This is a genomic window from Yersinia pekkanenii (assembly GCF_001152565.1).
Taxonomy (GTDB): domain Bacteria; phylum Pseudomonadota; class Gammaproteobacteria; order Enterobacterales; family Enterobacteriaceae; genus Yersinia; species Yersinia pekkanenii.
Genome location: NZ_CQAZ01000005.1, coordinates 57,672 through 144,796, shown reverse-complemented (window position 1 = coordinate 144,796; position 87,125 = coordinate 57,672). Strand labels below are relative to the sequence as shown.

Here is an 87,125-nt window from a genome sequence, read left to right as displayed (position 1 = left end):
GCCATCTTGTTGAGTCGCATCATTGATTTGCCTCTTGAGTCTCTGATTATCGCTATAGAGCTTGTCGATTTTGGCATGCAACTCAGCAGACAATTTATCAGCCAACTGCTGAGCGGTTTTCTGACGTGCCAGCGCGGCAACTAATGCAGAAGAGGCATCATTGGCTGCTTGTTTTTTTTCTTCTGACCAGGCGGTTTTAGCGCGGCTAAATGACAATTTCTCATCAGAAAGTTGCTTACCGTAAATCAATGCTGCCAATACGAACCCCGCAACAGCGGCGACAAGCAGTGCTAACGAGGGTTGCCAATAGGCTTTAAGGAGTTTCAGAAGTGCCACTGGCCAGCTCCTTATCTCGTTTTAGCGCCTGATATTTTGATGCCTGGTTTTGAGTGACCCACGCGGCCAGATAAAGGCTGAACCAGATATCACCAGACTGGCCAAAGATAGTGGCCCACAGCAACGCGAGAGAGGACACGATAAACGCCCCCACCAGAGTGGTATCTGAGGTTGATAACCGCCCTGATGAAGGATTGGTGATTAATTCTTTGAGGGTTTTGATTAGAGACATAGGACACGCTCGGCAATGAGCAAGCGGGCCTGACGATCAGCAAGGCCGTTGCTTCCGCCGTTAATGACTTTGGTCAAGCGAACAAAGCTACCGTTATCCGCATATTCGTTGCAGTTGTTTGCGTACCAGAACCAACCCGCAGAGCGTGCGGCATAATCATCTTGCAACAGTAAATCCGGGTTGATGATCAAGTCGATTTCTAGTGCATGGCCACAGCGGTAATAATTATCCAAAAAGGTAATTTGTTTCAGACCACGGCCACGGAATCTCCAGCCATCTCCGGGCGCGTTATTACCATAACGTTTGTGGTAAACAAGGTTAGCAATGGCTTTTTGACGCTCAATAGGAACAACGGTCTCGCCAGGTTGTCGGCCCAACATCTCGCATTGCCCGGCTGTTAAACGGCTACTAAAGGTGGTTTTTAAGCCCATTACGCTGTAATTAAATGACTCGACCAGTGCTTTAAAACCCCCGCTTTCATGCCCGATTTGTGCAATAAACGCAGCCTGGCTACGGGGGGTATCAATACCGAATTCTTTCATTGCTGACAAGATATGCGGATACCAACGCGATGCGAGCGCGGGAGATAAAGAGGCGGCGAGTTGAAACTGTGATAGGGAGATTTGCATGACACCATCCAATGGGTTGGGATGGTGTCAGTATTGCTGTTGTGGCTTTATATAATCAGTGGAAGGGGTTCAGTGGTTATTAGCCATCAATATCTATAATTTCAATATCCTCACTTTTTACTTTTTCGTCATCATGTTTAGCCATGTATTTACCCTTCACTTTCATCTGGTCAATCATGGGAAGATATTGGTGGACAATATGCCATACATTTTCGTCTTCTTTAAAGTCAAGATTCCTACAATCTGCCCGCTCATTTATTGGGTCACTAGCATCAATTTTATTTGGATTAGCTATTAGCAGAATCTTACGCCAAGCACAGGCTTTAACTTCATTTTTAGGTGTGTCAGTCGCACCAGTTGAAACAACCTTACCAGACTTATATCCAAATGCGAGATTACGCTGCGCTTGATAGCCATCTTTTAGCGCTCCCTGTATCAGGATACTCTCGTTACCAACAGCCTTGGAATCAGCAAAAGCAGAAGAATTAACAATTAATAAACTATAAAAAATGATGTTTTTTATTTTCATTTGCAACCTCAGAATAAAGAGTCTTGTGGTAACTCAACGTTATTTTTATTCCTCTCTAACAATCCCCAAGCGAACCTATCAGAGAAGCCATATTTAGGGCATAGCTGCGTCATCACCATCAAAGAAGAGACGCCACTGTCACGCAACTGCGCAAATTCAGCCAGGAACGAACGGTTACGCAACTCACGCAATGCCCGATCACAACGAGGGAGGTAAAGAACCTCCCCACCAAAGTGCTTGACCAACAGTTGCGCGTTCTCATCACCAATGGTCTCACGTAACAACGTGGCACGGGCTGCGCCAAGTGCACGCAACCCTTTACCTATTGGGAAGGTGGTGCCACCCAACTTATCGAGCAGGCGGGCTGTGGCTGGATAACCGATCAACTCGGCAATCTGCTGGACAGACTCTGGCAATAGCGCTTTAACCTGCTCAATATCCATCATGATTTCCCTCGACGTTTGGCATCAATAATCAATGCCTGCATCAGTTTTGTCAGCTTATCCAGCGGCAACCAATCAACATATCTTACCTGAAACATATGTTGCGCCATAGATTCAGCATAATCCCATGGTCGGTTTGCGTCAGCCAGAAGTGCCTCAATCTTACTGAGTATCGTCTTCTTACTGGCGGGAACGCTGGGGCGACGTCCGCGTTTTGGGGTCGGTTTAGGCTCAAATCCATGAGCCCGCATATAAGCCACAATACGTTCTTGCTGCTCGATGGAACAATGAGCCGAGCTGGTTTTACCGGTAAGTCGATAAATAACATCGCGGTAGGTTTCATCGTCCCATGCTAAGACAGACTTACCCACATGAATAAGCTGGATCAGTTTTTTGTCCATAACACCCCCAGTTGAGTCCGTAAACTATCACTGACTCTTGTCGCCAAGCCCAACCGGATAAGCCAGTCAGACAGTTCATCCATTGCCGCTGCGGGGGAGTTATGCACGGGGAACTCATCAAATGCTATCTGAGCCGTCCAGACGCCACCTTGACACGTTAAGGTCACCAGTTGGTCAAGAACCGTTCGTTGATTTTGATGGGCGACTAACACACCAATAAGGGCGGTAGAACCTACAGAATAAGCCTCGCTGTGCTCAAACTTAGTGATGTACTGTGTTAGCTTTCCACAGCCACTCAATAAATCAGCAGTATCCGCTGGAGAGTAACAGCCCAATTCAAGCAGCTTTGCCCGCGAGAAGGTAATCTCATCAAAGGCCGACTGGAGCACTTGCAGCAGCTCTTCGCTGTAGTCTTCACCCAACGCAAGGTGACTTTTTAACAGGCCCAAATTAGTCATTTTTTCACCTCATCCAACTGAGCGTGACCGGTCACATCTGTAAGATTTAAAGTGCGTGACTCACGATAAAACCAACATTGTGATTCACCTACAAACGCTGTATTGCAACCGGTAGGTAATGGCAAGTCACAGTGATTGCAATGACCTAACTCAGCCTCTTGCCGCTCCAGTCGCTCACCGTCACAAAAGATTAAAAGCTCAACATACTCGCTGGGGATGTATGGTTTACGACCCGGATTACGGCGCTTACAGCCATCAAGCAGCATTTTAAACCCACGGTCAGAGATAACTATTTCAATACGATGCTGACCGAACTGCGACTTTGCACGGGCGCGGGAGAGGCGCTTTCGCGCCGCTGCCTGCTCTTTATTGTTGTATTTAGTCATTGTCGTCATAGTCCTCTTCAATCAGCCGCGCTTCAAAAAGCATCAATCCCACAGGCCAAAGCAACACGGTTACGATGTAAGCAAAAGGGTGAATATCTTTTCTTGCCCAACCCAACCGCTTCAGAATGCTGACCCAGCAATAACCAAGGTAGATGTAGGACGCTACAGCCCAACAGATTAAGGTGATTTCTCTAATGGTCACTTTATTTCCCCCTCTACCGGGAAACCGGCTTTGATGTGTTCACGAGGTTCGCCGTCTTTTGGTTCAGGCCACACTCTGGATTTATTGATTTCCAGCTTATCTATCATTGCCTGTTCTATCTGCGCGTCAGTAATGCCAGCGCGGCGTTGTGCATCCCAAAACAGAAACTGCATGTCAGCCCATTCAGATAGATCACCAGGTGATGCGGCTGCCTCTAACGCTTCTTTGCTTAGGTGTTTCAGTGGGCCAACTGGACCGACATTACCAAAAGTCGCATCAGACCAATCCGCATGGTGTTGGCGTACAACAGGCTTTTGCGAGGCGGTAAATAGCGGTGTCTCAACTTTGCAGCAGACGGCAAAAGTTCTATCGTCTGCACATTCAGCGCGAGAGAAGACTTCTCCAGTTCTATAAAGTACAGCCACCGGCACTTGATCGCCTTTCAGTGCCTCGTTTGCTGCTTCCAATTGGGTTATCAGTGTTGAAACATATTCTTGCGAGTAGAGAGGCATCCACTGACCGTCTGACGTATTGATGTAATTGCTGTTGAAAATGTTGCCATATGTGCCGCTCTTCATGTCAGCTAGCTCTTGGATATCAGTCCACGCCACAGGCTTACTTAATTCTTCGTTTTTTTGCTGGGGAATGTCGGCGATAGCAATAGGCTTCATATGCTCAATGTGAAGCCCACCGGCTCGGCCATTGACGCTGACAACAACATCCCCATGACCTAGCGCCCAGGCTTCAGTGCGCGTGACCACCTCGACGCTGTCAGGGATACCCTTAATAGAGAAATAATGAAAACAACTGCCTACAGGGTATTTTTGATTGAATTTATCGGCTGACAACCCTTTCAGAAAATGGCTCATGGTTTCACCTTCCATTGTTTTTTATGGTGTTCAACGGCTTGCTTCATGGCGACGCGCTGTTGGTTCTTGTGGACTGTATTTCCACGATGATCAAAGAAGTTGAAACGCGACTTCCCAGGCAACTTGGGGTACTCGATAACCACACTGCCATCTGTCAGGGTGTAGATGCGTTTGTTGCCGTTATCCTGATATTCCCGGCTGCTGACATGGGCTTTCATGGGCGACCTCCCCAGCCTTTAGACTGGGCTGACTCACAAAACATGGCACGATGGAGGCACCATTGTTCGTTGACCAGCAGCATGGATGCGTCAGCAGCTGCCAGCCAGGCAGACATGGCGCTGGAGTATTTGAATTGTTGTTCAAGGACTACCGCTTTCTGGGCCAACGCCCTAAACTCAGGATTGGTGACGCCCAATGGCAGGTAACGAACCTTACCTTTTCCCTTACCTGAGCCAACTTTACCGACAACAGAGCCGGTATCCTGGAGAGTGCCAGCCATGCCATAGCAACGTATTTTTCCATTCCAGCCACGGACAACGCGCCCTTTGCGGATATCACAGGCCAACAGCGCACCAACGCGATCAATCGGTAAGCCAGTGAAGTTGGCCAGTTCGCGGCCAGTGGCAGTCCCCAGCACTTGCAGCGCCTGGCGCAATGAATCAGTTTTAGACAGATTTTCCATTATGACCTCCCAATCAATGCAGGCTGAGAATCAGTACCATTGACAGCATGAAGCAAGCTGGCATCTTTACCCGCTCGATATCCAGTCTCCGCAGCATCATCAGCCCCGCGACACTTTTTGGCCTCTCGCATATCGCCTGATTGCAGCCCAATATCTTTCTGCAATTTACGGTGGTAGGCAGTGATTAAGGTTGCCTCGGTATCTGTAACCGTAAAATCTTTAATGACCTGATAAGCGCCTATTACCCACCCCTCACAGAAGGTATCCCCTCGGGCTATTTTGGTGCTGGCTTTAATGCTCTTGCGCATTGACGCAGTATATTCACGGCGGGCTTTCATCATTTGGCGAGAGAGTACGTCAAAGGCATAAGCTGCTATTTGTGGGCGTTCATTCGGGCCGTAGAAAATAACCTGACGCTGAGCGGTAGTGTAATAATTACGTTTAAAGGTCATATAACACTTAACGCCGAAAGCCCGACAGATGATATCTGCCAGCAGCCCCATATATTTAGGGATAGCCTGAGCATGAGAGGGAGCGCCTTTACTGCCTGCCTCGTTGATTTCCATCAAGTCGATATCAATAGATGTCAGACCATGCTCACGCATCAAGTTTTGGGCCTGACTCATCGCATTGGCAGCTTCATTGGGATTGGTACTGTGCTTAGCCAAATTCAGCAGTTTCTTTATTTTGGCGAGATACTTTTCTTTATTCATGATGATGGTTTTCCATGATTTTGGCGTAAGCGCGCCCCAGCGGGTTTACGCCATTGTTAATAATTAAGAGCTAAAAGAGACTTAATAAAGGTTGAATTTAGCCTGCTGGTGTTAATGCCTTAATATTGGCAAACCATGGCTCTAAATTAATTTCAACGATAACGCCTTGCTCAAAGTCGTTTGCCGTTGCAACGGTTTTAACTGCTTTACCACCTCGTAAGACTTTATTGGGTTGGTATATAAAACTGCTACCTACGGGATATTTTTTGTTGAACTCTTTAGCATTCATATCAGACTCCAGAGATATCAAGGGAGATGGCCTGATATTGGTCACTGTCGCCAATACGCTCATAAACCCGGACATAGGAACGACTGCCGACAACCTGCACCGCTTCGCTGATGGCATCCATCGCCCGTAACCAGCGTGAGTCCTGAATGTCATAACGACGCAGGGCCAAGACTGCCCCGGTATTGATCTCACCCTCTTTATCCGAGGAAAAGGCCCGGTTAATTAAGGTATGAATTTCAGGCCGCGCACCTTCAACCCAATCAGCAAGGCATTCATCAATAAGCGCTTTAGCGGCTTGCAGGCGCTCATCAAAGGCAATGCGGTCTTGCATGGCTCGTTGGATTTTATATTTACCGTCAAAGGTATACAGCGTGACGTTGCCTTTCTTACCACCCAGTGAAACATTGTATTCATTGGCTGACAGGTCAACGAACGCGGCAATGTCAGCAAAGGTGGCCAACTTAAACTCGGTCAGCATTTTGTTAACGACCAGTGCGCGATTGATAATGTCACCCACTAATGTATCGCGCATTTTGTCGATATCTTTAACCAGAGAGATTGGGGTCAGAATACCTTTAGCATCAACCCAGTACCCCTCTGGAGCGGCTTTATCAGTGAATTGTTTGTTTTCAGTGGACATGCTTCTTACCTCGTTTGGTTTTAACTAAAGATTCAATAACTTGCTTGGTTTTAACTGCTACATGACCAGCTAACCCATTAGCAATTCCATTTGTCACATCATTTTCAAACTGATTACTTTTGGATAGTTCGACGCGACAACTCACACTCACGCGACCACCATCCACAACTTCGATGATTATTTTTGCCATAACTGGCTATCTCCAGATGATATGAGCGCCGCGCCAGATGGTCATTTTGACCAGGCTACGGACGCCATTGCGGGTTTCGGTTATCTCAACCGCGCCTTGTTCCCATGCCTTAAAGGGGCGATCAACTTCGATGATCGGACGGCGTAAGCGGGTGTTTAATTCCACCACTTTAATACCGGCGCGTAATAAGCGATTAATAGGCTTCATTAAGGTCGGGTTATTAATAGGCAATTGGCACATGGCTTATTCCTTAATTAATTAACATTTTGGCGGCTTGGCGAACGGCACCGACACCCACGGGTGTTTCATTGATATGGCTAAGGCGAATTGCACCGCGCAGTAACTTAAATAAGCGGCGGGCATTGCCTCTTGATTCCTGATAAAGCGCCTCATTGATATCATCTGCTACCGCAGGTAACACACTGGCCGCAATGGCACTGACATCATCTTTAGGCAGCGCATTACCGATATTGAGCGCAAATGCCACACGGCTATAAAGTTGGACGAATTCGCCACGCTTACCTTTCAGGTTAATCAACAGTCGCGGCATACCAACCAGGACAACGCCGATACCGCTTTTATCGTGCAGACGGCGCAGCACTTCCAGTGTTCGATGTGGCAGCAACTCCCCCTCGTCAATCAACAAGACATAGCCCGAATCACGTAATTTATTGGTACATAACTCAAAGGTTTCATGCATGTTGCCGCGAGGGGATAGCCCCAAACGGTTACAGATCTCCTCCAGCAAGACGCGAGCGGTAAAGCTGGGGTCAACTTCGATTAGCAGCGCGGTGGAGTTCTGGCTGGCGTAAGCCTTTAATGCCATGGTTTTACCTAGCCCAGCCTCGCCGTAAATCACATTGATCTCACCGTCAACGTGGGCCATACGGATAATTTCCAGCGCTTTTTTAGATGCTGACGTTGCAACAAACTTCACGTCTACGCGCTGGGCTTTATCTTTCTCGCGAGTACGTTCGAGGAAAGCCTGTACCTCACTATTGACCCTCTCTAAATCCCCGTTATATTTATCTTGTAGATATTGATTGACGGTGGCAGTACTCATACCGATGGCGCGTGAAACCTGTGTTTGGTTGAGGCTTTTACGTTCCATCAGTTCTATAAGGTCATTTTTAATTGTCATGATTTAATTCCTATGTAGTGAATGAGCGGCATTTGATGGGCGTCAAATAGCCGCTTTTTTATTGCCATGTACTTTTAAATATTCATCGCGATCAGACTGGAATAAAAACATCTCGTCCCGGTCATCATTAATTCTTGATATATCGCCCTGGATAAGTGAGCCAAAATCAGGCGCATTATCAACGGTCAATACCGGGTTAAGTTCGGCATTAATCTCTTCAGCTTTTTGCTCAACAAGCTTCATACGTCTGTTGTGGCGGTCTTTTGCCACTTTCCGGACGTACTCCACTGGGAAGGCAGCGTGGGTATTGCCATTCACGATGGCAGTACAGATAAATGAGCCATCAAGGCGGCGAACGGTAACGCTGCTGGCATCGTGGATATCGAACTCAACCAGAACTTGTTCACCGTCGACCTGAATTAAATCCTGAGAAAAGTACTCATTCTTAAAGAGAGGGAACCAACCGCGATTAACTGTACGTATGATTTGCGGGCGGAACATATCACGTAATTCAATATCAGAAAGACGATCAATAGTCTCATCGACCAGTAGCAACTGCCGATACTCCGCAGCGGTATAGTGCTTACCGTCTTCACGACAAGGGAGCTCGCTGTGGCGATGTCTTTCGTTATAGTCTTCAATCTCATCCTCTATGGCATCAATAAGCTGACGCCATGACGGTAATTTAGCCATCGCCGCTTTTTGGCGGCTATTTAGCTCTTTATTCTTACCTTGCGCATTAAAGGCTGAATTAAGGTCAACGCTGAGCATGCGAACCGTTTCACGGTCAGCAGATTTACCGTTATAAGTGGCAAATTTACGGGCGATACGGGCGGGAATTTCGCGGTTAAGTCGCTCAATAATCCCACGAGCCTGCGGGTTGCCGGGAATACCCGTAGGATGCTCCACGCCAAGCCGCGAAAAAATCCCCGTAATATCAGCGTCTAATATGTTGGCAGTCTGGCCCGCACCGTTATCTGAGTAGTAGATCAGCGGTATACCGTGATGCTGCATACCGTGGCGCAACGCATCGGCCACCGCGATGACGTTCTCAGCGAGGCTCAGGCTCCAACCGACGACATAACGTGTCCGGCCATCAATAACCAGCGTAATTTCGGGCGTAAATGGACGACCATGGTCAGGGTGGGCCACCTTCATCTTCATGCTATGGCCATCACCAATCCAAACGCCGTTAACGGGCATTTGTGACCAGTCACGCTTAACATAGGTATTCAGCGCCCGCTTGGCAGAGCCGGTAACACGGCCGCGCTGTTTAACGATAGTCGGCAGCTTGTCTAAAGCCCGGTGAACAGCATGAACAGACGGTATGGCATCGCGCATGGCGGGTTGGTCGACATACTGCGCCTTCCATGCCTTATCAAATTCCTTGTAAGCAGCCGCGATGGTTAGCCCTTTAGTGGTGCGGTAGTGGGACATAAACAGAGGCATCCATTTCATCCGCTCCACCGGTTTACCTTTATTATGCCCTGGAGCCAGTAAAACCAGCCGCTCTGCTGAGTTTGATGCACGTTCATAATCAACCACCCAACCATTGAGGGTGCGGGTACTGACACCCGTGCGCAGACCTTTACGGGCATTGGCCACTGCTGCTGCTTTCTGTAATTTCTCAGGCAAGGTATTAGATTGTGACTGGTCACAAATGTATTTAATGGCCCTAATGCGCGACAACCCTGCATTTTGTAAAGCAAAAACCTCAATCACTAAAGTAGCGCGGGCATCAGCAATATCACGCTGTAACGTGGTCAGGTTGTTAGTGCTTCTCTGCAACAGGGCTGGACATTGGCGCATAAGATCGAGCTCATGCTTAGGCTTAACTCTTGGATTTAAATCGCTATTAACTGCCGATTTAACGGACTTTTTTTCTACTGCTAACAGAGAGTTAAGGTGACGTTCACGAACAACGTCTTGTTGCTGCTCTGTGAGGCAATCAATATGGTATTCAAATGCCTTGGTACCAGCGCGTTTACGTTTCAATTCCAGTGAACTTCCCGCTAGCTTATTAAGCGCAGCCCTAACACCTGGCGCAGTCCCAGGCATACCCGGTAACCCAATCAGTTCATTCACAGAAAGAAACATGTTAAGCCACCCTACGAGTTAAGGCTGGGTAGCGACTAGGCCAAATATTCACAGGTTCTAAACCCAATGCCTGGGCAATGATTTTCTCCCCTTTTGGGTAAGGGCGATACAGAGCGTTTTTGAGAGTATCTGCGGCTAAACCGGCCTCAATAGACAGGTCTCGCATGGTTACACCTTGTTTATGTAACGATGCAACGATATCTATTCGGTGCATATCACTACAAGCCACTTCATTTCTATTCATCATTCGATTACCCTAAAAAGTTGAACCGTGCGGATAAGCCGTAAGGGTTATCCGTATGGATAGAGTATTGATCCGAATGCTGGTCACGTAAAGTAAAAATATGACTTTCTTTGATTCTTATTGCGATCAATTGATTTCAATTGTGAATAACTATTAATAATCAAAGAGTTAAAAGGAAAAGAAAATGATTGGTAGTAAAGTAAAAGAATTTACTTTTGAGGCTGAAGGAAAAGAAAAACTCAAAGAGCGTTTGAGGGAGCTTGTTGGTACCAGGAGTGTGCGGGCAGCGGCAAGAGACTGGGGGCTATCTTTCTCCACGTTAAATAATTATTTAACCAAGAGCACTGAACCTGCTTTTACTGCCATGCAAAAAATTGCACATAAGGAGCGCGTTAGCCTTGACTGGTTAGCATATGGATCAATGACTAACACGATCACCGCCACTAACCATAATCTCAGTGAGGCTGAAAAAGAATATAAAGCTAGAGGAAAGTTAACTAGCGCTTGGCTAGCAGTGCTTGACTCTCTTGATGAAAATGAAGCACATGCCTTATTAAGAGTGATACACAAGAAGGGGGTTGATGGCATTGTCGAGCTGGTTACTGCGAATTCTCTCGATATAGAACTATTACAGTTACCAACTGAAGAGAAGGAGCGCCTGATGGCACTACACGAAGCCAAAAAAGGGGCATCTGAAAGTTGTGTAGAAAATAACTCTGGCGACCAATCGCAGAAGAAGGTTGGATGATTGCATTATGGTAACGCAATCATCTTTTTTAAACGTTGTTTAAGATCTGATTAAAATGGTTTGAACGATGATCTAAATTGTGCAAAATAGAATGCAAAATATCGTACTTTTGATTATTTTTTCGATGTCCATGCAAAATCGTTGAATTGCCCCGCAAGTCGCTCCTTTCAAGGCTTCCCGCCTAAATCAGACTCTCCCTAAGCTATGTTAAAATGATCACTCCCCCACATAAATCAGGGGATTGCTGAGCTAAGAACTAAACAACAAAGGCTATTAGAGCTGCAACAGCGTGTTTATGCAGATATTGAAATAGCAGAAGCCACAGAGCGGCAGCGAGTTGAAAAAGCCCGGCTGGCGGCAGAGGTAGCTGAATGGCAGCAGCGAGTTGCAAACCCACGACTGACGGCGGAAGCCACAAAATGGCAGCCGCGTGCTGAGTTTGAACAATGGGATGCAAACGTCACAGAACGCTGGCGAATTAAGGACGATCAGCGGGCGGCAGAAGTAGCTGAATGGCAGCAGCGAGTGGAGCGCGAACGGGTGGCCGCAGAAGCGGCAGCCTACCTTGCCAGGCAGCAGGCGGTCACTCCCCAAAATACCTTCTCCTTACCTGCTTATCCGCGAGGCCACGCATATCCTCCCTGTTTTGCCGTGGGGGGTGCGGGTGCTATCACATTAAGTCCTCAGGTCGCTAATCATTTAGGTACCTCATTGCGGCGGGTATCGGAGCGATTTCGCAGCATGGACACCAGCTCGTTAGCTGATCCAATGGCGGTCATCATTGGTGCGGGCTTCTATTCGGATAATGACAGGGAAGGCACAAGTCAGCCGCCATTAGTCGGTAGTTTCTCTCTCAGGGACATAGGGTTATCCCTTGGCGCGCCGTTACCACAGCAAGGTGAAGTAGATTCGCCTGTCCGAATTTTGATGTCCGAAAAGGATGATTGGACGGATGTTTATGCAGTAAAAACCGGTGCTGCAAATATTGCCGCTAAGGTAAAAGTTGCCACTGCCCAATTTGAGCAATCAAAAGGTGTTTATACTTTTACCACCGACAGTCAGCCGCCACGCACCTTTATTTTTACGCCAGCAAAACCGCCCGGCATGGATATCAGCTCGGTACTGCCACAACCGCCGAGTGCACCGGTTGTTCCGCCGCATACCGGGGCTGATATCACCTTCCTGGCGACCAAGCCGGGCTTAATATTTCTGGCTCTGGAAGAGGGTGATTTCCACGATTACATCATTTGGTTCCCGGCAGAGTCAGGGCTGGAACCGGTGTATATTTATTTTAAAACGCCACGGGATGAACCGGGTGAAGTAACCGGTCGTGGGCAGCAAGTTGCAGGAGTTTGGTTGGCAGAGGCGGGTAAGGGGCTGGGAGCACCGATCCCGGCACAGATTGCCGATAAATTACGTGGCAGGAAGTTCAGTAGTTTTGATAGATTTAGGGCAGCATTTTGGCTGGAGGTTGCGAATGATCCTGAATTGGCTGGGCAGTTTAATAAAACTAACTACGTCGAAATACTAAATCAACGAGCCCCATACCCACCTTCCATAGAGCAAATTGGTGATAGGAAAAAATATGAAATTCATCATGTTAAATTTATAAATAATGGAGGAGAGGTTTACAATATTGAAAACCTAAGAATCATGACACCGAAACGGCACATTAATATTCACTCCGGAAATAGAGGGAAATAATATGGAACTTAAAAAAGAGTTAACAGACTATACTGAAAATGAGTTTCTAGAGTTGATTAATTTATTATTTATTGGTGAATTCTCTTCAGAAGAGGAGCATGACGAACTTGTAAATCATATTGTAAAAATTACAGAACACCCTAATGGTACTGATATCCTTTATTATCCTGAGGCTGGAGTGGAGGATAGCCCCGAGGGAGTTATTAAATTCATTAAGAAATGGCGGGCCGAGAACGGCAAGCCCGGATTCAAAGAGTAACTTATATCATTAAGTAAAAATATAGGCCGCCTTTCTGGCAGTTTATATTTACTTTATTAATTAGTCGCTGAAATATAAATACTCATTTATTATATCATTTGGTCATCAGATTATTAGTAGCTGGGAGCACCGATCCCGGCACAGATTGCCGATAAATTACGTGGCAGGAAGTTCAATAGTTTTGATAGATTTAGGGCAGCGTTTTGGCAGGAGGTTGCGAATGATCCTGAATTGGCTGCGCAGTTCTCACCGTTGAACCAGAATAGAATGAAACGTGGTTATGCTCCATATCCAATACCAACCGAGCAGGTAGGAGGAAGGGTGAAGTTTGAACTTCATCATGTTAAATTTATTCGTGATGATGGTGCAGTTTATGATATTGAAAATATAAGGGTAATGACACCCAAACGACATATAAATATTCATTCAGAGAATGGAGGTGGGTAATGGAATTAAAAAATAGTATAACCGAATATACCGAAGGCGAGTTTTTGGCTTTTTTAAATAAAATTTGGGCTGTAGACGTTTCAGAGAAGGAGCATGATGCTCTTATTCATCATTTTGTAATGCTCATTGAGCATCCTCATGGGAATGGAGTGCTATTTTATCCCGCTTCAGATGTTGATAATAGTCCCGAAGGTATTCTTGAATTTATAAAAAAATGGCGAGCCGAAAACGGCAAACCCGGATTCAAAGAGTAACTTATATCATTAAGTAAAAATATAGGCCGCCTTTCTGGCGGTTTATATTTTCTTTATTAATTATTCGGTTAAATATGAATGCTCTATTTATTACATCATTTGGTTCCCGGCTTATTAGTGGCTGGGAGCACCGATCCCGGCACAGATTGCCGATAAATTACGTGGCATGAAGTTCAGTAGTTTTGGTGAGTTTCGTAGGGCTTTATGGTTGGAAATATCTAAAGATCCAACTTTATCGGAACAGTTTAAATCTGGTAATTTAGGGAATATTAAGAATGGCAAGGCTCCATCGCCTAGAGAAAGTGAGCAAGTAGGTGGTCGGGTAAAACATGAACTGCATCATGTGCAGTCAGTAAAGGTGGTGCCGTTTACGATATTGATAATATTAGAGTGTTAACGCCTAAGAGGCATATAAAAATTCATAAAGAGGTGAAGTAATATGGAAGGAAACACTATATCTGATTACACGGAATCTGAGTTTTTAGAGTTCGTAAAAAAACTGTTCAAGGTGGAAAATACATCTGAAGAAGACGATATTCAAAACCTTCTTAAATTTAAAAGGCTATGTGAACATCCTGCCGGGTCTGATCTTATCTACTACCCAGAAGCTCATCAGGATGATAGTCCTGAAGGTGTCGTGAGTGAAATAAAAAAATGGCGGGCCGAGAACGGCAAGCCCGGATTCAAAGAGTAGCTTATATCGTTAAGTAAAAATATAGGCCGCCCTTCTGGCGGTTTATATTTGTCTGATTAATTTTTATGTAAATACTGAATCAATTATGTGGTGTTAACTCCCGCGGTTCGGGGGGCGGGTGTATTGATTTTCGTATCTCAATGCAGAGGTGTGACAATTATTAAATTAATGCTATCACGGTCCGAAAAATTATTGTTGTGGGTGTGGTAACTCGAATAATAAAAAACCAATAGCATTTAAATAACTAAATAATGGGGGTGAGGTAAATATATTTAGCAGTAAAAATTCTTGTTAATTATAAAAACTTAAATAAGGAAATAAAACATGGGAGAAGGACACCGTAATATAATGGATCATGGTATCCGATGGTTTCTTTGGACAGATGCGGATAACAACAATGTTCCTGCAACAAAAGAGCTGTTGGCGGCGCTTTATAACGACATGCGACAGGCTATGGTCACTCAAGGTTTTAAAATCCACGAACACCAGCGGCAAATGAAAGAAGATGTCGTAGCACTTAATTCGCTTGAAGGTATAAGAGCATATAAAATCGGTTGGGAGATGATATAGCATGAGTAAATTCACGACTCCGGCAGTGTTGGAAATGCAAGATGATTACCGCTGGAGGCTGATTGAACCCTTTGAGTTTTGGTTAACAGACGCTCCCGATAGTGTGATCAAAGTGCCTGCGGGATACGTGACAGACCTTGCGAGTGTGCCTCGTATCTTTTGGGTTATCTTCCCACCACATGGGCGCTATGCCAAAGCGGCTATTATTCATGACTACCTGTACGATAATGCATTGCGAACCAAGAAAGAGGCAGATAGGATTTTTCTGGATGGAATGCGAGTGCTCGGTGTGCCGTGGTGCCGGAGAGAAATCATGTATCTCGCTGTGCGTTTATTTGGCCGTGGTCAGTACAGAATATATCGACCATGAGAGAGGGGCGGACACCTTTCGTCCAATTGAGAGAACAGTCCTGAGGATATTGTAGCTGAAATAAAAAATGGCGAGCCGAAAAGGGTATATCTGGATTCAAACAGTAACTTATATTGCTCAGTAATAACATAATCTGTCTATTTGGCTGGCTATATTGGTATGATTTATTTTTATGTAATTAGTTAGCTATCTGTCGTAAATGGCTCGGAATTCGGGTAAGGATGTATTGACTTTTCTATCTAAACGCCTATGTGTTTTATGGGGTGAAAATTTATTAAATTAATACTACCCCGGCCCGAAAAAACTCTTGTAAGGTGTTAATCGTGGTTTAACACATCATGGATATATTTATTATTTCTCAATCTTATTAATATAAAAATTCTTTCTTGTTAATTAATAGACCTCGCTAATTAGTGAGGTCTTTTTTTGTGGGTGATATTAATAGAATAAATAAAAAGGCGTTTAAATATAAAAAGGAGATAAGTAATGAGTGACATTCAAACGGTCTTGACCCGCTGGGGCATTTGGGCTAGAGAGAATTCTCAGCTGGATTATCCGCATATCGCTAGTGGGTTTAAGGGATTGGTAACAAAAAACAAATCAGCTGAATCATGTTGCGATAATGACGGATTAGCCATTGATAGAACGATAGGGGATTTACAACGAGCCTCGCGAGAAAAAGAATTAGAGCTTATTCTTCGTCATTATGTTTACGGGCAATCGAAAGCTTCTATTGCCCGATTAAAAAAATGTAATGAACGGGAAATTAGACGTCAATTACAAGTCGCTGAAAGTTTTATTGAAGGATGCATCATGCAATCTGATATTGCATTGGAAATGAAGGTGGAATAATAACTATATTTCTATTCATTCAATTTTTCACTTTATATCGCTGCTAAAGGCATTACGGTTACCTAAATCATCAATTAAATCAAAATTGACGGTGTTGCTGCCTGCGAGTGGTGAGCGGTTGAGCGGAAAATCGAGTTTTGAAAAAGGCGCAACCATATCCGCTAACCCTTCAGCGGAACCAAGTGCCAGCGAGGCTAATGACGCATAATAAGGGGTTGGGTTATCAACCCGGACTAAAGCGGTATCGCCATTACGTACTAAGGTAAAGGTTAATGCCTTGCCAACAGTATCGCTCGGTGCGAGTAAACTCTTAGGCCGATAAAATACTTTATATTGCATGCGCAGGGCCAGCGTGACGAAAGACTCATCGTTGGTTTCAGGGGCCGCTTTGGGTGGGATTTCGTACACATTTAGCCAAAATGCAGATTCCCTATCAGTAGGTAATTTACTGGCTCCCGATAAGATTAATCGCAGACTACGCTGTGCCTGCGGTTGTAGCCGAAATAACGGGGGCAATACTAATACTGGGGAAATAGCCTTCTCCGGCGTTGCCATCAAATCACCATCATCCACCCAGACTTGTACTGCCACCGGATAACTATTGCTGTTAACCAGTTGCAGTGACTCTTCAGTGCTGCCTTCGCTGAAGATAATACGTGTCCTTTCCGCAATCACACTCGCCATGGCCGGTACACTACAGGCCATAATGAGCAAAAGAAGCAAGCCATTTATCCCACTATTCATATGTTTTAAAATCACATTATTGGACACGTATAACCACTTGCGCATGCGCATTCACTGCTCCTGGTGTCACGGTTTGCCCGCTGATTTTGCTTAACTCAGCCCGAAAATTCTCTGTGTAGCTATTCCCCCCAGTCACACTGCCGGTCATCTGTTGTGCGCCTTGGAAGATGCCATACCAGCCACCATTATTACCTGTTTGAGTCACATTTTTTGACAACAAATAAATCGGGCTATTGTTACGGTAGATACGGATGCCAACCCCACTCGCCATACCGGCCGCACCGTAATTATCAGAAACTAAATGGCTGATGCCACCACTGCCGTTTATTAATCCCAACGCTTGTGCTTTGGCGACATTGGCTGCGGGCACCAGAAAGCCCATTGCTACCGTACCAGAAGTCACGCCGGAAGTGATACCGGTCTGACACTGAAAATCTATACTAAAATCGGCGGAGCTAGTATGGCCTGTATTCAGTTCTGCTACCGAAATTCCGGGTAATACTACCGTAGGGGTAAAATTGGTCACCGCACAAATCGTGGTTCGACGGAAAGTAACATAATTGTACAACCCAATGGAGGCCGGCCAGTTAGCATACCAACCGGGAAAGAGTGAGTTTGAGTCAGTTCCTTCAACCGGGCCACTAAGGCCAGGTCCTCTAAACGCGATATAGGCGCTCGGTTGGGTATACTTATAGAGATAAGATGGCGTATTGTTAGTACCGGCGCGGGCATAATCAATACGAAATAGCTCGGTATACAAATTACTGAAATTCTTCGCTTTGACTAAAATACGGCCAGTGCTGTCTTTATCAAGATCGGTTAAGCGCCGCCCTTTCCAGAACCGAGAGTAATACTCACCAGTGGATAGGTTTGTGTGCCTAATGACAACGTTGCTCACATAGGTGGCATAACCCGAGGGAACATTGCCGCCAATGGCGCCATCTTCATTGTGGCCAGAAAAGGCATTGTCTCCGTTAGTGGCATACATCTCGAACAGTTGATCTACATCGGCTGCTGCACAGCGAAATAGCACCTGTTCAGGGTTATAACCGTTATTCATGGCAAAAGTGGTAAAGTCAGATGTCGCTGCCGCCAATAGTGTGCCATCGGGTTGAAAATTTGCATTGGTACTGAGGTCAATAATACCCGGTAGACCGAGCGATCCGTTGTTGTTATCCAGTGAACCCGACCATTGTTCTGCCGTGCCATCACCGGCACCCAGCTCGCTTTGCTTCGTAATTCGGGTACAAGTTGACCACGCTGAGGTGCTGAATAGCGCGATAAGTAACATCATTCCCGCCACAATACGCGGGCGACGGTAATGGGCCGCGGTTGATGACCGCGAAACTTCGTAAGATATTAATGGCTCTGTTGTTATTAACATTATTTTCTCACATCGTTAACGGCGGCAACTGCCTGTTATATGAATAATATCCTGCTCAGTATCTTTAGATTCAAATACATAAGGTAATTCGCACTGCTCACTGCTGTTCTCACCCCAGCGGACATAAAGTGAACCTTTTTTGTCTTTCACTCGTGCGTAGATCTGATTCCCCTGACCTACCATACCGACCAGTTCGTCTTTGCTGTTAAACACATCGGCACCTAACGGTAATCCCTCATCCTTGGCAGTTTGAGTTTGAATCAATACGGCATAACCGGTTAGCGTTTCAAATTTTACTTTCACCGCTGCGCCAGCATAAGGAACCACGCGGCCTTGGTTTTCTTTTAGCTCAGTGTTGCGGTTAATGCCTTTGGTGTCTAAACCCACGGTGTTGTAGTTATAGGGGGTTAACGAAGGGATCAGTGCAAAGCCATTGCTGTCAATCCTTGATCCTTGCGCATTGCGTACTGCCGCGCCCTGGGCACCCTCTGCTTGAATTAAACCAAAAGTATCACCCAAATAAGGGCCTAGCGTCAGACCCTGGCTATGTATTACCGCCGCACCGCGGGCGCTAGCACCATATTGGGTGTAATTATTGCCGCGGGAATAGTTGCCATTGACGGTGGCATTAGGGAATTGCTGCTGCACATTTGCTCCCCAAGTATTTGAGCTGCCACCAAGATTGCTATCGTTATAACCGGCATTGACGGAATAGTTAAAGGTATTGCGTTCACCCGCAGAGCCTGAGAGTGCGGTCTGATAATTATTACCGCTTTTGGGATTACGGCTGGCAGACATCGACAGATATTGATTATTATTACCAATATTCAATGGGATCGATACGGTCAGTGTCGCGATATTTTCGGTGTTGCCGTAGCGTGTCGTCGTCGCAGTTTCATTAGTATTGTCGGTATCCCAGTTATACAGTGTTGAGGTATAAACACTGCGCTGACGGCTGAGCGCCACATTGTAACTAATCTGACGATAATTATTTGAATAGCCTAGCTGTAATTGGGTGTCGCGTGCGGTGTCATTATAATAATCAATGGTGGCGGCCGAAGCGTACAATTGACCAAAGCCACCTAAGTCTTGATTAATTGTGGTAGAGAATTGGCTGCGCTGGTTATAGGTTGATGAATCCCAGGTCCCGCCATTTTTTTGCACTGAACGTGCGCCGAAAACATCGTTTAACTCGCGATACCCTTTGGTGGAGTAGCGATAGCCCGCCAATGAGAATGTGGTCCCTGTCTCACTGAAGGTCTGGCTATACGTTGCCTGCATCCGCCAGCCATCCTGCGTTTGATCATCTTCAACTTTGGCATGGGAATAGGTGGTGTTCAGGCCAAAAGCACCGACCGAGGTGCCGATAACACCGCCAACGAGTAGTGCAGTATAATCTTGCGCTAACCGCACACCACTATTCGCCGTTAACTGATTGGTCAGACCGCGTTCATAGGTAAAATCGGTAAAATAATTATCAATATTGGTGAAATCGCGTGATTCCCCAATAACCGCATTATAACGGCTAACACCTGGGCGCATTGAATCCGGAACAGCGCTAAATGGCACGGTAAAGGTTGAGCGGCTACCATTGGCCTCTATCACCTCGACATTGAGATCACCTTGGCTGGTGGTGCTGTATAAATCGTTAATAACAAATGGGCCGGGAGCGACATTAGTTTCATAAATTTCACGCCCATTCTGGCGAATAATTACCCGTGCATTGGTGCTGGCAATACCACGGACTTCAGGTGCAAAACCACGCTGTGACGCTGGCCACATACGTTGGTCGGTGGCCATTTTCGCGCCACGAAACGACATGGAGCCAAATAAGGTACTGTCGGTAAAGGTTTCGCCCAGCGTTAATTGACTGTCCAATTGTGGGATCGGGCGCTGTACATAAGTGCGGATATTATTCCATTGGGTATCGCTGTTATTCGCATTACTGGCATAGCGTACGTTTGATTGTTGACGCAGTTGCCACAACCCTAAATTCAACCCCCCTTTTAGGCCAATAAAACCATAATCATAAGTATTATTCTGCTGACCTTGGGTTTCGCTACGATAAAAGTTGGTGCTGTAGTTAACGAATGCGAGTTTTTCACCTTGTTCCCATTCCGCCCGCTCAATATAACCCCGGGGCTGTTGTTTCAATAAGGCTTGTGGAATAGAAAGTTCTAAGCGCAGTTTGGCCTGATTAAAGTGAAAAGAAGCCCCTTTCACCTGTTTAGCCAGCGGCACACATTGCGCTGTTGAGGCGTAGCTTGCGGTATCCGAAGGTGATGAATCCGTCTCGGTGGCTTGAGGTTCTTTGGCTATAGCACCATCTTTACTGGTTAATTTAATCCCAGCGGCAGTTAAGAATTCATCACTCAGGCAGGGGTAAACCTCTGATGAATCGGCATCCTTAACAAATTTAATGGTTGTGCGTTTGTATTGCTTATTATTGATCAACACATCGACAGCATCGTAATTTCCCGCTGTGACAGAATTCTCTTTATTCAGTTGATTCAAGCCTGAGGCAAAGTTTGTACCTAAAAAGAGAGATTCATCAAACTCAAGATTCTGTGATTCTTCCTGAGCTAAAGCAGTATCAACATGTAGGATTAAAGTGATGCATAACGTTAATACTTTCTTACGGCCGGAAAATTTCTTTTTCGGAGCGATGCGTGAAAAACCCATAAATATTCCTTTACCGGAAAGTGACAGTTAAATCTGATAACTACCGGCATCTTGTCCGCCGAAATCATTCACTATCCGAAAATTAATAATAGGATTAGAAGGTGCTGATAAACTTGGGATAACCCATTCAACCTGAGACATTGGTGGGATCATCTCTGATTTCATTTTGAGTTTTTTACCATTGCCAACGACTTCACCACTGGCAATAGTGGCATAGAAACCGGTTGGGTTTTTCCCTGTCACCACAACATTGCTACCTTGTTGACGGACACTGAAAGTCAGCGCGCTGGGAACTTGGTCAACTTGGCCAGCAATATTTGCAGGTCGATAAAATACTTTAATGCGGTTACGCAGCAACACTAACATTTTATTGTTTTTTTCTGCTTTATTGACGGGCGGCACCTGCAAAAAGTTAAGATAAAATACCGATTCTTTATCTGTTGGTAGGCCACTGCCGGTATATTTCAGCCGTAATGTTTGGCCTGCGTTGGCTTCGATGCGAAAGAAGGGTGGGGTGACAATAAACGGGGCTTTGCCCGTCTCAGGGGTTGATTTAGCATCACCACTGTCTAACCAGACCTGAACAGCATTAGGAAAGTTGTCATTATTGGTTAATTGTACGCTGTGCTCTTTTTCACCCGCCGAATATATAATACGACTGCCACTCATTACGACACTGGCGTTGGCAAAAGAGATACCCATAAACATCAATAAAGAGACAAACAGATAACGATAGCTATATGTATTAAACATGATGGGTATATCCTCTGTAGGAACTTATCGGGTGGAATGCCCACCCGATAATACAGATATTACAGGTAAGAAACTGAATATTGTACCGATGCATTCACAGAACCTGGTGCTGCTTGCCCGGTCGCAAAGTATTGAACAGCAAAATAATGCTCTGCTGATGTTTGGCCCGCTTCCAATACAATGCCATCTTGCGCCAAACCGCTATTCAGATCTATACCGGTAGTGGTAGTGGCATCTTTCAACAATTGAAGCTCAACATTTGCCGCTGTGCCGGTGTTTTTTAAGTTACCAGAAGCAGAAACTTGATTACCAACGAAATTAGTTTTGATATCAATATCAGTTGCGTCAGCTGTACAGCCTGAAACACCCAAGGTAAAGGTTGTTTTACCGGCTGTTTTACCCGAAGTATTCAGGTCACCGCTTGATACTGTCGGCAATAAGACTATTGGGTTAGCTTCAAGGCCGTTGACGGTAACCGAACAAGTTTGTGCCGTGACTTCGCCTTGGAAAGTAATTGTATTATTGCTGGCGGCCATTGAAGCAGTTGTTGATGCTGCGAATAACGCGATAGCCAAAGTGATTTTATTCATTTAAAACTCCAGTACATTAATTAAAGTGAGCTAAATTCTCATTGGGATTTTTATATTAATAAGAATCTAACTTAATAAAGATGAAGTGGTGAATGACTATATGTACGAGTTTTCTTCGACTATATTTGTCAAAATCCCACATGGTTTTTTATTAAAAACTATTAAGTGGTAGTTATTTTTCGCTACATCCATTACTTGATGAGACGATAATATAGAAGGTGACTGTGATTTCACATAGGATAAACTAACCAGTTAATGTGGGAAATTTCCTACTTGCATTTATTTGCGACAAAAAATAATTTAACTTCATGTATTTTAAAGTTTTTTTTGTGATCTCTAGAAAATAATTAATGAGATCTTTCTTGTTTTTTTATCTGTGTTTTTATTTTTCGTTGCTATTTTTGTGCGTTAATATATGACATCACTAATGTTTTTTTCGTCTTTTTTTATAAAGTTAAGTAAGGTTTTTGTATGGAAATAACAGTAATAACAATGAAGGATGATGATATTTATGCGGTTGTTCTGAAATCGTTCTTATTTTATACACATTGCGTCACGGTAATATATCGAGGGGGTAGGGGGGATTATTTACGCCACCAGAGAGATGGCGCATGGCTAACTTAGTTACGGTATAGCACTTTAATAATATGGTAACCGAACTGAGTTTTTACCGGGCCATAAGGTTGCAGCAGTTCGCAGCTAAATACCGCTTTATCGAACGCCGGGACCATATCCCCTTTATTGAACTCACCCAAGTCGCCACCACTACGTTTTGACGGGCAATTAGAGAACTTTTTCGCTAACTCCTGGAAATCAGCACCGTTGTTCAACTGTGCCAGAATATCATTTGCCTGCTTTTCATCATCCACCAGAATGTGCAGCGCAGAAGCTTTGTTTGCCATAGTAACAATCACCACTAAGTTATTTAGACGACAGAGTAATTTGAACAGAGGTTATCTTCGATAGGGCCTCGAACCGCGCCAGTGTAGCGTATTTTGGTGATGATGGGGGCCAGTGTAGCGGGTTTTTACAAATCAAAAACCACAGGGAGTTTTTTTTCGCCGGTAGCTTTCTGCTACAATCCTGTTCCTCCGTTAACCCACTGAACAGAGCTTTCGAGTGCCATGCGATTAAATCCCAGCCAACAACAAGCCGTCGAATTTGTCACCGGACCCTGTCTGGTGTTAGCCGGTGCGGGCTCGGGTAAAACCCGGGTCATTACTAACAAGATTGCTCATTTGATTCGTCAGTGTGGTTATCAACCAAAACATATTGCGGCAGTGACCTTTACCAATAAAGCCGCGCGGGAGATGAAAGAACGTGTGGCTCAAACGCTAGGACGTAAGGAGTCGCGCGGCTTGATGATTGCGACGTTCCATACTTTGGGGCTGGAAATTATCAAAAAAGAGTATGTGGCGCTGGGGATGAAATCTAACTTCTCGTTATTCGACGCACAGGACCAACTGGGACTATTGAAAGATCTGACCCATAAGTGGCTGGAAGATGACAAAACGTTGCTGCAACAGTTAATCTCCCAGATCTCAAACTGGAAAAATGATCTTCTCGATCCCACTGCGGCGGCGGCACTGACACGATCCGAACGCGATAAGTTATTCGTTCATTGCTATGGCTTATATGACGCCCATTTGAAAGCCTGTAACGTATTAGATTTCGACGATCTTATCTCCCTACCGACTCTGCTGTTACAAAATAATCTGGCAGTGCGCGAACGTTGGCAAAATCGCCTGCGTTACCTGTTGGTGGACGAATATCAGGATACCAATACCAGCCAATATCAAATGGTTAAATTGCTGGTAGGCAGCCGGGCACGCTTTACCGTGGTCGGCGATGACGACCAATCTATCTATTCATGGCGAGGCGCACGGCCCCAGAATCTGGTGTTGCTGAATGAAGACTTCCCGCAGTTGCAGGTGATCAAGCTGGAGCAGAACTACCGCTCTTCGGGTCGCATTCTGAAAGCGGCAAATATTCTGATCGCTAACAATCCCCATGTTTTTGAAAAAAAACTCTTTTCTAAGTTGGACTATGGCGATGAGCTAAAAGTTATTATCGCTAATAATGAAGATCATGAGGCCGAGAGAGTGGTTGGTGAGCTTATCGCCCACCATTTTATGCAAAAAACGCAATACAGCGATTATGCCATTTTGTATCGCGGTAACCATCAGTCGCGGTTGTTTGAAAAGCTGTTGGTGCAAAACCGTATTCCTTATCGTATCTCCGGTGGTGACTCGTTTTTCTCTCGTCCGGAGATCAAAGACTTACTGGCTTATTTGCGGGTATTGACCAATCAGGATGATGACAGCGCATTCCTACGTATTGTGAATACGCCAAAGCGTGAGATTGGTTCTACAACGGTTCAAAAGTTGGGTGAATGGGCTAATTTGCGCAATAAAAGCCTGTTTCGTGCCAGTTTTGATCTGGGACTCGGAGAGTATTTGAAGGGCCGTGGTTTGGCGTCATTACAGCGTTTTACTCACTGGATGGACGGTATTATTCGGTTGGTAGAACGTGAGCCGATAGCGGCAGTGCGGGATTTGATCCACGGTATCGATTATGAAAGTTGGTTATTCGAAACCTCTCCCAGCCCGAAAGCGGCCGAAATGCGGATGAAAAACGTTAATCTATTATTTAGCTGGATGACCGAAATGTTGGAAGGGTCAGAGCTGAATGAGCCGATGTCACTGACTCAGGTGGTCACGCGTTTTACTCTGCGCGATATGATGGAGCGGGGAGAAAGTGATGAAGAACTGGATCAAGTGCAATTAATGACGTTGCACGCCTCGAAAGGGTTGGAATTCCCTTATGTGTTCTTAGTCGGGATGGAAGAAGGCTTGCTACCACACCAAAGCAGCATTGACGAAGATAATGTGGATGAAGAGCGGCGGCTGGCCTATGTGGGTATCACCCGCGCTCAGCGGGAACTGTTCTTTACCTTATGCAAAGAGCGGCGGCAGTATGGTGAGCTGATTCGGCCAGAACCCAGCCGTTTCCTAATGGAGTTACCGCAGGATGATTTGCAATGGGAAAATGAGCGCAAAACGGTTAGCCCGGAAGAACGGATGCAAAAAGGTCAGAGTCACCTGGCCAATCTTCGTGCGCAGTTAGAGAATGCCAAGAAACAGTAATGGGCTGCCATCGATCCTCATCAACAACTGCTCATTACTTAACCCGTTAAGGCGTTACTGGTGTACCATCGACAGTGACGTTTTTCACGTCACTAACGTGCCATGGGGTATCGCCCCGTAATTCGGTGAATACAACACTGTTAAATTCGCTATCACGCAAGTCGCTGATAGCCGTAGGGTTTGTCCGTTTCAATTGAACATTGTCGACATGCACCAAACGGTGCCAGGCTTGATTTGCGGTGTCACCTTTGATTTCAATGGCCGCATTCTTGCCGGTCATATTATCCAGCGTCACATTTTTAACTGTGAAATCATAGAATTGAGCCGGGACTTTAGCCGGTGGGTAATCAATGTTGGCATTACTGTCGGCATAATCCAGTGTCATTACTATTGCCTGTTTAGCTAAATCGCGCATCGCATTATTGCGGAATGTCACATTGCGGACCCCCCCGCCAATAGTACTGGTGCTCTTGGCGCGCAGGCCGATATCGGTCAGATACATTACGTTGTTTTCGGCCAGAATGTCCTCAATCCAGGCACCGGTATGGCTGCCGGTCACAATGGCACCGTGCCCATTACGGAAATAGTTATTAAATAACCACGCGGCTTTCATCGGCTCTTGTTGTTGTGCTTTTTCTCCGGTACCTGCGGCGAAGTTGATGCAGTCATCACCGGTATCAAAAAAATTATTAAACACCATCACATTCTGGCTGTTACCAAACTCAATACCATCACCGTTGTTAGCATCATAAGTTTGATGAATTAAACCGTTGGCAACCACATTGTGGTTTTCCAGATTCATGATGCCGTGGAACGCGGGGTTACGGACGGTAAAACCAGCCAGATAAACATTTTCTACCCCGCGTAATGTCATCAGGCTGGAGCGGCGTTGACCATAGGCATTTTTTAAATCCATACCGTCGGAAACGGCTTTCTCAACCTGATTTTTCGCCAGAATGCCATCTTCATGTACTTTACTGTTTTTACTCGCCACATATTGTGGCAATGAATGGCCTAACTCGTCTGTAATCTCAGGTGTTTTTGCCCGCAGCCAGCCATTGCCATCAATGATCCCTGAGCCGGTAATCCGAATATTACGGAATGTTCCTGGCGTGCTGTTTTTCGGGTCAATGGCATTGATCAGCGATGCTGGGCGCTCAATGGTGGAATAAGGGTATAGGTGGTAGCCAGCCGGATAATCATCAGGGTTTTCTGAGCCCAACAATGTCGCGCCAGCTTGCAGGTTAAGTGTCATATCGCTTTTCAGCCAAAGCGCGCCACTTTTATAGATACCTGCCGGAATTTCGACTCGGCAACCCGGTTTACAGCGATCAATTGCCTGTTGAATCGCTTTGGTATTTAACGTTTTGCCATCATCGACTGCGCCAAATTCGCGAATATTGATACTCTGTGGTTTAGCACTGGTTTTTGTCGTAACGAGGTTACTGGCAGTGGACAACGAGCCATCGGCATAACGCGCTTTTACCGTAAATTGATAGCGAGTGTCTGGTTTTAAACCATCAACTGTGAAATTTTGCAGCACAATTTTATGCTGGAAATTATCTTTATCGTTGGCATAAAAGTGATCGATATAGGGCTTGGCTGGCGAGAATTTATCATTGTTATCACTGGCTTTACCCAGTAACTTCCCGGCGGAATAAATCTGGTAATCAACAATTTCGCGGGTATCTTCCGGTGCCTTCCACACCAGAACAATACTGCTCTCGTCATAGGCAAGAGTAGGAACCTGTAGCTGCTGAGGGGCATCGTGGCGGCTTGCTTGCGCAGCAATTACCGTTGGGGTGCTGGCTATCAGACTGAACATCATTACCCACATAGCCAAGCTATGTGGACGTTGAGACTGTGCTCGCATTGTTACCTCTTTAAAAAAAGAAACATAGTTTTATAAAAATACACACATCGTTTCTTTTTTAAACTGAGGGTGATCACAATCTGATGGTTTTGTGGGGGTATTTAGGGCGAGGGGGTAAGAAGTGGGCGACTGGGGCCGCCCAACAGCAACAAATTTAGTTCAATTCTTCTAATAATAGCGGCCATTGAACATAGCTTTGCCAGTGACTTTCTTGCTCAAGCGCTTCAGCCCGGTAAGGGTGTTGTTGCAGCCAACCTTGAGGTAGCAGTATATAAAGCGCTTCATTATTGGCACGCAGCCTGACGGCCGGCAGAGTATCATCCCGGCGGCGACTGGAGAAAATAATCGCCAGACGCAGTAAACGGCACAAATGTTGTGCCATCGCCACCGGCAACGCATTCTGTTGATTTAACAATGACAGATCGAGCGTGTCGCTCTGGTTTTGTAGCAGAGCAGAAAGTAGTAGCTTTTGAGCAGGGGTAAAACCAGGGAGATCTAAATTGCGAATCAGGTAAGCGGCATGTTGGGGAGCACGTTTAAAATCGACACTTAGGCCAATTTCATGAATCAAACAGGCATTTTGCAGTAACTCCCGACATCGGCCATCAAGATGCCACTCTTTTTCCACTTGTAGGAAAAAGTTATCGGCCAGCTTGCTAACGCGCTTAGCTTGCTCGGTATCGAGTAAATAGCGACGCTGCAAATTTCGCACTGTCCGGCTGCGAATATCCTGCTCAACGGGTAAATGCAGCATGCCATAGACCAGCCCTTCGCGCAGTGCGCCGCCAGCCAGAGTCATGCTTTCAATTGCCAGTTCCTGGAATATCGCAATTAAAATAGATAGGCCACTGGGGAAAACCAGCGCCCGTTCCAGCGTTAAACCAGGGATTTCCAGCTCTTCCAATTTGCCACACTGAATCGCTCTTTGTTTCAACTGCTGTAATTTGGCCAGCGTGATCAGTTCGTCCATACCCTGAGCGACCATGATCTCTTGTAGAGCCTGAACGGTCCCTGAGGCCCCGACACAGATTTGCCAGCCATGGTCACGAAAACGTTTTGCGACCGGTTTGAGCATCTCGCGGGCGGCCAGTTCAGCGCGCTCAAAATTATCTTTTGCCAGATTGCGGTCACTGAAGTAACGCTCCAGCCACGTGACACAACCCATTGATAAGCTGACCAGGGTATTTGCCTGAGCACCATTGCCGGTCACCAGCTCGGTGCTGCCCCCCCCAATATCCACCACCAGACGCTGTTCCGGCCCACCAGTGGTATGTGCCACACCATGATAAATCAGGCGCGCTTCTTCTTCGCCACTGATCACCTGAATTGGGCAACCGAGAATTTCTATTGCGGTTTGCAGAAATTCTTCAGCATTAGAAGCCAGACGCAGGGTTGCAGTTGCGACCACGCGGATCTGATCCCGAGGAATGTCCTGCAAACGCTCTGAAAAAAGTTTCAGGCATTGCCAGCCGCGTTCCATCGCTTCTTGCGACAAGTGGTTTTGGCTATCCAAACCGGCAGCCAGACGGACTTTCCGTTTGATCCGGGCCAGCGTCTGGATACTGCCTGCCACCTCACGTACCACCAACATATGAAAACTGTTGGAGCCAAGATCGATGGCAGCATAAAGTGAGGTGGAACTCAGCATCATTTATCAGCTCGGTCGCTTACGGTTATTCCGTGGTGCACCACTACGACGTGGGGCTGAGTTACGGCGTGGACCATTCCCGGTACGGGTACGGGCCAGACGTTTTGGCGCTGGCAAATCAGTTAATAGCGCATCACTATTATATTTGCTTACCGGAATGCTATGACCGGTGTAGGTCTCGATAGCCGGTAAGTTTAACGCGTATTCTTCACATGCAAGGCTAATGGAATGACCACTTTCGCCAGCACGACCGGTACGACCAATGCGGTGAACATAATCTTCACAGTCATCGGGCAGATCATAGTTGAAGACATGGGTTACCAGTGGAATATGTAGACCACGGGCAGCAACATCGGTGGCAACCAGAATATCCAAATCACCTTTGGTGAAATCTTCCAGAATGCGTAGGCGTTTTTTCTGTGCGACATCACCGGTCAGTAAACCGACACGATGACCATCGGCCGCCAAATGCCCCCAAATTTCTTCACAACGATGTTTGGTATTAGCAAAAATAATGCAGCGATCTGGCCATTCTTCTTCAATTAACGTCTGAAGCAGACGCATTTTTTCTTCATTTGAGGGGTAGAACAACTCTTCCTGAATGCGGTGGCCGGTTTTTTGTAGCGGTTCCACTTCAACATATTCAGCGTTATTCATTTGTTCAAAGGCCAGCTCACGTACCCGGTACGAGAGTGTGGCAGAGAACAACATGTTTAAGCGTTTATCAACGGAAGGCATACGGCGGAATAGCCAACGGATATCTTTAATAAAGCCTAAATCGTACATACGATCTGCTTCATCCAAGACCACAACCTGAATCGCACCGAGATTAATATAATTTTGTTTTGCGTAGTCGATTAAACGGCCAGTAGTACCGATCAGAATATCAACGCCACTTTCCAGCACTTTAAGCTGTTTGTCGTAGCCATCGCCGCCATAAGCCAAGCCTAATTTCAGCCCAGTTATCTGGGAAAGTGACTCTGCATCGGAGTGAATTTGCACGGCTAATTCACGCGTTGGTGCCATAATCAATGCGCGCGGTTGATTGGTCTGTCGACCCTCTTCAGCCGGGTGAGAAAGCAAATAATGGAAAGTAGACGCTAAGAATGCCAGCGTCTTGCCGGTACCTGTTTGCGCCTGACCCGCTACATCACGCCCCGAAAGGGTGAGTGGCAATGCTAACGCCTGAATCGGCGTGCAGTAATGAAACCCTTTGTTTTCAAGGGCTTCAACAACTAGCGGGTGCAGGGCGAAGTCGGAAAACTTCTGTTCAGTCAAGTGTGTTTTGCTCATAGTGTGGTAGAATATCAGCTAACTATTGCTTTACGAAAGCGTATCCGGTGAAATAAAGTCATCCTATTGTTGGTTAATGCTACACCAACGAGGTAGACACAATCCTTTGGAGTAGAACATGAGCGATAAAATTATTCACCTGAGTGATGACAGTTTCGACACTGACGTGCTGAAAGCCAGCGGCCTGGTTCTGGTCGATTTTTGGGCTGAATGGTGCGGTCCGTGCAAGATGATTGCTCCTATTTTAGATGAAATTGCTGAAGAGTATGAAGGCAGACTTACCATCACTAAATTGAATATTGATGACAATCAGGGTACGGCACCAAAATACGGTATCCGTGGTATCCCTACCTTGTTGTTATTCCGTGACGGTGAAGTTGTGGCCACCAAGGTCGGTGCCTTGTCTAAAGGTCAGCTCAAAGCATTCTTGGATGCAAATCTGTAAGTGGCGCTAGCTGTCAGTACCTTTGAAAGATGACGGGTAAAGCTGGGTGTTTAGCGGCAGTTGTGATTTCTCACACTGACCGCTAGACGCCTGCAAAGAAGCGTGTTAAGTTTACTTCACTGCATATAGAACATTCCTGTGTATCGAGTCCGGGTTTGTAGCATCCAGCTTAATTCTTTAGTACCTAATAAATAGTCTGTAGTATCTAAATAGTTTGAATCTAAAGTTTTACTCTATGTCGAAATAATGTGTGTTGAGAATAATTATGAACTCAATCGGTTTTTTGACAGCCTAAAGGTTTTACAAATCAGTCTAAGGCACCTTCAATCTTTTTACCGTTGCGTCGCGCAAACCTTGCGTAAGTCATTACTTACGTAGTTTGTCCAAGGCCGGTGATTGAATGTCCCGTTAAACAGGCACGGATGACGCTGCCATACCATTCACGACCATAGTTCGAGACATACCCCGAGTTTAAGAACCCACCATTATGAATCTTACCGAATTAAAGAATACGCCGGTTTCTGATCTGATAACACTTGGCGAAAATATGGGGCTGGAAAACCTGGCCCGGATGCGTAAACAAGATATTATTTTCTCTATTCTTAAGCAGCACGCGAAAAGTGGAGAAGATATCTTCGGTGACGGTGTATTGGAGATATTGCAGGATGGATTTGGTTTCCTCCGCTCTGCAGACAGCTCCTACCTTGCCGGCCCCGACGACATCTATGTATCCCCAAGCCAAATTCGCCGTTTCAACCTTCGCACTGGTGATACCGTTGCCGGTAAGATTCGTCCACCGAAAGAAGGTGAGCGTTATTTTGCATTGTTGAAAGTTAACGAAGTTAACTACGACAAACCGGAAAATGCCCGTAACAAAATTCTGTTCGAAAACTTAACCCCATTACATGCCAACTCTCGTCTGCGCATGGAACGTGGTAATGGTTCGACAGAAGATTTAACTGCTCGTGTACTCGATTTGGCCTCGCCAATCGGTCGCGGCCAACGTGGTCTGATTGTGGCACCGCCTAAAGCGGGTAAAACCATGCTGTTGCAGAATATTGCTACCAGCATTGCATACAACCACCCTGACTGCGTGCTGATGGTATTGCTGATTGACGAGCGTCCGGAAGAAGTAACCGAGATGCAACGTTTGGTTAAAGGTGAGGTTATTGCTTCTACTTTTGATGAACCTGCATCCCGTCACGTTCAAGTCGCGGAAATGGTTATCGAGAAAGCTAAACGTCTGGTTGAGCATAAAAAAGACGTTATTATCTTACTGGATTCCATTACCCGCTTGGCTCGTGCATATAACACCGTGGTACCTGCTTCTGGCAAAGTGCTGACCGGTGGTGTAGATGCTAACGCTTTACATCGTCCTAAACGTTTCTTTGGTGCTGCGCGTAATGTTGAAGAGGGCGGTAGCCTGACCATCATTGCCACCGCGCTGGTCGATACCGGTTCTAAAATGGATGAAGTTATCTATGAAGAATTTAAAGGTACCGGCAACATGGAACTGCACTTATCCCGCAAAATTGCGGAGAAACGTGTGTTCCCAGCCATTGATTTCAACCGTTCTGGCACGCGTAAAGAAGAGTTGCTAACAACCACAGAAGAGCTGCAAAAAATGTGGATCTTGCGCCGTATCCTTCATCCTATGGGTGAGATCGATGCGATGGAGTTCCTCATCAGCAAACTGGCAACAGCGAAAACCAACGATCAGTTCTTCGATAATATGAGACGTTCGTAGGTTTTGCTCAAAGAATTTGGAGTCGCAGTTAACAACCCTGCGGCTTCAAGTACGAGAGTATATACCCTAAATAATTCGAGTTGCAGCAGCCTCGTAGAGGCGAGTTCCATGGATGGGGCGAGTAATAAGTGCAGATAAGGCACATGCAGCTTGAAGTATGGCGGGTATAGTGAAATCAGTAAAACGTCACGCTCAGTCGTGGCGTTTTTTGCTTTTGGAATATACGATAGCCGAGCGTGCTATCCATTAGTGGATAAAGCGTGCAAACCAACACCTATTTTGGTTCTTATTCTCATTACCGACGAGAAAATACCAAAAATAGAGTTGGGAATAACAAGCAAGGCTGTCATCATATTCAGAAATAACTGAAAGCATGGATAAGGCATGGTATGCGCCAAGCCCCATGCTAAGCTGTCGTATCTTTTTGCAGAGAGCGGTTAAACGTGAATTTACTCACTATGAGTACTGAAATATTTATTATCTTCCTGTTTTCTTTGGGTTTTTTATTTGTTGCTCGCAAAGCTGCCAAGAAAATTGGATTAGTTGATAAACCTAATTATCGCAAACGTCACCAAGGATTGATCCCATTAGTGGGCGGAATATCCGTGTTTGCCGGTATTTGTTTTACCTTTCTGATTACCAATCATCAGGTCCCCCATTTCCGCTTATATCTCGGTTGTGCCGGTTTGTTGGTGTTAGTGGGTGCTTTAGATGATCGCTTTGATATCAGTGTAAAAATCCGTGCCTTCGTTCAGGCATTGGTTGGTATTGTCATGATGGCCGCTGCAGGGCTTTATTTACGCAGCCTTGGGCATGTTTTTGGCCCATGGGAGATGGTATTAGGGCCGTTCGGTTATGTCGTGACATTGTTCGCCGTATGGGCGGCGATAAATGCTTTCAATATGGTGGATGGTATTGATGGCTTACTGGGTGGCTTGTCCTGCGTCTCTTTCGGTGCGATGGGTCTGTTGCTGTATCAAAGCGGGCAGATGGCATTGGCTTTATGGTGTTTCGCCATGATTGCCACTATTTTGCCTTATATATTACTCAACCTTGGGTTATTAGGGCGTCGCTATAAAGTCTTTATGGGTGATGCTGGCAGTACTCTGATTGGCTTCACTGCTATTTGGATACTACTGCAAACCACACAAGGGAATTCTCACCCGATTAACCCGGTTACAGCATTGTGGATTATTGCCATTCCATTGATGGATATGATTGCCATCATGTATCGGCGTTTGCGTAAAGGGATGAGTCCTTTCTCACCGGACCGCCAGCATATTCACCACTTGATTATGCGTGCTGGTTTTACCTCACGGCAGGCTTTTGTTTTAATCACCCTGGCTGCCGCGTTGTTGGCAGCGATTGGTGTTATCGGCGAACGGCTAACATTTGTACCTGAATGGGCTATGTTGGCATTATTCTTGCTTGCATTTCTGTTGTATGACTATTGCATCAAACGCGCATGGCGAGTGGCGCGTTTTATCAAGCGTACCAAGCGTCGGATGCGCCGTGCATCGCAAAATAAGCATGAATCTTAACCAGAGGCTTTTAGGTAGTGATGAAACCAGAATCTATGTCGACTGATAAAACAGGATCTACCCATAATGAGCCTACTGTGGATAACGAATTAGATATTCGCAGTCTGTGCCGCACTCTTTGGCGCGGTAAGGTATGGATTATCGGTATGGCAATTCTTTTTGCCGCAATCGCGTTGGGTGTTTCCTATCTGGTGAAACAACAGTGGAGCGCGACAGCCATTACTGACAGACCAACAGTAAATAATTTGGGTGGTTATTATTCTCAGCAGCAGTTTTTGCGTAATCTGGATACCCGCATCAATAGCGGTGTTGCCAGTGAGCAACCCGGTATCTCTGATGAAGCATATGGTGAGTTTATTATCCAGCTAGCGGCTTACGATACTCGCCGTGATTTCTGGCTGCAAAGCGATTACTACAAGCAACGCTTGGAAGGTGATGCTAAAGCCGATGCGGCACTGCTGGATGAGCTGGTAAATAATATTGTTTTCACCCCACGTGATGACAAAAAGATGCTGAACGACAGTATTAAATTGACGGCAGAAACCGCCAGTGATTCAAATAAATTACTACGTGGTTACATCGATTTTGCCAGTCAACGTGCGGCCAGTCATTTAAATGACGAGATCAATGGGGCATGGGCTGCTCGTACTCAATCAATGAAAGCCCAAGTCAAACGGCAGGAAGCGGTGGCTCAGGCGGTATTCGATCGTGAAGTGGCTGCGGTCAAGCAAGCATTGAAAGTGGCCGGTCAGCAAGGGATTACCCGCAATCAAACAGATATTCCTGCTGAGCAGTTACCCGATTCCAAAATGTTTATGTTGGGTAAACCAATGCTGGAGGCCCGTCTGGAAACATTAGAGGCAACCGGTCCCAGCTTTGATCTTGATTACGATCAAAATCGCGCCATGCTAGCGACATTGAACGTCGGCCCGACGTTGGATAAAACATTCCAGACTTATCGTTACTTACGTACACCGGAAGATCCGGTAACCCGTGATAGTCCACGTCGCGTTTTCCTGCTGATTATGTGGGGCGCTATCGGGGCGTTAGTCGGAGCAGGTGTCGTATTGGTTCGACGTACCAGTGCACAACCGTAATCGATACTGTGTATGCAATCGATACTGTGTGTTGTGGTTGTGATGCACTGAGTTATTTATACCTGCATTAATTGGTGTTGCAGCCAGGCAAAATCAGCCAGGCAGCGACGTCAGGTAAGAAGAATATAAATCGTTAATGGGCGTATTGTGCGCCCAACTTGCAGGCGTTGTCTGCGGCTAACTGACCTTAAAGAGATTCACTGTGAAAGTGTTGACTGTTTTTGGCACCCGGCCTGAAGCTATTAAAATGGCTCCTCTGGTGCATGCTTTGGCTCAGGATGAAGCCTTTGAATCGAGAGTCTGCGTGACGGCTCAGCATCGTGAGATGTTGGACCAGGTATTGCGTTTATTTGAGATCCAACCGGACTATGATTTGAATATCATGAGGCCGGGACAGGGATTAACAGAAATAACCTGCCGTATTCTGGAAGGGTTAAAGCCTGTTCTGGCAGAGTTTAAGCCAGACGTTATTTTGGTACATGGAGATACCACGACGACGCTGTCAACCAGCCTTGCCGCGTTCTATCACCGCATCCCTGTCGGCCATGTCGAAGCGGGTTTACGTACTGGAGATCTCTATTCCCCATGGCCAGAAGAGGCCAATCGCCAACTGACTGGCCATCTTGCGATGTACCATTTTGCGCCGACTGAGAACTCCCGGCAAAACCTGTTACGTGAGATGGTTCCAGAGAGTCGCATTTTTGTTACCGGTAATACGGTGATTGATGCGCTGTTCTGGGTCCGTGATCGGGTTATGAATAACCCCGAATTACGCGCCAGTCTGGCGGAACGTTACCCGTTCCTGGATACCAGTAAGAAGATGATTTTGGTCACTGGCCATCGCCGCGAGAGCTTTGGCGGTGGTTTTGAGCGGATTTGCAGTGCGTTAGCTGAAATTGCCTGTAAGCATCCTGATGTTCAGGTTGTTTATCCGGTGCATCTCAACCCTAATGTCAGTGAGCCGGTTAATCGTATCTTGAAGGGTATTGATAATATCATTCTGATCGACCCTCAAGATTATCTGCCGTTCGTTTATCTGATGAACCACGCTTACCTTATCCTCACAGATTCAGGCGGTATTCAAGAGGAAGCGCCTTCCTTAGGTAAGCCGGTACTGGTGATGCGTGATACCACCGAGCGCCCTGAAGCTGTCGATTCTGGTACGGTTCTGTTGGTTGGCACGAATATTAATAAAATTGTCGATGCAGTGACCCGCTTGCTGACTGATGAAACTGCCTATCATCAAATGACTCGGGCACATAATCCTTACGGTGACGGGCATGCCTGTCAACGCATCCTTGAAGCTTTAAAGAATCATCAGGTGACGTTATGAGTTTTGAAACTATTTCTGTTATCGGTCTTGGCTATATTGGCCTGCCAACTGCTGCTGCTTTCGCGTCGCGTAAGAAGAAAGTGATTGGGGTTGATGTCAACGCCCATGCGGTTGAAACCATTAATCGCGGTGCTATCCACATTGTGGAGCCGGATTTAGATAAAGTGGTGAAGGCTGCGGTTGAAGGGGGCTACCTGCAAGCGGTGACCAAACCGCTGGCAGCCGATGCGTTTCTCATTGCGGTACCAACACCATTTAAAGGCGATCATGAGCCGGATATGATTTTTGTTGAATCAGCCGCTAAATCAATCGCGCCGGTACTAAAAAAAGGTGATTTGGTTATCTTGGAATCCACTTCTCCAGTGGGTGCCACTGAACAAATGGCACAATGGTTGGCCGAAGCGCGTACCGATTTGAGCTTCCCGCAGCAAGCCGGTGAAGGCGCTGATATCAATATCGCCTACTGTCCTGAGCGCGTGTTACCGGGGCAGGTCATGGTCGAGCTGATTCAGAACGACCGTGTTATCGGGGGTATGACACCGAAATGCTCCACCCGCGCCAGTGAACTGTACAAAATCTTCCTCGAAGGCGAATGTGTGGTGACCAACTCCCGCACCGCTGAGATGTGCAAGCTGACTGAAAATAGCTTCCGCGATGTTAACATTGCCTTTGCCAACGAGCTGTCACTGATTTGTGATGAACAGGGTATCAATGTGTGGGAACTGATTCGCTTGGCGAACCGCCATCCACGCGTGAATATCTTGCAACCAGGCCCCGGTGTTGGCGGCCACTGTATTGCTGTTGATCCGTGGTTTATCGTTTCGCAAAATCCACAACTGGCACGGCTGATCCACACCGCGCGTTTGGTCAATGACGGCAAACCGCTGTGGGTGGTGGATCGTGTTAAAGCCGCCGTTGCTGATTGTCTGGCAGCCACCAACAAACGTGCGTCTGAAGTGAAAATTGCCTGCTTCGGCCTGGCATTTAAACCTAATATTGATGATCTGCGTGAAAGCCCGGCAGTTGAAATTGCCCATTTGATCGCAAAATGGCATACCGGTGAAACACTGGTGGTTGAACCCAATGTTGAACAATTGCCAAAATCGCTGGCAGGTAATGTCACGCTGAAAGACACCGCAACTGCCTTGCAACAGGCTGACGTGCTAGTGATGTTGGTGGATCACCGCCAATTCAAAGCAATCAAACCTGAAGACGTGAAGCAATCGTGGATTGTCGACACCAAAGGAGTCTGGCGTTGAAACGTATTTTAGTCACTGGCGGGGCCGGTTTTATCGGCTCTGCGGTGGTAAGACATATTATTGATGGCACCTCTGACAGCGTGGTGGTGGTGGATAAACTCACCTACGCCGGTAACCTGGAGTCACTGGCTGTTGTCGCCCAGAACAAACGTTATGCGTTTGAACAAGTAGACATTTGCTCTCGCGCTGAACTGGATCGGGTTTTTGCGCAATATAAGCCCGATGTAGTCATGCATCTGGCAGCAGAAAGTCATGTTGACCGCTCTATCGACGGGCCAGCCGCCTTTATCGAAACTAACATCGTGGGTACTTACACTATGTTAGAGGCTGCTCGCCATTTCTGGCAGCAACTGGGTGTTGAAGAAAAGCTGGCGTTTCGCTTTCACCATATCTCAACCGATGAAGTCTATGGCGATCTGCACGGTACTGACGATTTGTTTACTGAAACCACGCCTTATGCTCCCAGCAGCCCCTATTCGGCGTCTAAAGCATCTAGCGATCATTTAGTTCGCGCCTGGTTGCGGACCTATGGTTTACCGACACTGGTAACCAACTGTTCAAATAATTACGGCCCATATCATTTTCCTGAGAAGTTGGTACCGCTGGTGATTTTAAATGCGTTGGCGGGTAAACCGCTGCCGGTTTATGGCAATGGCGCTCAGGTACGCGATTGGTTGTATGTTGAAGATCACGCACGGGCGTTGTATCAGGTAGTGACCAAAGGTGTGGTGGGTGAAACTTACAATATCGGCGGCCATAACGAGCGCAAAAATATTGAAGTGGTTGAAACCATTTGCAAGCTCTTGGATGAACTGGTCCCGGCAAAACCGGCTGGAATTGCCCACTATCGTGATCTGATTACTTATGTCAAAGATCGGCCTGGTCATGATATGCGCTATGCCATCGATGCGGGCAAAATTCAGCGGGAACTGGGGTGGCAGCCACAAGAAACCTTCGAAAGTGGCATTCGCAAAACCGTGTTGTGGTATTTGAATAATGAATCGTGGTGGCGTCGTGTTCAGGATGGTTCTTACGCCGGTGAGCGTCTTGGTTTGAGTGAATGACGATAGATTCGAAGTTTATTAATCATTGGGATAACGTCATCCAGTAGTTTGCATGATGTTTTGCTTATGTATAACGTCTGCCTGATGGTTTCAGGAGATGGTATGTTTCAGGAGATCGTATGAAAGGCATAATTCTGGCTGGTGGCTCCGGCACCCGGTTGCACCCCATCACCCGTGGCGTCTCTAAGCAACTGCTTCCCGTCTATGATAAACCGATGATTTACTATCCGCTGTCAGTGCTGATGCTGGCAGGGATCCGTGACGTCTTGATTATTTCCACCCCAGAAGATTTGCCGTCGTTTCAGCGCTTGTTGGGCAATGGCGATGAGTTTGGTATTCATCTGAGTTATGCCGCACAACCGAGTCCGGATGGGCTGGCACAGGCATTTATTATCGGTGAAGAATTTATTGGTAATGGGCCTTGCTGCCTGGTCCTTGGCGATAATATCTATTTTGGTCAATCTTTCAGTCCAAAATTAAAGGCTGTAGCCGCTTGTCTACATGGTGCAACTGTCTTCGGCTATCAGGTGATGGATCCAGAGCGTTTTGGCGTGGTGGAGTTTGATGATAACTTCCGCGCTTTATCTATCGAAGAGAAACCAAGTCAACCGAAGTCCAATTGGGCGGTGACCGGGCTTTATTTTTACGATAACCAAGTGGTTGATTTTGCCAAACAAGTTAAGCCATCTTCCCGTGGTGAACTGGAAATTACCAGTATCAACCAAATGTACCTGGATCGTGGGGAGTTAACCGTTGAACTGTTAGGGCGTGGTTTTGCCTGGCTGGATACCGGTACGCATGACAGCCTGATTGAGGCCAGTACCTTTGTGCAAACCGTTGAGAAACGCCAAGGTTTCAAGATTGCCTGTCTGGAAGAGATTTCCTGGCGCAATGGTTGGCTGGACGACGACGGTGTCAGGCGCGCGGCGGCGGCACTGGCCAAAACCGGCTATGGTAAATATCTGTTGGACTTGCTTCATGTCCGTCCACGCCAGTATTGAGCCACTGGGCTGGGAAAGTGACTTTTTCCAGCGCCACAGTGCAAAACTGATTTTCTCTGACTCAGCCCCGCTACTTGACCCGGCTGAGTTGGGCGCTTTTACGCTAACCCAAGCTAAAGTACCTACCCATCGCCTTGATCTGATTGATTCCCTTGGCCAGCTTGGCTTCCAATTAGTTGAAGGTGAAGTCTCCCTGTCGCTGCCAGTTGATATAAAAAACGGAATTGGCACGGAAAATGCTTCATCGAGTGTCGCTGCCACCACACACAAATTCAGGGTCGCAACTGTGGATGATATCCCACTATTACGCAGTGTATGCGCCGGTGCTTTCGCATTAAGCCGCTTTCGTGCGCCGTGGTATGACCCACAGGATAGCGGGCGGTTTTATGCATTGTGGGTTGAAAAGGCGGTACTGGGTACTTTCGATCATCAGTGCCTGATGGTGATGGATGCTGCTGATCAGCCTGCGGGTTTTGTAACATTACGTGACCTACAAGATGGCAGTGCGCGTATTGGTTTGTTAGCGGTATTCCCCGACGCTCAGGGTAAAGGCATCGGCTCAGCATTAATGTCGACGGCAAAGCAGTGGTGCTATGCTCATGGGTTACACCGGTTACGGGTAGCCACACAGATGAGCAATATTGCTGCTTTACGTCTTTATATTCGTAGTGGTGCTGTTATTGAGAGCACCGCGTATTGGTTATGCAGGGGATGAGATGATTCCATTTAACGCTCCACCGGTAGTAGGCACCGAACTCGGTTATATGCAGGCCGCCATGACCAGCGGTAAATTATGCGGTGATGGTGGGTTTACCCGTCGCTGCCAGCAGTGGATGGAGAAACGTTTCGACTGTCCGAAAGTGTTATTGACGCCATCTTGTACCGCCTCACTGGAAATGGCCGCGTTGCTGCTGGATATCAAACCCGGTGATGAAGTGATTATGCCAAGTTTCACTTTTGTTTCGACCGCCAACGCTTTTGTACTGCGTGGCGCGACAATGGTGTTTGTTGATATCCGCCCGGACACCATGAATATCGATGAAACCAAGATTGAAGCGGCCATTACCGATAAAACGCGCGTGATCGTGCCGGTTCATTACGCAGGCGTTGCCTGCGAGATGGATACCATCATGGACCTGGCGAAAAAACATAATTTATTTGTGGTAGAGGATGCCGCGCAGGGTGTGATGTCCACTTATAAAGGCAAAGCATTGGGCACTATCGGCCATATCGGTTGCTTCAGTTTCCATGAAACCAAAAACTACACGGCAGGTGGTGAAGGTGGTGCGACGCTAATCAATGACCCGTCACTGATTGAACGCGCAGAAATTATCCGCGAAAAAGGGACTAACCGCAGCCAGTTCTTCCGTGGCCTGGTAGACAAGTATACCTGGCGTGATATCGGCTCCAGCTATCTGATGTCTGACTTACAGGCAGCTTACCTGTGGGGTCAGTTGGAAGCGGCAGAACAAATCAACCAACGCCGTCTGGCACTATGGCATACCTATTATGATGCCTTTAAGCCGTTGGCAGATAGCGGGCGCATTGATTTGCCGCTGATCCCTGACAACCTGGAACAAAATGCGCATATGTTTTATATCAAACTGCGCGATATTGAAGATCGATCTAATTTTATCAGCTACTTAAAAGAAGCTGAGATTATGGCGGTATTTCATTACATTCCGTTGCATGCTTGTCCGGCAGGTGAGAAATTTGGCCGTATGGCAGGCCAAGACAACTTTACCACCCAGGAAAGTGAGCGTCTGGTGCGCTTGCCCATCTTCTATAACCTGACTGATGTTAATCAGAAAACGGTCATTAGTACTGTTTTGGGTTTCTTCGCCTGATATGTCTCTGGCAAAAGCATCGATTTGGACTGCTGGCTCTACGCTGATTAAAATTGGCGTAGGGCTGTTAGTGGTTAAACTGCTGGCGGTGACCTTTGGCCCCAGTGGTGTCGGGCAGGCGGGGAACTTCCGCCAGCTAATTACGGTACTAGGCGTGCTCTCCGGCGCGGGTATCTTTAACGGTATTACTAAATATGTTGCTGAATACCATCAGCAACCTGAACGTTTGCGGGCAGTTCTGGGTACCTCATCAGCGATAGTGCTGGGGTTCTCAACACTGCTGGCATTGATTTTTCTGCTGGCGGCTAAACCTGTCAGTATTGCGCTATTTGGGCACGGGGATTACCAGAATGTGGTGCGGGCGGTGGCCCTTATCCAGATGGGTATTGCCTACGCCAACCTGTTTTTGGCCATTCTCAAAGGCTATCGCGATGCCATGGGCAATGCGCTGGCGGTGATCTGCGGTAGCCTGATCGGTGTGGTGGCGTATTATATTTGCTTTCGGATTGGCGGCTACCCCGGTGCGTTAGTGGGCTTGGCGTTAGTCCCCGCGCTGGTGGTTATCCCTGCGGCGACCATACTGATCCGCCGCAAGACTATTCCTTTGAGTTATCTTAAACTCAGTTGGGATAAAGCCTTAGCCAGCCATTTGGGCAAATTCACCATCATGGCGCTGATTACCTCGGTAACCTTGCCGGTAGCCTATGTGATGATGCGTAACTTGCTGGCAGACAATTATGGCTGGGATGCGGTCGGGATTTGGCAAGGGGTCAGCAGCATTTCAGATGCTTATCTGCAATTTATTACGGCGTCATTTACGGTTTATTTGCTCCCCACCCTCTCAAGGCTGAAAGCTAAAGCGGATATTTCCCGTGAAATATTACGCTCACTGAAGTTTGTCTTACCGGCAGTGGCCACCGCCAGCTTAATGGTTTGGTTATTACGTGATTTTGCTATCTGGCTGTTGTTCTCTCATCAGTTCACCGCCATGCGCGACCTTTTTGCCTGGCAGTTGGTGGGTGATGTATTGAAAGTCGGGTCTTACGTGTTCGGCTATCTGGTTATTGCCAAAGCCTCTTTACGTTTTTACATTCTGACGGAAGTGAGCCAGTTCTTACTGTTGACCGGGTTTGCCCATTGGTTAATCCCAATGAATGGCTCTTTGGGCGCGGCACAGGCCTATATGGCCACGTATATCGTCTATTTTGCGCTCTGTAGCTGCGTATTCATGATGTATCGTAGACATTCATCACCGTAAACACTCTTTACAGTAGAAAAAAATGACAACCCTGATTCATGTCCTGGGATCTGATATCCCGCACCATAATCTGACTGTGTTGCGCTTCTTTAATGACGTGCTGAGCACGCGGGTGCCCGCTGAACAGCTGCGGCACTTTATGGTAGCAGCAAAAGAGACTGCACCATTCTCGTCCTTCCCTTTGTTGGACATTGAAGCACACACTAATAAAAAAGCTTTAGCCGAGGCAGTGATTGCGCGCGCGCAGGCAGATCGCAGCACCCGCTTCTTCTGGCATGGTCAGTTTAATGCCACCCTATGGCTGGCGCTGTTGAGTGGTAAAATCAAGCCACGACAGGTCTATTGGCATATCTGGGGTGCTGATTTATATGAAGATGCTAAAAACTGGAAATTCCGTCTGTTTTACCTGTTGCGCCGTATTGCTCAAGGGCGGGTTGGCCATGTTTTTGCCACCCGTGGCGATTTAATTCATTTCCAGCAACGTCATCCTCGGGTGCCGGCATCACTGCTCTACTTCCCAACACGTATGGATCCAGCATTGACCGGAGTCAGTATCGATAAGCCCTTAGCCGGGCCAATGACGATTCTGGTGGGGAACTCTGGTGACACCACTAACCGCCATATCGAGGCGTTACAGGCGATTCATCAGCAATTTGGTCCTGATGCGCGGGTTATCCTGCCGATGGGGTATCCGGCGAATAATGAGTTGTATATTGAGCAAGTGAGGCAAGCGGGCCTGGCGCTGTTTGCACCTGAAAATCTGCGGATCCTGACTGAGCAGATACCTTTTGATGACTATCTGAATATCTTGCGTGAATGTGATTTAGGCTATTTTATTTTTAATCGTCAGCAAGGCATTGGCACTTTGTGTTTGTTAACCCAATTTGGTGTGCCTTTTGTCTTGAGCCGTAAAAACCCGTTCTGGCAAGATCTTGCTGAGCAACACATTCCGGTGCTTTTCTATGGTGACTCCTTGGATGAGCCGTTGATTCGCGAGGCACAACGGCAATTAGCGGGGTTAGATAAACAAGCTATCGCGTTCTTTAATCCCAATTATATTGAGGGCTGGCAGCAGGCGCTGGCTCTGGCCGCAGGAGAACACCCATGACGCTGGGGCAATTTGGCGGTCTTTTCTGCGTCTATCTGATAGCCGTCCTTTTTATCCTGACATTGACGTATCAGGAGTTTCGGCGGGTACGCTTTAACTTTAATGTCCTGTTTTCAATGCTCTACCTGCTGACCTTCTATTTTGGCTTTCCACTGACCTGTATGCTGGTGTTCCAGTTTGGGGTGGCGGTGGTGCCGGTTGAGTACTTGCTGTATGCCATGCTGTCTGCCACGGCCTTTTATGGCATTTACTATGTGAGTTACAAAACCCGCCTGACAAAGCCACGCAGCCAGTCACGGGCTCCGATATTCACCATGAATCGGGTGGAAACCAACCTGACCTGGATACTGCTGGCACTGGTAGCCATTGGCACCGTCGGCATCTTCTTTATGCAGAATGGTTTCTTGCTGTTCAAGCTGGACTCCTACAGCAAAATTTTCTCCAGTGATGTCTCGGGTGTCGCGCTGAAACGTTTTTTCTACTTCTTTATCCCAGCGATGCTGGTGGTCTACTTCTTGAAGCAGGATATGCGTGCCTGGTTTTTCTTCCTGGTAAGCACCGTGGCATTTGGCATTCTGACCTATGTTATCGTCGGTGGGACTCGCGCTAATATCATTATCGCCTTCTCATTATTCCTGTTTATCGGCATTGTTCGCGGCTGGATAACCTTATGGATGCTGGCTGTGGCGGGTGTCTTTGGGGTGGTAGGGATGTTCTGGTTGGCCCTGAAGCGTTATGGCCTGGATGTTAATGGTGCGGAGGCATTTTACACCTTCCTCTACCTAACACGAGATACCTTCTCGCCGTGGGAAAACCTCGGGTTACTGCTACAAAACTACGACAAAATAGATTTCCAGGGATTGACACCGATCATTCGTGATTTTTATGTGTTTATCCCCAGTTCCTTATGGCCGGATCGCCCGGACTTGGTACTTAATACCGCGAACTACTTTACCTGGGATGTGCTGGACAACCACTCAGGGCTGGCTATCTCCCCAACCCTGATCGGTTCTTTGGTGGTGATGGGCGGAGTGCTGTTTATTCCACTCGGTGCCATTGTGGTGGGGTTAATCATCAAATGGTTCGATTGGCTATATGAACAAGGCAAAGCAGAACCTAATCGCTATAAAGCAGCCATTCTGCAAAGCTTCTGTTTTGGCGCGGTATTTAACATCATCGTACTGGCACGGGAAGGGTTAGATTCCTTTGTTTCGCGCGTAGTATTTTTCTGTGTAATTTTTGGTGCCTGTCTGATACTGGCAAAATTGTTGTACTGGTTGTTCGATACGGCAGGTTTGATAACGCAGCGGGTACAGCGCCGTGTTAACAAACAGATGCCTCCATCCACTACTCAAGCGGGCAACCAACTGTAAGGATCGTCATGGAACCAAACACTGTTATTCCAAAATATAATGTCCGTGGCTTCGAGATTTGGGGCTTTCGTGATATGGCCCAGACGCTGGATCATCTGCTGAGCAGCGGTCCAGTGAAGACGGGCACCCTGGTGGCAATGAATGCTGAGAAGCTACTGAAAGCCGAAGATGATGCTGCGTTGCGTGAACTGATCACCGAGGCAGAATACCTGTATGCCGATGGCATCAGTATGGTGCGTGCTATTCGCCGTAAATATCCACAGGCGAAGCTATCAAGGGTTGCGGGAGCTGACCTGTGGGAAGCTATAATGCAACGCGCTGGGCAGCAAGGGACGCCGGTCTTTTTAGTTGGTGGCAAGCCTGATATTCTGGCCGAAACTGAAGCCAAGCTACGTGCGCAATGGAATGTGAATCTGGTGGGCAGCCAGGATGGCTATTTCACGCCAGATCAGCGTGAGGCGCTATTTGCCAGGATAGCAGCCAGTGGTGCCGCGATTGTCACTGTCGCCATGGGGTCGCCTAAACAAGAAATGTTTATGCGTGACTGTCGTAAATTTTACCCTGACGCGTTGTATATGGGGGTTGGCGGTACTTACGATGTCTTTACCGGCCATGTGAAGCGTGCACCAAAGATCTGGCAGAATATGGGGCTGGAGTGGCTTTATCGCCTGCTGGCGCAACCTAGCCGTATTCGTCGCCAATTCAAGCTGCTTAAATTTGTCGGTTATTATTACAGCGGTCGTCTGTAATCTGTTGTTAGAGCAGGGCCATCCCAAGCCCTGCTACTATAAAATCCCGCAGTCATTTCTCCCATCAATATCATTACTGCCTAATTCCCTTATGGAACCCATTTTATTATTTTTTTTCCATAAAGTTTTAATTTCTTGTTTGCTAATCTGGTTTAGATACGGAAGGATACGGGCCGGTTACGAGGGTATATTTATCATCGCCAGTTATTATTGGGCGGTTTGTCTACGCTTCACCTTATATAAATTAATGTACTAATAATTAGGCTGAACACCTTGGTTCGGTCGTTATATTTATTTGCTTAACATTTTATTTACTTAACAACAACCGGGGATCCGGCGCAGACACACACCCGTTAGTTTACAGAGGATATATGGCAGACAACGAAGAGACAAAAGGATTACACCGTGGGCTGGAAGCCAGGCATATCGAACTGATAGCGTTGGGCGGTACCATCGGTGTCGGGCTATTTATGGGATCGGCGAGCACATTGAAATGGGCCGGGCCTTCGGTATTGCTGGCTTACATTATTGCTGGCTTGTTTGTGTTTTTCATTATGCGTGCCATGGGCGAAATGCTCTATCTGGAACCCGTCGCCGGTTCTTTCGCGGTGTATGCACATAAATACCTCAGTCCCTATTTTGGCTATCTCACCGCCTGGGGCTATTGGTTTATGTGGATAGCGGTAGGAATATCTGAGATTACCGCGATTGGTGTTTATGTTCAGTTTTGGTTCCCGGGAATTCCCCAATGGTTACCCGCCATTGCTGGGGTCGCCATAGTGGCACTGGCTAATCTGGCGGCGGTAAGATTATATGGTGAACTGGAGTTCTGGTTCGCGATGATTAAGGTCACCACCATCATTGTGATGATTCTGGTGGGGCTGGGTGTGATCTTATTCGGTTTTGGCCATCACGGTCAGGCGATTGGTTTTGACAACCTGACGGCCCATGGTGGCTTCTTTGCCGGTGGCTGGAAAGGGTTCATGTTTGCGTTATGTATTGTGGTGGCATCCTATCAAGGCGTCGAGCTGGTGGGCATTACCGCAGGTGAGGCCAGAAACCCGCAGGTGACCTTGAAGCGTGCCATCAATAACATCTTATGGCGCATTCTTATTTTCTATGTTGGCGCGATCTTCGTCATTGTCACTATTTTCCCATGGAACGGTATTGGTACCACCGGTAGTCCGTTTGTCCTGACCTTTGCCAAAATAGGGATAGTTTCAGCGGCGGGTATTATTAACTTTGTGGTGCTGACTGCGGCGCTATCAGGTTGTAATAGTGGAATGTATAGCGGCGGGCGCATGTTGTATGCCTTGGCAAAAAATCGCCAGTTACCTGCTTGCTTAACGAAACTGTCTGCCAGTGGTGTCCCCGTTTATTGTATTGCTGTCACCATCCTATGTTTGCTGGTGGGTTCGAGCCTTAATTACATTATCCCGCATCCACAGCAGGTGTTCGTTTACGTATACAGTGCCAGCGTACTACCGGGTATGGTGCCGTGGTTTGTGGTCTTGGTGAGCCAACTGCGTTTCCGTCAGGTACATAAAGAAGCGTTGAAGCAGCATCCGTTTAAATCCATCCTGTTCCCCTATGTAAACTATCTCACTATTGCCTTTCTGATTTGTGTGTTGGTCGGAATGGGAATTAACCCGGAGACGCGTTTATCTTTGTTGGCTGGGGCTATTTTCCTTGGATTAGTCTCGGCATGCTATTTTGGCCTGAGAATGCATAAACAGGTACCGACTGAAACAAAACGCCTATAAAACCAGCGAATCGAGCGGGGGGAGGGCTATCAATGGCTGACTTTTGCAGCATAGTGTGCAAAGCGTAAGCAAACACACCATTTCTTCTAAGAAAGCACTAGACAGCCTGGTATTTAAATCGTAGTATCCTCACCCGAAACGGCGCTAAGCGCCCGTAGCTCAGCTGGATAGAGCGCTGCCCTCCGGAGGCAGAGGTCTCAGGTTCGAATCCTGTCGGGCGCACCATTAATTTTGTGTGCAAGAGCTGCGGTGGTAAGATTGCCGCGTACGACGAAGTAAGTTGTAAGAAGTTATGGTGGCTATAGCTCAGTTGGTAGAGCCCTGGATTGTGATTCCAGTTGTCGTGGGTTCGAGCCCCATTAGCCACCCCAAATTTTGTGGAACATGCGATGGTGGCGGAATTGGTAGACGCGCTAGCTTCAGGTGTTAGTGTTCTTACGGACGTGAGGGTTCAAGTCCCTCCCTTCGCACCACACAAAACATGTAGATTTTATTAAGATTTACATGGACATAGGTCGAAAGGCCATGTAGAGTAAGCAGTAAGAAATCGGCGAGTAGCGCAGCTTGGTAGCGCAACTGGTTTGGGACCAGTGGGTCGGAGGTTCGAATCCTCTCTCGCCGACCAATTTCAGAAGAAACCCCGCGATGCGGGGTTTTTTTTCGTCTGGATAATGCCACCTTTCTGTCATCCCCATCCCCATCTTCTATTTCTATAATTATCTCTCGCGGTTAGCCATCAGCCTTAGGCTGAGACTTGTTTATTTTACGCCTGAACCGTTGTTGGCACTCTTTGATCAAATTCTGCTGTTAGCATGGCTCGCGATACGATTTATCATGCCAGATAATAGGTTTTGGCTTTTTGCGACAAAAGGTGAATGCTTTGTCTCCCAATAGAGACATATAATCCAATGATAAATATGAAGAAAAAAAATGGCCGCTTATAACGTCGTTTTGTAGCGACAGATCACCCAGGTTGCATGAGGATTAATGTGACCGTGAAGCTGCATGGCATAATGGATGAGTGATAAAATAAAATTATTATTTATCAGTCAATTAAAAATATATTGAGGGCGGGTTGAATAAAATTATTGTCAGCCATCCGATTTGGCACGCTAAGTGCATTATCTATTACGTAGATGCTCATCTCACTTCTTATGACAGCCTGGCTTTATCGCCACTTCATAAACCCAGAGATGATGCAGAGCCAATTTTAGGGTGCCTATTGTCCATGTAAACGATGTTGAACATCTTCATCACATACCGGGCATAACGTTGAGTGAGGCACCGACATTATTGTCTGTAGACCTGAAAATTTTAGACGCNNNGTTTTTTTTTGCATACCCTTCGTCCTTGAAGCCGCAGGGGTGTTAGCTGCGCTCATTCACCCGAATCACTTACCGGTGTAAGCTCATCGGGATTTATTCGCTTGCTGCCTACCTGCAACTCCAATTACTTTGGGTATTCTTTACGACTTGAAGCCGCAGGGGTGTTAGCTGCGCTCATTCACCCGAATCACTTACCGGTGTAAGCTCATCGGGATTTATTCGCTTGCTGCCTACCTGCAGCTCCAATTACTTTGGCTATTCTTTACGACTTGAAGCCGCAGGGTGCCGAATCAGGAGCCTCTAGATTGCTGTTTGGCTAATGATCAGAGTGATTCCCCATTCTGCCGCAGGGCCAATAGTAGCCCCTCGTGGCGTGCCTGAGCGGCATCCTCAGGGCGATGTAGTTTATCCATAGCATCAGCCAGCCATGCGTAATCATAGCCGTCCGGACGCTGCGCCAGCGCGGCTTTAAAGGCTTCGCTGGCTTTCTCCCATTCACCGTGTTTCAGCATCAGTTGGCCAAGGGTACTATTGAGCAACGGTGTTGCGCCATGCTGTTTGATCTGCTGGCGCAGGGATTTCTCCAGCGGCTCTGGATTACCGGATTTCAGCCGTGGGATAAGCAGCACCAGACGCTCGTCGTATTGGCGCTTTAGCCCGTCGAGAATGATTTGCTGGGCTACATCACTATCATCACATTCAATGAGATGCTCTGCTAATGCGACTTGCAATGGGATCTCATTGCGTACTTTACGGCTTTGATCTTTCCACCAGCGTTTCAAACCCTCGCTGCCTTCTTCCGCCATACATTGATTCATCATGCCGATATAAGCTTGCTGCTCCAATGCGGCGATTTCTTCTGGCGTATGGACCTGCACTTTGCCCATCGCGGGTAAAATTTCCAGCAATGAACTGTAAGCACCGGTACGCAGGAAAGCCTGTTCAGCCAGACGCAGCACTTCTGGGTGACGTGGTGCTTGATCCAATAAACGATCCACTCCATGACGTGCCGCATGAGCATGACCCTGCGCCAATTGAATGCGCACTCGGGTAATATCTACTGGCAACTGATCTGTATCAGCAACTTCTGCTGCTCGTTCCAGATATTGATTGGTCCGGAACTCATCACCTCGCTGCTGCGCGGCTTCAGCCGCCAACAGGTAGTTCACCATCGGTTGCTCGGCGTGTAAGGCATTGCGGGTGAGCAACTTCTCAACTTGTTTGAAATCACCTTCAGCCAGTTTGATCAGCGCGGCCTTGGTCTGGTTACGGGCGCGAGTGCGTTTGCGGCCCATAAACCAGCCACGGGTGCGGGCTCCGGTACGGAAAATACGGCGCAGTATCCACTCAACGATCAGGAACGCCACCAATACCAATACCAACATAATAACCAGACCGGTCACACTGGTCTCAACGTTGTAGTTATCGGTTTGGATCAATACATAACCTTGGTGCCCAGCCAGCATTGGGCCAAGGACGATCCCGGCAGTCAGAATAAGGAATAACAGTAAAACTCGCAGCATACTTATTCCTCCTGGGCGGCAACGGGTGTTTGTGTCAGTAAGTTACGAACCCGGGTTTGCATCAATTTTTCTAGCATTGGCTGGCTCTTCAATTGATCAGGCACATCCATTGAGATTGACTGCTGACTCAGATCTTCCAGTTCATCCAGAAAAGCCTTGGTGCTTGGGTCATTCACATCAAAATAGGCACGAACCCAAGTGGAAATAGTCTCCAGCGACTGTTTATACACTTCATCCTGATGGCGAGGGACAGCTTGAGCGGCTACCAGCAGGCGGGAACGGATATTTTCGCGCAAGTAAACGTCCTGATTCGGTGCCAACAGTGGCTCGGCACTACTATCACGGCGGCGAATAGTAATGAAGTCAGACATAAAGCTGTGCCAGCTTTTGCTCAGATTCTGACGCCATTCGGATAATGAACTGGACAGCTCATCGCTATCGGCATCCATTGGCGAGTCATCGGTATTGTTATCCGCTAAACGCAGGTTATCCACTTGATTCGACAGTTGGTTCAGTTTGAGGATAATGCCGTCAAAATCCACCTGACTGACCGCCGAAAGGGTACTGATATCTTCAGTCAATGCGCGGCGTACATCTATAAGGCTGGGGTCATTCATATCAGCCAGACTGGCATCGGCACTTTTCAATAATGTGGCTGCGGTGGTGACATCCTGATCGCTCCACAATTTGCGTCCGGCCATTTTCACCAGAAAATCAGCTTGTGCCAGTAACCAGGTTTTGGCGTCGCTGCCTGAAATGGTGGCGACTTTTTCCTGCAACTCATTAAGTTGGCGCGTCAGCGACGTTTGTTGACGCTCTGCGGCTTCCAGTGCTTTGCCTTGCTGTTGCAATAATGACTCAAGTTGTTGTTTTCCCTGCAACTGACTCTGTTTCAATTCTGCCAATTGTTGTTGTAGCGCGATATTAGCCGCATCTTGTAACTGAGCCTGCCGGTGTCCGTGATAATAAAGCCCGGCACCCAGCGCGATGGCCAATGCAATAGCAATGGCGCCCAGAATTGGACCGGTTCGTTTCTCCCGGCGGCCTTCAGGCTCTGGCTGTTGGTGCCTCTCAACCGCAGTGGTTGTCTCTTCCACTGGTGCGGATGGGGTATTTTGTTCCGTCATATTGGGCATCCCATAGTCAGGTTTCAGGTTTATTGAAAGTCTTGTAGCGCGCGGATCAGCGCGTCGTTATCGGCATTCTCTGCCACCCGGATATCACTCCAGCCCATTTGGGCTGCCAGAGTAGCAATACGATCACTGACGACAATCAGACGGCAGCGCAGTAACCAAGAAGAACGATAGTAATCAGGAACTAAAGTATAGATCTGTTGTAACATTTCGCCGCTGGTTATCACCAGAATATCGACACCAGCACGTTGCCAGTGAGCACTTTGTTCACTGCCATCATAAAAGATCGGGCTGCGTTGATAACATTCGCAGAAGGTCACCGCCGCTCCCCGTTCTGCAAGGCTTTCACCGAGCAGCTCCCGCCCACCATTACCCCGTAATAATAGAGCCTTCTTACCGGCCAGTTTTTGCAATTCCGGTAATGATAACAGCATCTCGCTAGTCTCTCCCATTGGCGGGAAAGTGACATGCAAGCGGCTGACGGTATGCAGTGTTAACGCGGTGGTACGACCAATAGCATAATAAGATAACTGTGCCGGCCATAACAGGTTATTTCTTTTTAACAGTGGGTTAGCGTAACGCACTGCGTTCTGCGATAACGCAAAAACCAAGTCACCCGCCTGCATATCCTGGAGTAAAGCAGGCAGTTTGGACAGCTCATTGCCGGGAGAGAAATCAATCAATGGCGCATGATAGGCAACCCGGCCCAGTGCACGCAGGCGACTGACTAATTGCTCCCCAGCTGGAGAGGGACGGGTCACCAGAATCGTCATAGTGGTGGGTTACCCTGATCAACCTCGGCCAGTATTTCCCGTGCGCCACGGGAAAGCAGCTCTTCGGCCAGTTCAATCCCCATTTGCTCTGCATTGGCAGCAGGGCCACGGCGTTCGCCTCGCACTATCTCGCTACCATCTGGTGCACCCACTAAGGCGCGCAGCCATAACGTATCGCCTTCCAATTCAGCGTAGCTGCCAATCGGCACCTGACAACCCCCTTCAAGGCGAGTATTCATGGCGCGCTCTGCGAGCACCCGTAATTCGGTGTCACGATGATTCAGTGGTGCCAGCAATTGGCGGGTAAAATCATCATCCAGGCGGCACTCGATACCGACCGCGCCCTGACCGACAGCGGGTAACGACTCTTCTGCTGGCATGGCATAGCGGATCCGTGTTTCCAGCCCGAGGCGCTTAAGACCCGCGACGGCCAGAATAATCGCGTGATAATCGCCGTTATCCAGCTTGGCAAGGCGGGTACCGACGTTACCCCGCAAGTCACGGATAACCAGATCCGGCCGACGTTCGCGCAATTGGCACTGGCGGCGCAGGCTGGAGGTACCGACGATGCTGCCAGCAGGCAGGTCATCTACATGGGCATAATTTGCTGATATGAAGGCATCGCGCGGGTCATCACGTTCGCAAATGGTGACCAGGCCCAGACCTTCAGGGAAGGCGATCGGCACATCTTTCATGGAATGGACGGCGATATCGGCCCGACCATCCAGAATCGCCAGTTCTAATTCTTTGACGAACAAGCCCTTACCGCCCACTTTTGCCAGTGGCGTATCCAGAATGATGTCCCCACGGGTAACCATTGGCACCAATTCGACTTGCAGGCCGGGGTGATTGGCTTGCAGTAAATGTTGAACATAATGTGCTTGCCATAAGGCGAGCGGGCTTTGTCGCGTGGCAATTCGAATAATTTTGTCTAACATTGCTTGTTACCATTTTATATTTTGCGGCCCATCCTATCATTGACCGCTAAACACTGTCAGTGCGGTAACCACATGAAGCAGACGGATAAGAGCACAAGAAAGCAGCTATTGTAACAAATACATGACGGGATAACTTCTTCCTTGACGTCGCGGCATCGTTATCCCTCTGCCTGCCCGTAACGCCATGTAAGAAGAGTGTCGATAGACGTTACAATTTGTAGGGATAGCTTTACGGTCAATCGGCAAGGTGTTAGATTGATCACGTTTCCAGCAATAATTCGTTAGCTGTTATTCAAACAAAATGCCTTCAAACAAAATGTTTTTTGGTCAGTTCAACAAAAATTACATTTTTGGTGAAAGTCAAAAAAAGCAATAAACGAATCTGGAACACGGGTTTTTTTCTAAGCACCGGAACAATTCTAAGCACCGGAATAACCAGGCGAGACGTCTTGTACCTCTACATCGAGACACTGAAACAGCGACTGGATGCGATCAACCAATTACGAGTCGATCGCGCCTTGGCGGCCATGGGGCCAGCCTTCCAAAAGGTCTACAGTCTGCTACCGATCTTACTACATTATCATCATCCACTGATGCCGGGTTACCTTGATGGTAACGTTCCCCATGGTGTCTGTATCTTCACGCCAAATGAAACCCAACAACAGTACCTTGCTGAAGTCGAAGCCAAGTGCGGCGAACCTTTATCGCAGGGCATCGGCGGCGAACTGCCGATTACCGGGGTTTATTCAATGGGCAGTACCTCATCTATCGGCCAGTGTCACACATCAGATCTGGATGTTTGGGTGTGCCATCAAGCCTGGCTCGATTCTGAAGAACGCAACCGCCTGCAACAAAAATGTAGCCAGCTAGAAAAATGGGCTGCATCCATGGGTGTAGAAGTGAGCTTCTTCCTGATAGATGAAAACCGCTTCCGCCATAACGCCAGTGGCAGTCTGGGTGGCGAAGATTGCGGCTCCACTCAACATATTTTATTGCTGGATGAGTTTTACCGCAGTGCGGTTCGTCTGGCAGGGAAACGTATTCTGTGGAATATGGTTCCGATCGAAGAAGAGAACCATTACGACGATTACGTGCTGTCACTGTATGCGCAGGGCGTCTTAACACCGAACGAATGGCTGGATTTGGGCGGTCTGAGCACCCTGTCAGCGGAAGAGTATTTCGGGGCCAGTTTATGGCAATTGTATAAAAGTATTGATTCGCCTTATAAGGCGGTGCTGAAAACAGTCCTGCTCGAAGCCTATTCGTGGGAATATCCTAACTCCCAACTATTGGCGATGGAAATCAAACAGCGGCTGCATGCCGGTGAAATTGTGGCGTTTGGCCTTGATGCTTATTGCATGATGCTCGATCGCGTTACTCGCTATTTGACCCAAATCAATGACACCACCCGGTTGAATCTGGTGCGCCGTTGTTTCTATCTGAAAGTGTGTGAGAAATTATCTCGCACGCCCGCGAGCGCTGGCTGGCGGCGTGAAATCCTCAGCCAACTGGTCAGTGAATGGGGCTGGAGTGACGAAAACCTGGCGGTGCTGGATAACCGCGCCAACTGGAAAATTGAACGGGTGCGTGAAGCGCATGACGAGTTGTTGGACGCCATGATGCAAAGCTATCGTAATTTGATTCGCTTTGCGCGGCGCAATAACTTGAGTGTCAGCGCCAGCCCGCAAGATATCGGGGTTCTGACCCGTAAATTGTATGCGGCATTTGAAGCTTTGCCGGGCAAAGTGACACTGGTTAACCCGCAAATTTCACCCGACTTATCGGAAGAGCATCTGACCTTTATTCATGTTCCGGCAGGCCGTGCCAATCGCCCAGGCTGGTACTTGTATAACCAAGCGCCCTCGATGGAGGCTATTGTCAGCCATCAGCCATTGGAATATAACCGTTACCTGAACAAGCTGGTGTCTTGGGCCTATTTCAACGGCCTGTTAACCAGTAAGACGCGGTTGCATATTAAAAGTGCCAATTTGTGCGATACGGTGAAACTGCAAGAACTGGTGACGGATATCTCTCACCACTTCCCATTACGCCTGCCCGCGCCAACCCCTAAAGCGCTGTATAGCCCGTGTGAAATCCGCCACTTGGCGATTATCGTCAATCTGGAACATGACCCTACGGCGGCTTTCCGCAATCAGGTGGTGCATTTTGATTTCCGTAAACTGGATGTTTTCAGTTTTGGCGAACAGCAGCAATGCCTGGTCGGGAGCATCGATTTGCTGTACCGCAACTCATGGAATGAAGTGCGAACCCTGCATTTCAGTGGTGAGCAAGCAGTATTGGAAGCCCTGAAAACTATTTTAGGCAAAATGCATCAGGATGCGGCACCGCCAGAATCCGTGGATGTGTTCTGTTACAGCCAACATTTGCGTGGCTTGATTCGTACCCGAATTCAGCAGTTAGTTTCCGAGTGTATTGAATTGCGTTTATCCAGCACCCGCCAGGAACCGGGCCGTTTCAAAGCGGTGCGAGTTTCCGGGCAGACTTGGGGATTGTTCTTTGAGCGCTTAAGTGTCTCGGTTCAGAAATTGGAAAATGCGGTCGAATTCTATGGTGCGATTTCCAATAATAAGCTTCATGGGTTATCGATTCAGGTCGAAGCTGATCAAATTCATCTGCCACCGGTAGTCGATGGCTTTGCGAGCGAAGGGATCATTCAGTTTTTCTTCGAAGGCACCGCAGATGAGAAAGGCTTTAATATTTATATTTTGGATGAGTCAAACCGCGTCGAGGTTTATCACCATTGCGAGGGCAGTAAAGAGGAGTTGGTGCGGGATGTCAGCCGTTTCTATTCATCTTCCCACGACCGCTTTACCTACGGCTCCAGCTTTATCAACTTCAATTTGCCGCAATTCTACCAAATTGTGCAGTTAGATGGCCGGACTCAGGTGATTCCTTTCCGCAGCAATACGCTGTCTCAGCTGCATCTTGCTGATAAAGAAGCCTTTGCGCCAGCGCAGCAGTTCCATTAATTTTTTCTGGCAAATAATATCAAAATAAGGAACTGATTGGGTCAAATTACTGGCTTTTTAATATTTGCCAGATGACTAGCAATTTTTTCAGCCCCACTTGCGGTACAGAATATGGAGTTGGATGCGAAAATTTTTCCCTGAGTCAATGAACCTAATGCATATAAAGCAGCGTGATTATTTAGGCGATGAGTATCAGCATCTATACTTAAACCACCACTATCGTTAAGTCTAACAAGTTGGCTTTGATGCGTTTTTTGTATAAGGCTATCTCCGCTTACACTTTGAAGCCCAGTGGCATTAACTAAATAGTCATAACTCGGTGGTGTGATTTGAGCCATCTCTCGCTGTCCAATAAAAGAGAGTTGGCCTGCTTTGAATAAACTTCTTAAAATGAGTGCATTACGTAATGGGATTAAATGTATCATACGCCCTAACCATGGGTTTATCTTCGTATCGAACCCGCGCTTTGTCTCCTCAGAAAGTGCTGGCCAAATTTCATTTAGGCAGTCAACAGTGTCCATGAGCACTTTTTCCCATACATTACGATGGCTGAGGCAGAGCTGAATCTCTTTATTAAGTTGGCTATCCAGGGTGATTGGCGCTGAAGGGATAAATTCCTCTAAAGATATATTGATTTATATATTGTTCTAGCATTTTTATTAGATACAAAACTCTGGATTTATTATCAGCAGGCAGCCCTTTTATGCCTGAACGGTATTGCTGTAAAAAAGCATGATTGATAGTCGGTACGATATAATGGCGTACAGCAGGAAAAAAAGGTCTACGCGCATGAATACCAATCGCCCCCTTGTGCTTATTGGCGACCAAGTGAATTAAATTTTTGATATTGCTGAGGAAGATCTTTGAATTTGAGTCCAGTCGCTAAAATAACGGCATCGTAGCCAAAATACGCATTGCCAACCTTAATATATAAGTGATTATCTGAATCGATTATGACATTGTCGACATTAGCCTGGATAAAACGGGCTTGCTTAATGTGCTGAGTTGCTCTATTGAATTCATACTGAAAATAGTTCCTAACGATATAGCGTGGAACTACATCTCCTATGTCTAGATCGGGGTTGTAGTATTTATGTAGATATTCAAAGAAGTTGTTAGGTTTTTGTGGGTCGATATAACAGATTGCAATGCTGGTATTTAACAGCATGGCTTCTGAGTCAGTATCGAAGGCTCGTCCTCGAAATGGCTTCCCAGGATCATAAATATTGATACTGATATTATCAGTATTTAAATTATTGCAAATAGCAATGGCACAGTTCACTCCTGCGGGCCCTGAACCAATAATTCCAATATTCATTTTTTCACCTTAATCGATAATCTTTCGATTGGATTAATATTTTGTGAATAAATAGGGTGTTTACACCAATATGGTTTTTTAATTATTTTTATAAATATATTTTAGTTAAATATAGCCTTGTTTAATAAATGCATTAATTATTATGTCGTATATTTGCTGGAGGTCAATGTGAATAGTGTTTTTTATTGATAGTCAGTAGATGAATTGATATGTATTTATAATGCAATTATTTTTAATAGACAATTTATTATTAATAATCTTTATAATTAGATGCTGACCATAAATATTAAATCACCTTAAATAGGATTAATACCAGCCAGATTGCCTGACCGGTAGATAATTCTACAGTGGCAGGCTGTTACCAAAACTCACGTCTTCCCCGGCTTGAGCGGTCGCAGCTTCAGACAATTTACTAAAGAATTCTTCGCCGCTACGCGAGCAATACCAATGCCCTTCGCGGTAATCAAAATGATAACCGCCCGCTTTAGTCGCCAGCCATACCTGATGTAACGGTTCTTGGCGGTTGATAATAATCTTGCTGCCATTTTCGAAAGTTAGGGTCATCACCCCACCATTGGTTTCATAATCAATATCGCTATCGCCGCTAAAACCGTCCAGTGTCTCTTCGATGTAAAGCGTCAATTGATCCGCTAACTGATGAAACTCGCTGTCGTTCATATTCAATTCCTATTGCTTTTCATGATCCACCTGCGATTATAGAGACCTTGGGCGCATGAATTACAGGCATTAATGTGCTAAAACAATTTTCCGACGTTAAAACACGTTACAGGCGTTAAAAATGAAAAAAGAATTTTGTTGGCCGCTGGCGGCTATGATGGTGCTCGCGCTGGCCGGTTGTGGTCTGAAAGGCCCGTTATATTTCCCGCCATCAGACAAACCAAAAGTAGAAACCGCGCAACCGGATAGTGGTCAGGTAGAGAAAAACCAACAGGATCAGTCAGGGGCCAACCAGACAAAATCTATCGTCGGGCCGCTGTAATTACGTTTATCGCAGCCAGATTGAGTCAGTATTTAATTTGCCCGTGCCAAATTTGCCAGTACCGAATTTAGCCAGTAAATAAAAGTCAGCGGAGTTTGATATGCAGTTCTCCAAAATGCACGGTCTTGGTAACGACTTTATGGTTGTTGATGCGGTTACTCAAAATGTTTATTTTTCGCCAGAGTTGATCCGCCGATTAGCCGACCGGCACACTGGCGTGGGCTTTGATCAGTTGTTGGTAGTAGAGCCGCCTTACGATCCTGAGCTGGATTTTCACTACCGCATTTTTAATGCCGATGGCAGCGAAGTCTCTCAGTGTGGCAATGGCGCGCGCTGTTTTGCCCGTTTTGTGCGGCTGAAAGGGCTGACCAACAAACGCGATATCAGTGTCAGCACCCAAACGGGCCGCATGATATTGAGTGTGACTGAGCATGAACTGGTTTGCGTCAATATGGGCGAACCCAATTTTGATCCGCAAGCCGTCCCTTTCCGGGCGACTAAAGCGGAGAAAACTTATATTTTTCGCGCCGCTGAGCACACGGTATTATGTGGCGTGGTGTCGATGGGTAATCCTCATTGCGTGATGCAGGTTGACGATGTTTCGGTTGCCAATGTTGCCTTGCTCGGCCCAGTATTAGAAAGCCATGAGCGCTTCCCTGAACGGGCCAATATCGGTTTTATGCAGGTAGTCAGCCGCGAACACATTCGTTTACGGGTGTACGAACGCGGTGCCGGTGAAACCCAGGCTTGTGGTAGCGGGGCTTGTGCGGCGGTAGCGGTCGGCATCCAGCAAGAGTTATTGGCCGCAGAGGTTCATGTTGAACTGCCAGGCGGTAGTTTACAAATCAGTTGGAAAGGGCCAGGTCACCCGCTGTATATGACGGGGCCGGCTACTCATGTGTATGATGGCTTCATTCATCTATAGTATACCCGTCATACTTCAAGCTGCATGTGTGTTGGCCGCCTTCATGCAACTCGAATTATTTAGGGTATAAATATTTATTATGACGGGTGTGACATGAAAAGTTCTGAGGAGCAGGCGCTAGCGGGTATCGAGTTAGATGACGATGCCGTTATGCAGTATTTATTGCAAAATCCCGACTTCTTTATCCGCAATGCTCGTTTAGTTGAACAGATGCATATTCCCCATCCGGTGAGAGGCACGGTCTCGCTGGTGGAATGGCAGCTAGGGCGTCAGCGTAATCAGATAAGCCAGTTGGAAGAAGAAATCACCTTGCTGATGGAACAGGCGGGTTTGAATGAAGTGTTGTTCAATCGTTTGCTGCAATTACAGAGCAATCTGGCCGCCGCCAGCAGCTTACAAGATTTACTTAACCGTTTGCAGCGTTGGGGCAGAGATTTCGGCCTGGCCGGTGCTAATGTCCGTTTATTCAGCGACCGTTGGCATATCGGTGCGCCGTCTGACTTCACCCACCTGGCACTTTCCCGCCATGCTTTCGAACCGCTGCGTATTCAACGGCTGGGGAGTAATAACCACTATTTGGGTAGCCTGAATGGGTCGGAACTGCTGCTGCTCTTGCCTCAGGCTAAGCAGGTGGGTTCGGTGGCACTGTCAATGCTGGGTAAAGATGGCGGTTTGGGTGTCATTATCTTTAGCAGCCGAGATACACAGCATTATCAGCAAGGCATGGGTACCGTGATGCTGAATCAGCTATCACTGTTATTGCCAAGCCTGCTGGAGCGTTGGATAGAACCGGTATGACCGAATTCAGTGCCTCGCTGGCTCCACCGGTAGAGGCTTTCCTGCGGTATCTCAAAGTTGAGCGTCAGCTCAGTCCACTCACTATCACCAGTTATCGGCGCCAATTACAGGCGTTAATGGTGCTGGGTGAACAAATGGGCCTTGCGCATTGGCAGCGGCTTGATGCCGCTCAGGTGCGTTCCTTAGTTTCCCGCAGTAAACGCGCTGGTTTACACTCATCCAGCTTGGCTTTACGGCTCTCGGCTTTGCGCAGTTTCCTCGACTGGATGGTCGGTCAGGGGGGATTGCAGGCTAACCCCGCCAGAGGGGTTAGCACGCCACGTTCAGGTCGCCATTTGCCGAAAAACATTGATGTCGACGAAGTTGATAAACTGCTGGATATCGATCTGAATGATCCATTGGCGGTGCGTGACCGGGCGATGCTGGAGGTGATGTATGGTGCGGGTCTGCGTTTATCTGAACTGGTGGGGATGAACTGCAAACACGTCGATCTGGCCAGCGGTGAGGTTTGGGTGACGGGTAAGGGCAGCAAAGAGCGTAAAGTGCCGATCGGCAGAACCGCGGTCACCTGGTTAGAACATTGGCTAGCGTTGCGTGAATTGTTTGAACCGCAAGATGATGCCATCTTCCTGGCCAATACCGGTAAGCGAATTTCAGCGCGTAATGTGCAAAAACGCTTTGCGGAGTGGGGGATAAAACAGGGTGTCAGTAGTCATATTCATCCACATAAACTGCGCCACTCTTTCGCCACCCATATGCTGGAATCCAGCGGCGACCTGCGCGCGGTGCAAGAATTACTCGGCCACGCCAATCTGACTACCACACAAATTTATACCCATCTTGACTTTCAACATCTGGCAACAGTGTATGATGCTGCTCATCCACGGGCCAAACGAGGTAAATCCTGATGCATTTTTATCGTCCACTTGAGCGTATTTCCGCTATCACTTTCGATTTGGATGACACCCTGTACGACAATAGGCCGGTGATCACCCGTACTGAACAAGAGTCTGTGGCCTTTTTACAGCAGTACCACCCTAATTTGGCGCAGTTACAAGCCGTGGATTTTCAACGTTTCCGCAGTGAGTTACTGGTACAAGACCCCGACATCTATCACGATGTTACCCAGTGGCGCTGGCATGCGATTGAGCTGGGTTTGATACGTCATGGCCTGAGTAAATCAGCAGCGCAATGTGGGGCGGATGCGGCCATGGAACATTTTGCCCTATGGCGCAGCCGTATCTATGTGCCACAAGCCACCCATGACACGCTGAGTGCGCTGGCTGAGCATTACCCGCTGGTGGCTATCACCAACGGCAATGCCGATCCTAAAGCTTGTGGTTTGGGCCGCTATTTCCAGTTTGTACTGCGCTCAGGCACCCACGGCCGTGCCAAGCCGTTCCGCGATATGTACCATAAAGCGGCGAATCACCTGGATATCCCGCTGAAGCATATCCTACATGTTGGCGATGACCTGACGACCGATGTCGCCGGTTCGTTGCGTTGCGGCATGCAAGCGTGCTGGATTAACGACCGCGAACAAAACCTGATGACGGCCAGTGATAGCCGGTTATTGCCACATATTGAAATTTCACAGTTGGCTTCCCTGACCGCATTGTTATAATCTTGTGCAATAAATCTGTATAAATTCACAGTGGAATGGTGGCAAAATACCTGGGTAACCGGCGATTTTGCTATTTTCCCTTACCCGATAAACGGTGCCTATGGACGTTTCTGATCTGCTCGACAGCCTGAATGAAAAACAACGCGAAGCCGTGGCCGCGCCACGCTGCAACCTGTTGGTACTGGCCGGGGCAGGCAGTGGTAAAACCCGGGTGCTGGTTCATCGTATTGCCTGGTTGTTATCGGTAGAAAACGCCTCGCCATATTCGATTATCTCAGTGACGTTCACCAATAAAGCGGCGGCTGAAATGCGCCACCGCATTGAGCACCTGATTGGTACCAGTCAGGGCGGAATGTGGATTGGTACTTTCCACGGGCTGGCGCATCGCTTGCTACGCGCTCACCATATGGATGCTAATCTGCCGCAGGATTTCCAGATCCTCGACAGCGACGATCAACTGCGGTTACTGAAACGCCTCGTCAAGGCACTGAATTTAGACGAGAAGCAATGGCCGCCGCGTCAGGCAATGTGGTACATCAACGGCAAAAAAGATGAAGGGTTACGTCCACAGCATATTGAGAGCTACGGTAATCCGGTTGAAGCCACCTGGCTACGTATCTATCAGGCCTATCAGGAAGCCTGTGATCGCGCCGGTCTGGTGGATTTTGCCGAGCTATTGTTACGCGCGCATGAACTGTGGCTAAATAAACCGCATATCCTCAAACATTATCGCGAACGCTTTACCAATATTTTGGTGGATGAGTTCCAGGATACCAATAACATCCAGTATGCCTGGATCCGTCTACTGGCGGGCGAACACGCCAATGTGATGATCGTCGGCGATGACGATCAGTCAATTTATGGTTGGCGTGGGGCGCAGGTCGAGAATATCCAGCGTTTTCTGACCGACTTTCCCGGTGCTAAAACCATCCGGCTGGAACAAAATTACCGCTCTACCAGCAATATCCTGACGGCGGCTAATGCCCTGATTGCCCATAATGAGGGTCGCATGGGGAAGAACCTGTGGACGGACGGTATCGAAGGTGAGCCAATTTCACTCTATTGTGCCTTTAACGAGCTGGATGAAGCCCGCTTTGTGGTTAACCGCATTAAAGCCTGGCAGGACAACGGCGGTGCACTCAATGATTGCGCCATCTTGTATCGCAGCAATGCCCAATCCCGCGTATTGGAAGAAGCCTTATTGCAGACTGCAATGCCGTATCGCATTTATGGTGGTCAGCGCTTCTTCGAACGTCAGGAAATTAAAGACGCATTGGCTTATCTACGGTTGATCTCCAATCGCAATGATGATGCTGCCTTTGAGCGGGTGGTCAATACGCCCACCCGTGGTATCGGCGATCGCACGTTAGATGTGGTGCGACAAACTGCCCGTGACCGTCAGTTAACCTTATGGCAATCAACGCGTATTCTGTTGCAGGAACAAGTGCTGGCAGGCCGCGCCGCTTCTGCGCTGCAACGTTTTGTTGAGCTGGTGGACTCTCTGGCGCATGAAACCGCGGATATGCCATTGCATGTGCAAGCTGACCGCGTGATCCGCGATTCCGGTTTGTGGTCGATGTACCAACAGGAAAAAGGCGAGAAAGGTCAGGCGCGCATTGAAAACCTTGAAGAATTGGTCAATGCGACCCGTCAATACAGTTATCAGGATGAAGATCAGGATTTAATGCCGCTACAGGCATTTCTCTCTCATGCGGCGCTAGAGGCCGGAGAGGGGCAGGCTGATGCCTATCAGGATGCGGTGCAATTAATGACCCTCCATTCAGCGAAAGGCTTGGAGTTCCCACAAGTATTCATCGTGGGCATGGAAGAAGGCATGTTCCCAAGCCAGATGTCACTGGATGAAGGTGGGCGTTTGGAAGAGGAACGGCGACTGGCCTATGTCGGTGTCACCCGTGCGATGCAGAAACTGACGCTTTGTTACGCCGAGAGCCGCCGCCTGTACGGCAAAGAAGTGAATCACCGACCTTCGCGTTTTATCGGCGAATTACCGCAGGAATGTGTTGAGGAAGTTCGGCTGCGTGCCACGGTCTCCCGTCCGGTTAATCACCGCCGAATGGGCACGCCAATGAGCGAGAATGACAGTGGTTTCTCATTGGGTCAGCGGGTGCGTCATCCTAAATTTGGTGAAGGCACGGTAGTGAATTTGGAAGGCAGCGGTGAACACAGTCGGTTGCAGATTGCTTTCCCCGGTGACGGGATTAAGTGGCTGGTAGCGGCTTACGCCCGATTAGAAGCTGTATAAATAGACCCTGCGGCCTTGACGCCGCAGCGGTGTTAGCGGCTCTCACTTACCCGAATCACTTACTGCCGTTGACCTCAACATAAATAAGCTCATCGGGATGCGTTCATTTGCTGCCTTGCTGCAATATCAATGACTTTGGGTAAGCTCTGCGGCTTTAGCGACTCTCGCCCTTATCTTGAGCCGCCACTTTTGCATCGGTTTCCGCTTGTAGCAAAATGGCTTTGCCCATCCACTGCGTCACATCCTGAATACCAGCATCATCCAAATGCCAAATATCTTTCAGCACCATAAAAACTTCTGAGCCATAAATTAACGAAAAGGCATGGATCACCCGTTGCAGGTCTTCTGGTGGCAAGGTTCCTTCCAGTGGCTCGACGGCCAGCTTTAACAGTCGTTTACGGTTACCACGGACTAACTTCTCTTCATTGTTGGGATTATTACGGTGCTCCGCCCATTGCTGTAATGACAGATGCAGCGCCGCGCGTAGCACGCCTTCATGTTGCAACATGCGTGGATAAGCAAAAGAGAGCAATTCGGCAATACGCTGGCGCGCATCTGGTTGGGTCGGTTGCCATGCCAATATCGGGCCGAGGCTTTCATCGACCATGGCAGAGACCAATGCACTCTGCGTTGGGAAATAACGGTAAGCCGTCGCCCGGGAAAGTTGGGCGGCGTTTGCGACTTCGGTTATCGACGGAAATGCGCCTTGCTCATACATCGACATGGCGGTGTCGATCAGTAACCGCCGGGTTCTGGCCCTGATGGGGGTTAACGATGGAGGAGAGCGTTCCTGTTTATCCTGATTATTCACGGTCACTCCATGGTCTACAGAAAGTATTGGTACTCACTATAACAAACCGGCTGCACAAATCTCTATCAATGCATTTCACCCACGGATTAAATTTGAGGCGGCAGTCTCATATTCAAGTCATGCCCTTTGCAAAAATGAAACCCTAGTCTCAATATGGTTCTATCTTAACCAATTCGCTTCGTTATTCGGCGCTAAGCAAAAAGTTAATGCCCAATAATAACGACGTGAGCTGCTTAAATTTTTGTGACATTCCGCATTTATAGAAGGATGTTCAGATGCCCCGTCATATTTTTATCGCGACTACGACAGATACCAAAGGCGAAGAGCTGGCGTATGTCAGTGAATTGATTAAAGCAACCGGCCTGACCACGGTGACGGTTGATTTATCGACCAAAGAAGGTCAGCACGCCGGCGGCGCTGATATTGCGGCCGAAACGGTGGCGAGCCATCATCCTGATGGGCGTCAGGCCGTCTTTTGTGGTGATAGAGGGCGGGCGATAAGTGCGATGGCGGTGGCTTTTGAGCGTTTTATTGCCAGCCGTGATGATGTGGCAGCCCTATTAGGGTTGGGCGGGTCCGGTGGTACGGCGCTGATAACTCCCGCCATGCAAAGTTTACCTATCGGTATTCCTAAACTGATGGTGTCAACCATGGCTTCTGGTGATGTTTCCGGTTACATCGGTGCCAGTGATATCGCCATGATGTATTCGGTCACGGATATCGCCGGGCTTAACCGTATTTCTCACCGTGTATTGAGCAACGCGGCTCATCAAATCGCCGGTGCGGTTTACTTTGCTCAACAAGAAGCCATCGCGACGGATGACAAACCGGCACTGGGCTTGACCATGTTTGGTGTCACTACCCCCTGTATTCAGGCGGTTAGTGCAGAATTATCGGCAGAATATGACTGTCTGGTGTTCCATGCCACCGGCAGTGGCGGTAAAGCAATGGAAAAACTGGCCGAAAGCGGCTTACTGGCAGGGGCACTTGATCTGACCACCACCGAGATCTGCGACCTGTTATTTGACGGAGTATTAGCCTGCGGGCCAGAACGCTTCGATGCCATTGCTCACAGCCAGATCCCTTTCGTCGGTTCCTGTGGTGCCTTGGATATGGTCAACTTTGGTAGTCCGGCAACCATTCCGGCTAAATATGCCGATCGCCTGTTCTATAAGCACAATGCGCAGGTCACGCTAATGCGCACCACTGAACAAGAGAATATCTTGATGGCGCGCTGGATTGGCGAGAAGCTCAATCGCTGCGAAGGTGAAGTCCGGTTCTTAATTCCTGAGGGCGGGTTCTCGGCTCTGGATGCACCGGGGCAGCCATTCTGGGACGAAAAAGCACTGAAAGCCTTTATCCAGTCGCTGGAAGAAACCGTGATCCAAACCAATAAACGCCGCTTGGTACATTATCCATTCAATATCAATGACCCACAGTTTGCCCAGGCAGCGGTTGAAAACTTTAAAGAAATAGCCAAGAGCCCATCCCATCACACCCTAAATAATTCAAGTTGCAGGAAGGCGGCAACTGAGTAAATCCCCAGGAGCTTACACGAGTCAGTGACTGGGGTGAGCGAAGGCAGCCAACGCACATGCAGTTTGAAGTATGGCGGGTTTAGGGCCATTTTATTCGTGGAGAAGTGACATGCCAAAATTTCAACGCCAGGCCATATTGGCCAAATTCCGGGAAATGATTGCCCGCCGCGAGCCGATTATTGGCGGCGGTGCGGGAACAGGACTATCAGCAAAATGTGAAGAGGCTGGCGGAATTGATTTGATCGTTATTTACAACTCAGGCCGCTATCGCATGGCGGGCCGTGGTTCGTTGGCCGGTTTGCTGGCATACGGCAATGCTAATGAAATTGTGGTTGATATGGCAAAAGAAGTGCTGCCAGTCGTCAAAAACACGCCGGTATTGGCGGGGGTTAATGGCACGGACCCATTTTGTCAGTTCGACCAATTTTTGGACCATTTGAAAGTATTGGGTTTCTCTGGTGTACAGAACTTCCCAACTGTTGGGTTAATCGACGGGAACTTCCGCGCCAACCTTGAAGAAACCGGCATGGGTTATGGTTTGGAAGTGGACATGATTCGTTTGGCTCACGAGAAAGATTTACTCACCACACCCTATGTTTTCAGTGCCGAAGATGCTGTCGCCATGGTCCAAGCGGGTGCTGATATTATTGTTCCTCATATGGGGTTAACCACCGGCGGTAACATTGGTGCTGATACCGCACTGAAGCTGGCTGACTGTGTGCCCCTGATTAACGACTGGGCAGCAGCGGCAAAAGCGGTCCGTGACGATGTGATTGTGTTGTGCCACGGTGGACCGATCTCTACGCCTGAAGATGCTCAATATATTATAGATAACTGCCCGCAATGTGACGGTTTCTACGGTGCCAGCTCTATGGAGCGGCTACCGACAGAAATTGCACTGACGGACACGACCAAAAAATTTAAAAATATAACGCGTTGATTTTGTGTCAATACTTAAGGGAAAGCCTGTTTGTGAATTTTTGCCAGGTTTTGGCTAAATGAAGGACAGGATACACAAAACCGAAGTCGATGCTGACTTCGGTTTTTTTGCTTTTGCCACTATCAGCCCGGATAGTGCTTGCCGATATCGGCCATGGCATACCATGCCAACATGTTGCCGACTTCCGCCTCACCCTCGGCAGGTGACCAGTTTGCCAGGTCTTCAGTCGCCACCGGCTGATAAGGTCCGTGTTTTACCTCAAAAATGACCGCGCCCACCTCCAGTGATAACACCGCATGCCAGATATTGGCGGGGATCTCTAAAATAGCCGTTTCTTTACCCAGTACTGCGCGGTGCGTGACTTTACCTTGCTCATCAAACAGCAACACAATAAAGCTGCCATGCAGTGCCGTCAGTAGCTCCCAGCTATGAGGATGGCGATGAGGACGGACATAGGTTTGTGGCTCCATCGCAATCGCCAAACGTTGTATTGGATCGTCAAGCTGCGGGTGAAAGTTGAGATTGGCCCTCAGGCGCGGTGATTGCTGGGCCTGCTGGCTCAGTTGCATCAGAGATTGCTGGGTGATTTGTTTCATTCGGGCTAAATATCCTTAAGAGTGGCTGAGTATAATCTAGCGCAAACCCGTAGACGTTATAAGGGGGGGGGAAGGTGGAATTTACCGGCTTTATAGTCACGTGCTGCCGGACAATAGATCCCGCCAGTAAGCACTAAAAACGGCGCCCACGAATTAACCCCTTTTAACCGGTTGACAGCCTTTTTCTTCTCGGCGTAACATGCGCGCACTATTCTTTATGGGGACATTCGCCTTGGACACACCCAGTAGATACTGGCTCAATAACCTGTTCATATGGTGCAACTTCTAAGGCTATCCTCTATTTGCTGATAGCCTTCGTGGTTGTCAGCGACCCTGCTAAACCGTCGCTGTGAGTCAGATCTCCTTAATGGTCTGAAACATAGAGTATTTCTCAATACTTACCTGTTTCTGTGCTTCAATGCGTTATCCCTATCTATCACCGCAAGGGAGTTTTGGCCGATGCTGAGCGCATTTAAATTAAGCAACAATCGCTTATGCCGTTTGGAGCTGGATGAATCAGATGACCTGACTTCCTCAATTTGGGTCGACTTAGTCGAACCGGAAGAAGAGGAGCGGGAACGCGTCCAGTGTGAGTTAGGGCAAAGCCTGGCAACCCGGCCAGAGCTGGACGATATCGAGGCATCCGCTCGATTCTTTGAAGATGAAGATGGTTTGCATATTCACTCCTTCTTCTACTACGAAGATGCTGAAGATCATGCCGGTAACTCAACGGTGGCATTTACCATCCGTGATGGCCGCCTTTATACCCTGCGTGAGCGTGAATTGCCGGCATTTCGTTTATATCGCATGCGTGCCCGTAACCAGACACTGGTTGATGGCAATGCTTATGAGCTACTGCTGGATTTGTTCGAAACCAAAATTGAACAGTTGGCAGACGAAATAGAAAATATTTACAGTGATTTGGAAGCCTTAAGTCGCGTCATTATGGAAGGCCAGCAGGGCGATGAGTATGATGCTGCGCTGTCCACCTTGGCGGAACAGGAAGATATCGGTTGGAAAGTACGTTTGTGTCTGATGGATACCCAGCGGGCACTGAATTTCTTGGTTCGTAAAGCTCGCTTGCCCAGTGGCCAATTGGAACAGGCGCGTGAGGTACTGCGCGATATTGAATCCCTGTTACCGCACAATGAATCCCTGTTCCAGAAAGTTAACTTCCTGATGCAGGCCGCTATGGGCTTTATCAATATCGAACAGAACCGCATCATTAAAATCTTCTCGGTAGTCTCGGTGGTCTTCCTGCCGCCAACACTGGTGGCATCCAGCTATGGGATGAACTTTGAGTTTATGCCTGAGCTGAGCTGGACGTTCGGTTATCCAGGGGCGATCAGTTTGATGATTATTGCTGGTCTGGCACCTTACTTGTATTTCAAACGCAAGAACTGGCTCTAACCTTCGCCCTTGAAGCTGCAGGGGTGTTAGCTGGCTGCCTACCTGCAACTTCAAGTTCTTTGGTTATCAATATTATAACTTAATGAGTAACTGAGCATTTTTTTGGCTTATACCTAAGCGCGCAATTTACGTTGGGTATAGAGCGCATCCAGGGTGAACAGCAGCAGCGCTGCCCAGATAAAGACGAAGGTCACCATTTTATCGTTACCGATCGTCTCGCCATAGAAGGTCACCGCCAGAATAAACATCAGTGTTGGGCCAAGATACTGGAAGAAGCCCAGTGTCGACAGTTTTAAACGTGTGGCGGCGGCGGTGAAGAACAACAGCGGGATGGTAGTAATCACCCCAGCGGCAGCCAGCAACACATTCAGTGACCAAGTGTTGGCATTCATGTGGCTGGTTGGACTGTCAGCAATAAAGAACAGATACACTGCAGCAATGGGTAAGAGCCACATTGTTTCAACCAACATGCCGGTTTGGGCATCAATTGCCAGCTTCTTGCGTATCAGGCCATATAAGGCAAAAGTAATCGCCAGACCCAGCCCGATTATCGGTAGGGAGCCAAATTGCCACAATTGAATTAGCACGCCACCAAAGGCCAATGCCACCGCGACCCACTGCATACGACGAAAGCGCTCGCCAAGAAATAACATGCCAAATAACACATTCACCAAAGGATTAATAAAATAACCCAAACTGGCTTCCAGCATGTGGTTGTGGTTCACCGCCCAGATAAATAATAGCCAGTTACTGGCAATCAACACGGCGGTAACGGCCAGCAAGAGTAGGCGCTTGCGGTTTCTACAAGCATTGCGCACCTGTGGCCAGTTGCGGCTAATCGTTAGCAGGATCAACATAAAGAAAAATGACCAAATAATTCGATGGGTCAAAATTTCATCAGCCGGCACCTGTTGGATTAGCTTGAAATACGCGGGGGCAAGACCCCAAATAAAATAGGCTGCCAGAGCAAAGAAAATGCCCTGACGGGTTTGTTGGTTATCCATGGTGTGGCTCGGAACAAGAAAGGAGATGCGGTGAGTGTACTTAACTTCGCGTTACGAATCATCACCGCTGACAGGTAAATCAGCCAACCAGATAGGTTGCCGTTGCGCTGGCGATATGCACCCCTCGTTCATTATGCAGCTCGACCCGGGCAACAGATACCTTATTACCACTGCGCAAAATACGGCTGCTAGCGATAAAATGTTCACCGCGACCGGGGCGCAGATAGTCGACACGCAGGTCGATGGTACCCATTTTGGCCAGTTTTATTTGCAGTTGTTCTTGAATCAGCGGCTCATGGCGAACCAGGCTGTTACCGACACAAACCAACCCGGCGGCAACATCCAGTACTGCGGCGATAACACCGCCATGCAGAATGCGTTGCGCGATATTACCCACCAGTTTGTCATTATTATCGAAGGCAATTTCAGCATAATCTTGCTCAAAACGGATTAATTCTAGCCCTAACTCACGATTAAATGGCATGTGATACACAAATACTTCACCAATCATATGACGAGCATCTTCCAGCGTTAACGTTGTTACTGACATTTTTCCCTTATTCTCTTAGTCATTGCCGATGAGCAATAATCATGCTGGTTAATTAGTTGTTTATTTTATGCTTCTACTTTGTTGTTTTCCAGTCGTTAAATCATAAAGATAAACAACACTAATCCCAGATTACATTTGTGTGTAGAATGAGCTGTTTTCATTACAAATAGAAATAATCCGTAAGATGATGGGGGAAATGATGGGAAGATTTTGGCGGTTTTTAATTTCGTTATTACTGGTGCCAACCTTGGCACAGGCAGACGAAGCAACGGTTGAGAAGATTCATGATGCGCCAACGGTACGTGGCAGCATTATCGCGGCAATGTTGCAGGATCACGATAATCCGTTCCTACTTTATCCGTATGAAACTAACTATCTGTTATATACCTATACCAGCAATATTAATAAAAATGCCATTAGCTCTTATGATTGGGCGGACAATGCCAGAAAGGATGAAGTTAAATTCCAACTGAGTTTAGGTTTCCCTATCTGGCGTGGTATTGCCGGTGAAAACTCGCTGTTGGGTGCATCTTATACCCAGCGTTCATGGTGGCAGGCTTCTAACAGCGGTGAATCTTCGCCATTCCGTGAAACGAACTACGAACCACAGGTGTTTCTGGCGTGGGCAACAGATTACGAGCTGGCGGGCTGGAATTTCCGTGAAGTAGAATTCGGTCTTAACCATCAATCCAACGGTAAAGCCGACCCAACCTCACGTAGCTGGAACCGTGCTTATACTCGTGTAATGGCACAGCGCGGCGATTGGGAAGTTGACCTGAAACCTTGGTATCGTTTGCCGGAAAGCGACGAAAAAGATGACAACCCGGATATCAATAAATACATGGGTTATTATCGTCTGAAAGTGGGTTATGCCCTGGGTGACAGTGTGTTCAGTGTGGACGGCCACTATAACTGGAATACCGGTTACGGCGGCGCTGAAATGGGCTGGAGCTACCCAATCAGTAAACATCTTCGCTTCTATACTCAGGTGTTCACGGGCTATGGTGAGTCAATGATTGACTATAACTTTAGGCAAACACGGGTGGGTATGGGTATCATGTTGAACGATGTCCTTTAACGTCATCCGGCGTTAGAACAGTTTCAGACACAGGCCGGTTAACCGGCCTGTGCAGATCTTATAGTTGGGGAAGAGTGTGTCGACCGCAGCAGTGATAAACAGGGAATTACTGGCAGTGCAGGTATTGCGAGATACTTTTGGCTATCAGCAATTCCGGCCTGGGCAACAGGAAATTATTAACGCCACGCTATCAGGGCAAGATTGTCTGGTAGTGATGCCAACCGGTGGCGGTAAATCCTTGTGTTATCAGATCCCGGCACTGGTGACGGACGGCCTGACGCTGGTCGTCTCCCCTTTAATTTCCTTAATGAAAGATCAGGTCGACCAACTGCTGGCTTATGGCGTGGGTGCGGGGTGTCTAAACTCGTCGCAAACCCGTGAACAGCAGCTAGCAGTGATGGACGGTTGCCGCAGTGGTCAGATCAAATTGCTGTATATCGCCCCGGAACGGCTGGTGATGGAGAGTTTCCTCGATCAACTGCATCAGTGGCGGCCTGCGCTGCTGGCAATCGATGAGGCGCACTGTATCTCACAATGGGGGCATGACTTCCGTCCGGAATATCGCGCCCTCGGCCAGTTAAAACAACGTTTCCCTGATTTACCGGTTATTGCCCTGACCGCCACGGCGGATGAAGCGACGCGCGGTGATATTGTGCGTTTGCTCAATTTGTCACAGCCATTGATTCAAATCAGTAGTTTTGACCGCCCCAATATTCGCTACACCTTGGTGGAGAAGTTCAAACCGCTCGATCAATTGTGGCGTTTTGTACAAGACCAGCGGGGTAAAAGTGGCATTATTTACTGTAATAGCCGGGCAAAAGTGGAAGACACGACAGCCCGCTTGCAAAGCCGTGGCCTCAGTGTTGCTGCTTACCACGCCGGGCTGGATAACGGGCGTCGGGCGCAGGTACAAGAAGCGTTCCAGCGCGATGACCTACAAGTGGTGGTCGCGACCGTGGCCTTCGGCATGGGGATTAATAAACCCAATGTCCGCTTTGTAGTGCATTTTGATATCCCACGGACTATTGAGTCTTACTATCAGGAAACTGGCCGTGCCGGGCGTGATGGCCTACCCGCTGAAGCCATGTTGCTGTATGACCCGGCAGATATGGCATGGTTACGCCGCTGTCTGGAAGACAAACCGGCGGGCGCGCAGCAAGATATCGAGCGGCATAAATTAAACGCGATGGGGGCTTTTGCTGAAGCGCAAACCTGCCGTCGCCTGGTGTTACTCAACTATTTTGGTGAGGGTAAGCAGCAGTCGTGCGGTAACTGCGATATCTGCCTTGATCCGCCAAAGCGCTACGATGGGCTGGCTGATGCGCAAAAAGCGCTTTCGTGTGTGTATCGGGTTGGGCAGCGGTTTGGTTTGGGGTATATCGTTGAAGTGTTGCGCGGGGCAAATAACCAGCGTATCCGTGAAATGGGTCATGACAAGCTGTCAGTGTATGGCATTGGCCGTGAGCAAAGTCATGAACACTGGGTCAGCGTATTGCGCCAGCTTATTCACCTTGGGCTACTGAGCCAAAATATTGCAATGTTCTCAGCCTTGCAACTGACCGAAGCCGCGCGCCCGATATTACGTGCGGAATTACCGTTACAACTGGCGGTGCCGCGTATTCAGAGCCTGAAAGTGCGCAGCAGTGCCAATCAGAAATCCTATGGTGGCAATTACGATCGCAAGTTGTTTGCCAAATTACGTAAACTGCGCAAATCTATCGCCGACGAGGGCAATATTCCGCCTTACGTGGTGTTTAACGATACCACTTTGCTGGAGATGGCTGAGCAGATGCCAATTACTGCCAGCGAGTTGTTGAGTGTCACTGGGGTCGGGCAACGTAAGCTGGAGCGCTTTGGCGCGCAGTTTATGGCAATGATCCGCGACCATGTAGATAACAACGATGATTAATATGCCGCTGACTTCTGTAGGGATAAGTTCTTCATGCTAATACTCTTTCTGACTGTCGCGCTGGTGCATCTGGTTGCGCTAATCACCCCAGGGCCAGATTTCTTTTTTGTTTCTCAAACTGCCGCCAGCCGTTCGCGCCGGGAGGCAATGATGGGGGTGGTAGGGATTTCGCTTGGGATCGTGGTCTGGGCGGGGGTGGCGCTGATGGGGCTGAACCTGATCTTACAGAAAATGGCCTGGTTGCATCAGATTATTATGGTGGGTGGCGGATTGTATCTGTGCTGGATGGGTTGGCAATTGCTGAAGTCTGCTCGTGCCAAACGTCATGCCACAGAGGTTGAGGTGCAAGTTGCATTACCTGCCCGTGGCCGGACTTTCCTGCGCGGTTTCCTGACTAATTTATCTAACCCGAAAGCCGTTATCTATTTCGGCAGCGTATTTTCACTGTTTGTCGGTAATGATGTCAGTGCCGGAGCGCGCTGGGGCTTGTTTGTGTTGATTGTCAGTGAAACCTTCGTCTGGTTCAGTATCGTGGCCTGCGTATTTGCCTTACCGGTGATGCGTCGGGGCTATCAGCGCTTATCCAAATGGATCGATGGGCTGGCCGGCGTGCTGTTTACCGGTTTTGGCATCCACTTGATCTTGTCTCGCTAGCCTGGGTGCACTATGTCATTGGATACCACTATGTCATTGGATACCATATTGTCATTGGATACCACATTGTCATTGGATACCATATTGTCATTGGATATCGCACTATGCCGTTAGATAATAGCTGGTTAACCCGTGAAGAGCAGTTTGCTGCCTTTGTTAATGGGCCGTTGTTGGATTTCTGGCAGCAGCGAGATGAAGATGAGTTTATGGGGGTTGATAATATCCCCATCCGCTACGTCCGTTTCCGCGCCCGGCAACATACTCGGGTGATAGTCGTGGTGCCTGGCCGCATTGAAAGTTACGTTAAATATCCCGAAGTGGCTTATGATCTATTCCAGCAAGGCTATGATGTAATAGTGCTGGATCATCGTGGGCAGGGGCGATCCGGGCGGATACTTGACGATAGTAACCGTGGTCATGTGATCAAGTTCGATGATTATATTGAGGATTTTGCGCAATTAGTGCAGCGCGAAATAACCGGTAGCCATTATCAGCAGCGGTTTGCACTTGCCCATTCAATGGGGGGAGCCATTCTGACCCGTTATCTGGCGAGGGAACCGGATGTATTTGGTGCTGTGGCATTATGTGCACCCATGTTTGGTATCCACTTGCCCATACCGGGCTGGCTGGCGCATCGGATTGTCGATTGGGCCGAAGGGCACCAGAAGCTGCGGGATTATTACGCTATCGGAACCGGTCAGTGGCGGCCACTGCCGTATGTGGTCAATATGCTGACTCACAGTCGCGAGCGGTATCGCCGCTATTTGCGCCAATATGCCGACACCCCGGAAATCCGCGTTGGCGGCCCCACTTATCATTGGGTCCGTGAAAGCCTGATGGTGGGTGAGAAAATTATCGCGGCAGCAGAAAAAATCACCACGCCGGTTCTATTGTTACAAGCCAGCGAGGATCGGGTGGTTCATAACCCGGCCCACAATGCTTTTTCTCAGGCAATGGCTCAGGCCGGGCACCCTTGCGAAGGGGGGCAGCCTAAGTTAATTCAAGGAGCACGTCATGAGATCCTGTTCGAACGGGACCAGCTGCGTGCCGAGGCGCTGAGCGCCATATTGCGCTTTTTCGGGCAACATCAATCATCTGTCGGCCATTATGGCTCCGACGCCACCAGAGGTTAGAACATACCGCTATGTATCATGTTGTTGCTTCCGATTTAGATGGCACCCTGCTATCACCTGACCATATTTTAACGCCTTATACCAAAGAAACCCTCAAGTTGCTGACGCAGCGCGACATACACTTTGTGTTCGCTACCGGTCGCCACCATATTGATGTCGCGCAAATCCGCGACAGTCTGGAGATCATGGCCTTTATGATCACCTCCAATGGTGCGCGGGTACACAATACTGCTGGGGAGCTGATTTTCAGTCATAACCTTGATGCAGATATTGCTCGTGATCTCTATAACATCGAACATTACAATCCAGATATCCTGACTAACGTCTATCTGAACGACGAATGGTTTATGAACCGTGAAAGCCCGGCACAGAAAGAGTTCTTCCGTGAATCCGTGTTCAACTATCAGGTATTTGAACCCGCTTTGTTGCCAACTGAGGGGGTGTGCAAAGTTTATTTCACCTGCGAAGACCATGACAAGTTATTGATTTTAGAAGAAGCCATCAATGCACGTTGGGGCGATCGGGTTAATGTCAGTTTCTCCTTCCCTACCTGTCTGGAAGTGATGGGTGGCGGGGTATCTAAGGGGCATGCACTTGAGCAAGTCGCCAAAATCATTGGTTATTCACTAAAAGAATGTATTGCTTTTGGTGATGGGATGAACGATTTGGAAATGCTGTCAATGTCAGGTAAAGGTTGCATCATGCGTGATGCGCACCAGCGCCTGAAAGATATGTTACCCAACCTGGAAGTCATTGGTTCGAATGCCGATGATGCGGTACCACACTATTTGCGTAAGATGTTTTTAGGTTCAGATAAGTAAACCTTGGCGCTTACACAGGGTGGCAGTAACAACATAAAAAAGTGGCGCGATGTCTATCATCGCGCCACTTTTTTATGTTGTTACTGCCACCCTGTGTAAGCGCCAAGGTTTACTTATCTGAACCTAAAANCCCCCCCACTTTGCTAATTATTAACCCCGAAAGTTGTTAATCGGGATTAGGGTTAACACTGAATTATCCGCTTACTGATGTTGCCCCTGCTTTTGCAGGAATTGCACACCTTGGTCCGGGAAGTCGGTAAACACCCCGTCAACTTGCGCCTGATTGTAAATAATGTCGAATAGCTGATTCGTGTTGGTGGCGTATTTTGGCAGCTTATCCGCACGGATAGTGAACGGATGCACCACCATATTGCTGGCATGGGCTTCCTTGACCATATTTGTCAGTTTGATGTTATCCGGCGTGGACGTCTCGACAACCAGCATATGGTAGTCAGGGCCGATGCCGTCAGCATACTGTGCCACTTGCTTCATTGCGCCTGGCTTGAACATCCAGTCATAGCTGTAATTCACCCATTTGCCGTCAGGCTTCTGCTCGTAGGTTTCATTCCAGTCGGTGTAAGCCACCAGTTGGACCAGTTTCAGGTCCATGCCCATCTTCGGCTCCAGCTCATTTTTGATGCGTTTCAATTCATTTGCATCAAAGCATTGCAGATAAACGTTATCGGCCTTGGTGGTGTAGCCATACTGTTTCAGCACTTCTAACACCTTCGTCGAGATGTCTTTGCCTTCTTGTTGATGGAACCAAGGGGCTTTAATTTCAGGATATATGCCGACGTTTTTACCGGTCGAATGATTCAGACCTTGAACAAATTCAATCTCTTCCTGGAAAGTATGCACACGGAAGTCAGATTTTCCCATTGGGAAACGGCCCGGATAGCTCTGTACTTTTTTACCGTCTTTAGCAATATCAAAGCCTTCGGTAAATTTCAGTGACTTAATTTCCGGTAACGTAAAGTCGATGGCGTAATAGCGGCCATCTTTGCGTGCACGATCTGGGAAGCGCTCGGCAACATCGGTCACTCGGTCCAGATAATGGTCGTGTAACACGACCAACTCATTATCTTTGGTCATGACCAAATCTTGTTCTAAATAATCAGCACCTTGCGCATAAGCCATCGCTTTGGCTGGCAGGCTGTGCTCAGGCAAATAGCCACTGGCACCACGGTGCGCGATAACGACTTTGTTTGCTGACGGTTGGGTGAGTGCAGATTTATCCGTGGATGAGGATTCTGCCGCTTGTGCCATACCGGCTACTGAAGATGCCAGAATAATACTCGCCACCAGTGTTTTGATGTGGGTTTGCATTGATAGTGCTCCTTTTATACCCGTCGTACTTGAAGCTGCAGGGGTGTTCGCGACGTTCACTCACCCGAATCACTGACTTGTATCAGCTCATCGGGATGAGTTCGCTTGCAGCCTACCTGCAACGCCAATTACTTTGGGTATATTTGCAATTAACTTATACAATCAACTTATAAGTTTTGTTTTCTAGCCATCTCAGCGTGATGTTTTTTCTCGCTAAACATCACCACGATCAGTAACAGTACTGCCACAATACTGCCGCCGATCATAACCATAAAGCCGCCGTCCCAACCGAAGTAGTCAACGGTGTAACCGACAATGGCACTGGCTGCGACCGAGCCGCCCAGATAACCAAACAGGCCGGTAAAGCCCGCTGCAGTACCTGCCGCTTTTTTCGGTGCTAACTCAAGAGCATGCAAGCCTATCAACATCACTGGGCCGTAAATCAAGAAGCCGATAGTGATCATACAAGCCATATCGATGCCAGGGTTACCGACCGGGTTTAGCCAGTAAATGATGGTAGCGATGGTGACCAACGTCATAAAGAACACGCCGGTTGCCCCACGGTTCCCTTTAAACACTTTGTCCGACATCCAACCACACAGCAGCGTCCCTGGAATACCCGCGTATTCATACAGGAAGTAAGCCCATGAGGATTTATCCAGTGCGAAGTGTTTCACTTCTTTCAGGTAGGTAGGCGACCAGTCGAGGATGCCGTAACGCAGCAAATAAACAAAAACGTTAGCAATCGCGATATACCACAACAGTTTGTTGGGCAATATGTATTGCATAAAGATTTGCTTCGCGGTCAGCTCTTCTTCTGCTTCTTCCGTGTAGTCATCCGGATAGTCATTTTTGTACTCTTCAATCGGAGGCAAGCCAACAGATTGAGGGGTATCGCGCATCAGACCGAAGACAATTAATGCCACCAGAATGGCACCGAAAGCCGGCATGTAGAGGGCTGCTTTCCAGTCGTTAAACCATGCCATCCCTAGCAGGAACAGCAATGGCGGCAACCCACCACCCACGTTATGGGCGCAGTTCCATACCGACACGATGCTGCCGCGCTCTTTCTTCGACCACCAATGCACCATGGTACGGCCACATGGCGGCCACCCCATTCCCTGGAACCAACCGCACAGGAACAGCAACACAAACATCACCGCGATACTGGAGGTTGCCCACGGCACGAAGCCCATAAACAGCATCACAGCAGCGGAGAGAATCAGACCGGCAGAGAGGAATATCCGTGGATTCGAACGGTCAGACACCGAACCCATGATGAATTTTGAGAAACCGTAGGCGATGGAAATACCGGATAATGCTAAACCCAGATCCCCGCGTGAGAAGCCTTGTTCAACCAGATACGGCATGGCCAACGTGAAGTTTTTACGCACCAAATAGTAGGCAGCGTAACCGAAGAAGATACCCATGAATATTTGCCAGCGTAAGCGGCGATAGGTTGGGTCAATCTGATCTGCGGGAAGCCGAGCCTGATGCGGCGCGGGCTTAAAAATGCTCAACATGTGTGCCTCCGATGGCGTTTTCTAGTTTTGACTCCGGTATAGCCTGGTATCTATCCGTTTATTAAATGCAGTCGTTTATTAAATGCAGCCATTTATTTAATGCAGTCAATGATTAGACAGCTAATTTGCTGTCGTTTATGTTCCATAACGAGCACCATGCTAGATAGATTCCTATAACTTATCTGTGAGTGGTGGCTCATTTGTTACAGTTATATGAAAGCGGCGGCAATTTTGAGCGATTGGTTAACATTTTGAAACCCATAAAGACAAATTACCTGTGATCTTGATCACAATCATGCTCTTTAAACGTCAAATCAGTTTCGTTTTTAGTTCGTTTTTGTTCCTTATCAAACAATAACCTTAAAAATTATGGCCCAATAGACGCATAATTAGCCGCCAGGCGGCTGTTTGATAATGTGGGGCCTTCATGACGAACAGTTCTCCGTACACAGAAACAGAGGTCATCATTATAGGTGGGGGGGCGACCGGAGCCGGGATTGCCCGAGATTGCGCCCGCCGAGGTTTGGCATGTACGTTGTTGGAACGGCATGACATTGCCACCGGTGCGACTGGCCGTAACCACGGCTTATTGCACAGCGGTGCGCGCTATGCAGTGACTGACGGTGAATCCGCCCGCGAATGTATTGAAGAAAATCGTATTCTCAAGCGCATTGCTCGCCATTGTATTGAGCAAACCGACGGCCTGTTTATCACTTTGCCGGAGGACTCCCTGGAATATCAGCAGCAATTTATCGCGCGCTGTCAGGATGCCGGAATCGAGGCTGAATCCATTGATCCTAAACAGGCATTACGACTGGAACCGGCCGTCAACCCAGCATTGATAGCCGCCGTTCGGGTACCTGATGGTACGGTTGACCCGTTTCGCTTAACCGCCGCGAATATGCTCGATGCCCGTGAGCACGGTGCAAATGTACTGACTTATCATGACGTCGTCGGGCTATTACGCCAGGGTGACCGGGTGACCGGCGTGCGCGTTTTCGATCATAAAAATCAGCGCCAATATGAGATTCATGCGCAGATTGTTGTCAATGCCGCCGGGATCTGGGGGCAACACATTGCCGAATACGCCGATCTGCGTATCCGCATGTTTCCGGCAAAAGGTGCACTGTTGATCCTAGGTCATCGGATCAACAACATGGTGATCAACCGCTGCCGTAAACCAGCCGATGCCGATATTCTGGTGCCGGGCGATACCATTTCACTGATCGGTACCACCTCTACCCATATTGAATACGATCAGATAGACAATATGGTAGTAACGGCACAAGAGGTGGATACCTTAATTCGCGAGGGGTCAAAACTTTCACCACAACTGGCGAAAACGCGCATTTTACGTGCCTATGCGGGGGTCAGACCGCTGGTTGCCAGTGATGATGACCCGTCAGGGCGTAACGTCAGCCGTGGAATCGTATTACTGGATCACGCCAGTCGCGATGGGCTGGAAGGTTTTATCACCATTACTGGCGGCAAGCTGATGACCTACCGGCTGATGGCGGAATGGGCGACGGATAAAGTATGTGAAAAACTGGGCGTTACCGTAGCCTGTACCACAGCCCAAGAGCCGCTACCCGGTTCACAGCAATCGGCGGAACAGACGCTCAGTAAAGTGATTTCTCTGCCTGCCAGCATTCGCGGCTCGGCAGTTTATCGCCACGGCGACCGTGCCACACAGTTATTGGCGGGAAACCGTCTGGACAACAGTCTGGTGTGTGAGTGTGAGGCGGTTACTGCCGGTGAAGTACGCTATGCCGTTGAATCTTTGTCAGTTAATAATCTCATGGATTTACGTCGCCGCACCCGTGTCGGTATGGGGACCTGTCAGGGTGAACTCTGTGCCTGCCGTGCCGCCGGTTTACTCAACCACTTTAAAGTGACCACCCCGCAGCAATCCCGTGAACAGCTTAGCCAGTTCTTGAATGAGCGCTGGAAAGGTGTCCGTCCAATAGCTTGGGGGGATGCGTTGCGGGAGAGTGAGTTTACGAATTGGGTTTATCAGGGACTCTGCGGTCTGGATGATACTCAGCCTGCGGCCAATGTGCGGGAGAAACACGATGAAATTTGATGTGATTATCATCGGCGGTGGATTAGCTGGGCTGACCTGCGGTATCCGTCTGGCTGAGCAAGGCAAATATTGTGCGATTGTCAGCGCGGGCCAAAATGCACTGCACTTTTCCTCCGGATCTTTGGATCTGTTGACAAAATTACCCGATGGGCGGGCGGTTAGCCAGCCATTATCCGCACTTGATGCTTTGGCTGAGTTAGCGCCTGAACACCCGTACAGCAAGATGGGGCGCGTGGGTGCGTTGGCGCAAGAGGCCGAATCCCTATTGCAGCGATGTGGCCTGAAGCTGGTGGGCAGTGCGGCTAAAAATCACCTGCGCCTTACCCCTTTGGGCAGTTGCCGGTCAACGTGGCTCAGCCCTGCCGATATTCCGGTGGCACCATTGGAAGAGCCACTGCCGTGGCAAAAAGTCGCGGTGATTGGTATTGAAGGTTTCCTCGATTTTCAACCACAGATGGTTGCCAGTTCCTTGCAGGATCAAGGCGTCGATGCCACTTCAGATTATCTGCATTTACCGGCGCTCGACCGTTTACGGGATAACCCCAGTGAATTCCGCGCCGTGAATATTGCTCGCGTGCTGGATCTACCGCAAAACCTGCAACCCCTGGCGGATGAGTTATCTCGTTTATCATCCACTTCGGAAATGATTTTGCTACCAGCTTGCATTGGGCTGGATGAGTCAGCGCCATTGGACGCCTTGCGTGCGGCGGTAGGCAAACCTATTCAACTGCTACCGACTCTGCCACCTTCATTGCTCGGCATGCGCTTACATCAGGCTCTACGCCAGCGTTTCCAGCAATTAGGCGGTATCGTTATGCCCGGTGATGCGGTATTGCGTGCCGAACTGGTGGGTAACCGGATTACCGGACTTTATAGCCGTAATCATGGTGATATTCCATTGCGCGCAGCCCAAATGGTGCTGGCCAGCGGCAGTTTCTTCAGTAATGGGTTGGTGGCGACTTTTGAGCATGTCTATGAGCCAATACTGGATCTGGATATTTTATCGCTGCCTAACCGTGCCGACTGGAGCCGTAGCAATATGTTTGCGCCACAGCCCTATCTACAATTTGGTGTCAATACCGATAACCGGCTACGGGCGCTGCGTGGCGGTATCGCATTGGATAATCTGCATGTTATTGGTGCGGTATTGGGAGGATACGACCCATTGCAACAAGGTTGTGGCGCAGGCGTTTCGCTGACCAGTGCTCTGTTCGTTGCCGAGCAGATTGTCAGTGCGATGGAGGTGACATTATGACGTGGTTGCCACAGCGTGGAGATAGCGAAACGGCTTCTCAAGATAAACATCCGGCACGGGATAACAGTTTTGAAAGTTGTATCAAATGTACGGTTTGCACCACGTATTGCCCGGTGGCGAAGGTCAACCCACTTTATCCGGGGCCGAAACAGGCCGGTCCCGACGGCGAGCGTCTGCGCCTGAAAGATCCCGCACTGTACGACGACGCATTGAAATATTGTACTAACTGTAAACGCTGCGAAGTGGCGTGCCCGTCAGATGTCAAAATCGGTGACATTATTCAACGGGCTAAAGCCAGCTACAGTAGCAACAAACCCAAACTACGCGATGCTATCCTCAGCCATACCGACATTATGGGTACCCTCTCAACGCCATTTGCGCCAGTAGTCAATGCCGTCACCGGTTTGAAACCGCTACGTGCCTTGTTGGATAAGGCACTGAAAATTGACCATCGGCGTGAATTACCAAAATACTCATTCGGCACTTTTCGCCGTTGGTATCGCCAACAGGCTGAAAAACAGCAGCAATATGCCGAGCAGGTCGCGTTTTTCCACGGTTGCTTCGTTAATTACAACCATCCACAATTAGGTAAAGACTTAGTCAGTGTATTCAATGCGATGAATATTGGCGTTCAATTGCTTAAACGGGAAAAATGCTGCGGTGTGCCGCTGATTGCGAATGGTTTTATTGAGCAGGCGAAAAAACAGGCGCGGGTGAATCTGGCATCACTGACTGATGCCGTTATTGGGCGAGATATCCCGGTGGTCGCTACCTCATCAAGTTGTACCTTTACTCTGCGCGATGAGTATCCACACTTGCTGGATGTCGATACCACGCCAGTGCGAGATAAAGTAGAACTGGCCACCCGTTATCTCTATCGTTTATTCGAAAGAGGTCGCGAGTTGCCATTGAAACCTCTTTTCTCATCAAAAAACGTACCATTGCGTATCGCTTACCACACGCCTTGTCATATGGAAAAAATGGGCTGGACAGCTTATACCCTGGCGTTGTTACGGCGTATTCCTGATATTGAGTTGGTGGTTTTGGATTCTCAGTGTTGCGGGATTGCGGGGACTTACGGTTTTAAATCAGAGAATTATGAGACATCCCAAGGTATTGGGGCCGCGTTATTCCAGCAAATTGAGGACAGTGGCGTTGACCTGGTGATTACTGATTGCGAAACCTGCAAATGGCAGATTGAAATGTCGACCAGTAAAAAATGCGAGCATCCGATCACCCTACTGGCACGGGCGCTCATTTAATCGATTACAGGATATAAAAATAAAGCGCAGCCTAAGCTGCGCTCAGACTACTGACAAACCTTGACGACGCGATCTTGCTCGGTGAGGACGGGCAGAAGAGTAAAGCGTCCGCGCCAGGGATGGCGCGGCTCGAGCTTACATGGATGTATTCACGGCGTCTTTACGATCTGCTTGTTGTCACCGCTCCGAGCACTTTGTCATTAACCTCAGCGTAGCCTAAGCGGCACCCTGTTGATCAAGATTATCTCAGTTTCAAGGAACTGATAATGAGTTTTCTTTCAACTTCAGGGTGCTGATAATGGATTCTGCTTCAGTTTGCGCTTGTTGCTGATTTTCAGCCGGTAGGGTAATTTGCAGTGTCATCAAATGGTTATCAACTTTCCCCATCACGACTGACGAATAGGCTTTTTCACCGCCGCTGGTAATAATGCTGTCCAACTGCTGGAACGGTTGGCCGTCGAGTTTAATCGCTTTGTTCGTTATCACTTGCAGATTTGCATCACGAGCGCGTTGTTGCTCGGCTAAACGCTCAGTCAGCACGTCCAACCCTTCATTGGTATCATCACCTAAAATAACAATAACGGCTTTATCACCGGTTTTATTGGCGTAAACGTGCATATTATTGGCTTGATTACCCATTTTCCCGCTTTGGTCTGACAAGTCTGCCGGCAAGCTAAACGTCACGTTGCCTTCCAGCAGGCTGACCGACTGGCCAACATTGCTATTGCTGCTGTTATCACAGGCACTTAATCCTGCAACCAACAGGCCAATTGCGAGAAACTTGGTTATTTTATGCATGGGAATCCCTTATTAATGATTAATGGCCTTATCGCACCTTATTCAGACGCCAAAAGCAATCTATTGTTCGGTGGGAGTCCCTTGAAAAAAGGTTTGCTGCTCGGTCTTGCGGGCAAAATATTTCAATAATACATTGAGCATCACGCCATAGACCGGTAAGAAGAACAACATACAAATCAGTAGCTTGAACGTGTAATCCACCAAGGCGATTTCCACCCAGTTTGCCGCCATAAACGGGTCTGTACTACGGTAGAAAGCAATAAAGAAGAACGCCATGGTGTCACTGATATTACCAAAGAACATGGCAGCAGTCGGGGCCACCCACCAGGCACTACGCTGACGCAGGCGGTTAAACACTTGAACATCAAGAAATTGACCAAGTACATAAGCCATAAAGCTGGCAACTGCGATACGGGCCACCACCAGATTAAAATGGGTTAACGCCGGGGATCCTTGCCAGCTTCCCTGATAAAACAACGCTGAAATCAGGTATGAAATCAGCAGGGCGGGCACCATAACCGATAAAATAATACGGCGCGCCAAAGGAGCACCAAAAATCCGCACTGTCAGGTCGGTGGCTAAGAAGATAAACGGAAAGGTAAACGCCCCCCAGGTAGTGTGAAAACCGAAGATAGCGATCGGTAATTGCACCAGATAGTTGCTGGAGGTGATGATGACAATATGGAATAGCGATAGCCATACCAAAGCGGTCATCCGCTGTTGGGCAGTAAACGAAAACATAAATGTGACCTTTTTGGTTATTGGGGTGAGGGAACCCAAACAGAATGTGCCGTAATCTTCACGACGCGGCGGCATGATACGCGTTTGCGCAACGAATGCAATGGTTAATCTTAACGCAAACGATAGCGTTGCTTGCGCCTGAAAATCGACGGGGTAAACTAGCGTGCTTTATAAATAAAAACGGGTCTGCCTTATAAAAACGATGCTGCTTCATAAACAGAGAACCGCGATGACGGATATTTTTGCCAATCCAGATAAAATACTTGATGCTCTGGGGCTGCGCTGCCCGGAGCCGGTGATGATGGTTCGTAAAACGGTCCGGCATATGGACGACGGCCAAACGCTGTTGATTATTGCTGACGATCCGGCTACCACCCGTGATATTCCCAGTTTCTGCCGTTTTATGGATCACCAGTTGCTGGCGCAAGATACTGGGCAGACGCCGTATCGCTATTTGGTGAAAAAAGGAACAAAAGCGGAGTAACCCGCTTTTGCTCTGGCTGTTAAATATCCCGTTTGCGCAATAACCTTAAAGCATTGGCTGTCACCAGTGCTGTGGCACCGGAATCTGCTAATACTGCCATCCACAAACCGGTTAAACCCAATAGCGTGGTAATCAGGAAAATCCCTTTTAGCCCTAGTGCGATAGTAATATTTTGCCGAATAGTGGTGTTGGCTGCTCGTGATAACAGAATAATTTCTGCCAACCCGGTCAGCCGGTTATGGGTTAACGCGGCGTCGGCGGTTTCCAGCGCCACATCGGTGCCACTGCCCATGGCAATACCAATCGTGGCTGCCTTCATTGCCGGGGCGTCATTGATACCGTCCCCGACCATTACGGTAGGTTGTGTTGCATTCAAAGCCATAACCGCCTGTACTTTATCAGCGGGTAGCAATCCAGCACGGTAATCAATCCCCAGTTCGCTGGCAATTGCCGCCGCCGCCCGTGGATTATCACCGGTTAGCATCACACCTTGAATGCCTAACTTTTTAAGCGAATCAATGG

Annotated in this window: 87 protein-coding genes, 4 tRNA genes and 4 pseudogenes (1 of these 95 only partly in view); 50 read left to right on the top strand and 45 right to left on the bottom strand. The window is 48.0% G+C overall.

The genetic code is table 11. The features are described 5' to 3' along the window. From AEP37_RS04215 to AEP37_RS04120, 20 genes and pseudogenes are all read right to left on the bottom strand, one after another. A pseudogene (locus AEP37_RS04215) lies at nt 1-336 on the bottom strand (hypothetical protein); the annotation flags it as partial. After that, nucleotides 314-568, bottom strand: a complete 255-nt coding sequence (locus AEP37_RS04210; protein ID WP_049610324.1) for a hypothetical protein — start codon at nt 566-568, stop codon at nt 314-316. The pseudogene AEP37_RS04215 and the gene AEP37_RS04210, both read right to left, overlap by 23 nt. After that, nucleotides 559-1,191 (bottom strand): glycoside hydrolase family 19 protein, encoded by a 633-nt coding sequence (locus tag AEP37_RS04205; protein WP_049610365.1) that lies wholly within the window; start codon nt 1,189-1,191, stop codon nt 559-561. The genes AEP37_RS04210 and AEP37_RS04205 overlap by 10 nt, the downstream gene beginning before the upstream one ends. Before the next feature lie 85 nt (nt 1,192-1,276). Then, the gene (locus tag AEP37_RS04200) at nt 1,277-1,726 is read right to left on the bottom strand and encodes a hypothetical protein (protein ID WP_049610321.1); all 450 of its coding nucleotides are present in this window, start codon (nt 1,724-1,726) and stop codon (nt 1,277-1,279) included. An 8-nt stretch (nt 1,727-1,734) separates the two neighbouring features. Beyond that, entirely contained in the window at nt 1,735-2,169 is a 435-nt protein-coding gene (locus AEP37_RS04195; RefSeq protein ID WP_049610318.1) for a Mor transcription activator family protein, read from the bottom strand. Next, a complete protein-coding gene (locus AEP37_RS04190; RefSeq protein WP_049610315.1) occupies nt 2,169-2,570 on the bottom strand; it encodes a gp16 family protein in 402 nt (133 codons plus the stop codon). The genes AEP37_RS04195 and AEP37_RS04190 overlap by 1 nt, the downstream gene beginning before the upstream one ends. Beyond that, nucleotides 2,555-3,028: a hypothetical protein gene (locus tag AEP37_RS04185; protein WP_049610311.1), complete on the bottom strand. Its 474-nt coding sequence runs from the start codon at nt 3,026-3,028 to the stop codon at nt 2,555-2,557. The genes AEP37_RS04190 and AEP37_RS04185 overlap by 16 nt, the downstream gene beginning before the upstream one ends. Further along, a complete protein-coding gene (locus tag AEP37_RS04180; RefSeq protein WP_235801370.1) occupies nt 3,025-3,423 on the bottom strand; it encodes a hypothetical protein in 399 nt (132 codons plus the stop codon). Before AEP37_RS04180 ends, AEP37_RS04185 begins: the two co-directional genes overlap by 4 nt. Then, the gene (locus tag AEP37_RS04175; RefSeq protein WP_049610306.1) at nt 3,407-3,616 is read right to left on the bottom strand and encodes a hypothetical protein; all 210 of its coding nucleotides are present in this window, start codon (nt 3,614-3,616) and stop codon (nt 3,407-3,409) included. The genes AEP37_RS04180 and AEP37_RS04175 overlap by 17 nt, the downstream gene beginning before the upstream one ends. 29 nt (nt 3,617-3,645) lie before the next feature. Next, nucleotides 3,646-4,095 (bottom strand): annotated as a pseudogene (locus tag AEP37_RS04170) (DUF550 domain-containing protein); the annotation flags it as partial. Nucleotides 4,096-4,481: 386 nt separating this feature from the next. After that, on the bottom strand, nt 4,482-4,703 hold the full coding sequence (locus tag AEP37_RS04165; RefSeq protein ID WP_049610303.1) for a hypothetical protein: 222 nt from the start codon (nt 4,701-4,703) through the stop codon (nt 4,482-4,484). Next, nucleotides 4,700-5,167: an ANR family transcriptional regulator gene (locus tag AEP37_RS04160; protein WP_049610300.1), complete on the bottom strand. Its 468-nt coding sequence runs from the start codon at nt 5,165-5,167 to the stop codon at nt 4,700-4,702. The genes AEP37_RS04165 and AEP37_RS04160 overlap by 4 nt, the downstream gene beginning before the upstream one ends. Further along, complete coding sequence (locus AEP37_RS04155) at nt 5,167-5,880, bottom strand: DUF2786 domain-containing protein (protein ID WP_049610296.1); 714 nt, start codon at nt 5,878-5,880, stop codon at nt 5,167-5,169. Before AEP37_RS04155 ends, AEP37_RS04160 begins: the two co-directional genes overlap by 1 nt. Before the next feature lie 97 nt (nt 5,881-5,977). After that, the gene (locus AEP37_RS04150; protein ID WP_049610293.1) at nt 5,978-6,169 is read right to left on the bottom strand and encodes a hypothetical protein; all 192 of its coding nucleotides are present in this window, start codon (nt 6,167-6,169) and stop codon (nt 5,978-5,980) included. A 1-nt stretch (nt 6,170) separates the two neighbouring features. After that, a complete protein-coding gene (locus tag AEP37_RS04145) occupies nt 6,171-6,809 on the bottom strand; it encodes a DUF3164 family protein (RefSeq protein WP_049610290.1) in 639 nt (212 codons plus the stop codon). Then, on the bottom strand, nt 6,799-6,999 hold the full coding sequence (locus AEP37_RS04140; protein WP_049610289.1) for a hypothetical protein: 201 nt from the start codon (nt 6,997-6,999) through the stop codon (nt 6,799-6,801). Before AEP37_RS04140 ends, AEP37_RS04145 begins: the two co-directional genes overlap by 11 nt. Before the next feature lie 6 nt (nt 7,000-7,005). After that, entirely contained in the window at nt 7,006-7,239 is a 234-nt protein-coding gene (locus tag AEP37_RS04135) for a hypothetical protein (protein WP_012303416.1), read from the bottom strand. A gap of 10 nt (nt 7,240-7,249) precedes the next feature. Further along, entirely contained in the window at nt 7,250-8,140 is an 891-nt protein-coding gene (locus AEP37_RS04130; RefSeq protein WP_049610286.1) for an AAA family ATPase, read from the bottom strand. A gap of 42 nt (nt 8,141-8,182) precedes the next feature. Then, entirely contained in the window at nt 8,183-10,237 is a 2,055-nt protein-coding gene (locus tag AEP37_RS04125) for a Mu transposase C-terminal domain-containing protein (protein WP_049610284.1), read from the bottom strand. Nucleotide 10,238: 1 nt separating this feature from the next. Further along, a complete protein-coding gene (locus AEP37_RS04120; protein WP_049610359.1) occupies nt 10,239-10,481 on the bottom strand; it encodes a helix-turn-helix domain-containing protein in 243 nt (80 codons plus the stop codon). Nucleotides 10,482-10,665: 184 nt separating this feature from the next. Between AEP37_RS04120 and AEP37_RS04115 the strand changes: the two genes are divergently transcribed. The 10 genes and pseudogenes from AEP37_RS04115 (at nt 10,666) to AEP37_RS04075 (ending at nt 16,379) form a co-directional block, all read left to right on the top strand. Beyond that, entirely contained in the window at nt 10,666-11,229 is a 564-nt protein-coding gene (locus tag AEP37_RS04115) for a transcriptional regulator (RefSeq protein WP_049610282.1), read from the top strand. A 525-nt stretch (nt 11,230-11,754) separates the two neighbouring features. Beyond that, nucleotides 11,755-12,933, top strand: coding sequence for an S-type pyocin domain-containing protein (locus AEP37_RS04110; RefSeq protein WP_053101940.1), 1,179 nt, complete (start codon nt 11,755-11,757; stop codon nt 12,931-12,933). Between the two features lies 1 nt (nt 12,934). Next, the gene (locus AEP37_RS04105) at nt 12,935-13,192 is read left to right on the top strand and encodes a bacteriocin immunity protein (RefSeq protein WP_049610279.1); all 258 of its coding nucleotides are present in this window, start codon (nt 12,935-12,937) and stop codon (nt 13,190-13,192) included. 120 nt (nt 13,193-13,312) lie between these two features. After that, nucleotides 13,313-13,639, top strand: a complete 327-nt coding sequence (locus AEP37_RS27695; RefSeq protein ID WP_072086238.1) for an HNH endonuclease signature motif containing protein — start codon at nt 13,313-13,315, stop codon at nt 13,637-13,639. Next, nucleotides 13,639-13,893: a bacteriocin immunity protein gene (locus AEP37_RS04095; protein ID WP_049610273.1), complete on the top strand. Its 255-nt coding sequence runs from the start codon at nt 13,639-13,641 to the stop codon at nt 13,891-13,893. The genes AEP37_RS27695 and AEP37_RS04095 overlap by 1 nt, the downstream gene beginning before the upstream one ends. Before the next feature lie 121 nt (nt 13,894-14,014). Next, a pseudogene (locus AEP37_RS27690) lies at nt 14,015-14,331 on the top strand (HNH endonuclease signature motif containing protein). 1 nt (nt 14,332) lies between these two features. Beyond that, nucleotides 14,333-14,587, top strand: a complete 255-nt coding sequence (locus AEP37_RS04090; protein ID WP_049610271.1) for a bacteriocin immunity protein — start codon at nt 14,333-14,335, stop codon at nt 14,585-14,587. A gap of 324 nt (nt 14,588-14,911) precedes the next feature. Further along, nucleotides 14,912-15,157 carry a DUF4376 domain-containing protein gene (locus AEP37_RS04085; protein WP_050691887.1) on the top strand — a complete coding sequence of 82 codons (246 nt, stop codon included), beginning with the start codon at nt 14,912-14,914 and terminating at the stop codon, nt 15,155-15,157. Nucleotide 15,158: 1 nt separating this feature from the next. Next, nucleotides 15,159-15,527 carry a DUF1353 domain-containing protein gene (locus AEP37_RS04080; protein ID WP_049610268.1) on the top strand — a complete coding sequence of 123 codons (369 nt, stop codon included), beginning with the start codon at nt 15,159-15,161 and terminating at the stop codon, nt 15,525-15,527. Nucleotides 15,528-16,013: 486 nt separating this feature from the next. Next, nucleotides 16,014-16,379 carry an antiterminator Q family protein gene (locus tag AEP37_RS04075; RefSeq protein ID WP_049610264.1) on the top strand — a complete coding sequence of 122 codons (366 nt, stop codon included), beginning with the start codon at nt 16,014-16,016 and terminating at the stop codon, nt 16,377-16,379. Between the two features lie 27 nt (nt 16,380-16,406). On the opposite strand, the gene AEP37_RS04070 is transcribed toward AEP37_RS04075, so the two are convergent. The 6 genes from AEP37_RS04070 to ppiC form a co-directional block, all read right to left on the bottom strand. Further along, nucleotides 16,407-17,174 (bottom strand): fimbrial biogenesis chaperone, encoded by a 768-nt coding sequence (locus tag AEP37_RS04070; protein WP_049610262.1) that lies wholly within the window; start codon nt 17,172-17,174, stop codon nt 16,407-16,409. Next, nucleotides 17,140-18,417, bottom strand: a complete 1,278-nt coding sequence (gene stbD, locus AEP37_RS04065) for a fimbrial usher protein StbD (RefSeq protein WP_235801371.1) — start codon at nt 18,415-18,417, stop codon at nt 17,140-17,142. Before stbD ends, AEP37_RS04070 begins: the two co-directional genes overlap by 35 nt. Before the next feature lie 105 nt (nt 18,418-18,522). Continuing rightward, a complete protein-coding gene (locus AEP37_RS04060) occupies nt 18,523-21,189 on the bottom strand; it encodes a fimbria/pilus outer membrane usher protein (RefSeq protein WP_049610257.1) in 2,667 nt (888 codons plus the stop codon). A 27-nt stretch (nt 21,190-21,216) separates the two neighbouring features. Then, the gene (locus tag AEP37_RS04055) at nt 21,217-21,942 is read right to left on the bottom strand and encodes a fimbrial biogenesis chaperone (protein WP_049610254.1); all 726 of its coding nucleotides are present in this window, start codon (nt 21,940-21,942) and stop codon (nt 21,217-21,219) included. A 59-nt stretch (nt 21,943-22,001) separates the two neighbouring features. Continuing rightward, entirely contained in the window at nt 22,002-22,532 is a 531-nt protein-coding gene (locus tag AEP37_RS04050) for a fimbrial protein (RefSeq protein ID WP_049610250.1), read from the bottom strand. Nucleotides 22,533-23,152: 620 nt separating this feature from the next. Then, on the bottom strand, nt 23,153-23,434 hold the full coding sequence (gene ppiC, locus AEP37_RS04045) for a peptidylprolyl isomerase PpiC (RefSeq protein ID WP_049610246.1): 282 nt from the start codon (nt 23,432-23,434) through the stop codon (nt 23,153-23,155). 222 nt (nt 23,435-23,656) lie between these two features. On the opposite strand from ppiC, the gene rep reads away from it, so the two are divergent. Further along, a complete protein-coding gene (gene rep, locus AEP37_RS04040; RefSeq protein ID WP_049610243.1) occupies nt 23,657-25,678 on the top strand; it encodes a DNA helicase Rep in 2,022 nt (673 codons plus the stop codon). A 46-nt stretch (nt 25,679-25,724) separates the two neighbouring features. Here the strand turns inward: rep and AEP37_RS04035 are convergent, their stop codons facing one another. The 3 genes from AEP37_RS04035 to rhlB form a co-directional block, all read right to left on the bottom strand. Further along, nucleotides 25,725-27,551, bottom strand: a complete 1,827-nt coding sequence (locus tag AEP37_RS04035; RefSeq protein WP_049610240.1) for a glycosyl hydrolase family 28 protein — start codon at nt 27,549-27,551, stop codon at nt 25,725-25,727. A 154-nt stretch (nt 27,552-27,705) separates the two neighbouring features. Then, a complete protein-coding gene (ppx, locus tag AEP37_RS04030; RefSeq protein WP_049610351.1) occupies nt 27,706-29,199 on the bottom strand; it encodes an exopolyphosphatase in 1,494 nt (497 codons plus the stop codon). 6 nt (nt 29,200-29,205) lie between these two features. Continuing rightward, nucleotides 29,206-30,492, bottom strand: a complete 1,287-nt coding sequence (gene rhlB / locus AEP37_RS04025; protein ID WP_049610236.1) for an ATP-dependent RNA helicase RhlB — start codon at nt 30,490-30,492, stop codon at nt 29,206-29,208. Between the two features lie 118 nt (nt 30,493-30,610). On the opposite strand from rhlB, the gene trxA reads away from it, so the two are divergent. From trxA to AEP37_RS03930, 19 genes are all read left to right on the top strand, one after another. Then, entirely contained in the window at nt 30,611-30,937 is a 327-nt protein-coding gene (gene trxA, locus AEP37_RS04020) for a thioredoxin TrxA (RefSeq protein WP_004714235.1), read from the top strand. Nucleotides 30,938-31,424: 487 nt separating this feature from the next. Next, nucleotides 31,425-32,684 carry a transcription termination factor Rho gene (rho, locus tag AEP37_RS04015; protein ID WP_004704159.1) on the top strand — a complete coding sequence of 420 codons (1,260 nt, stop codon included), beginning with the start codon at nt 31,425-31,427 and terminating at the stop codon, nt 32,682-32,684. Nucleotides 32,685-33,127: 443 nt separating this feature from the next. Continuing rightward, nucleotides 33,128-34,225, top strand: a complete 1,098-nt coding sequence (gene wecA / locus AEP37_RS04010) for a UDP-N-acetylglucosamine--undecaprenyl-phosphate N-acetylglucosaminephosphotransferase (RefSeq protein ID WP_082170674.1) — start codon at nt 33,128-33,130, stop codon at nt 34,223-34,225. Between the two features lie 20 nt (nt 34,226-34,245). After that, nucleotides 34,246-35,322 (top strand): ECA polysaccharide chain length modulation protein, encoded by a 1,077-nt coding sequence (gene wzzE, locus AEP37_RS04005; RefSeq protein ID WP_053101938.1) that lies wholly within the window; start codon nt 34,246-34,248, stop codon nt 35,320-35,322. A 202-nt stretch (nt 35,323-35,524) separates the two neighbouring features. Next, a complete protein-coding gene (gene wecB / locus AEP37_RS04000; RefSeq protein WP_049610230.1) occupies nt 35,525-36,655 on the top strand; it encodes a non-hydrolyzing UDP-N-acetylglucosamine 2-epimerase in 1,131 nt (376 codons plus the stop codon). Then, nucleotides 36,652-37,914 (top strand): UDP-N-acetyl-D-mannosamine dehydrogenase, encoded by a 1,263-nt coding sequence (gene wecC, locus AEP37_RS03995; RefSeq protein ID WP_049610227.1) that lies wholly within the window; start codon nt 36,652-36,654, stop codon nt 37,912-37,914. Before wecB ends, wecC begins: the two co-directional genes overlap by 4 nt. After that, nucleotides 37,911-38,978: a dTDP-glucose 4,6-dehydratase gene (rffG, locus tag AEP37_RS03990; RefSeq protein WP_049610224.1), complete on the top strand. Its 1,068-nt coding sequence runs from the start codon at nt 37,911-37,913 to the stop codon at nt 38,976-38,978. The genes wecC and rffG overlap by 4 nt, the downstream gene beginning before the upstream one ends. A 119-nt stretch (nt 38,979-39,097) precedes the next feature. Continuing rightward, nucleotides 39,098-39,979, top strand: a complete 882-nt coding sequence (rfbA, locus tag AEP37_RS03985; protein ID WP_049610222.1) for a glucose-1-phosphate thymidylyltransferase RfbA — start codon at nt 39,098-39,100, stop codon at nt 39,977-39,979. Next, on the top strand, nt 39,957-40,694 hold the full coding sequence (rffC, locus tag AEP37_RS03980) for a dTDP-4-amino-4,6-dideoxy-D-galactose acyltransferase (RefSeq protein ID WP_049610219.1): 738 nt from the start codon (nt 39,957-39,959) through the stop codon (nt 40,692-40,694). Before rfbA ends, rffC begins: the two co-directional genes overlap by 23 nt. Before the next feature lies 1 nt (nt 40,695). Further along, entirely contained in the window at nt 40,696-41,826 is a 1,131-nt protein-coding gene (gene rffA / locus AEP37_RS03975) for a dTDP-4-amino-4,6-dideoxygalactose transaminase (RefSeq protein WP_049610216.1), read from the top strand. A gap of 1 nt (nt 41,827) precedes the next feature. Further along, nucleotides 41,828-43,084 carry a lipid III flippase WzxE gene (gene wzxE, locus AEP37_RS03970; protein ID WP_049610213.1) on the top strand — a complete coding sequence of 419 codons (1,257 nt, stop codon included), beginning with the start codon at nt 41,828-41,830 and terminating at the stop codon, nt 43,082-43,084. 22 nt (nt 43,085-43,106) lie between these two features. After that, nucleotides 43,107-44,192 (top strand): TDP-N-acetylfucosamine:lipid II N-acetylfucosaminyltransferase, encoded by a 1,086-nt coding sequence (locus AEP37_RS03965; RefSeq protein WP_049610210.1) that lies wholly within the window; start codon nt 43,107-43,109, stop codon nt 44,190-44,192. Next, the gene (gene wzyE / locus AEP37_RS03960) at nt 44,189-45,565 is read left to right on the top strand and encodes an ECA oligosaccharide polymerase (protein ID WP_049610208.1); all 1,377 of its coding nucleotides are present in this window, start codon (nt 44,189-44,191) and stop codon (nt 45,563-45,565) included. The genes AEP37_RS03965 and wzyE overlap by 4 nt, the downstream gene beginning before the upstream one ends. A gap of 8 nt (nt 45,566-45,573) precedes the next feature. Beyond that, entirely contained in the window at nt 45,574-46,314 is a 741-nt protein-coding gene (gene wecG, locus AEP37_RS03955) for a lipopolysaccharide N-acetylmannosaminouronosyltransferase (protein ID WP_049610205.1), read from the top strand. Nucleotides 46,315-46,685: 371 nt separating this feature from the next. Then, a complete protein-coding gene (gene thrP, locus AEP37_RS03950; protein ID WP_049610202.1) occupies nt 46,686-48,077 on the top strand; it encodes a bifunctional threonine/serine APC transporter ThrP in 1,392 nt (463 codons plus the stop codon). Nucleotides 48,078-48,225: 148 nt separating this feature from the next. Next, nucleotides 48,226-48,302: transfer RNA gene (locus tag AEP37_RS03945), tRNA-Arg, on the top strand. A 70-nt stretch (nt 48,303-48,372) separates the two neighbouring features. Beyond that, nucleotides 48,373-48,448 (top strand) — tRNA-His (locus tag AEP37_RS03940). 15 nt (nt 48,449-48,463) lie between these two features. Further along, nucleotides 48,464-48,550: transfer RNA gene (locus AEP37_RS03935), tRNA-Leu, on the top strand. Nucleotides 48,551-48,625: 75 nt separating this feature from the next. Then, a tRNA-Pro gene (locus AEP37_RS03930) sits at nt 48,626-48,702 on the top strand. Nucleotides 48,703-49,725: 1,023 nt separating this feature from the next. On the opposite strand, the gene hemY is transcribed toward AEP37_RS03930, so the two are convergent. From hemY to hemC, 4 genes are read right to left on the bottom strand one after another with little or no spacing between them, the layout of a single operon-like run. Beyond that, nucleotides 49,726-50,925 (bottom strand): protoheme IX biogenesis protein HemY, encoded by a 1,200-nt coding sequence (gene hemY / locus AEP37_RS03925; RefSeq protein WP_049610199.1) that lies wholly within the window; start codon nt 50,923-50,925, stop codon nt 49,726-49,728. Between the two features lie 2 nt (nt 50,926-50,927). Further along, nucleotides 50,928-52,052 carry a uroporphyrinogen-III C-methyltransferase gene (gene hemX, locus AEP37_RS03920; protein WP_049610196.1) on the bottom strand — a complete coding sequence of 375 codons (1,125 nt, stop codon included), beginning with the start codon at nt 52,050-52,052 and terminating at the stop codon, nt 50,928-50,930. A 29-nt stretch (nt 52,053-52,081) separates the two neighbouring features. Then, nucleotides 52,082-52,831 (bottom strand): uroporphyrinogen-III synthase, encoded by a 750-nt coding sequence (hemD, locus tag AEP37_RS03915; protein WP_049610193.1) that lies wholly within the window; start codon nt 52,829-52,831, stop codon nt 52,082-52,084. Further along, a complete protein-coding gene (gene hemC / locus AEP37_RS03910; RefSeq protein ID WP_049610190.1) occupies nt 52,828-53,769 on the bottom strand; it encodes a hydroxymethylbilane synthase in 942 nt (313 codons plus the stop codon). The genes hemD and hemC overlap by 4 nt, the downstream gene beginning before the upstream one ends. Before the next feature lie 449 nt (nt 53,770-54,218). Between hemC and AEP37_RS03905 the strand changes: the two genes are divergently transcribed. Next, nucleotides 54,219-56,759 (top strand): class I adenylate cyclase, encoded by a 2,541-nt coding sequence (locus tag AEP37_RS03905; RefSeq protein WP_049610188.1) that lies wholly within the window; start codon nt 54,219-54,221, stop codon nt 56,757-56,759. Nucleotides 56,760-56,800: 41 nt separating this feature from the next. Here the strand turns inward: AEP37_RS03905 and AEP37_RS03900 are convergent, their stop codons facing one another. The 3 genes from AEP37_RS03900 to cyaY form a co-directional block, all read right to left on the bottom strand. Then, nucleotides 56,801-57,280: a hypothetical protein gene (locus tag AEP37_RS03900; RefSeq protein WP_049610185.1), complete on the bottom strand. Its 480-nt coding sequence runs from the start codon at nt 57,278-57,280 to the stop codon at nt 56,801-56,803. Between the two features lie 293 nt (nt 57,281-57,573). Then, nucleotides 57,574-58,077: an FAD/NAD(P)-binding protein gene (locus tag AEP37_RS03895; protein WP_049610183.1), complete on the bottom strand. Its 504-nt coding sequence runs from the start codon at nt 58,075-58,077 to the stop codon at nt 57,574-57,576. A 342-nt stretch (nt 58,078-58,419) separates the two neighbouring features. Next, nucleotides 58,420-58,755 carry an iron donor protein CyaY gene (cyaY, locus tag AEP37_RS03890; protein ID WP_049610180.1) on the bottom strand — a complete coding sequence of 112 codons (336 nt, stop codon included), beginning with the start codon at nt 58,753-58,755 and terminating at the stop codon, nt 58,420-58,422. Nucleotides 58,756-58,876: 121 nt separating this feature from the next. Between cyaY and lptM the strand changes: the two genes are divergently transcribed. From lptM to uvrD, 6 genes are all read left to right on the top strand, one after another. Then, nucleotides 58,877-59,077, top strand: coding sequence for an LPS translocon maturation chaperone LptM (gene lptM / locus AEP37_RS03885; protein WP_049610172.1), 201 nt, complete (start codon nt 58,877-58,879; stop codon nt 59,075-59,077). 100 nt (nt 59,078-59,177) lie between these two features. Further along, a complete protein-coding gene (dapF, locus tag AEP37_RS03880) occupies nt 59,178-60,002 on the top strand; it encodes a diaminopimelate epimerase (RefSeq protein ID WP_049610169.1) in 825 nt (274 codons plus the stop codon). A 93-nt stretch (nt 60,003-60,095) separates the two neighbouring features. Then, nucleotides 60,096-60,800 carry a DUF484 domain-containing protein gene (locus AEP37_RS03875; RefSeq protein WP_049610166.1) on the top strand — a complete coding sequence of 235 codons (705 nt, stop codon included), beginning with the start codon at nt 60,096-60,098 and terminating at the stop codon, nt 60,798-60,800. Beyond that, the gene (gene xerC / locus AEP37_RS03870) at nt 60,797-61,708 is read left to right on the top strand and encodes a tyrosine recombinase XerC (RefSeq protein ID WP_049610163.1); all 912 of its coding nucleotides are present in this window, start codon (nt 60,797-60,799) and stop codon (nt 61,706-61,708) included. The genes AEP37_RS03875 and xerC overlap by 4 nt, the downstream gene beginning before the upstream one ends. Continuing rightward, nucleotides 61,708-62,424: a 5-amino-6-(5-phospho-D-ribitylamino)uracil phosphatase YigB gene (gene yigB, locus AEP37_RS03865; protein WP_049610160.1), complete on the top strand. Its 717-nt coding sequence runs from the start codon at nt 61,708-61,710 to the stop codon at nt 62,422-62,424. The genes xerC and yigB overlap by 1 nt, the downstream gene beginning before the upstream one ends. A 100-nt stretch (nt 62,425-62,524) precedes the next feature. Continuing rightward, nucleotides 62,525-64,687, top strand: a complete 2,163-nt coding sequence (uvrD, locus tag AEP37_RS03860; RefSeq protein WP_049610157.1) for a DNA helicase II — start codon at nt 62,525-62,527, stop codon at nt 64,685-64,687. A 154-nt stretch (nt 64,688-64,841) separates the two neighbouring features. On the opposite strand, the gene AEP37_RS03855 is transcribed toward uvrD, so the two are convergent. After that, entirely contained in the window at nt 64,842-65,498 is a 657-nt protein-coding gene (locus AEP37_RS03855; protein WP_049610153.1) for a TetR/AcrR family transcriptional regulator, read from the bottom strand. Between the two features lie 275 nt (nt 65,499-65,773). Here AEP37_RS03855 and AEP37_RS03850 point away from each other — a divergent pair, with 275 nt between their 5' ends. Together AEP37_RS03850 and AEP37_RS03845 are read left to right on the top strand one after the other, a co-directional pair. Beyond that, nucleotides 65,774-67,036, top strand: coding sequence for a Tm-1-like ATP-binding domain-containing protein (locus AEP37_RS03850; RefSeq protein ID WP_049610150.1), 1,263 nt, complete (start codon nt 65,774-65,776; stop codon nt 67,034-67,036). 109 nt (nt 67,037-67,145) lie between these two features. Beyond that, the gene (locus AEP37_RS03845) at nt 67,146-67,976 is read left to right on the top strand and encodes a phosphoenolpyruvate hydrolase family protein (protein ID WP_049610148.1); all 831 of its coding nucleotides are present in this window, start codon (nt 67,146-67,148) and stop codon (nt 67,974-67,976) included. 122 nt (nt 67,977-68,098) lie between these two features. Here the strand turns inward: AEP37_RS03845 and AEP37_RS03840 are convergent, their stop codons facing one another. Next, complete coding sequence (locus AEP37_RS03840) at nt 68,099-68,572, bottom strand: WbuC family cupin fold metalloprotein (protein WP_049610146.1); 474 nt, start codon at nt 68,570-68,572, stop codon at nt 68,099-68,101. A gap of 459 nt (nt 68,573-69,031) precedes the next feature. On the opposite strand from AEP37_RS03840, the gene corA reads away from it, so the two are divergent. Then, nucleotides 69,032-69,982 carry a magnesium/cobalt transporter CorA gene (gene corA / locus AEP37_RS03835; RefSeq protein ID WP_049610144.1) on the top strand — a complete coding sequence of 317 codons (951 nt, stop codon included), beginning with the start codon at nt 69,032-69,034 and terminating at the stop codon, nt 69,980-69,982. Between the two features lie 113 nt (nt 69,983-70,095). Here the strand turns inward: corA and rarD are convergent, their stop codons facing one another. Together rarD and AEP37_RS03825 are read right to left on the bottom strand one after the other, a co-directional pair. Further along, nucleotides 70,096-70,986, bottom strand: coding sequence for an EamA family transporter RarD (gene rarD / locus AEP37_RS03830; RefSeq protein WP_049610141.1), 891 nt, complete (start codon nt 70,984-70,986; stop codon nt 70,096-70,098). A 79-nt stretch (nt 70,987-71,065) separates the two neighbouring features. Further along, nucleotides 71,066-71,536, bottom strand: coding sequence for a thioesterase family protein (locus AEP37_RS03825; protein WP_049610139.1), 471 nt, complete (start codon nt 71,534-71,536; stop codon nt 71,066-71,068). A gap of 199 nt (nt 71,537-71,735) precedes the next feature. Between AEP37_RS03825 and pldA the strand changes: the two genes are divergently transcribed. From pldA to yigL, 5 genes are all read left to right on the top strand, one after another. Continuing rightward, entirely contained in the window at nt 71,736-72,614 is an 879-nt protein-coding gene (gene pldA, locus AEP37_RS03820) for a phospholipase A (RefSeq protein ID WP_049610136.1), read from the top strand. A 76-nt stretch (nt 72,615-72,690) separates the two neighbouring features. Continuing rightward, entirely contained in the window at nt 72,691-74,523 is a 1,833-nt protein-coding gene (recQ, locus tag AEP37_RS03815; RefSeq protein ID WP_049610133.1) for an ATP-dependent DNA helicase RecQ, read from the top strand. Nucleotides 74,524-74,556: 33 nt separating this feature from the next. Next, complete coding sequence (gene rhtC / locus AEP37_RS03810; RefSeq protein WP_049610130.1) at nt 74,557-75,177, top strand: threonine export protein RhtC; 621 nt, start codon at nt 74,557-74,559, stop codon at nt 75,175-75,177. Nucleotides 75,178-75,281: 104 nt separating this feature from the next. Further along, nucleotides 75,282-76,310 (top strand): lysophospholipase L2, encoded by a 1,029-nt coding sequence (pldB, locus tag AEP37_RS03805; protein WP_049610129.1) that lies wholly within the window; start codon nt 75,282-75,284, stop codon nt 76,308-76,310. Between the two features lie 11 nt (nt 76,311-76,321). After that, complete coding sequence (yigL, locus tag AEP37_RS03800; protein WP_049610125.1) at nt 76,322-77,131, top strand: sugar/pyridoxal phosphate phosphatase YigL; 810 nt, start codon at nt 76,322-76,324, stop codon at nt 77,129-77,131. A 201-nt stretch (nt 77,132-77,332) separates the two neighbouring features. Here the strand turns inward: yigL and glpQ are convergent, their stop codons facing one another. Both glpQ and glpT read right to left on the bottom strand, forming a co-directional pair. Continuing rightward, nucleotides 77,333-78,457 (bottom strand): glycerophosphodiester phosphodiesterase, encoded by a 1,125-nt coding sequence (gene glpQ, locus AEP37_RS03795; RefSeq protein WP_049610122.1) that lies wholly within the window; start codon nt 78,455-78,457, stop codon nt 77,333-77,335. A 167-nt stretch (nt 78,458-78,624) separates the two neighbouring features. Beyond that, nucleotides 78,625-79,980: a glycerol-3-phosphate transporter gene (gene glpT / locus AEP37_RS03790; protein ID WP_049610119.1), complete on the bottom strand. Its 1,356-nt coding sequence runs from the start codon at nt 79,978-79,980 to the stop codon at nt 78,625-78,627. Between the two features lie 427 nt (nt 79,981-80,407). On the opposite strand from glpT, the gene glpA reads away from it, so the two are divergent. From glpA to AEP37_RS27685, 4 genes and pseudogenes are all read left to right on the top strand, one after another. Then, nucleotides 80,408-82,063 carry an anaerobic glycerol-3-phosphate dehydrogenase subunit A gene (gene glpA / locus AEP37_RS03785; RefSeq protein ID WP_049610116.1) on the top strand — a complete coding sequence of 552 codons (1,656 nt, stop codon included), beginning with the start codon at nt 80,408-80,410 and terminating at the stop codon, nt 82,061-82,063. Next, the gene (gene glpB, locus AEP37_RS03780) at nt 82,053-83,318 is read left to right on the top strand and encodes a glycerol-3-phosphate dehydrogenase subunit GlpB (RefSeq protein ID WP_049610113.1); all 1,266 of its coding nucleotides are present in this window, start codon (nt 82,053-82,055) and stop codon (nt 83,316-83,318) included. Before glpA ends, glpB begins: the two co-directional genes overlap by 11 nt. Beyond that, nucleotides 83,315-84,580 carry an anaerobic glycerol-3-phosphate dehydrogenase subunit GlpC gene (glpC, locus tag AEP37_RS03775; protein WP_049610110.1) on the top strand — a complete coding sequence of 422 codons (1,266 nt, stop codon included), beginning with the start codon at nt 83,315-83,317 and terminating at the stop codon, nt 84,578-84,580. Before glpB ends, glpC begins: the two co-directional genes overlap by 4 nt. Nucleotides 84,581-84,719: 139 nt before the next feature. Beyond that, nucleotides 84,720-84,791 (top strand): annotated as a pseudogene (locus tag AEP37_RS27685) (gluconate 5-dehydrogenase); the annotation flags it as partial. A gap of 41 nt (nt 84,792-84,832) precedes the next feature. Here the strand turns inward: AEP37_RS27685 and AEP37_RS03770 are convergent. Together AEP37_RS03770 and AEP37_RS03765 are read right to left on the bottom strand one after the other, a co-directional pair. Then, on the bottom strand, nt 84,833-85,378 hold the full coding sequence (locus AEP37_RS03770; protein WP_049610107.1) for a DcrB family lipoprotein: 546 nt from the start codon (nt 85,376-85,378) through the stop codon (nt 84,833-84,835). Nucleotides 85,379-85,438: 60 nt separating this feature from the next. Beyond that, nucleotides 85,439-86,119 carry a 7-cyano-7-deazaguanine/7-aminomethyl-7-deazaguanine transporter gene (locus AEP37_RS03765; RefSeq protein WP_049610103.1) on the bottom strand — a complete coding sequence of 227 codons (681 nt, stop codon included), beginning with the start codon at nt 86,117-86,119 and terminating at the stop codon, nt 85,439-85,441. A gap of 229 nt (nt 86,120-86,348) precedes the next feature. Between AEP37_RS03765 and tusA the strand changes: the two genes are divergently transcribed. Beyond that, on the top strand, nt 86,349-86,603 hold the full coding sequence (gene tusA, locus AEP37_RS03760; RefSeq protein WP_049610100.1) for a sulfurtransferase TusA: 255 nt from the start codon (nt 86,349-86,351) through the stop codon (nt 86,601-86,603). Between the two features lie 19 nt (nt 86,604-86,622). Here the strand turns inward: tusA and AEP37_RS03755 are convergent, their stop codons facing one another. Further along, nucleotides 86,623-87,125, bottom strand: partial view of a zinc/cadmium/mercury/lead-transporting ATPase gene (locus AEP37_RS03755; RefSeq protein WP_049610095.1) — the final stretch only. It continues 1,822 nt past the right edge of the window; only the last 503 of its 2,325 coding nucleotides appear in the window; the start codon falls outside the window, past its right edge; its stop codon occupies nt 86,623-86,625.

Coding starts and splice junctions, on each gene's coding strand:
- AEP37_RS04105 (WP_049610279.1), top strand. CDS start 12,935: ATGGAACTTAAAAAAGAGTTAACAGACTATACTGAAAATGAGTTTCTA.
- pldB (WP_049610129.1), top strand. CDS start 75,282: ATGCCGTTAGATAATAGCTGGTTAACCCGTGAAGAGCAGTTTGCTGCC.
- AEP37_RS04035 (WP_049610240.1), bottom strand. CDS start 27,551: ATGCGAGCACAGTCTCAACGTCCACATAGCTTGGCTATGTGGGTAATG.
- rffA (WP_049610216.1), top strand. CDS start 40,696: ATGATTCCATTTAACGCTCCACCGGTAGTAGGCACCGAACTCGGTTAT.
- uvrD (WP_049610157.1), top strand. CDS start 62,525: ATGGACGTTTCTGATCTGCTCGACAGCCTGAATGAAAAACAACGCGAA.
- AEP37_RS04135 (WP_012303416.1), bottom strand. CDS start 7,239: ATGTGCCAATTGCCTATTAATAACCCGACCTTAATGAAGCCTATTAAT.
- trxA (WP_004714235.1), top strand. CDS start 30,611: ATGAGCGATAAAATTATTCACCTGAGTGATGACAGTTTCGACACTGAC.
- AEP37_RS03825 (WP_049610139.1), bottom strand. CDS start 71,536: ATGTCAGTAACAACGTTAACGCTGGAAGATGCTCGTCATATGATTGGT.
- hemD (WP_049610193.1), bottom strand. CDS start 52,831: ATGACGATTCTGGTGACCCGTCCCTCTCCAGCTGGGGAGCAATTAGTC.
- ppx (WP_049610351.1), bottom strand. CDS start 29,199: ATGCTGAGTTCCACCTCACTTTATGCTGCCATCGATCTTGGCTCCAAC.
- wecG (WP_049610205.1), top strand. CDS start 45,574: ATGGAACCAAACACTGTTATTCCAAAATATAATGTCCGTGGCTTCGAG.
- AEP37_RS04115 (WP_049610282.1), top strand. CDS start 10,666: ATGATTGGTAGTAAAGTAAAAGAATTTACTTTTGAGGCTGAAGGAAAA.
- ppiC (WP_049610246.1), bottom strand. CDS start 23,434: ATGGCAAACAAAGCTTCTGCGCTGCACATTCTGGTGGATGATGAAAAG.
- AEP37_RS04095 (WP_049610273.1), top strand. CDS start 13,639: ATGGAATTAAAAAATAGTATAACCGAATATACCGAAGGCGAGTTTTTG.
- rhtC (WP_049610130.1), top strand. CDS start 74,557: ATGCTAATACTCTTTCTGACTGTCGCGCTGGTGCATCTGGTTGCGCTA.
- rep (WP_049610243.1), top strand. CDS start 23,657: ATGCGATTAAATCCCAGCCAACAACAAGCCGTCGAATTTGTCACCGGA.
- AEP37_RS04130 (WP_049610286.1), bottom strand. CDS start 8,140: ATGACAATTAAAAATGACCTTATAGAACTGATGGAACGTAAAAGCCTC.
- AEP37_RS03895 (WP_049610183.1), bottom strand. CDS start 58,077: ATGAATATTGGAATTATTGGTTCAGGGCCCGCAGGAGTGAACTGTGCC.
- AEP37_RS04150 (WP_049610293.1), bottom strand. CDS start 6,169: ATGAATGCTAAAGAGTTCAACAAAAAATATCCCGTAGGTAGCAGTTTT.
- tusA (WP_049610100.1), top strand. CDS start 86,349: ATGACGGATATTTTTGCCAATCCAGATAAAATACTTGATGCTCTGGGG.
- AEP37_RS03875 (WP_049610166.1), top strand. CDS start 60,096: ATGAAAAGTTCTGAGGAGCAGGCGCTAGCGGGTATCGAGTTAGATGAC.
- AEP37_RS04080 (WP_049610268.1), top strand. CDS start 15,159: ATGAGTAAATTCACGACTCCGGCAGTGTTGGAAATGCAAGATGATTAC.
- AEP37_RS03845 (WP_049610148.1), top strand. CDS start 67,146: ATGCCAAAATTTCAACGCCAGGCCATATTGGCCAAATTCCGGGAAATG.
- AEP37_RS04055 (WP_049610254.1), bottom strand. CDS start 21,942: ATGTTTAATACATATAGCTATCGTTATCTGTTTGTCTCTTTATTGATG.
- AEP37_RS03900 (WP_049610185.1), bottom strand. CDS start 57,280: ATGGACACTGTTGACTGCCTAAATGAAATTTGGCCAGCACTTTCTGAG.
- glpQ (WP_049610122.1), bottom strand. CDS start 78,457: ATGCAAACCCACATCAAAACACTGGTGGCGAGTATTATTCTGGCATCT.
- AEP37_RS04050 (WP_049610250.1), bottom strand. CDS start 22,532: ATGAATAAAATCACTTTGGCTATCGCGTTATTCGCAGCATCAACAACT.
- yigL (WP_049610125.1), top strand. CDS start 76,322: ATGTATCATGTTGTTGCTTCCGATTTAGATGGCACCCTGCTATCACCT.
- yigB (WP_049610160.1), top strand. CDS start 61,708: ATGCATTTTTATCGTCCACTTGAGCGTATTTCCGCTATCACTTTCGAT.
- AEP37_RS04185 (WP_049610311.1), bottom strand. CDS start 3,028: ATGACTAATTTGGGCCTGTTAAAAAGTCACCTTGCGTTGGGTGAAGAC.
- AEP37_RS04155 (WP_049610296.1), bottom strand. CDS start 5,880: ATGAATAAAGAAAAGTATCTCGCCAAAATAAAGAAACTGCTGAATTTG.
- AEP37_RS04180 (WP_235801370.1), bottom strand. CDS start 3,423: ATGACGACAATGACTAAATACAACAATAAAGAGCAGGCAGCGGCGCGA.
- AEP37_RS04070 (WP_049610262.1), bottom strand. CDS start 17,174: ATGCGCATGCGCAAGTGGTTATACGTGTCCAATAATGTGATTTTAAAA.
- thrP (WP_049610202.1), top strand. CDS start 46,686: ATGGCAGACAACGAAGAGACAAAAGGATTACACCGTGGGCTGGAAGCC.
- lptM (WP_049610172.1), top strand. CDS start 58,877: ATGAAAAAAGAATTTTGTTGGCCGCTGGCGGCTATGATGGTGCTCGCG.
- wzxE (WP_049610213.1), top strand. CDS start 41,828: ATGTCTCTGGCAAAAGCATCGATTTGGACTGCTGGCTCTACGCTGATT.
- AEP37_RS03965 (WP_049610210.1), top strand. CDS start 43,107: ATGACAACCCTGATTCATGTCCTGGGATCTGATATCCCGCACCATAAT.
- glpC (WP_049610110.1), top strand. CDS start 83,315: ATGACGTGGTTGCCACAGCGTGGAGATAGCGAAACGGCTTCTCAAGAT.
- stbD (WP_235801371.1), bottom strand. CDS start 18,417: ATGATGTTACTTATCGCGCTATTCAGCACCTCAGCGTGGTCAACTTGT.
- xerC (WP_049610163.1), top strand. CDS start 60,797: ATGACCGAATTCAGTGCCTCGCTGGCTCCACCGGTAGAGGCTTTCCTG.
- rho (WP_004704159.1), top strand. CDS start 31,425: ATGAATCTTACCGAATTAAAGAATACGCCGGTTTCTGATCTGATAACA.
- glpB (WP_049610113.1), top strand. CDS start 82,053: ATGAAATTTGATGTGATTATCATCGGCGGTGGATTAGCTGGGCTGACC.
- AEP37_RS04075 (WP_049610264.1), top strand. CDS start 16,014: ATGAGTGACATTCAAACGGTCTTGACCCGCTGGGGCATTTGGGCTAGA.
- wzyE (WP_049610208.1), top strand. CDS start 44,189: ATGACGCTGGGGCAATTTGGCGGTCTTTTCTGCGTCTATCTGATAGCC.
- rfbA (WP_049610222.1), top strand. CDS start 39,098: ATGAAAGGCATAATTCTGGCTGGTGGCTCCGGCACCCGGTTGCACCCC.
- AEP37_RS04190 (WP_049610315.1), bottom strand. CDS start 2,570: ATGGACAAAAAACTGATCCAGCTTATTCATGTGGGTAAGTCTGTCTTA.
- pldA (WP_049610136.1), top strand. CDS start 71,736: ATGGGAAGATTTTGGCGGTTTTTAATTTCGTTATTACTGGTGCCAACC.
- glpA (WP_049610116.1), top strand. CDS start 80,408: ATGACGAACAGTTCTCCGTACACAGAAACAGAGGTCATCATTATAGGT.
- rhlB (WP_049610236.1), bottom strand. CDS start 30,492: ATGAGCAAAACACACTTGACTGAACAGAAGTTTTCCGACTTCGCCCTG.
- AEP37_RS04085 (WP_050691887.1), top strand. CDS start 14,912: ATGGGAGAAGGACACCGTAATATAATGGATCATGGTATCCGATGGTTT.
- AEP37_RS03840 (WP_049610146.1), bottom strand. CDS start 68,572: ATGAAACAAATCACCCAGCAATCTCTGATGCAACTGAGCCAGCAGGCC.
- AEP37_RS03770 (WP_049610107.1), bottom strand. CDS start 85,378: ATGCATAAAATAACCAAGTTTCTCGCAATTGGCCTGTTGGTTGCAGGA.
- AEP37_RS04210 (WP_049610324.1), bottom strand. CDS start 568: ATGTCTCTAATCAAAACCCTCAAAGAATTAATCACCAATCCTTCATCA.
- hemC (WP_049610190.1), bottom strand. CDS start 53,769: ATGTTAGACAAAATTATTCGAATTGCCACGCGACAAAGCCCGCTCGCC.
- wzzE (WP_053101938.1), top strand. CDS start 34,246: ATGAAACCAGAATCTATGTCGACTGATAAAACAGGATCTACCCATAAT.
- cyaY (WP_049610180.1), bottom strand. CDS start 58,755: ATGAACGACAGCGAGTTTCATCAGTTAGCGGATCAATTGACGCTTTAC.
- AEP37_RS04125 (WP_049610284.1), bottom strand. CDS start 10,237: ATGTTTCTTTCTGTGAATGAACTGATTGGGTTACCGGGTATGCCTGGG.
- AEP37_RS04145 (WP_049610290.1), bottom strand. CDS start 6,809: ATGTCCACTGAAAACAAACAATTCACTGATAAAGCCGCTCCAGAGGGG.
- AEP37_RS04200 (WP_049610321.1), bottom strand. CDS start 1,726: ATGAAAATAAAAAACATCATTTTTTATAGTTTATTAATTGTTAATTCT.
- AEP37_RS04140 (WP_049610289.1), bottom strand. CDS start 6,999: ATGGCAAAAATAATCATCGAAGTTGTGGATGGTGGTCGCGTGAGTGTG.
- AEP37_RS04195 (WP_049610318.1), bottom strand. CDS start 2,169: ATGGATATTGAGCAGGTTAAAGCGCTATTGCCAGAGTCTGTCCAGCAG.
- hemY (WP_049610199.1), bottom strand. CDS start 50,925: ATGCTGCGAGTTTTACTGTTATTCCTTATTCTGACTGCCGGGATCGTC.
- AEP37_RS04060 (WP_049610257.1), bottom strand. CDS start 21,189: ATGGGTTTTTCACGCATCGCTCCGAAAAAGAAATTTTCCGGCCGTAAG.
- AEP37_RS04160 (WP_049610300.1), bottom strand. CDS start 5,167: ATGGAAAATCTGTCTAAAACTGATTCATTGCGCCAGGCGCTGCAAGTG.
- wecC (WP_049610227.1), top strand. CDS start 36,652: ATGAGTTTTGAAACTATTTCTGTTATCGGTCTTGGCTATATTGGCCTG.
- hemX (WP_049610196.1), bottom strand. CDS start 52,052: ATGACGGAACAAAATACCCCATCCGCACCAGTGGAAGAGACAACCACT.
- AEP37_RS04120 (WP_049610359.1), bottom strand. CDS start 10,481: ATGAATAGAAATGAAGTGGCTTGTAGTGATATGCACCGAATAGATATC.
- AEP37_RS03850 (WP_049610150.1), top strand. CDS start 65,774: ATGCCCCGTCATATTTTTATCGCGACTACGACAGATACCAAAGGCGAA.
- corA (WP_049610144.1), top strand. CDS start 69,032: ATGCTGAGCGCATTTAAATTAAGCAACAATCGCTTATGCCGTTTGGAG.
- AEP37_RS04090 (WP_049610271.1), top strand. CDS start 14,333: ATGGAAGGAAACACTATATCTGATTACACGGAATCTGAGTTTTTAGAG.
- rarD (WP_049610141.1), bottom strand. CDS start 70,986: ATGGATAACCAACAAACCCGTCAGGGCATTTTCTTTGCTCTGGCAGCC.
- rffC (WP_049610219.1), top strand. CDS start 39,957: ATGTCCGTCCACGCCAGTATTGAGCCACTGGGCTGGGAAAGTGACTTT.
- AEP37_RS03765 (WP_049610103.1), bottom strand. CDS start 86,119: ATGTTTTCGTTTACTGCCCAACAGCGGATGACCGCTTTGGTATGGCTA.
- glpT (WP_049610119.1), bottom strand. CDS start 79,980: ATGTTGAGCATTTTTAAGCCCGCGCCGCATCAGGCTCGGCTTCCCGCA.
- AEP37_RS04165 (WP_049610303.1), bottom strand. CDS start 4,703: ATGAAAGCCCATGTCAGCAGCCGGGAATATCAGGATAACGGCAACAAA.
- dapF (WP_049610169.1), top strand. CDS start 59,178: ATGCAGTTCTCCAAAATGCACGGTCTTGGTAACGACTTTATGGTTGTT.